Source organism: Mesorhizobium sp. KR9-304 (genome assembly GCF_040049215.1).
Classification (GTDB): domain Bacteria; phylum Pseudomonadota; class Alphaproteobacteria; order Rhizobiales; family Rhizobiaceae; genus Mesorhizobium_K.
Map to the genome: position 1 here is coordinate 278296 of NZ_JBDZDN010000001.1, position 111444 is coordinate 389739.

Genomic DNA, 111444 nt, shown 5'->3' on the forward strand with positions numbered 1-111444 from the left:
GTCTCGGTGAGGAACGCGACTTCCTTTTCGAAGTCCTCCTTTGCCCAATTGGTCTGCACATAGACCGCCTTCTCGACGCCGGAGCCCTTCTGGTCTGCAAGAAACTCCTCGATCGGATAGTCGCGGCGGATCGCCTCGTAGGACCCGAAGATGCGCGGCACCATCGGCCCGACCAGCCAGGGCTGGTCCTTTTGCCGCCAGATGTGGAAATGCGAATCGATGGCTTTCTGCATCAGAGGCTTCTCCTCCAAACGGTTGCAGCCGAGGGCGCCGGCCGGGCGAGCGTCAGTATGAAGTCGGCGAGACCGGGCAGCGACGAGCCGTCGACCAGATCGTCGAGGCAGGGCAGGATCGTCTTCAGCGCTGCGGTCCGCGGCGAAAAGCGGGGATCGCCGGCAAGAGGCGTACAAAGCGAGAGGCGGAAGGCGCGCGCGCCAAGCCGGCGCAGCGCCGTCTCCATCTCGGTGTGGTCGCCGCGCTCCAGCCCGTCCGACAAGAGCACAATCGCCGCGCCTCGCGCGAAGGCGGCAAAGCGCGGCACGGAGAGGAAAGCAAGCAGCGTCGGGCCGATGCGCGTGCCGCCGTCCCAATCATCGACCAGAGCCGCCGTACGCTCCAGTGCGGCATCGAGGTCGCGGATCTTGAGTGCGCGCGTGACCCGCGTCAGCCGCGTGCCGAGCGTGAAAACCTCGCAGCGGTCGGCCGCCTGCACTGCCGTGTGCGCGAGCTTGAGATAGTCGCCGGTATGCACCTTCATGGAGCCGGATATGTCGATCAGGATCAGCAGCCTACGCGAAACCGTCGGGCGACGGCGGAGCGGCGGCGTGGGCACGTCGCCGTCGGCGCGCACTATAGAGCGCAGCGCGCGGCGGAGGTCGAGCTTGCCGCGCGAATTGGTTCGCACGGAACGGAAGGACCGGCGCTGCGGCAGGGCCGAGGGCAGCGCCCGGCGGAAGCCGGCAAGCGCCTCGCGGTCGGTCTGAAAGGAGCGGTGGCCGAGGCGCTCAATGGCGGATGCGGACTCGCCGCTTTCCTCCTGCCGGAACTCGGGCTCCTCGCCTTCCTGCTCGACGCCACCGTCGTCCTTGACCTCGGTGTCCTCGTCGCCCTCGGCATCCACCGTGACGGTCGCCTCGCCGTAGAAAAAGCCGCGAAAGAGCGCGTCGAACTCGGCGATACGGTCATGCGGGGGGCTAAGCGTCGCAAGGGCGGCTTGGCGAATATCCTCCATTGAGCGGGGGCCGAGCAGCATCACACCCTGCATGAAGGCAATGGCCTGCTCGCCGGCGACCGGGAAGCCGAAACGCCTGATATGCCTTGCAAATCCGGCGAAGGGACGCACCGCGCGCGGCAGTTCGCTCGCCGGTGTCACGCCAGCGCCTTTTCGAGGATGCGGTCGAGTTCGGGATTGAGGAAGCTCATGTCCTCCTCGTCCTTGATCAGCACCCCGAGCGCGCGGCGGAAGGCTTCCGGCCAAGGGCTGCCGCCCTTTTCCAGAATGGTCGCGGCGTTTGCCCATTCGACCGCCTCGGCGATGCCGGGGGGCTTCGCCAGCGGTTTTGCACGGATTTCGCCGACCGCTTTCGCCACCGCGCGGGCGGTGACTTCGGCGACGTCGCCGGCGCGCAGCATGATGATCGCGGCTTCGCGCTGTGCATCCGGATAGGCGATCCAGTGGTAGACGCAGCGGCGGCGCAGCGCCTCGGCAAGCTCGCGCGTGCGGTTGGAGGTCAGCACGACAAGCGGCTGGCTTGGCGACACGATCGTTCCGCGCTCGGGAATCGTGATCTGGAAATCGGAAAGGAACTCAAGCAGCAGCGCCTCGAACTCGTGATCCGAGCGGTCGATTTCGTCGACAAGCAGCATTCTGCGCCCGGGATCCTGCAGAACCTGCAGCAAAGGGCGCGCGATCAGGAAACGATCGTCGTAAATGTCGACCTCACGCTCGCCGGCCCGGCGGATGGCGAGGAGCTGGCGCTGGTAGTTCCATTCGTAGAGCGCGTGCGCGGCGTCGATGCCCTCGTAGCACTGCAATCGGACGAGCTCGCGCGAGAGGAGTTTTGCGATAGCCTTCGCCGCCTCCGTCTTGCCGACGCCCGGCGCGCCCTCGAGCAGCAGCGGCTTGCCCAGACGGATGGCGAGGAAGATCGCGGTCGCGAGGCCATCGTCGGCCAGATAGTTCATGGCGGCGAGGCCGGAGGCGAGCGCTTCGGGGGATTCCGTCGGCGAGGCCCTGTTCGTCATCGCAGCTTCAATGCGCGCCGGCGGCGCGCTGTTCCTTCAGCGCCCTGAGAATCCGTTCCGGCGTGATGGGCATCGTGTCGATGCGCACGCCGACCGCGTCGAAGACGGCATTGGCCAACGCGGGGATCTGCGGGTTGGCGCACATCTCGCCGGGACCCTTGGCGCCGTAGGGGCCGTCCTCGGCAGGACGCTCCAGCACCACGATCTCGGTCGGCGCGATGTCGCCCGGTCCCGGCATCAGATATTCGTTGAAGTCGGTGCCGGCGTGGTCGCGGCTCGGATAGTAGGGCTCGGTCGTCTCGTAGAGCGCATGCGAAATGCCCATCCAGGAACCGCCGACGAGTTGCTGCTCGACCATCCTGGGGTTCAGCGCGCGGCCGATCTCGAAGACGTTCTTGACGGAGACGACGGTGACCTCGCCGGTCTCGTCGTCGACGTCGACTTCGGCGACCGTGCATGCATGCGCGTAGCAGGTCGACGGTTTCATCGCGCCGGTCTCGACTTCAGGGTAGGAGCGCGGGACGAGGAACATACCGCGACCCGAGATCGAGCGGCCAAGCTTGAAATGCGCCATCAGCGCGGTGTCGAAGATCGAGATCGACTTCTGCGGCGCGCCCTTGACGTGGATGTTGCCCTCGCCATCGGTGTCGAGGTCGCCGGCATCGACTTCCAGCGCCTCGGCGGCAACCTCCAGCATGACCTGGCGCGCTTCCTTCGCCGCCTGGATGACGGCGTTGCCGATGCGGTGCGTCCCGCGCGAGGCGAAGGTGCCCATGCAGTGCGGGCCGGTGTCGGTGTCTGCCGTGTCGATGATGACCTGCTCGGTCTTGACGCCGATCGTCTCGGCGCAGATCTGCGCCATCACCTGCTTCAGCCCCTGGCCGAGGTCGACCGAGGACAGCGTGACCATGAAATTACCGGTCGGCGTCGAATGCACCAGCGCCTGGCTGGGGTCGCCGCCGAGGTTCATGCCGGTCGGGTAGTTGATCGCCGCAACGCCGCGGCCGCGCCGGATCGCCATCGCTCAACCCTCCTTGTAGGACGACATATTCAGGTACTTCTCCGCCACAGGCCAGTTGGCGACGCGAGAGGCTTCCTGCATGCATTCGATGAGTGCGGCGCCCGTGGTCGGCTGGCGATGCGCCTTCATGTCGCCGTCGCGGTAGGCATTGATGAAACGGAACTCCAGCGGGTCCATGCCGATCAGCCGGGCGAGCTTGTCCATCTGCACTTCGAGTGCAAAGTCGGCGATGGTGACGCCGAAGCCGCGCATGGCTGAGGACGGAGTGCGGTTGGTGTAGACGCACCATGTATCGACCCACACGTTCGGCACAGTGTAGGGGCCGGGATAGTGGGCCGCGCCCTTCTGCGCGCCGTAGGGCGAGTGGCGCGAATAGGCGCCGGCGTCGGTGTAGCCGGTGACCTGGCGGGCGATCAACCGGCCGTCGTTCATGACGCCGTCCTTGAGCACGATCTTCTCGGCCGCGCGGGGTGAAGAGATCTGCATTTCCTCATAGCGCGAGTAGATAAAGCTGACCGGACGGCCCGTCAGCTTGGCAGCGAGGATGGCGATCGGCTCGACTGTAACGTCGACCTTGCCGCCGAAGCCGCCGCCGACGGTGCCGCCCACCATGTGCAGCTTGTGGCCGGCCATCTGCAGGATGATCGAGGTGTTGTCGAGAGTGAAGAACATCGCCTGCGTGTTGGTGTGGCAGGTGAAGCGGTCGTTGCCCTCGGGTGTGACGATGCAGCCGGTCGTCTCCAGCGGCGCCTGCTCGATCGGCGAGGACCAATAGGTCTGTTCGAGGATGTGGTCGGCCTCGGCAAAACCCTTTTCGACATCGCCGAAGCGCACCTTCCGCGACGGGCCGCTGTCGTACATGTAGTGGTTCTGACCGTGATGCTCGTTGACGATGGGCGCGCCGGGCGCCAGCGCGGCCTCGATGTCGAGCACGGCGGGCAGAATCTCGTAGTCGATCTTGACCTTGGCGGCCGCCTCGCTGGCGGCACGCTCGCTGTCGGCGAGCACCGCGACCACGGCCTCGCCCTTCCAGCGCACCTTGTCTTCGGCCAGCACATGCTCGTCCTCCGGCCCGACCTGAATCAGGATGAGGATGGTGTAGAGGTTGTGCGGTATGTCCTTGTGCGTGAGCACGCGGTAGACGCCGGGGTGCTTCTCCGCCTCGGACGTGTCGACGCTCCTGATGCGGGCGTGGTGGTGGGGGCTGCGCACCATCTTGAGATAGAGCATGTTCGGAAAAGTGCGGTCGGCGAAATAGGTCGTCTTGCCGGTCACATGGCCGGAAACATCCGAGCGCTGAAGACCCTGGCCGAGTTGCTTCAGATCGTCCTTGCGCTCATCGGCGAAATAGCTCTTGGCGAGTTCCATCTGCGTTTCCTCAGGCCGCGTTCTGCGAATTGGAGCGCGCGGCGGTCAACACGGCGCGGATGATCGGCTCGTAGCCGGTGCAGCGGCAGATGTTTCCCGACAGCGCCTCGACGACCTCTTCGCGCGACGGGTTAGGCGTGCGGTCGAGCAGCGCCTTGGCGGCCATGATCATGCCTGATGTGCAGAAGCCGCACTGCGCGGCAAACTCGTCCATGAAAGCGCGCTGCAGCGGGTGCAGCACGCCATCCCTGGAGAGCCCGCCATTGGTGAGGATGTCGGCGCCCTCGCATGTCTCGGCGAGCGTGAGGCAGGAAAGCTTCAGCTCGCCATCGATCATGACCGAGCATGCGCCGCAGGTGCCCTGGTGGCAGCCACCCTTGGGCGAGGTGTCGCCGAGCTTGTCGCGCAGCACCTTGATCAGGGTCGCGCCGCTATCGACGAACTCGGCCTTCTCCTCGCCGTTGAGATTGAACTGGACAGGAACCTTCGCCATGTTTCCTCCCTGGCGTTGTCCGAACTTTGCTGCCGGCTACTCCAAAAGCAGCCGGCGGAAATGCACGGGTAGAACCTCCGCGCGATACCAGGCGCTGGCAATGGCGTCGGTGATCGGGCTTGTCCCCTCCCCGACCGCCGCCACTGCCTTTGCAACGACCCCTTCCGAAAGCGTTGCGCCGACTAGCGCCTTCTCCGCCGCCTTGGCGCGGATAGGGCGGTCGGCCATGCATCCCAGCGCGACCCGCGCGCTCTTCACTGTGCCGCCGTCCATATCGATGACGGCTGCGATGCTCAGCACTGACACGCCTTTCGGCTTCACACGCGTCACCTTGAGGAAGCGGAATTTTTCAGCCGACGGCACGGCGAAGCTCACCGAGGCCACAACCTTGCCGTCACGGCCGGCGAGGAATTCCTCGATGCCGAGATCACCTGCCGTCGTGTGGACCGCCGCGTCGAGCGCCAGAAGCGCCACTGCAAAATCGCCGTAAGGCGACTGCGCGAAAAGATTGCCGCCCACGCTCGCCATGTTGCGGATCGCCGGGCCGCCGACCGCCTTCGCCGCCTTTGAGATGGCAGACAGGCCGGGGTGGCCGGAAATCGCCGACATGGTGACGGACGCGCCTATCATCGCCTTGCCGCCTTCAACCGTGATCGTCGAGAGTGTCGGATCGGTCGAGCGCACGAAGGTCGAGAGCGAGATATCTCCCTCGTTGGCAGCGCGAACCACCAGCGTGCCACCGCCAAGATAGCGCGCGCCGGCGTCCTTCAGCGCCAAGCCGGCTTCTGCGAGTGTCGGATAGGTTTTCAGGGCAAGCGGCATCGCGCCCTCCACATCATTTGCCCGAGAAGAAGCTCTTCAGCGCGTTGAAACCGCCCTGGAAGACGTTCTCGCCCATGCCCTTGGCCATTTCGTCCGCCTTCTCGGCCGGCGCGTCGAACTGCGACGTCCAGACCGCATAGGTCCTGTCGCCATCGGTGATGCGCTCGAGTTTCAGCGTCGCCGTGTGGTTGGTAATCGGAGCCGGGTGCTCGATGATCGCGTAGGTGGTGAGGAAATCATCGTCGGAAAAGGCGTCGAGCCGCTCGCGGACAATAGGACCGGACGCCAGCTTGAACTTGCGCACCGCGCCGATGTCGGTCGCCTTCCTGCCGCCCTCGATCTCGCTCTCGACCATGCGGGGATGCCAGCTCGGCAGTCCGTTGAAATCGCGAATACGCGCCCAGACCTTCTCGATCGGCGCGTCGATGACGCTCGAAATCCTTACCTTTGCCACGCAATCCTCCCTCGATGCTCACCGGGGAGTCTAGCGCACGCCTGAAGCGCGCGCTTATCAATGCGTCTCGATCGCTTATCGATCCGTCTGAAAATTCAGACCGCGCTTTGCATCGCCTCGCGGTAGAGCGTCGGCGGCACGCCGGCATGATCGCGGAAGAAGCGCGTGAAATTGCCCTGCGTGGTGAAGCCGAGGTTCCAGGCGACCGAGGTGAGCGGCTCGCGCGACCATTGCAGCTGCCTCAGCGCCTCCTGCATGCGCAGCGTGTTCCAGTAGACGTTGGGCGTGAGGCTGGTCTGCTCCTTGAACAGCGCAAAGAAATGCGGCCGCGACAGGCCGACAGCCTTCGCCACCTCGTCGAAGCAGATGCGCTCGCGCACATTGGCCTTCATCAGCTCGATAGCCTTGAGCACGCGGTAGTCGATGCCATCGTTCCCGGCTGAGCGCGCGCGGCGCGGACGAATGGAATCGGCGGCGTCCGCCAGGCTGTCGATCAGCCGCTCGACTTCGTACATTCCCAGGTCGTCGATGTCGCCGCCGTTGAGCTCCTCGTAGAGCATCACCGCGGCGCGATGCAGCCACGGGTCGATGGGCACCGTCGCGGAGGCGAAGATTGGCTGGCCCGAGGGCACGCCGCGACGCCGGTAGAACCATTCCGGATCGAAATAGAAGGCGAGGAATTTTCCGGCGCGTCCGTCGGCGGAAAGCGCGTGGCTGTGCGGCTGGAACGAGTTTATGCCGGCCGCGACATTCGGGCCGAGCAGAACTTTTTCCTCGCCGACGGTCATCTCGCCGGCGGCGCCGTCGAGCCAGAGGATGATGTGGGCCTCGGCATGGGCGTGAGTGACGAAATCGCTGGCGACATTGAGCACCGAAACGTGCCCGAATGCTCCGCGAAAGAGCCGGATCGAGGTGGCCATCTGCTTCCTCCCCGGGGCTCCGTAGGGTGTTCCAGTCCGGTCGCAATTCCCGACGGAAAACCGGTTTCCACTTTTCCTGGAATTGCTTCCATGCGTGGCCCCGCTTCGCGAAAATACTGCGGTGCGCGCGGCGGATCGTCAATACGCAGCCGTGCCTGCCACCTCCCGCATCAATGGTGCAGTGCAACACATTTTCCCTCTTGCGTGTTTAGTAAATTCTGTTTCAACTAAACAAATTACTCAACATCGCAGTCTGCGGTTTGAGACCCCTGAGGAGAGGGGTTCGAGTTCTGAAACCGTCATCCGGACGCGTTTCGCTAATGGGAGGAAGGCATGAAATCGACGCTGAAAATGTTGCTTGGCCTGGCTGCGGGGCTACTCGCCTCGTCCGCCATGACGGGCGCTTCGCAGGCTGAAGACCTGACGCTCTGCTGGGCCGCTTGGGACCCGGCGAACGCGCTGGTCGAACTATCGAAGGACTTTACCGCGCAGACCGGCATCGGCATGAAATTCGAGTTCGTTCCGTGGACCAACTACGCCGACCGGTTCCTCAACGAGCTCAACTCCAAGGGCAAGCTCTGCGACCTGATCATCGGCGACAGCCAGTGGATCGGCGGCTCGGCCGAGAACGGCCACTACGTCAAGCTCAACGATTTCTTCGACAAGGAAGGAATCAAGATGAGCGACTTCGTCGACGCCACCGTCGTCGGCTATTCGCAATGGCCGAAGGGCACCGAGAACTACTGGTCGCTGCCGGCCTTTGGCGACGTGGTCGGCTGGACCTATCGCAAGGATTGGTTCGCCAAGCCGGAAATTCAGGCGGCGTTCAAGGAAAAATATGGCCGTGATCTGGCCGTGCCCGCGACCTTTGCCGAGTTGAAGGACATTGCAGAATTCTTCCAGAATCGCGACGTCGACGGCAAGAAAGTCTACGGCGCATCGATCTACACCGAGCGCGGCTCCGAAGGCGTCACCATGGGCGTCATGGACGTGCTCTATTCCTACGGCTTCAAATACGACAACCCGGACAAGCCCTATGACATGGAAGGCTTCGTCAACTCCGAGAAGTCGGTGAAAGGCCTCGAATTCTACAAGTCTCTCTATGATTGCTGCACGCCGCCCGGCGCATCGAACAGCTACATGGGCGAAGGCATCGACGCCTTCAAATCCGGCCAGGTGGCGATGCACATGAACTTCGCCTTCACATGGCCCGGCCTGCAGAAGGACGAGTCGGTCGGCGGCGACAAGGTCGGCTTCTTCGCCAACCCGGCCGGACCGGACGGCGAGAAGTTCGCACAGCTCGGCGGCCAGGGCATCTCGGTCGTTTCCTATTCCGACCAGCAGGACGCCGCGCTGCAGTACATCAAGTGGTTCGCCACGACCGACGTGCAGAAGAAGTGGTGGTCGCTCGGTGGCTTCTCCTGCCTGAAGTCGGTCGTCGAAGACCCGACCTTCGAGGCCAGCCAGCCCTACGCGAAGACCTTCCTCGACTCCATGGCGATCGTGAAGGACTTCTGGGCCGAGCCGAGCTACGCCTCGCTGCTGCAGGCTTCGCAGAAACGCTTCCACGACTATGTGGTGGCCGGACAGGGCACCGCGAAGGAAGCGCTCGACGGCCTCGTGGCCGACTGGACGGAAGTCTTCCAGGACGACGGAAAGATGTAAGCTTCGTCCTCCCAAGCCCGCCCCGCGCCATGTAGAGTGGCGCGGGGCGGAGACATCAGAGACATGCAAGACTTGCCCAGCGGAAAACCTGTCGTGACCGACACCACCACGTCGATACTGGATCGGGCGGCGGAAGCTGCGGCACGGGCGACGCCCGACAGCCTGGCCAAGCGCGTCAAGGGTCTTTCGGACCGGATGGTCGCGTGGATCTTCATCGCGCCAACGATCATCCTGCTCTTGGCGATCAACATCTTTCCGCTGATCTGGGCGATCCAGCTTTCCTTCACCAACTATCGGGCGAACCGCCCGAACGAGCCGATCAAGAACATCGGGCTCTCGAATTATTCGCGCATCCTGAACGACACCGACACCTGGATCGCCATGCAGGCGACCGCGCATTTCGTGTTCTGGACGATCGCGCTGCAGACGCTGATCGGCTTCAGCCTCGCCTATCTGATCGACCGCAAGTTCCGCGGCCACGCCTTCTGGACGACCATCATCCTAGTGCCGATGATGCTGTCGCCGGCGGTGGTCGGCAATTTCTGGCGCTTCCTCTACGAGCCGCAGATCGGACTGTTCACCTATGTCGTCTCGTTCTTCACCGGCATCCCCACCACCGACATATTGATGCTGTCCAACGTGACGCTGGCGCCGTGGGCGATCATCATTGTCGATACCTGGATGTGGACGCCCTACGTGATGCTGATCTGCCTCGCCGGCCTGCGCTCGATCCCCGACTATATTTACGAAGCCGCCGAGGTCGACCGCGCCTCCAACTGGCGGCAGTTCTGGTCGATCACGCTGCCGATGGCGCTGCCCTTCATCATGCTCGCGGTGCTCTTCCGCGGCATCGAGAACTTCAAGATGTTCGACATGGTGAACCTCCTGACCGGCGGCGGGCCCGGCTCGACGACGGAGGTTGCGTCCATCACGCTGAAGCGCGAAGCCTTCGAGAAATGGCGCACCGGCTTCTCGTCGGCCTTCGCCATCATTCTGTTCGTCGCGGTCTTCGGGCTCGCCAACATATACGTCAAGGTGCTGAACAGGGTGAAAAGCCGATGAGCGCCGCCGCCCATTCGGTCGTCGAGCCGAGCGTCACCTCGAAGCGGGTCGCAGGCACGCTGGTGGTCGTCTATGCGCTGATCTCGATGATCCCGCTGTTCTGGATCTTCGCGACCAGCTTCAAGACGCCGCCGGATTCGATCGCCTATCCGCCGAAGGTGCTGTTTACGCCGTCGATCGAGGGCTACTGCAACCTGTTCACGACCCGCACGCGGCAGACGGCGGAATACATCAACTCGCTGCCGCCGGCGACGAGCTTTTGCGACGAGACCACGCGCAAGCGCAACATGGTGATCGCGGGGCCGTCGAACTTCCTGCCGCGTTTCGTCAATTCGCTGATCATCGCCTTCGGCTCGACCTTCTGCGCGGTGTTCCTGGGCACGCTCGCGGCCTATGGCTTCTCGCGCTTCAAGGTGCCGCTGGCCGACGACCTGCTGTTCTTCATCCTGTCGACGCGCTTCATGCCGCCGATCGCAGTGGCGATCCCGATCTATCTCATGTACCGCGAGCTCGGCCTTTCGGACACGGCTCTCGGCATGATCCTGCTCTACACGGCGGTGAACGTGTCGCTGGCGGTGTGGCTGCTCAAGGGCTTCATCGACGAGATCCCCAGGGAATACGAGGAAGCCGCCATGATCGACGGCTACACGCGGCTGCAGGCGTTTCGCAAGGTGGTGCTGCCGCAGGCGACGACCGGCATCGCCGCGACGGCGATCTTCTGCCTGATCTTCGCCTGGAACGAATACGCCTTCGCGTCGCTGCTCACGTCCGGCACGGCGCAGACCGCCCCGCCCTTCATCCCGACCATCATCGGCGAAGGCGGGCAGGACTGGCCGGCGGTGGCGGCGGGAACGACGGTGTTCCTGGTGCCGATCCTGGTGTTCACGATCCTGCTCAGAAAACAGCTGCTGCGCGGCATCACATTCGGGGCGGTGCGCAAATGAGCACGGCCACGACAAGGAAACGCCGTTCGAACTGGCCCCGCATGCTCCGCAGGGGACTGCTCGAAAACATCGCCACGGCGATCATCGGGATCGGCTTCCTGATGCTGTTCCAGCCCTTCGCGCTGTCGCTCTACACATGGTCGTTCATCACCATGCTGTTCGGCACCGCAATGTTCATCATCGTCTCGAAGTTTCCGGAGTAGGCGATGGCGGAAATTCGCGTCCAGAACCTCAGGAAAGAGTTCGGAGCGTTCGTCGCGGTCCAGGACTCGAACTTCGTCGTCAACGACGGCGAGTTCTTCGTCATGCTCGGGCCGTCGGGCTGCGGCAAGACGACGACGCTGAGGATGATCGCCGGGCTGGAACTGCCGACCGGCGGGCAAATCCTGCTTGGCGGCGACGACGTCACCATGCTGCGCGCCCGCGAGCGCGACATCGCCTTCGTGTTCCAGCTCTTCGCGCTCTACCCGCATATGAACGTGCGCAAGAACATGGGTTTCCCGCTGCTCGCGCAAGGCATGCCGAAGGCCGAGATACGACAGCGCGTCGAGGAGACGGCGAAGCTGCTCAGGATCGACCACCTGCTGGACAAGCCCGTATCCGGGCTGGCCGGCGGCGACCGCCAGCGCGTGGCGCTCGGCCGCGCCATCGTCAGGCGCCCGAAATGTTTCCTGATGGACGAGCCGCTCGGCACGCTGGATGCGGAGTTCCGCGATCTGATGGTGCATGAGTTGCGCGAGTTGCACAACCGCATCCACGCGACCACGGTCTATGTCACGCATGACCAGCTGGAAGCGATGTCCATGGCCGACAAGATCGCGGTCATGAACCACGGCGTGATCGAGCAGTTCGGCTCGCCGAAGGAGATCTACGACCACCCGGCGACGATGTTCGTCGCCGATTTCATCGGCTCGCCGCCGATGAACTTCCTGAAATTCGGCGGTGGATTGCAGAAGGGCGCCAAGGAGATCGTTGTCCAAGGCGCCAGCGTTGCCGTTCCTGAAATCCGCGAGGATTTCGCGCCGGCCGATTTCGCGCTCGGGGTGAGGCCGGAGCATATCCGCTTCGACGATGCCTCGAAGCTTCGCGGCTCGATCTACGGCACCGAATATCTTGGCACGACGCAGATCGTCGCCGTCGAGACGGCGGACGGAATGGTCAAGGCGCGCGTTCCGGCCGACATCCCGCTGCGCATGGGCGAACCGGTCGGGCTTACGTTCAACGCCCCGCGTCTGTCGCTGTTCGAGCGGGCGTCCGGCCGGGCAATCCGCACGGGGGTCAGAGAAGGCGCGCAAGGAGGACCGGCGCATGGCTGACGTTTCGCTGCGCGGCGTGTCCAAGGCCTTCGGCGACACCCAGGCCGTCGACGACCTGACGCTGAGCATCAAGGACGGCGAGTTCGTCGTGCTGCTGGGACCGACCGGGGCCGGCAAGACGACGACGTTGCGGCTCATCGCCGGGCTGGAGCGGCCGGACAGCGGCTCGATCGTGATCGGCGGGCGCGACGTGACACAGCTTGCGCCTGCGGTGCGCGACGTCGCCTTCGTGTTCCAGCAATACTCGCTCTACCCGCACCTCACCGTGTACGAGAACCTCGCTTTCCCGCTGCGTTCGCCTGCCCGCAAATGGTCGGAGACCCAGATCAACAGCCGTGTCCTGGAAGTCGCCAAGCTGGTGCGCATCGATCACAAGCTTGAGAACAAGTCGACCCGGCTTTCGGGCGGCGAGATGCAGCGCGTCGCCATCGGCCGCGCGCTGGTGAGGAAGCCCGCGATCTACCTGATGGACGAGCCGCTGTCCTCGCTGGACGCCAAGCTGCGCGGCGACCTCAGGCTGGAACTGAAACGCATCCAGGCCGAGCTTTTCTCCACCATGCTCTACGTCACCCACGACCAGATCGAGGCGATGACGATGGCCGACCGCATCGGCATCCTCGCCGATGGCCGGCTGGTGCAGCTCGGCACGCCCAGAGAGATCTACATGGAGCCGGCGAACCTGCATGTCGCGGCCCGCCTCGGGCAGCCGGCGATCAACCTTTTGCCCGCCGACCTGTTGCCGGAAGCGGCGGCACCGGCCGGAACGAAAACGATCGGTGCGCGCACGGAACATCTGACGATCCGCAAGGCGGCAAACGGCCATGCCGACGGCACAGTTGACTGGGTCGAGCATCTGGGCGACCAGAACCACCTGCATCTGACGGTCGGGAATCGCAAACTGGTGACGTTGACCGACCCGGATACGCTGTTCGAGAAGGGCGACCGGGTTACGATCCGGCTGAAAGCGCCGCTCTATTTCGACGGCGCGGGCAACAGGATTACGGGATGACGATGGAAGCCGCGGCCATGACGAAGTTCGATCTTACGGCCCTGATCACCGATGTCGCCGACATGATCGCGGCGCATGCCGACGAGCTGACAACGCTCGACCAGGCGATCGGAGACGGCGACCACGGGCTGAACATGAAGCGCGGCTTCGAGGCGGTACGCGCCGAAACGGCGGCGCTTGCAGAAAAACCCCTGCCCGAGGCATTGAAGGCCATCGGCACCAAGCTGGTGATGACTGTCGGCGGCGCTTCCGGCCCGCTGTTCGGTACGCTGTTCATGAGCCTCGGCAAGGAGCTGCCCGCCGATCCAGGCCGCGCCGACCTGGCGGCGGCGCTGGCGAAGTCGATCGACGCGGTCGCCGCACGAGGAAAATCGCAGGCCGGCCAGAAGACGATGCTGGACGTGCTTTATCCGGTGCAGGCGGCAGTCTCGGCGGGCAAGAGCGCGCGCGAGGTTGCGGATGCCGCGGATCAGGCAGCCGAGGCGACCAAACCCATGAAGGCCATACGCGGCCGGGCGTCATTCCTCGGCGACCGTTCGATCGGCCACATCGACCCCGGTGCGCGATCGACGGCGCTGATCGTGCGCGCGGTGGCGGAAACGCTGGAGTCCGGCGCATGAAGAATGTCGGCATCGTCATCGTCTCGCACTCGCCCAAGGTCGCCGAAGGCACGGCCGACATGGTGCGCCAGATGGTCGGCGAGGAGGTGCCGCTCGCCTGGTGCGGCGGCAATCCCGACGGCGGACTCGGTACGCAGGTCGGCGCGATCATGGAGGCCATCGACAGGGCCTGGTCGGAAGCCGGCGTCGCGATCCTCGTCGATCTCGGCGGCGCGGAAACCAACAGCGAGATGGCGGTCGAGATGATCGGCGAGCCGCGGTCGAGCCGCATCGTGATATGCAATGCGCCGATCGTCGAGGGCGCGGTGATGGCCGCAACGGAAGCGTCCGGCGGGGCATCGCTGAAGGAAGTCGTGGCGACCGCGCACGAGCTTGCGCCAGCATGAACGGACAGGAAGAAACGATGTCGGCTAAAGCGGCGGCACAGGTCGAGATCACCCATGCGGTCGGGCTCCACGCCCGGCCTTCGGTGAAGTTCACCAAGCTGGCCAAGACGTTTGCGGCCGATGTCGAGATGGCGCTCGCCGCCGACGGGCCATGGTTCGATGCAAAGAGCATCGTCAAGGTGATGGCCGCCAAAGCGCCAAAGGGTACCGTGCTTCATCTCAGGGCCAAGGGCGAAGGCGCCGAGAGCGCCGTCAGGGCCCTGGTCGAGCTGGTCGAGCGGGATTTCGACGAGGCGGCCGAGGGCGAAGCCCATGTCCGGACCGCTTAGGCTGACGGGATCCCCCGCTTCGGGAGGCTATGCGGAAGGCCCGATCTTCCGCCTGGACCGCGATACCGCCAGCTATGTCCTGAAAGGTTCGGCGACAGCGGAGGCGCAGGCGCTGAAGGCCGCGATCCAAGCGGCCTCGGATCAGCTCGCAGCACTTGCCTCAGCCTCGACCGGCGATGCGGCCGACATGCTCGAATTCCAGCTTGCCATGCTTGCCGACGATTCGCTTTCCGGCCCGGCTTTCGATGCGATCAACGCAGGCACGCCGGCGGACAAGGCCTGGTCGGATGCTCTCGCCGAGCAGATCGCCGGCTACGAGGCGGCGGACGACGAGTATTTCCGGGCGCGAGCCGCCGATCTGAAGGACATCCGCCAACAGGTGCTCGACGCGCTGACCTCGGCCGGCGATCGGACTGCCCCGCCGGGCGCCATCCTGTTCGGCGAGGACATCGCGCCGACGCGGTTCCTGGCGACGGACTGGTCGGCCGGCGGCGGCATCGCGCTCTCGAACGGCAGCTCGGCTAGCCATGTGGCGATGCTGGCGCGCTCGCGCGGCGTGCCGATGGTGGTCGGGCTTGGCAGCGCCGGGATGGACATCGCCGGTCTTGCCCTGCTCGACGCGGAGCATGGCGGCATCGTCCTTCGTCCGACTGAAGGCGACATAGACGGTTTCCGTAAATCGTCGAAGGCCTATGGCGAGCGCCGCCGGCGCGCCGAGGATGGCGTGATGAAGCCGGCGGCAACGGAGAACGGCGTGCCGGTACGCGTGCTGGTCAACGTCGCCGACCCGGCCGACGTCGACCGCATCGACATCGCAAGCTGCGACGGCGTCGGACTGATGCGCACGGAATTCCTGTTCGGCAAGCAACTGCCCGACGAGGAGACGCAGTACCGCGCATACCGCAAGGTGCTCGAATGGGCGGATGGCAAGCCGGTGACGATCAGGACCATCGACGCCGGCGGCGACAAGCCGGTGCCGGGCTTCACCGTCGAGGAAGGCAACCCGTTCCTCGGCTTGAGGGGAATCCGCCTGTCGCTGGCGCGGCCGGAGGTTTTCCGCGTCCAGATCCGAGCGCTGCTGAGGGCGGCGGTCGACGGCAATCTGAAGGTGATGTTCCCGATGATATCGGTGCCGGAGGAATATACGCGCGCGGCAGCGCTGTTTGCCGAGGAAGCGAAAAACCTCGGCGAGGCAGGCCAGCCGCACGCGATGCCGCCTCTCGGCATCATGGTCGAAGTGCCGTCGGTAGCGATCGCGCCAGAACTCTTCTCCAACGTCGCCTTCTTCTCGATCGGTTCAAACGACCTGACGCAGTATGTTATGGCGGCCGCGCGCGACAACACGGCGGTGGCTGCGCTGAACTCGGTCACCAACACGGCGGTGCTGCGGCTCATCGCGGCCGTCACGGCATTCGGCCTTCTGCACGACATCCCGGTCAGCCTGTGCGGGGACGCGGGCGGCGACCCGACGGCCATCCCGCATCTGCTCAAGGCTGGCCTGCGCGACCTCTCCGTCGTGCCGGCGCAACTGGCACTCGCCAAGGCGGCCATCGCCGGCGTGTCAATCTAAGCCAATGGCAAAAAAGCCCCCGCCCCCACCCGTCGACGCCGAGGACGTGATCCGCGCCTACAAAAATGTGCTGTCGACCGTCATCGAGCAGCGGCCTTCGGGCACGCGCCAGCGCCTCGCCGACGCGCTTGGCAAGCACCGCAGCTTCGTGACGCAGATCACCAGCCCGACCTATTCAACGCCGATACCGTCAAAGCACCTGCCGGCGATCTTCTCGGTCTGCCATTTCAGCAAGCAGGAGCGCGACGCATTCCTTGCGGCGTATCGTGTGGCGCATCCGGGAAAGGCATCGGAGGACGGCGAGATGCGACGCACGCGGCATATCTCGCTGACGGTGCCCGATCTCGGCGACACCAAGCAGAACGCCGCGCTCGACCGCGCCATAAACGAATTCATCCACAAGATCACCAGCATCGCCGGCAGGGGCGGCTGATCACGGATATCCGGACCAAGGGCCGAGGAGCCGGCGGAACGGAGCAATGGGAGGAACCATGAAGAAGTTCATCAACGCCGTCGACACCGTGCTGACCGAAAGCCTGGACGGCTTCGCGGCGGCGCATTCCGACATCGTGACGCTCGGCGGCGGCCGTAAATTCATCCGCCGCAAGGTGCTGAAGCCCAACAAGGTTGCGCTGATCTCGGGCGGCGGTTCCGGCCACGAGCCGCTGCATGGCGGGCTGGTCGGCCACGGCATGCTCGACGCCGCCTGCCCCGGCCAGGTGTTCACCTCGCCGACGCCAGACCAGATGATGGAAGCTGCGGCAGACGTGAACACCGGCGCGGGGTGCCTGTTCATCGTCAAGAACTACGAAGGCGACGTGATGAATTTCGAGATGGCCGCCGAGATGTCGGAAGGCGTCATGCAGGTCGTCACCAATGACGACGTGGCGGTGGAGGATTCGCTCTATACGACCGGCCGCCGCGGCGTCGCCGGCACGCTGGTGGTCGAGAAGATTCTGGGGGCGGCGGCCGAGGAAGGGCTGGCGCTGAAGGAACTCAAACAGCTCGGGGACAAGGTCAACCGCGCGACCCGTTCGATGGGCGTGGCGCTGACCTCATGCACCGTTCCCGCCGCCGGCAAGCCGAATTTCGAGATCGGCGACGATGAAATGGAGTTCGGCGTCGGAATCCATGGCGAGCCCGGCCGGCGCCGCGCCAAGCTCTTGCCCGCCGACGCCATCGCGGAAGAAATCTGCGCGGCGATCGTCGGCGACCTCGGCGCGGCAGCGAAGGGCGACGCGCTGCTCTTCGTCAACGGCTTTGGCGGCACGCCGTCAATGGAACTCTACCTGATGTACAACAGCGCGCGGAAGATGCTGGAGAAGCACGGCGTGAGGATCGCACGCTCGCTGGTCGGCTCCTACGTGACCTCGCTCGACATGGCCGGCTGCTCGATCACGCTGACCATGCTCGACGACAGGACGGCGAAGCTGTGGGATGCGCCGGTCTACACGGCGGCGCTGCGCTGGGGAATGTAGCGACAGCGAGGCGGTCGGGGGGACAACCGCCTCGCACTGCCGCCGGCGGCACAAAGGTTCAGAACGAGACGCCGACCCTCCGGCGGCAGGCCGGCGTGTCGAAGGCGCCCGGGCGCCGTCCATATGTCCTGGACCCAAACACATGCTTGACTCGCCAAGCTTATCACCCCACGATCGAAATCGGTCAGACCAAATGACCAGTTGCGATCGTTGATCTTGCCTGGGAGGGGTAGGAGCAATGCCGATACAGGCCATTGAACCGCCGAGGCTCTATCGCCAGGTCGCCGATCAGCTGAGGCGGCTGATCGACAGCGGCGAATACGCCACGGGCGCCCGCCTGCCGACGGAACGCGAGCTTGCCCAGCAGTTCGGCCTTTCACGCCCCACGGTGCGCGAGGCGTTGATTGCGCTGGAAGTGGAGGGGCGGGTCCGCATCCGCGTCGGGTCGGGCATCTATGTCCGCGCATTGGCCGAACAATCGCCGTCTCCGACCCGCGACAATGACGAGGGACCGTTCGAGCTGTTGCGGGCGCGCGAGTTCGTCGAAGGCGCGGTGGCGGCCGAAGCGGCGCTGCACGCAAGCGACGAAGACATCCGCAAGCTCGAAGAGCTGCTCGACCGCATGAGGACAAGAACGCACCCTTCGGCCGAGACGATAGGGCTCGACCGCGACTTTCACACCGGCGTGGCAGGCATCCTGCGCAACGCGGTCGTGGTACGGTTCATCGGCGAGATGTTCGACCTGCGATTGAACCCCTATTTCGAACGGCTATCGAGCTACTTCGAAAATGGTCAATCGTGGCGTGCGGCGACTGAGGAACACAAGGCTGTGCTCGCGGCGATCGCCGCCCATGATCCCGATGCCGCCAAGGCGGCGATGCAAAATCATTTGCGGTTGTCGCAAATCAGATTCTCGCGCAATTTCGGCGAGAGGTTCGAGCCATGAGCTCGGCAATGAAGGCCGGGAGGAGTTCGGCCGGACGTCAACCCTGAGGAGGAAGTCAATGATCAGGAAGTATTCGGTTCTCGCCTCGGCGCTCGGCGCCCTGGTGCTCGCCTGCGCCCCGGCGTCGGCGCAGACGGCGCTCAAATGGGCGCATGTCTACGAGACCTCGGAACCCTTCCACACGGAATCCGTGTGGGCGGCCGAGGAGATCAAGAAGCGGACCGACGGGCGCTACACCATCGACGTCTTCCCGGCCTCGCAGCTCGGCAAGGAAAGCGACATCAACCAGGGCCTCACGCTCGGCACGGTCGACATCATCATCTCGGGCTCGAGCTTCGCGGCGCGGTCCTATGCGCCGATCGGCGTCACCTATTTCCCCTTCATCTTCCGCGACGGCGACCACCTGCTCAAATATGCCAAGAGCGACACCTACAAGAAGCTGACGGCAGGCTATGAAGAGGCGACCGGCCACCACATCACCGCGACGACCTACTACGGCACGCGGCATACGACCTCTAACCGGCCGATCGCAAAATGCGCCGACATGGCCGGCCTGAAGATCCGCGTGCCGGACGTGCCGGCCTACCTCGCCATGCCGCGCGCCTGCGGAGCGAACACCACGCCGATCGCCTTCGCCGAAGTGTACCTGGCGCTGCAGAACGGCACGGTGGAGGCACAGGAGAACCCGCTCACCACCATCGAGGCGAAGAAGTTCTACGAGGTTCAGAAGCACATCGTGCTCACCGGCCACATCGTCGACCATCTGAACACGATCATCTCGAAGACGCGCTGGGCCTCGCTCTCCGACGAGGACAAGCAGATCTTCACCGAAGTCCTGCAGGAAGCTGCCGCCCGGGCCACCGAGAAGATCGTCGCGCGCGAGAAACAACTCGTGCAGGAGTTCAAGGACAAGGGGCTGTCGGTGACCGAGGTCGACCGCGCCGACTTCGAGAATACGGTGATGGAGAAAGTCACCTTCGAGGAGTTCGGATACGACAAGGCCGACTGGGAAGCCATCCGCGCGATCCAGTAGCCGCCTGACGCGTCCGGCGCCGTCGGCGCCGGACGCCCTTTCACCCGATCCGACCGTCCGTCCCGGAGGCCGCGCCGATGGCCGAGATGCCACGCAAGCCCGTCACAGTCGAGGAGATCGCGCACGCCTTCGAAGAAGAGGCGGCGCCGGTCGACCTTTCCATGCACGCCGTCGAGGACTGGGTGACGATGGTCGCCTTCTGGGGCATGTCGGTCAGCGTCATTTTGCAGTTCTTCACGCGCTACGTGCTCAACAACAGCCTCGCCTGGACGGAGGAGATCGCAACCAACTGCCTGATCGTGACGGTATTCCTGGGCTCGGCCATGTGCGTGCGCCTGTCGCGCCACATAAGGGTCGACTTCATCTACCGGGTCGTGCCGCCGGCCATCGGACGCTGGCTTGCGCTGGCGGTCGATCTCGTCACCATCGGTTTCTATGGCTACGCGACATGGCTGTTCTGGCGCTATGTCGCCATCGTCGGTAGTGAGCGCATGGTCACCGTCAACCTGCCGCGCGGCATCGTCTTCTACTCCGTGCTCGCGGCCTTCGCGCTCATGTTCGTGCGCGCGATCCAGGTCTTCGTCGGCGATATCCGCCGCGGCGGTCCGCGCCTCGACGGCGACGACATTCCGGTCAAGGAAGCCTGACACATGCTGCTGCTGATCGGCTCATTTCTGATCCTAATGCTCGTCGGCGCGCCCGTCGCCGTATCGCTTGCGACATCGTCGCTGCTCTATCTCATCATCTACGGCGTGGCGCCGGACATCATCGCCGCCCAGCGCATGATCGCAGGCGTCGAGAGCTTCCCGTTGCTGGCCGTGCCCTTTTTCGTGCTCGCCGGCAATCTGATGAACATCGCCGGCGTCACCGGCCGCATCTACGCCTTCGCGCTGGCGCTCGTCGGCTGGATGCGCGGCGGCCTGGCGCAGGTCAACATCATCGGCTCGGTCGTCTTTTCCGGCATGTCGGGAACGGCGCTGGCGGACGCCGCCGGCATCGGCACGATCGAGATCAAGGCGATGCGGGACCACGGCTATCCGATCGAAGCGGCAGTCGGCGTCACCGCGGCCTCGGCGACGCTCGGGCCAATCTTCCCGCCGTCGCTGCCCTTCGTCATCTACGGCATGATGGCGAACGTCTCGATCGGCGCACTGTTCATGGCCGGCATCCTGCCGGGCATCGTGATGACGGCGCTGATGATGGTGACGGTCGCGATCTTCGCCTACAGAAAGGGGTGGGGATCCGACACGCCGTTCGAGCTCAGGCGCCTCGGCTCCGCCGCGCTCGAGATCGTCATCGTCTTCGCCTTTCCGGTGGGCGTCTACCTGCTGCACGCGGCAGGCCTGTCGGTGAACGTCGCGGTGGTGCTCTGCCTCGTCGTGCTGATCGCCGTCGACTGGTACTACGACTTCTCCGCAGTCATGGCGCTGATGACGCCCATCATCCTGATCGGCGGCATGACCATGGGCTGGTTCACGCCGACGGAAGCCGCGGTCGCGGCCGTCATCTGGTCGCTGTTCCTGGGCCTCGTGCGTTACCGAACCATGACGCTCAGGACGCTCGCCAAGGCGAGCTTCGAGACCATCGAGACCACCGCCTCGGTGCTGTTCATCGTGACCGCCGCCTCGATCTTCGCCTGGCTGCTGACAGTGAGCCAGGCGGCGGCGCTGTTCGCCAACTTCATGTTCGGGTTGACCGACGACTGGTGGACCTTCCTGATCATCGTGAACATCCTGCTGCTGATCGTCGGATGCTTCCTCGACACGATCGCGGCAATCACCATCCTGGTGCCGATCCTGATGCCGATCGCGGCTCGCTACGGCGTCGATCCGGTTCATCTCGGACTGATTATCACGCTCAACCTTATGATCGGACTCTTGACGCCGCCCGTCGGCATGATCCTTTTCGTGCTGTCGCGCATATCCAAGCTCTCTATCGAACGGACCACCATCGCGATCGCGCCCTGGCTCGTGCCGCTGTTCATCGCACTTGCGATCATCACCTTCATTCCCCAGGTCACCCTCTGGCTGCCCACCCAACTCGGTCTGATACGATGAATACCTATGCCGCTACGCTGTTCGCACCGGAAGACCTGCGTATCGTCGAGAGCGACTTAGGGCCGCTGGCGCCGGGCATGGTGCGCCTGCGCTTCGGCGCAGGCGGCATCTGCGGCTCGGACCTTCACTATTTCCGCCACGCCCGCACGGGAGACTTCGTCGTGAGCTCGCCCCTGGTGCTCGGACATGAAGTGGCGGGCGACATCGTCGAGATCAACGGCAGCGCGCCAGGTCTTGCCGTCGGAGATCGCGTGGCCGTCAACCCATCGCGCTGGTGCGGACACTGCAGCTATTGCAGAGAGGGACGCCCGAACCTCTGCGAGAACATCTTCTTCATGGGTTCCGCATCGAAGACACCGCATATGCAGGGGGGGTTTGCGAGCATCTTCGACGCCACGCCCGCGCAATGCGTCAAGGTGCCAGGCACGACGCCCTACGCGGCGGCGGCGCTTGCCGAACCGCTCGCGGTCTGCCTGCACGCGGTTATGCGCGCCGGTGACCTTCGCGATCGCAGCGTCATTGTGTTCGGGGCAGGCCCGATCGGTCTTTTGACCATGCTCGCGGCCAAGCTGAAAGGATGCAGCAGCGCCACGATGGTCGACATAGCAGCCGCGCCCCTGGCGTTGGCGACGCAACTTGGCGCGGACCGGATCATCAATGTCGGCGAAGGCAGCGAAGAACTTGCGGAGGCTGTCCGCGGACGCCGGTTCGATGTCGCCTTCGAGGTGACCGGTTCGCCGGCTGGGCTCGCATCCGCGATCGCCAGCGTACGGCGCGGCGGCGTCCTCGTGCAGGTGGGCAATCTGCCAGGCGGCCAGATACAAGTTCCCGCCAACGCAATCATGGCAAAGGAGCTGGATTTCAAGGGCACGTTCCGCTTCGGCCGGGAGTTCGACGAAGCCGTCGGGTTGATCACCGGCGGGGCTGTCGACGTGCTCCAACTGGTCACCGCCGAGTTTCCGCTTTCGTCGGCAGAAGCGGCCTTCCGACTGGCATCGGACCGTTCGAGAAGCGTCAAGGTGGTGTTGAACCGGGACTTATGCTGATCGCGCTTCTTGCGCGGACCGTGGGCTCCGCTGCCCACCAAAAGCTGAAACTCCGCGCCATTGCTTTCTTGCTTGCGGCAAGTCGATGACGCTCCGGAATGATCGCTGGTTTGGAGGAGTTCTCGGGCGGCGATATCCGTATCGGCAGCAGAGTCGTCAACGACCTGCCTCCGCGCGCGCAACATCTCGATGGTCCGGCGATGCGCTTCGTCGCCAGCTTCTTTAGCTCGCCGCAAATGAATCTCGTCGAGGCGCGGACGGCGCGAAAACCCAAGGTGTGTCGCGGCGACGCGTGGACTCGCGCCGGCGAGGGTGGCAGAGACACGACACACTTGAAACGACAGGACAATCCATGACCGACCTCACCGGAAAGACCGTTCTCGTAACCGCCGCCGCTCAAGGCATCGGCAGGGCGACCGCATTGGCCTTCGCCAGAAGCGGCGCGAAGGTTCACGCCACCGATGTCAATCTCGAAAAGCTGCACGAGATCGGCTCCGAGCCCAACATCACCACGGGCAAGCTCGACGTGCTTTCCGACGAGGCTGTGCGGACCTTTGTTGGCGGGACAGGCACGCTGGACGTGCTCGCCAACTGCGCGGGCTTCGTCCACGCAGGCACCATCCTCGATATGAAGGACGAGGAGTTCGACTTCGCGATGAACCTCAACGTCCGCTCGATGATCCGCACCATCCGCGCCGTCCTGCCCGGCATGCTGGAGCGCGGCGACGGCGCCATCGTCAATGTCGCCTCGGTCGCCGGCAGCATCAAGGGCGTGCCGAACCGGTTCGCCTATGGCGTGTCCAAGGCAGCCGTCATCGGCCTGACCAAAGCGGTCGCCGCCGACTATGTCGCCAGGGGCATACGCTGCAACTGCATCTGCCCGGGGACCGTCGAAAGCCCCTCGCTCGACGATCGCCTGCGTGCGCAGGGCGATTACGAAGCCGCCCGCAAGGCATTCATCGCGCGCCAGCCCATCGGCCGCATCGGCACGCCCGAAGAGATCGCCGACCTCGCCGTCTATCTAGCCGGCGCCACCTACACGACCGGGCAGGCCTACAACATCGACGGCGGCTGGACGATCTAGCGATCGGGGAGCCTCCACTCCGTAACCAACATCAGGCATCCGCCATGACCCGCATCACCAATCTGCGCGTTTTCGACCTGCGCTTCCCGACCTCGCAGCATCTCGACGGCTCGGACGCTATGAATCCCGATCCGGACTATTCGGCCGCCTACGTCATCCTCGACAGCGACGACGGTCTCGCCGGCCATGGACTGACCTTCACCATCGGTCGCGGCAACGAAATCTGCTGCGCGGCGATCGAGGCGATGCGCCATCTCGTGGTCGGCCAGGACCTCGACCGCATGAAGGAGAACCCGGGCCGCTTCTGGCGGCACCTCACCGGCGACAGCCAGTTGCGCTGGATCGGCCCCGACAAAGGCGCGATGCACCTTGCGATCGGCGCTGTCGTCAACGCCTTCTGGGACCTCTGGGCCAAAGAGGCCGGCAAGCCGGTCTGGCGGCTGGTCGCCGACATGTCGCCCGAGGAGATCGTCGCCATCGTCGACTTCCGCTACCTCACCGACGCGATCACGCCGGAAGAGGCGCTTGCCATCCTCAGGAAGGCCGAGCCAGGCAAGGCGGAGCGCATCGCCACGCTCGAGAAGGAAGGCTACGCCTGCTACACGACCTCGGCCGGCTGGCTGGGCTACGACGACGACAAGCTGCGACGCCTGTGCAGGGAAGCCATCGACGCCGGCTTCAACCACGTCAAGATGAAAGTCGGCCGCGACCTCGCCGACGACATCCGACGCCTCACCATCGCGCGCGAGGCGATCGGCCCGGACCGCCACCTGATGATCGACGCAAACCAGGTCTGGGAAGTCGGCCAAGCGATCGAGTGGCTGAAGGAACTGGCCTTCTCCAATCCCCTCTTCATCGAGGAGCCGACCAGCCCCGACGACGTCGCCGGCCACCGGAAGATCCGCGACGCAGTCGCGCCGATGAAGGTCGCCACAGGCGAGATGTGCCAGAACCGCATCATGTTCAAGCAGTTCATCGCCGGCGGCGCGATCGACATCGTGCAGATCGATTCCTGCCGCATGGGCGGACTGAACGAAGTGGTCGCCGTGTTGCTTCTGGCCGCCAAATACGGGCTGCCCGTCTGGCCGCATGCCGGCGGCGTGGGCCTATGCGAATACGTCCAGCACCTGTCGATGATAGACTACGTCGCGGTGTCGGGCAGCAAGGATGGCAGGGTGATCGAATATGTCGACCATCTGCACGAACATTTCCTGGAGCCCTGCGTCATCGAGAACGCCGCCTACATGCCGCCGAAGGCGCCGGGTTTCTCTATCGAGATGAAGCCGGCTTCGATCGCGGAAAACGTATTTCGCCGATAGCTGCCCGATGCTTGCCGACGGTCGAACCGCCTTCCCAACAATTTGCCGGTTCGACAACACTCACCTGATGCAAATGTCAGAATCGAACCGCTAGAACCGGAACACTCCAAAACCCGGAGGCTCAGGCGGCGCGTCTAGTGACACCGTAAGAGCCATTCCAAGTGCATTGCGCGTATCACTCGGGTCCGGCAGCCCGTCAGCCCAGAATGTCCACGTGGAGCAGCAGGCGGAGAGCACGGCATGCGTGTCAATTTCTCAGGTGACCTTGAACATGCCGCCATCGACCACCAACAACTGACCTGTCATGAAATGGGCGTCATCGCTGGTCAGAAACAGGATCGGTCCGACAATATCCGAAGGCTCGGCCACCCGCTTAATCGACTGCATAGCGACGACTTGCCTGAACTCTTCGGGGTCTCTGTCTCGCGTTCCCGCCGTCTTCGTGAGCGCCGGCGCGACGGCGTTTACGGTAATGTTGGAATCGCCGAGATCGTTGGCGAGACCTCGCGTAAACCCGATGGCTCCCATCTTGCTCGCCATGTAGTGGGTGATGCCGGCCACGTTGGTCGCAATCGAATTCGAGGCGATGTTGACGATGCGGCCCCAGCCGTTGCGTCTCATCAGCGGCACAAAAGCCTTCGCGCCAAGGAACTGGCTGTCGAGGTTGATCCGCAGGACCTTGCTCCAAAGGGTATAGTCGAGGTCGTCGAACGCCTGGAAGGGATAGATCCCGGCATTGTTGACGAGAATATCGGCCCTTCCGTATTTCGCCTCGACCGCTTGGGCGGCGCGCGCCCAGTCTTCGGGGCTGCTCACATCGGCCTGCAGCGGGAGCGCCTCACCCCCAGCTTCTGAAATCCGGGCGGCTGTTTCCGCGACGTCGCCCAGATCGAGCAGCGCGACTTGCGCACCGCGTCGCGCCAGTTGAATGGCGGCTTCCTGCCCGATGCCATTTCCGGCACCCGTGACAACGGCAACTCTTCCTGTATGCGTAGACATGACTCAATCTCCTTGTCCGGAAAGCACTTGCGGGGCGCCGCAGCATCCATTGGGCCCGAGTCATGTAGGCCCACAGGACATCACGCATTAGGCAGCATGATGTGGAAACATTTTTCAACAGGATGGCAAATGGCGTGCGGGGACCGGGCGTTGGCTTTCGTCTCAGACGACCGGCAGGGGTCAGTCTGAAGCCGGTTGTGCGAGGCCCGTACAAAGCGTGCGCAGATGGAGCTCGCCAGCATGGTTCTCGCGCGGTTTCTCCCCCCGCGCGGGCGACGATCGGGCGCACCACCTACGCAACGTCGGCAGCTAGAACGTCCGCGAGCGCTGTTGCCGCGAAATCGACGAAGACGCGCAACTTGGCGGCAACAAACCGCTGGGCCGGGTACACCAGATTGACTGGGTCGGTTTCGCCGGTCCATTCCGGAAGGATGCGCACGAGCGTCCCATCCCTGAATTCACTCCGGCAAAGGTAGGTCGGGAGGAGCGCAATGCCTTCGCCGCGAATGGCGAAGGATCTAACCGCTGCCGGGTGATTGGTGATGATCTGCTTCGATAGCGGAACGGTCGCTACGGCGGTGCCACGCCGGAGGAGCCATTGCGCCTTCCCCTTTTGCTCGAACTGAATCAGGCTGTGCCTGCTCAGCTCTTCGGGATGCGCGGGACGGCCTTGCGCGCGAAGATACTCCGGGCTTGCAACAGGAACCCAGGTCCCTGTCCCGACTTTCCGCGCGACAAGCCGGGAATCCTTCAACGAACCGGCACGGATGGCAACATCGATGTTGCTCGTAAACAGATCGACGACATCCTGTGAAAAATGCACCTCTTGCGCCACCTTCGGATATCGCATCCGAAAGTCTGACAACAGCTTCACGACCGCTTCGTCCATGTCTATGGGGGCTGAGATCCGAAGCGTTCCCCGGGGTTCCTGTTGCGCGGCAGAGACCTGCGCGCCCGCATCCAGAATCGCTTCCACACCGATCGAAGCCGTCTCGAAATAGGCTTGCCCGGCCTCGGTCAGCCGCAGCTTGCGCGTCGTTCTCTGCAGGAGGGTCACGCCGAGCTGCCGTTCGAGGCGGGACAGCTGGGCGCTTACCGTCGAATTCGGCATGGACAGTTGGCGCGCGGCTTCGCTGAAGCTGCCTGTCTGAGCAATTTTCACGAACACGGCTACCGGGTTCAGGTCCACGATTATTAATCCGTTTGCTGAAAAGTGGCTCGGATTATCCACTACATTGCGGTCGGTGCAAGCGCCCAAGATGGGGCAGCCCGTGGTTGTTGGGGAAGGCGCGGGCCGAGGCCGATACCCACAGCTCGCACGGCCACTATCCGCCGATGCAGCTGTCATAAAGTACTGTTTATCCAACACTTACGCTGTATTGCGGTGTGTCAGCTCTTGTCGGGGAGGACATGAAAGCGGACGTTGAGCTCGCGTCGCCTCCATTGTCTACAAGGCTGGTGTGTGTGGCCTGCCCCTGTTGGGATAGACAGCCCCCGCCTATCCTTTGAGCATAGGAGGCAGCTTGTGAGTACGCAGAGGTTTACCCCGGAATTCAAGGAAGAAGCGGTCAAACAGGTCGTCGATCGCGGCTATGGCGTCCCGGATGTCGCGGCGCGTTTGGGCGTCTCCGCCCACAGTCTCTATAAGTAGGTCAAGGCGGTGTCGCCCGACAAATCCGAGCAGCAGTCGAAAGACCTGCTCGAAGCCAAAAGTGAGATCCTGCGCCTGCGGTCGCAGCTGCGGCGGGTTGAGGAGGAGCGTGATCTCTTAAAAAAGCCGCGCGGTACTTTGCCAGGGAACCCGAGTGAAGTACCGCTTCATGAACGAGCACCGTCACGAACACGCGGTCACCTTGATGTGCCGGGTCTTGCGCGTTGCCCGTGCGGGTTTCTACACATGGCTGCACGGACCTGTAAGCGATCACGCCAAGGAAGATGCCCGGCTGCTCGATCTCATTCGCGCTTCCTACAGGGCAAGCCACGGAGTTTACGGTGCACGTCGCATATTCGGCGATCTTCGGGAGGCTGGCGAGAGCTGCGGCCTCCATCGTGTCGAACGCCTCATGCGGGAGAACGGGATCAAGCCTGTGCGCGGCTACAGGAAGCCGCGCGCCATTGCTGGCCGCCCCTCCATCATCGCTCCGAACCGGCTACAGCGCGAGTTTACCGTCGATGCGGCCAACAAGGTCTGGGTGACCGACATCACCTATATCCGGACCTGGCAGGGCTGGCTTTACCTGGCGGTCGTCGTCGACCTCTTTGCACGCAAAGGTCGTCGGCTGGTCGATGAAACCCAGTCTCTCGAAAGAATTGGCCCTGGATGCGCTGCTCATGGCTGTGTGGCGCAGAAAGCCCGCCGGCCGCGTCCGTTGTGCATTCAGATCAAGGCAGCCAATACGGCAGCGACGACTTCAAGCGGTTTTGCCAGGCCCACAATCTGGAGCCGGGCATGAGCAGGCGCGCCAACTGCTGGGACAATGTCGTCGCGGAATCATTCTTCAGCAGCCTGAAGAAGGAGCGCATCCGAAAACGCATCTACAAAACGCGCGATCTCGCCCGAGCTGACATCTTCGATTATATCGAGGCGTTCTACAATCGAACCCGCCGCCACAGCCATCTCGGCGGCGTCAGTCCCGAGGCGTTCGAAAGCGCCGCGGCGTGAGGCTGGGAATTGTCTGCCAATCCGGGTGCAGTCCAGCCGGATGAGCACTTCGAGCGAGCTATCGTCGCATAGAAACCCGCCTATTCGTACGCCACAGTACGCTGTGGCTCGTCCTCATGCAGAGCTCACTTTACATCGAACGCCGAACGCGCTTCAGATTGCTCAGTCTAAATAGAAGTTGGCATGAGACCGGGCAAAAGTAGTCGAGCCCGCCGAAACTACGCTATTGCCGCCGTTTGCCCTCTACTCCCACTCGATCGTGCCGGGGGGTTTCGAGGTGACGTCGTAGACGACGCGGTTGATGCCGCGGACTTCGTTGATGAGGCGGGTGGCGGTGCGGCCGAGGAAGTTCATATCGTAGGGATAAAAATCCGCCGTCATGCCGTCGACCGAAGTTACGGCGCGCAGCGCGCAGACGAAGTCATATGTGCGATAGTCGCCCATGACGCCAACGGTCTGCACCGGCAGCAGCACCGCGAAGGCCTGCCAGATCTTGTCGTAGAGGCCAGCCTTGCGGATCTCGTCGAGATAGACCGCGTCGGCCTTGCGCAGAATGTCGAGCTTTTCGCGCGTGACGCCGCCGGGGCAGCGGATGGCGAGGCCGGGGCCTGGGAACGGGTGGCGGCCGATGAAGCGTTCCGGCAGTCCGAGTTCGCGGCCGAGCGCGCGTACTTCGTCCTTGAACAGCTCGCGCAACGGCTCGACAAGCTTCATGTTCATGCGCTCGGGCAGGCCGCCGACATTGTGGTGGGACTTGATGGTGACCGAGGGGCCGCCCGAGAAGGAGACACTTTCGATCACGTCGGGGTAAAGCGTGCCCTGGGCAAGGAAGGCCGGCGAACCCTTGCCGTCCTCGGCGATCCTGTTGGCCTCGGTCTCGAAGACCTCGATGAACAGCCTACCGATCGTCTTGCGCTTGATCTCCGGGTCCGAGACCCCGGCGAGCTGGGTCAGGAAAAGATCGGAGGCGTCCACATGGACCAGCGGGATGTTGTAGTGGTCGCGGAACATCTTCACCACCTCGTCGGCCTCGTTGAGGCGCATCAGGCCGTGGTCGACGAAGATGCAGATGAGCTGGTCGCCGATCGCCTCGTGGATCAAGACGGCAGCGACGGAAGAATCGACGCCGCCCGAAAGGCCGCAGATGACCCGCTCGCTTCCGACCTGCTCGCGAATCTTGCGGATCATTTCGGCGCGATAGGCCGACATCGTCCAGTCAGACTTCAGCCCGACGATCCTGTGCACGAAGTTGGAAAGCAGTTTTGCGCCGTCCGGCGTGTGTACGACCTCGGGGTGGAACATGGTCGTGTAGTAGCGACGGCCCTGGTCGGCGGCGATTGCGAAGGGCGCGTTCTCCGACGTCGCGATGACGTGGAAGCCCTCGGGCAATTCCGTTACCCGGTCGCCGTGGCTCATCCAGACGGGATAGCGCTTGCCGACTTCCCAGACGCCTTCGAAGAGCGGGCTTGCGGCCTTGATCTCGACGTCGGCGCGGCCGAACTCCGCGGCATGGCCGCCTTCGACCGTGCCGCCGAGTTGCGCGGCCATCGTCTGCTGGCCGTAGCAGATGCCGAGGATCGGCACGCCGCTGTCGAACACGGCCTGCGGCGCGCGGGGGCTGCCGTCAGCCGTCACCGAAGCGGGTCCGCCGGAGAAGATGACGCCCTTGGGCTTCAGCTTCTCGAAGGCTTCGGAAGCGTTGTGGAAGGGATGGATCTCGCAGTAGACGCCGGCTTCGCGGATGCGGCGCGCGATCAGCTGCGTGACCTGGCTGCCGAAATCGATGATGAGGATGCTGTCGGGATGCGCGGCGTGCTTCATGTCGGGCGTTTAAAGAAAAGTGTGAGTCGGCGCAATGGGTTGCGCGAAGGGTCTTTCACGATGATTCATGCGGCCTAGAGGTCGATTCAACTGCCTCATGCGGCGGACGAGCAAACCTCCTCAAATACTGATCGTGCCGCCGGCAATCGCCGCTTCGAGCTTCTTCACAGCGTCGGCCAGCTTCTCGTCGACCACATGCAGATACTCCAGCCAGTCGCCGATATGGTCGACGTCGGTGTCGCCGTCGGAAATGCCGCGCAGGCCGATCAGCGGCACGTCGAATATTTGGCAGACGCGCAGGCAGGCGAAGGTTTCCATGTCGACCATGTCCGCGCCGATGGCGTCGAAAGCGGGGCCGGAGACGATATTGGCGCCGGTCGAGATCGTCGCCTCCTTGACGCCGGGTATCTTGAAGGGAAGCGGCACCGTCGCCGGCAGGTCGAGGAACGGCGTCACGCCCTTCTCGAAGCCGAAAGCCGAAGCATCCATGTCGCGGTAGCTGACGGAGACGGCCTGGTAGACTTCGGTGCGCTTGAGACGGCGGCTGCCGGCCGAGCCGAGCGAAACGACGAGGTCCGGCGGGGAGCCGGCCACCTTCGCTTCGCCGAGCGCCCTGGTGAGCGAGATGCTAGCCTCGACCGGTCCCACGCCGGTCATCAGCGGCTCGAACAGCGCCTTCAGGTTGGGGCCGTATTCCGGGTCAGCCGCCATGGCGAAGAGTATGCGCTTGCCGGCGAGCGTTGCTAAAGGCGGCACCGGCTAACCCTCCATGCCCTCGCGGCCGACGATCGTCATCATCGTGCCGGTCATGGTCGCGATGAGCTTCGCCTCCTCGTCCGCGCCGATCGCATAGGCCTGTCCGTCGGCGACGACGATGGTGCGGCCGGGCTTGGTGACCGAGCCGCGGAACAGGAAGCGCACCCCTTTGCCCGGCGCCAGCAGATTGACCTTGAACTCGATGGTCAGCACGGCGGCGTTTTCCGGCATCAGCGAGAAGGCGGCGTAGCCGCAGGCCGAATCCAGCGCCGCCGAGATGACGCCCGCGTGCAGGAAACCGTGCTGCTGGGTCAGGGCCGGCGAGAAGGGCATCTCGATCTCGACGATGCCGGGCGTCACGAGCGTGAGCTCCGCGCCGATCGTCGTCATGGCGTTCTGGCGCGCGAAGGAGGCGCGCACGCGCTCCTCGTAGTTCGGGTTAGGGATGATCTTCGCTGCCGTCACGGAACCGGCCTCTCCAAACGCCGCTTATCGCAAAGCGGCCACGCGGACGCAACGGAATTGTGCAGTGCAGCAATCAGTTGAGCTGCCAGAGCGCGGCATTGAGCGTCGAAGCGAACGCGACCCATGCGGCATACGGAACGAACAGCCATGCGGCAATACGATCGCGATTCCAGGCGACGGCGATGAAAGCCAGGATCGCGGCCAGAAGCAGAAGAACCACCAACAGGGCGAGGCCAATCTGCTGGAAAGCGAAGAACACCGGCGACCACAGGAAGTTCAGCGCCAGTTGCAGCCACCAGAGCTTCATAGCCGTCCCCGAGCGCTCCCGTTGCCAGATGCGCCAGCCGGCAATGGCGATGAGTACGTAGAGTATGGTCCAGGCGGGGCCGAACAGCCAATTCGGCGGGTTGAAGGAAGGCTTCGCCAGCGCCTCGTACCACGGGCCGGGCGCGGTCAGGAAGCCGATCAGCAGGCCGCCGCCGACGACCAGGAGAACGAATGGAGCTAGCGCCGCTCTGCCTGACATGACGTTTGCCCCCTTGATGCTTCGCCCTTCTATCTGATGCGAGCCGGCCGGAAATCAAGGATCAGCCCTGCCTCACAAGCGCGGCGAAATAGAAGCCGTCGGTGCCGCTCCTGGCGGGAGTCAACGAAATGCCGCGCTCCTTATCGATCATCGCCAGGTCGGCGCGGCCCGGAAAACGGTCGCCCCAAAGGCGTTGGTGATCGACCGGCAAGAAACCCGGCTCGCGGGCGAGGAAGGCGTCGATCTGGCGGGCATTCTCGGCCGGGAAGACCGAGCAGGTTATGTAGACGAGGCGACCGCCCGGCTTCACGTAAAGCTTGGCGGCGTCGAGGATCGCCTTCTGCTCGCCGGTGCGGACGTCGAGCTGTTTTTGCGTCAGCCGCCATTTCGCGTCGGGCCGCCGGCGCCATGTGCCCGAGCCCGTGCAGGGAGCGTCGACCAGGACGAGGTCCATCTGGCCTTCAAGGGGCACGAGTTCTTGAGCCCTCGACAGGACCTGGACGTTGCGGTTGTCGGAGCGCCGCAGCCGGTCGAAGATCGGGGCGAGCCTCTGCTTCTCGGAATCGTAGGCGAAGATCTGACCCTTGTTCTCCATCGCCGCCGACAGCGCCAAGGTCTTGCCGCCGGCGCCGGCGCAATAGTCCAGCACCTGCATGCCTGGCGCGGCGCCGGCGAGCGTCGCCGCGACCTGCGAACCTTCGTCCTGCACCTCGAACCAGCCTTTCTGGAAGGCCGGTTCGGCCTGCACGTTGCGGTGGCGACCCGAGCCGTCGACCGGCGGGATGCGGATACCGTGGGGTGCAAGGCGCGTCGGCGCGGCGCCCAGACCGGACAACTCGGTCAGGATGCGATCACGGTTGGCCTTCAACGTATTGACGCGAAGGTCGAGCGGCGGGCGCGCCGACAGACCAGCCGCTTCGACGACCCAGCCCTCGCCGAAAGCTTCCCTCAGCAAGGGCGCGCACCAATCGGGCAGATCGGCGCGGATTTCCGCCGGGGCGTCCTCCAGCCGGCGCGTCGCTGCCGTATGCAACTCTTCTTCGGTCAGCGGCGGCGGCGCGAAGCGGTCGCCGTCCAGCGCGGCGTTGAGGCTCTCCGGCGTCAGGTTCCATTCGAGCAGCAACGCGCCGAAAGCCAGCGCACGCGGCGTGTCGGCGTCGAACAGCCAGCCGGCCGAGCGCTTGCGGCGCAATGCATCGTAAACGATGTTGCCTATCGCGGCGCGGTCGCCGGAACCGGCGAAGCGGTGCGACAGGCCCCAGTCCTTGAGTGCATCGGCCGTCGGCCTTCGCCTGGCCGCAATGTCGTCGAGGACCTCGATCGCCGCCGCCAGTCTTCCGCCGAGGCGCATGTCTCTCTCCAATGCCGGTTGCCCGAATGCCGGTCTGACTAGCGGCGGGAGGCTGCCGTGGCAAGCGCAAGCGGGGACTGACGCATTCCATCGTTGCCACGCCCGTGCTTCTTCTCGCTCACGGCCGAACGCTCGCTTTCGCTCGCCCGGCCTCCGCTGGGGCGGCGGATAGCCGGCGGCCCGCGGTCGCGGGCTCGGCCTTCGGCCGGAGGGCGTGCTTCACCGTTGCCACGCCCGGCAACCGCCGTCTGGCCTTTGTCAAAGAACGCTCCCTGCCTTGGCAAGGAGAAGTCGGGAAGCGGGGCGCAGGGCCGAGCCTCTCAATAGTTAGTACGTGGCACGGTCTCCCGCGCCCCGCCGGCGTTCTTGCCCCGGCGGAGGACACGGCCGGTGCCGCTGGTCTCCGTCAGGGCCCGGACCTGGGGGTTCATCACCCAGCCGCGCCACCGTTAGCGCGACCGATCCGGCGCCGCCGCCCTCCCTGATACCCTGTGCGCACCAGGTTCCCGCGAGAGCGGTGGCCGCAGTATCGACGAAGATGAATCGGTGTGAATGAAACGGGCCGATTATTTTTCGAAATCGAAGGAAATCAATGGTTTGGCCCGGATGCCTTTCCACGCGAAAACAGGCGCCGCTCGCGCTGCGCCTGTTTCAGAGCCCGTCGGTCGAGATGAACCGCCGTCAGACGAGGTCGAAGCGGTCGGCGTTCATCACCTTGGTCCAAGCAGCGACGAAGTCGTCGACGAACTTCTGCTTCGCGTCCGAGGCGGCATAGACCTCGGCCAGGGCACGCAGCACCGAGTTCGAACCGAAGACGAGGTCGACGCGCGTGCCGGTCCACTTGACCTCGCCGGTCTTGCGGTCCCGCCCTTCGAACACATCCCTGGCCCCGGAGATCGCCTTCCACTCCGTGCCCATGTCCAAGAGGTTCACGAAGAAGTCGTTGGTCAGCGCACCGGGCCTGTCCGTGAACACGCCATGCGTGGAGCCATCAGTGTTGATGTTGATGGCGCGCAGGCCGCCTATCAGCGCCGTCAGTTCGGGGGCGGTCAGCGTGAGAAGCTGCGCCTTGTCGATCAGCAGATGCTCGGCCGGCACCGCGTAGCGGGCCTTCTGGTAGTTGCGGAAGCCGTCCGCGACCGGCTCGAGGAACGCGAAGGACTCCGCGTCCGTCTGCGCCTGGCTGGCGTCGGTGCGGCCGGGCGCGAACGGCACGACGACGTCGTGGCCGGCGGCCTTCGCCGCCTGCTCGACGCCGGCGTTGCCGGCAAGCACGATCAGGTCGGCGAGAGAGACCTTCCTGCCGTCGTTCCGGCCCTGGTTGAACTCGAACTGGATGCGCTCCAGGACCTTGAGCACCCTGGCGAGATGCTCCGGCTGGTTTACCGCCCAGTCCTTCTGGGGCGTCAGGCGGATGCGCGCGCCATTGGCGCCGCCACGCTTGTCGCCGCCCCGGAAGGTGGAGGCAGAAGCCCAGGCAGTGCCGACCAGCTCGGAGACGGTCAGGCCCGAGGCGAGCACCTTGGCCTTGAGCGCCGCCGCGTCTGCTTCGTCGACCAGCGGATGGTCGACCGCCGGCACCGGGTCCTGCCAGATCAGTTCTTCACGGGGCACTTCCGGCCCGAGATAACGCGATCGCGGCCCCATGTCGCGGTGGGTGAGCTTGAACCAGGCGCGGGCGAAGGCTTCGGCAAAGGCCTGCGGATTCTGCAGGAAACGCCGCGAGATCTTCTCGTAGACGGGGTCGACGCGCAGCGCCAGGTCGGTGGTCAGCATGGTCGGCCGGCGCTTCTTCGACGGATCGTGCGCATCGGGAATGACCTCGCCAGCGTCCTTCGCCACCCACTGGTTTGCGCCGGCCGGGGACTTCTCCAGCACCCACTCGAACTTGAACAGGTTTTCGAAGAAGAAGTTGCTCCACTGAGCGGGCGTCTGCGTCCAGGTGACTTCGAGGCCGCTGGTGATGGTGTCACCGCCCTTGCCGGAGCCGAAGCGGTTGTGCCAGCCCAGGCCCTGGGCGTCGAGGTCGGCTGCTTCGGGCTCGGGGCCGACATTGTCGGCCGGGCCGGCGCCGTGGGTCTTGCCGAAGGTGTGTCCGCCGGCGATCAGCGCGACCGTCTCCTCGTCGTTCATGGCCATGCGGCCGAAGGTGTCACGGATGTCCTTGGCGGCGAGCAGCGGATCGGGGTTGCCGTCGGGACCTTCCGGGTTGACGTAGATGAGGCCCATCTGCACCGCGGCGAGCGGGTTTTCGAGATTGCGCGAATGCACCTTGCCGTCGGCATTGTCGTCGGCCGCAAGCACGCCTTCGTCGGCCGGCTTTTCGACGCCTTCCGAGCCCTGCGCATAGCGCAGGTCACCGCCCAGCCAGGTGGTCTCACGGCCCCAGTAGACGTCCTGGTCAGGCTCCCAGGTGTCCTCGCGTCCGCCGGCGAAACCGAAGGTGCGGAAGCCCATCGTTTCCAGCGCGACATTGCCGGTGAGGATCAGAAGGTCGGCCCAGGAAATCCGCTGTCCGTATTTCTGCTTGATCGGCCACAGCAGGCGGCGCGCCTTGTCGAGGCTGACATTGTCCGGCCAGCTGTTCAGCGGCGCGAAACGCTGCTGGCCGCGACCGCCACCGCCGCGACCATCGCCGACGCGGTAGGTGCCGGCGCTGTGCCAGGCCATGCGGATGAAGAGCGGCCCATAGTGGCCGAAGTCGGCCGGCCACCAGTCCTGCGAGTCGGTCATCAGCTGGCGCAGGTCATTCTTCAGCGCGTCGTAGTCGAGCTTCTTGAACTCCTCGCGGTAGTCGAAGCCCTTGCCCAGCGGGTCGGACCTTGACGAATGCTGGCTGAGGAGATCGACCCGCAGCTGGTCCGGCCACCAATCCCTGATGCTCGTGCCGCCGGCCTCATGAATGACGGGGCATTTGCCGGAACCCGTGCCACCGGGGCCCTTGTCGTCGGTCTTTGCGTCCATGTCTCTCTCCAACGTGTCTCGAATCCAATGCGAAGCCGGCCCCACGACTCAGAGGCCGGGCGCCACCACCGATGTCTTCATAGCGGGAGGATGTGTCATCGCTGTTGCCTCCCCCCGGTGGTGTGATTTCACGGCAAGCCCAGGCGAGCCTTGCAAATCGCAGGAGCTCCAGTCTGGAACAATTCCAGAGTAGCGAAGGCGCGCGATAAATACAAATTGCATTTCCTATTCGCGACGATAACTTGTCCTTATGATACGACTCACCGTAAGGCAGATGGAATATTTCGACGCGCTGGCCCAGACGCTGCATTTCGGCCGCGCGGCGGTGCTTGCCGGCGTCAGCCAGCCGGCGCTGTCCAGCCAGATCGCGGAAATGGAAGAGAAGCTCGGCTGCTCACTGTTCGAGCGCGGCGGCAAGGCTATCCGCATGACCGACGAGGCGGCCGCGCTGCAGCCGCGCATCGAACGCGTGCTTTCGGAACTGCGCGAGATCGAGCATTTCGGCAGGCAGGGACGGACGGCCATGGAAGGCCGCTTCCGGCTCGGCATCATCCCGACGATCGCGCCCTATCTGCTGCCGCGGATGTTGCCCGAGATCAGGGCGCGCTTCCCGAACCTCCAGCTCGAACTGCGCGAGGCGGTGACCTCGACGCTGATCGAGGAGACAGCGGCGCGCCGGCTCGACGCCTTCATCGCCGCCACACCGCTCGACGCGCCGGCGCTGATGACGGAGGCGCTGTTCGCGGACCGCTTCTTCCTCGCCGTGCCGGCGCAGGACCCCGCCTTCGCGTCACCGCCAGTGCCGCCGGAAAGCCCGGCGCTGGAGCGGCTGATGCTGCTGGAGGAAGGGCACTGCATGCGCGAGCAGGCGCTGGCCGTGTGCGGCAGCGTCAAGCCGGTGGCGATGGCGAGCTATGGCGCGACCAGCCTGACCACGCTGCTGCAGATGGTGGCGCACGGCATGGGGGTGACGCTGGTGCCGGAGATGGCTGCAGACGCCGCAGGAGCGATGCGCGACCTGAAGATCGTGCCCTTCGCCGAGCCTATGCCCGAGCGGACGATCTGCATGGCCTGGCGGCGCAACCGGGCGCGTCCGGAAGAATGCCAGGCGCTGGCCGCCATCATCCGCGAACTGCGGGCGCGCCAACCGAACGGGCGAGCGCCGAACTGATTTCGGCTGTCAGCGCCGTGTCTGCGGCGGAGCGCTCTTTCAGCGAGCGCACCAGGCAGGCCTCGGACCGCAGGATGACGCCGTCGGCAAGAACCTTGAGGTGGTTGGCGCGCAGGGTCGAGCCCGTGGTGGTGATGTCGACGATGACGTCGGCCGAACCGGCAGCCGGCGCGCCCTCGGTGGCACCGAGGCTTTCGACGATGCGGTAGACCTGGATACCGTGTTTTTGCGAGAAGAACTGCTGGGTGAGACGCCAGTATTTGGTGGCGATGCGCAGCCGCCGGCCGTGGCGCTGGCGGAACTCGGCGGCGACATCGTCGAGGTCAGCCATGGTCTCGACGTCGAGCCAGGATTCGGGCACCGCGACCACGACATCGGCCGGGCCGAAGCCGAGGCGGGCCTCGATCGCCGCCTTGCTCTCCCAGTCGGCGACGTTTTCGCGCAACAGGTCCTCGCCGGTGATGCCGAGATCGACGCTGCCCTGGCCGATCTCGCCGGATATCTCGGTGGCCGACAGGAAAGCGATCTCGACACCGTCGCGCCCCTCGATGCGGGCGCGGTATTTCCTGTCGTCGCCGGGCAGGCTGACGGCGAGCCCGGCCTTCGCCAGGATTTCTAGCGACTGGTCCTTGAGACGGCCCTTGGAGGGGATGGCGAGGGTTATGGTCATGCCGCCCCTCCCCCAAGCTGCTCGATGCGGTCGAGCCAGACGGAGAAGCCGACGCCGGGGATAGGCGACTTCGCGCCGAGCAGCGTGAGCAGCCGGTCGTAGCGGCCGCCGCCGACGAGCGGGCGTGTTGCCGATTCCGAGCCGGGGCCGGCGGACATCTCGAAGACGAGGCCGGTGTAATAGTCGAGCGGGCGGCCGAAGGCGGCGTCGTAGCGGATCGCGGCGGGCGGCAGGCCTTGGGCGGAGATCGCCTCGACGCGGGCGGAAAAGTTGGCAAGGGCCGAGCTGAGCGACAGGCCGGCGGATTTGGCGAAGGCTTCGAGCGCGGCCGCGGCCCCATCGAGCGGTACGTCGATGGCGAGGAATTTTTCGAGCGCTGCGAAGGCCTCCGCCGAGAGCCTGACGCTGCGCAGCTCGGCCTTCTCGACGAGACGCCGCGCGATCTCCTGCGGCGTGCGGCCGGCGGAGGGCGACAGGCCGGCCTGGGCCATGTCGGTCGCGATGTGCCCGGCGAGCCTTTCCAGATCGCCGTCGGCGACGAGGGCTGCGACCGGTTCCGGCAGCGCTCCGTTCTTCGGCGGATTGGCGAGATCGGCGAGTGCGGCAGCCAGCATGTCGGCCGAGCCGAAGGCGCGGGCGAGCCGCATGCGCCAGCCGCGCGGCAGGCCAAGTGCCGCCAGCACCGCCTCGAAGATGGTCTGGTCGCCCAGCGTGACGGTCAGCGGAATGCCGGGCAGCGTCAGCGTCAGCAGCGCGTGCGCATCGGCCACCAATCGGGCGTCGGCGCGCGCCGTGTCGGTGTCGCCGAGGTCCTCGATGCCGGCCTGGAAGAACTCGTTGCCGCCCTCGCGGCGCTGGCGGAACACCTCGCCGAGATAGGCATAGCGGCGCGGCGTGCCGGCCTGGCTGGCGATGTGGTCGAGGCAGACGGGAATGGTGAATTCCGGACGCAGGCAGAGGGCCGCGCCCGTCTCGCTCTCGGTGAGGAAGATGCGCCGGCGCAGATCCTCGCCGGCCATGTCGAGGAACGGGTCGGCGGGCTGCAGCACCGGCACGTCGACCGACGCCGCGCCACGGGAGGCGAACAGCGCGAGGATGGATGGAGCGATGGCAGGGTAGCGGGAGGTCACCCCTTCCTCCGCTCCGCCGCCTGCGCGTCGAGGATTTTCTGCACCTCGGCGACGAGATCGGCCTCCGATACCGTCACCTGCCCGGGACGCGCTTCCTTGTATTCGGCATGGCCGGCGATCGCGCTGGCCTGGCGCGCGCCTTCGATGAGATCCTTGATCTGCACGACGCCCTCGGCGCGCTCGTTGCCGCCCTGGATGACGACGGCCGGGCTGCCGCGCCGGTCGGCATATTTGATCTGCGCCTTCATGCCGGCGCCGCCGAGATACATCTCGGCGCGGATGCCGGCCTTGCGGAGCTCGGACACCATCTTCTGGTAGCGGCCGAGGCTTTCGGTGTCCTTGTCCATGACCAGCACGACAACAGGCGCGATGACGTCGGACGTATCGAGCTTGCCCAGCGCCTTCAGCGCCGCCGTCAGGCGCGAGACGCCGATGGAAAAACCGGTCGCCGGCACCGGCTCGCCGCGGAAGCGCGAGACCAGCCCGTCATAACGCCCACCGCCGCCCACCGAGCCGAAGCGCACGATCTTGCCTTCCTCGTTGGGGATTTCGGCGAGCAGTTCGGCCTCGTAGACCGGGCCGGTGTAGTATTCGAGGCCACGGACGACGGAGGGGCTTATACGAATGCGTTTCGTCCCATATCCAGCGGCTCCGACCAACTCTGCGATCGACCGAAGCTCCACAAGACCCTGCCGTCCCGTTTCGCTCACGCTCAAGACCTTTTCCCACTCATCGAGTATCAGAGCATTCAGAATCCTGAAATTGTCGAAGTTTGGCGATACCGCGTCGTCTTCAAGAACCGTCCAATTCTTAGTATCGATGTGCGCTGAGTGGACATGTTCGGGACCTATCACTCCCAGCAGGTTTGCGATCTGCCCTTCATCCAGACCGGCCCCCTTGGTGAAATCCCCCTCGCCTTCCTTGCCGCCATCCCATCGGCCTGCTCCGAGAAGCAGGCTCACACCTTCCGGTCCAAACTTATCCAGCTTGTCGATCGCCCGGAGTACCGTCAGTCGCCGCCCGGCGTTGTCATCGCCGCCAAGGCCGATGGCCTCGAGCACGCCGTCCAGCACCTTGCGGTTGTTGACGCGGATGACGTAGTCGCCGCGCGCAATCCCCAGCGCCTCCATGACGTCGGCCATCATCATCGCCATCTCGGCGTCGGCGGCGACGCCCGGCGTGCCGATCGTGTCGGCGTCGAACTGCATGAACTGGCGGAAGCGGCCGGGGCCGGGTTTCTCGTTGCGGAACACCCAGCCGGAGCGGTAGCTGCGATAGGGTTTCGGCAGGCGTTCAAAGTTCTCTGCGACGAAACGGGCGGTCGGCGCGGTCAGGTCGTAGCGCAGCGACAGCCACTGGTCGTCATCGTCCTGGAAAGAGAAGACGCCTTCGTTGGGCCTGTCCTGGTCGGGCAGGAATTTACCCAGCGCGTCGGTATATTCGATAAGCGGCTGCTCGGCCGGCTCGAAGCCGTAGAGCTCGTAGACCTCCCTGATCTTCGCCATCATCTTCTCGACGGCGCGGATATCGTCGGGAAAACGGTCGACAAAGCCGCGCGGCAGCCGCGCCCTGGTCTTCTCGGATTTGTCGGCCATGGAAATCGTCGCTTCGCAAGAGGTTGTATGGCGCGCGTCCTAAACGATGGAGCCTTTGGCAGCAAGGTGCTCTTGGAACCCGTGGCGCTGCCCCTCACCTGCCTGCCGGCATCCTCTCCCCGTGAAGGACGGGGAGAGGAGCGCGCTCTGGCGCTGTCGCTCTTCCATGCAAGTGCGGAGGGAGGAGGATGGCCGCGACGCTGGCGACCCCTCTCCCCGTCCTTCACGGGGAGAGGGTAAGGGTGAGGGGCAGCACGCCGCGCCCGCCCCCGACAACCGCCCCCGTTGCATTTATGGCACGGGCTGTTTCTTTTGCTGTGGATGGTCAGCCTGGCGCTGGCTTCGTGCGTTAACCTTGACTAGATGGTCGCGCTTCCGGTTTCGAATTTCGATTCAAGATTGAACCAGTTCGGACCGGCCGGCGACATGGTGATGATACAGGGCTTGGGTATCTCTTGGCGGCATCGAAACCGCCTTGCGACGTGCATCTGGATCGAAACGCATTCGTAACTTCATTCGTGCCAGATGTGACAGGGCAACAGACCGAGATGACTCCCGTGAAAGCCGCGCTTCTTTCGTTCGCCATGCTTGCCGCCATCGGGCTTTGGGGCGTGGGCATCTATGCAGCCGATGCAAAAAGCGGACATACCGTCGTCGACGGCTACGGCGTCACCACGGCCCTCAACCGCTAAGCTCCAAGACCAGCATCGCAATTCCGGACGGAAAACCGGTTTGCGCTTTTCCTGGAATTGCTAGGCTTCCACCGTCAGCAGACGTTTTTCGGCGCCGTCGATGACGAGCGCGGTCAGCCGTCCGCTTGCGAAGGCGCCGGTGTCGACATTGACGCGGTTGGCGCAGATTTCCGGCTCGGACACCGGCGTGTGCCCATGCACCACGACCTTCGGGTGAAGCTCCTCGTGGCGATGGAAGTCGCCCCTGATCCAGATCAGGTCCAGCGGATCCTGCGCGTCGAGCGCGACGCCTGGGCGAATGCCCGCGTGGCAGAAGAAGAAATCGCCGAGCGAGACCGAGAATTTCAGCGCGCGAAGGAAATCCTTGTGGCTTGCCGGCACCGCGGCGGCGAGCGCCCGGCTGCTCACCGCGAAGCCGCGCAGGGCGCCCGGATCAAGCATTATGCCGTAGGACCAGGCCGTCTGCACGCCGCCGTAGCGGGCAAACAGCCCATCGGGGTCGGGCCGGGCAAGGAAATCCAGGAAGCCGATGTCGTGGTTGCCGGCGAGCGAGAGGATGCGTGCGTCGGCGGCGGTCTGGCGGACGAGGAACTCCAGCACGCCCTTGGATTCAGGGCCCCGATCGACATAGTCGCCGAGATGGACGATGCGCCAGTCGGACGGGCGGACGCGCATTATGTCCGCTACGATCTGCGCGTGCATCTCGGCAAGCAGGTCGAGCCGGCCATGCACATCGCCGATGGCGTAGACGACCGTGCCTTCGGGCCCACGCGCGTCGAGGTAGTGGATGCCGGGCATGCGCCCTCCCCCTACCGGTGCAGCATGTCCTTGCCGGCGTCCGTAATCAGCCGCTTGCCGCAGAGCGCCAGCGTCATGTCCAACTCCTTGCGGATGATCTCCAGCGCCTTGGTGACGCCGGGCTTGCCGAGCGCGCCGAGACCGTAGAGGAACGGCCGGCCGATATAAGTGCCCCTGGCGCCGAGGCAAAGCGCCTTCAGCACGTCCTGGCCGGAGCGGATGCCGCCGTCCATGTGGACCTCGATCCTGTCGCCGACCGCATCGGCGATAGGCTCGACCATCGAGATCGAGGACGGCGCGCCGTCGAGCTGGCGGCCGCCATGGTTGGAGACGATGATGGCGTCGGCGCCGGTGCTGAGCGCCATCTTCGCGTCATCCACGTCGTTGATGCCCTTCAGGATCAGCTTGCCGCCCCAGCGCTCCTTGATCCACTCGACATCCTTCCACGACAGATGCGGGTCGAACTGCTCGGTGGTCCAGGACGACAGCGAGGCAAGATCGCCGACGCCCTTGGCGTGGCCGACGATGTTGCGGAAGGTGCGCCGCGGGGTGCCGAGCATGCCCACCGCCCAGCGCGGCCGCGTCGCCACCTGCCAGACGTGCTTGGGCGTGAATTTCGGCGGCGCCGACAGGCCATTGCGCAGGTCCTTGTGGCGCTGGCCGAGAAGCTGCAGGTCCAGCGTCAGCACCAGCGCCGAGCATTTCGCGGCCTTGGCCCGGTCGATCAGGTTGAAGACGAAATCCTTGTCCCTGAGCACGTAGAGCTGGAACCAGAACGGCTTCGTCGTCCGCTCGGCGACATCCTCGATCGAGCAGATGCTCATGGTGGACAGCGTGAAAGGCACGCCGAATTCCTCCGCGGCCTGGGCGGCCAGAATCTCGCCGTCGGGATGCTGCATACCGGTCATGCCGGTCGGCGCCAGCGCCACCGGCATCGACACTTTCTCGCCGATCATGGTGGTCTCCAGCGAGCGGTTGCTCATGTCGACCAGCACGCGCTGGCGGAGCTTGATCTTGTGGAAATCCTCCTCGTTGGCGCGGTAGGTGCCCTCGGTCCAGGCGCCTGAATCGGCATAGTCGAAGAACATCTTCGGCACGCGCCGCCTGGCCATCTTCTTGAGATCGTCGATCTCGAGGATCGACATCGGCGTGCCCCTGAGCGGCTTAGCGTTCGGTCCAGTCGCCATCATTGCCTCCAATCGATATTCGTCATGAAAATTCCGTTCCGGCGATCTCTCGCGCTGTTCCTTGTTCGAGCATCGGTTTCGGTCCTGACCCTAGCTGCGCTGGCGCAGGCGGAGCCGCGCGACGCGCTGCCAGTCGCCGGTGCGTTCGGCCTCCGCCATCGCCTGCTCGAGATAGGTGATGTGATCCATCGCCGCATGGCGGGCGGCGGCGGGATCGCCCGACCGGACCGCCTTGTGGATCGCCAGGTGCTGCTCGAGCAGCGCGGCGCTGGCGTTGGGCAGGTTGAACACCAGGATGCGGTTCTGCAGCACGCCTTCCGACAGCAGCCGGTAGCAGGAACGCAGCGTGTGCATCAGCATGATGTTGTGCGCGCATTCGCCGATCGCCTGGTGGAACTCGACGTCGATCGCGGCCTCCGCCTCCATGTCGCCGGAGGGATGCACCTCCTGCATGCGCTCGACGATGCGGTCGAGCAGCGCGAGGTCGTCGGGGGTGGCGCGGCGGGCGGCGAAGTCGGCGGCGATGCCTTCGATCTCGCGGCGGTATTCGAGGTAGTCGCTCGCCGCCTTGCGGTGAGTAGCGAAGAGATCGGTGACCGGGCGGGCGAAGACCTGGCCGATCACGTCGGCGACATAGGTGCCGCCGCCGGGCGTGGTGGTCAGCAGGCCGCGCGCTTCGAGATCCTTCAGCGCGTCACGCAGGATCGGCCGCGACACGTCGAACTGGCGCGCCAGATCGCGCTCGCCGGGCAGCCGGTCGCCGACGCGCAATATGCCTTCGAGGATGAGCGCCTCGATCTGCTGCACGGCCTCGTCGGCCGTGCGCGAGTGCTCTATCCTGGAAAAAATCTCACCCAAGGCCATACCCGACCGGCCGATCCGAATGGTTGAGAATAGAGCCATTCCGGCAAACTGGTCAATTAATTTATCCAGTTGCGGCGCTGCCGTCCAATTCACGACATCGCGCGCCGCGACAACGTCGCGCATGGGTCCGCGGGTGTCCTACGATCATAACGACCCTCTTGTTCCATGGAGCGGGCCAATGTCCGTTGAGCCGTCCAAACTTGAATTTTCGTCCGGGCTGACCGGCAGCGTGCTCGGCTTTCCCGCGCATGGCGGCCGTTCCGACGCCATCGGCGAAGTGCATTCGCGTCCGCATCCGCTGGTTCAGCAGCCGCGCACGCTCATCCAGCTCGCCTTCATGACCGAGGGAGGCTCCGCCGTCGATCACGCGGTGCTGTCGGAGTTGTCGCGCCGCCTCGGCATTGCCGCGCCCGACAAACAGGCCCGCCACCACGCGATGAGCTGGGGACAGGGCACGCTGCGCTGGGAACGGCATACGGAATTCTCGACCTATCTGTGGGAAGGGCCACTGTCCGACAACGGGCGGGGGAAGGATTCGCCTTTCGGCAACGGCTTTTCTCCTCCGGGAACGGTCATCTCCGGCATCCGGCTGGAGATCCGCGAATGGACACCGGAGAACGAGAAGCTGATCGGCGCTTTCGACCCGACAAGCCTCTGCTATTCCGTCGTCGAGACCGGCAAGGCCGCCATCGTCACCGATTTCAGGCAGGACGGCGACGGGCTGACCCGTATCCTGATCCTTGACCGCGGCCTGACGGCGCAGCGCACCGGCGCGCTCTGCCAAAGGCTCATGGACATCGAGACTTACCGGACGCTGGCGTTGCTCGGCCTGCCGCTGGCGCAGTCGCTGTCCGGCCGCGTACGCCGCATCGAGGACCGCCTCGCCACGCTCACCACGGAAATGAAGGCGGCGGACAGCCGCAACAGCCAGACGCTGCTTGCCGAACTGACCGAACTCGCGGCGGAGCTTGAAGCGGATGCAGCCGCGAGCCTTTACCGGTTCGGCGCTAGCCGCGCTTACGACGGCATCGTTCTGGAGCGCCTCGACGCCCTGGATGAGGAGGTCGTGCCGGGTCACGATACCTGGGGCGGCTTTCTCCAGCGCCGCCTGGCGCCGGCCATGCGGACCTGCCGGTCGGTCGAGGAGCGCCAGGCCAACCTGTCGCGCAAGCTGACCCGCGCCACGCAGCTCCTGCGCACCTGGGTGGACGTCGAGGTCGAGAAGCAGAACCGCGGCCTGCTCGCCTCCATGAACAATCGCGCGAAGTTGCAACTCAGGCTGCAACAGACTGTCGAAGGCCTGTCGGTGGCGGCGGTCTCCTATTATGTCGTCGGCCTGATCGGCTATCTCGCCAAGGGGACCAGCGTCTTCGGCAAGGCCATCGCACCGGAACTCGTTACGGCAGGATCCGTACCGTTCGCGATCGTTACCGTGTGGTGGCTGGTCAGGAAGGCGCGGCGCGGGCAGGACTGACCTGCCGCTCCGCTGGCCTCGCCCACGCCTTGCGCCGCATCTTACGCAGCGTCATCTTGACGCAGAAGCCTTCGCGGCCAAATCGATCGAAGCTGGTTGGTAGGGTGGGTTTGCGCTAAAAAAGGATAACTGGTAAAACCTTTTTACCAATTTTCCCCGGAGGCGCGATGTCCGGCCTGTCGATGCCCAAGCCCGATTCCGAGACGATGCGGCGGCGCGACGAGATCGTGGCCGACTTGGCGGTCATCGTTCCCGGCGAAGGCGTGGTGGACGCCGTCAACGAGATGCGCGCCTTCGAGAGCGACGGGCTGACCGCCTATCGCCAGCTGCCGCTGGTGGTCGTGCTGCCGGAGACGGTCGAGCAAGTCGCGAAAATCCTGAAATACTGCAACGAGCGCAACATCCGCGTGGTGCCGCGCGGCTCGGGCACCTCGCTGTCGGGCGGCGCGCTGCCGCTGGAGGACGCGGTGCTGCTCGTCATGAGCCGCTTCAACCGCATCCTCGAGATCGATTTTCCGAACCGCGCTGTCGTCGCGCAGCCGGGCGTCACCAATCTCGGCATCAGCGTCGCCGTCGAGCAGGAGGGCTTTTATTACGCCCCCGATCCATCCTCCCAGATCGCCTGCTCGATCGGCGGCAACGTGGCGGAGAATTCCGGCGGCGTGCACTGCCTGAAATACGGGCTGACCGCCAACAACGTGCTCGGCATCGAGATGGTGCTGATATCAGGCGAGGTCGTGCGGCTCGGCGGCCGGCATCTCGACAGCGGCGGCTACGACCTGCTCGGCGTGATGACCGGCTCGGAAGGGCTGCTCGGCGTGGTGACAGAGGTGACCGTGCGCATCCTGAAGAAGCCGGAGACGGCGCGCGCGCTGCTGATCGGCTTCCCGACCAGCGAACAGGGCGGCCAGTGCGTCGCCGACATCATCGGCGCCGGCATCATCCCGGGCGGCATGGAGATGATGGACCGGCCGGCGATCCAGGCGGCCGAGGATTTCCTGCATGCCGGCTATCCGCTCGACGTGGAGGCGCTGCTGATCGTGGAACTGGACGGGCCGGGCGTCGAGGTCGATCACCTGATCGGGCTGGTCGAGGCGATCGCGCACAGGAACGGCTCGACCACCTGCCGCATCTCGACCTCGGAAGAGGAGCGGCTTGCCTTCTGGGCCGGGCGCAAGGCGGCGTTCCCGGCGGTCGGCCGCATCTCGCCCGACTATTACTGCATGGACGGCACCATCCCGCGCAAGGAGCTGCCCAAGGTGCTCGCCGGCATGCGCCGGCTGTCGGAGAAATACGGGCTCGCCGTCGCCAACGTCTTCCATGCCGGCGACGGCAACCTGCATCCGCTGATCCTCTACGACGCCAACAAGCCCGGCGAACTCGACAAGGCAGAAAGCTTCGGCGCCGACATTCTTCGCCTCTGCGTCAAGGTCGGCGGCGTTTTGACCGGCGAGCACGGCGTCGGCGTGGAGAAGCGCGACCTGATGGGCGAGATGTTCAACCAGATCGACCTCGACCAGCAGATGCGGGTGAAGTGCGCCTTCGACCCGAACCACCTGCTTAACCCCGGCAAGGTGTTCCCGCAGCTTCGCCGCTGCGCCGAGCTTGGCCGCATGCATATCTCGGGCGGCAAGCTGCCGTTCCCGAGCATCCCGAGATTCTGATTCCAGCCATGACCACCTTCCTCCCTTTCACCCCTACCGACGTCGCCACCGCCGTCCAGTGGGCGCTGTCGGAGGAAGCGCCGCTGGAGATCCTCGGCCACGGCTCGAAGCGCGGCATCGGGCGTCCGCAGCAATGCGAGCATGCGATCGACCTCTCGGCGCTGTCGGGCGTCACGCTTTACGAGCCGGAGGAGCTGGTGCTGTCGGCCAAGGCCGGCACGCCGATCGCCGACATCGAGCACCTTCTCGCGCAGAACGGCCAGCAGCTCGCCTTCGAGCCGATGGACTGCTCGCGGCTGCTCAACCACGACACGCGCGGCGGCAAGGGCGGCACGATCGGCGGCGTGCTGTCGGGCAATCTGTCGGGACCGCGCCGCATCAAAGCGGGCGCCGCACGCGATCATGTGCTCGGCATTGCAGCCGTGTCCGGGCGCGGCGAGGTCTTCAAGTCGGGCGGCCGCGTGGTGAAGAACGTCACCGGCTACGATCTCTCCAAGCTGATGACCGGCGCCTGGGGCACGCTCGGCGTGCTGACCGACGTGACCGTCAAGGTGCTGCCGGCGGCCGAGACGGAGACGACGCTGGCGATCCGCGGCCTCACCGACGAGGACGCGACCGCCGCCATGGCGGTGGCGATGGGCTCGAGCGCCGAGGTTTCGGGCGCCGCCCACCTACCCTACGGCGTGACCGAGCGCGTGGCGAGCGACCTGCGCGGAGCCGACCCGACGACGCTGCTGCGGGTCGAAGGGTTCGGCCCCTCTGTCGCCTACCGCGTCGCAGCGCTGAAAAGCCTGCTGAGGAACGCCGGCCAGATCGACGAGGTGCCGGACCGCAACTCGCAGACGCTGTGGCGCGACATCCGCGACTGCGCGCCCTTCGCAGACGGCACGGCGCGGCCGGTCTGGCGCGTGTCGATGGCGCCGTCGGAGGCGCACAAAATGGTGCTGGCGCTGCGCATGGAGACCGGGGCCGACGCCTTCTACGACTGGCAGGGCGGGCTGGTCTGGCTGCGCATGGAGGCCGAACCCGAGGCTGATATTCTGCGCAGACTGATCCGCCGGTTCGGTGGCGGCCACGCGACGCTGATGCGCGCGACACCGGCCTGGCGCGCCGCCGTGCCCGTCTTCGAGCCGGAAGGACCGGCGCTGGCCGCGCTTTCGGCAAGGGTGAAGGCCGAGTTCGACCCCAAGGGCATCCTCAATCCGGGGCGCATGGCAGCCGCCGCCAACTCTGCTACGCTGGCCGAAGCAACGGAGGAGAACGCATCATGACCGAGACGCCGCCGCCCGCCGCGCCCCGCCAGACCGACCGCTGGCTTGAACCCGGCCAAACCAACGCGCAAGTCATCTACATCCTCTATCTCGCCGGCCTGGTGATCGGCATCAGCGGCCTCGTAGGCATCGTGCTTGCCTACATCAATCGGGGCAAGGCAGGCGGCTTCGTCGAGACGCACTACACATGGCTGATCCGCACCTTCTGGATCGGCCTGCTCTACGCGCTGATCTCGGCAGTGCTGATGCTCCTGGCGGTGGGCTTCGTGCTGATGTTCGCGGTCGCGGTCTGGTTCATCGTGCGCTGCATCATCGGCCTACAGGCGCTGCAGCGCGGCGAGCCGATCAAGAACCCCGAAAGCTGGCTGATCTAGGCGAGGGAACAGAGTCCGCGGCACTGTCAGGTAGGCTGATGGCGAGGTTGCCGAAGGGCCTGCTCAATCCGGGGCGGATGGGATAATATGAAGGTACAAAATTGGAGATGAGGACATGGAACAGCAACTCGTAACCGAAGAGGATCTGTTCGAATCGAAGCCGGACGTCGTCAGCGGCGCTCTCGTGTTCAAGGGAACACGCATTCCAGTCGAGGCCTTCTTTGAGAACCTTGCGGCGGGTCTGTCGCTTGACGACGTGCTGAGAAACTATCCGGGTATCGGCCGCGACCGCGCCGAAGCCGCTATACTGCTCGCCGCCAGAAACTTCTCTAGAGCCGCCGCGTGATAAGAGCGCTTGTCGACGAAGTTGTCCCTAAAGACCTTATCTCGGTATTATCTGATGAGCGAATTGTTGTAGACACATTTCCAGAAAGCTGGCGTAGCCTACCCGATGGTGCAGTCATCGCCCAAGCGATCCGACAAGGTTATGCTTGGCTTATTACGTGCGACAAGCGCATGGCATTCCAGCAGAATCTGTCCGGTAGCGCGATATCGGTACTCGTGCTGCCTACGCCACGAGCGCCGGAAGTGGAACGAATGCAGCGTAATGTTCGAGCGGCGCTTCGAAAGCCTGTGCCGGGGCATTTCGTTATCCTGGATATCGATGGTTTGCCCGTTGGAAGGCCGATGCCGCATCTGACTGGACCTGCGAATCGGACACCTTAGATGCAAACCACATTCACCGCCGAGCAGCTTGCCGATCCTGATGTCGCGGAGTCCGAAAAGATCCTGCGCAAATGCGTGCATTGCGGCTTCTGCACGGCGACCTGCCCGACCTATGTGACGCTCGGCAACGAGCTGGATTCACCGCGCGGCCGCATCTACCTGATCAAGGACATGCTGGAGAACGGCCGGCCGGCGGACAAGCAGATCGTCACCCATATCGATCGCTGCCTGTCCTGCCTCGCCTGCATGACGACGTGCCCGTCCGGCGTGAACTACATGCACCTCGTCGACCATGCGCGGGCGCATATCGAGAAGACCTACAGGCGGCCGTTTGCCGATCGCATGGTCCGCGCGCTGCTCGCCTTCGTGCTGCCCCACCCCGCGCGCTTTCGCGCGGCGCTGATACTCTCCCGGCTCGGGCGGCCCTTCGCCGGACTGTTCGAGCGCACGCCAGCGCTGAAGCCGCTGTCGGCCATGCTGAGACTGGCGCCGGCCTCGGTGGCTGCGCGGTCGCGGAATTCGTCGCCCGGCGTGCACGCGGCAACCGGCGCGCGGAAGAAACGCGTCGCACTGCTGACCGGCTGCGCCCAGGCGGTGCTCGACCCCGGCATCAACGACGCCACGATCTCGCTGCTCGCCCGGCTCGGCGTCGAGATCGTGGTGCCCAGGGGCGAAGGCTGCTGTGGCGCGCTCGTCCATCACATGGGCCGCGAGGAAGCCGCGCTCGACGCGGCGCGGCGCAACGTCGACGCCTGGACGCGCGAAATCGAAAAAGGCGGGCTCGATGCGATCGTCATCACGGCGTCGGGCTGCGGCACGACGATCAAGGATTACGGCTTCATGCTCAGGCTCGATCCTGTTTATGCTGATAAGGCAGCGCGGGTTTCCGACCTCGCGAAGGACGTGACGGAGTTTCTCGCCACGCTCGACCTGCCCGAGCCGGCGCAAAAGACTGGGCTGACGGTCGCCTATCACTCGGCCTGCTCGATGCAGCATGGCCAGAAGATCGTTCGCGAACCGAAGGATCTGCTGCGCAAGGCCGGCTTCGTCGTGAAGGAACCGCGCGAGGGGCATCTCTGCTGCGGCTCGGCCGGCACCTACAACATCATGCAGCCGGAGATTTCGGCGCGGCTGCTGGAACGCAAGGTGAAAAACATCGAGGCGACCGGCGCCGCACTCGTCGCCACCGGCAACATAGGCTGCATCACGCAGATCGCCTCGGCCGCCAAGCTGCCGGTGGTGCACACGGTCGAGCTGCTCGACTGGGCCTATGGGGGGAAGAGGCCAAACATTTGACTGAAAACGCAGGCGAACGAAAACAGGACTTGAGCTCCGACGCGGAAATCCATGCCATCCTACGGCTGTTCCCGGTCAGTCCTCGTCAAACTTTCCAGGCGCGATATTCAGAAGCGGAAACACAAATAGGCCGGCATTTCGATGGAGATTCAAGTTTCCTGCTGAAGCTGATCAAGGCGGCGGTTGAAGCCGACCTTCACGATACGCCGCTCATCGAAGACACTGTCTCGTTTCTTGACCATGAAGATCTCATCCGATTGTCCTTTCTACTACTCGGTCGCGCGAAACGCGGCAGTAACGTGGAAAGTCTGATTAGCAAAGCAGCGCTGCAGGCGCCGGAGCTGTTTCCAGAATCACTCCTTAGAGAGGAATACGACTTCAGGGATTGGTGGACTCACGCCGACCCGCTGCGGCCTCCACCCTGCGAACACATAATCTTTGAAAACGGCCCGCCGCCCGGCCCGCCTTTCATTGCGCGCCAGAAGCATCCGACTTGGCATCTACCAACAACCGGGGGTGAATTGAGAATGGGCGGTGAGGGATCGGCTATGTGCCCCACATGCCGCCAAACCCTGGTTCATCTGATTACCTTAGAGAATGTGCCCGTCGGGATGGGTTCTCCGCTTCCACAACTTAGACTGGAGACCTGCCCAAACTCCCTTGGCCCAACCTTCTATTCTCACGATGCGGACGGTCGACCAACACCCATTGAGCCGGCCCATCCTCAGGGATTTGACGACATTATCGTACCGCTCAGGGAAACCATGGTCAGACTGGCGCGCACTCCCGATCGATGGCTTCGGCAGTCATGGGGAAACAGCAACTCGCGGGAGAATCTTTTCAAAGTGGGCGGCTTGCCGTCATGGATTCAGTCGCCGGAAATCCCTTGTGTTCCCGGTACTGATCGCCAGATGGATTTTCTCCTGCAAGTGGATTCGGAGCTTCAGAGCGTTCAGGGCTCCGACGTCCTATGGGGGAGCGGCGGACTGCTTTATGTTTTCTGGGATTCGCAGACGCGGATCAGCTGCCATCTGCCACAGTTTACCTAGCCTCCCGCGAGGCTCAAAAAAAGAAAGGGCGGGCGGCTTTTTTGTGCCGCTCCGCCCTTGCCGGTGGGCCAGCGCCCCCGCGCGCGGCCCGTCCCCCGACCCCTCAAATTCAGTATGTTCGGATCATCCTCTCGCGATCGCCGAGACGCTTCTACATCACCACGACCTTGGCGCCGACGCCAGTGCGCTCGTAAAGCTCAACCACATCCTCGTTGCGCATGCGGATGCAGCCGGACGAGACGGCCTGGCCGATCGTCCACGGCTGGTTGGTGCCGTGGATGCGGTAGAGCGTCGAGCCCAGATAGAGCGCCCGCGCGCCGAGGGGGTTTTCGGGACCACCCGGCATATAGGCTGGCAGGACGCGGCCCTTGTCGCGCTCGCGCGCGATCATCTCGGCGGGCGGACGCCAGTCCGGCCATTCGGCCTTTCGCGTCACCGTGTGCACCCCAGCCCATTCGAAGCCGGGCTTGCCGGTGCCGACGCCGTAGCGCCGGGCCATGCCACCCTCCTCGACCAGGAACAGGAAGTTCTGCACCGTGTCGATGATGATCGTGCCTGGCTTCTCCGTGCCGCTATAGGCGACTTCCTGCGGCAAGTAGACCGGATCCATCTCGCGGCGGACGGCGCGCTTCTCCTGCGGCGCGACGGCCGCGGTGCGCACCTGATCGGTCCGGCCCTGATTGGGGCCGCCCATCAGACGGCGCACACGCTGGCGCGACTGGACTTCGTTGGCGAAAGCCTTGCGCTTTTTGAACAGCACCTTGCCGGGCTTGTGGCCAAGCTGCATGACCCAGGGCGCCGAAAGATCGGGGCTCACCACCACCGGCGGCCGCTCGGCATAACGATCGTTGGCGGAAACCGGCAGAACCGACGCCGCCAGCAGCACCGCGCCGGCAAGGAGAAGAACTCGTTTCATGTTACGCACTCTCGACTGAACCCAGGCGAGGTTTGCCCCCTCGCTCCGGCCGCCATGTTGGCGTCGAGCGGCAACCGAATGGTGAATCGGAATGTTTCAAATACCGCTTTGTCAGTAAACCTTTTGGTGTGGTTACCGCGGGGTTCAGGAATCTGGTAAAGGCCGCGTAAAGACGAACAGAAGCAGGAATGGCTATGGCACAGGCAGGCTTGGTCGAAGGACCTGATGGCATCATCCGCTGCGCCTGGCCCGGCAATCTGCCCGACTACCTGCACTACCACGACCACGAATGGGGCCGGCCCGTCGCCGACGACCGGCGGCTGTTCGAGAAAATCTGCCTCGAGGGTTTCCAGTCGGGCCTCTCCTGGCTGACGATCCTCAGGAAGCGCGAGAATTTCCGCGCCGCCTTCGCCAATTTCGAGTTCGACAAGGTTGCGAAATTCAACGAGGCCGATGTCGAGCGGCTGCTTAATGACGCGGGCATCGTGCGCCATCGCGGCAAGATCGTCTCGACGATCAACAATGCGCGCCGCGCGCGGGAGATGGTCGCGGAGGCAGGCTCGCTTGCCGCCTGGTTCTGGCGTTTCGAGCCTGATCCCGGCGAACGGCCGAAGAAGGTCGACCTCGCGCATCTCAGCGCAAACCCTACCACCGCCGTCTCGGTGCGCATCTCGAAGGAGTTGAAGAAGCGCGGCTGGACCTTCGTCGGCCCGACCACCGTCTACGCCTTCATGCAGGCGATGGGCCTGGTCAACGACCACATCGAGGGATGCTGCTGCCGGGCGGAGATTGAGACGGCGCGGGCGAAGTTCAAGCGGCCAACATAGCCGCCGCAGCCGGCGAAGGTCAGGCGACCGGGCCGGAGAGGACCAGGCCGACCATCACCGCGACGACGGTCGCGAGCACCGGATAGACGACCAGCATCCCGGTGATCAGCGCGTCCGGCAGGCTCGTCGTCTCGTTTGCGCGCGCGGCGGAGGAGATGTCGAAGGGACCCGCCGCGAGGCGGGAGGCCGGCCTCGATGCGGCGTCGGCCGTGCGCAGACCGCCGGAAAGGCCATAGTTCGTGTTGTTCTGGTACGTCATGTTCGTGCGCCCCAAGGCTTTGCTTGGCTGCCTTATCGAGGCCGAATGTGACCGGATGATGCCGCGCCGGGCGCGCGAATGTTTCATTTCGTGCGCGTTTCGTTTCAGATCAGACGGCCGCCGTCGAAGCCGCCGCGCCCTGCGGGATCGTCGCCACCCATGCGCGGGCTAGCACCAGACCGGCAGCATCGGCCGAAGGTCCATGTGCGGCCGCTTCCCGTTCGCGCCGTTCGCCCCAGTCGGGTTGGTGTTCGGCAAGATAGTCGGCATAGGCGCCGGTCCAGTGGTCGACCAGCAGGCGATCGGCCTCGAAGTGGAACTGGATTCCGTAGGATGCGCGGCCGATGCGAAAGGCCTGGTTCTGCGCGGCCGGATTGGTGGCAAGGCGCACCGCGCCGGGCGGCAGGGTGAAGGTGTCGTCGTGCCACTGGAAGCTCCGGAACTCTTCCGGTACAGCGCCGAGCACCGGATCGGCGGCGCCCTCCGCCGTTTTCGCGATGCCCTGCCAGCCGAACTCGGGCGCTGCTCCGAGCAGGTTCTTCCCGCCATAGGCCCTCGCCAGGAGCTGGCTGCCGAGGCAGATGCCAAGGACGGAGCGATCCCGGTCGCCGAAATCGCGCATCAGCGACAGCAGCGGCGGAATATAGGGGTGATCCTCGTCGTCCAGCGCGCTCTGCGCGCCGCCGAGCACAAGCAAGGCGTCGTGGCCGGCAGCGTTCCCGGGCAGCGGATCGCCGCGATAGGGTTGGCGCAGGTCCATCCGTGCGCCGGCCTCGGTCAGCGCCGCCTCGACCTGGCCAGGCCCGGCTCCGTCGAAATTCTGTACGATGAGAACGTGCATTGACCGCCCCGATGACTTCGCTGTCTCTTGCCGGATCATCGGAGCCGCTTCACATTTTCGGTCCGATGTTCGACCGGGCACCGATATCATGACGCCGGCGCAACAAGGAAGATCACTATGCCGCTGCAGAACCGGGTCGATCCGTTCGGCGATATCCACGCGGTGGACGCGCGCGGACTGTTCACCGGCAACCGCGGCATCATCCACGGTCCGGCGACGAAGACGCTGATGAAGAGGCGCTGGTCGACGAAGGCCTGGATCATCTGCAGCTGTGAATATAGAGGCATCCGGCGCGAGCCGATGGGCCGCAACGGCCGGGATGGCAAGGCCGGCTGGACCGAACTCTTCTTCCTCGACGAGGTGACGGCGCTGGCCGCGGGTCACAGGCCCTGCTTCACCTGCCGGCGCGAGCAGGCGAAAGAGTTTGCCGCCTGCTACGGCCGCGCGTTTAGCATTGCCGAGCCGAGGGCGCCCGAGATCGACGTGCATCTGCATGCCGAACGGCTGGCGTCGGGCGGAAAGATGATCGAGCTCGACCGGCACGGACTTGAGAAGCTGCCTGACGGCGCCATGATCTTCGACGGCGAGGCCGACCATGCCATACGCGGCGGCAAGGCCTTGCGCTGGTCGTTCTCGGGCTACGACCGCCTCACGGACTTCGACGAGTTCGGCGCGGGCGAAATGTGCGTGGTGACGCCGGCAACGACCCTAGCGGTGCTCGGCCAGGGGTACCGGCCGGTATGGCATCCGAGCGCCCAAGGCTTGACCGGCTGACGGCGCTGCCGCATTCCTCCGCCATGCGCGCCAATTACAAAATGCAGCGGCTTTTCGTGCCGCAGGATATCGCCGCCGACGCCGCGTTCGACGCCAGTCCGGAACAGAGCCACTATTTGTCCAACGTGCTGCGCATGGCGGAGGGTGCCGAACTGCTCGTCTTCAACGGGCGCGACGGCGAGTGGCTGGCGCGGGTCGCGGCGAAGACGAAGAAGGCCGTGCGGCTGGAGGCCGTCGAGCGGACGCGGCCGCAGCCGGCGCCGTCCGACCTCGTCTATTGCTTCGCGCCGCTGAAGGTCGGCCGGCTCGACTATCTCGTGCAGAAGGCGGTCGAGATGGGCGCCGGCGTGCTGCAGCCTGTGGTCACGCAGCACACGCAGCTCGCCAGGATCGGCGTCGAGCGGCTGCAGGCGAACGCCATCGAGGCGGCCGAGCAGTGCGGCGTCCTCGCCGTTCCCGAAGTGCGCGAGGCGCTGAAATTCGCGTCGCTGCTTGCCGGCTGGGACAAGGATCGGCGGCTGATCTTCTGCGACGAGAGCGCCCAGACGAACAATCCCCTGCCCGCGCTGCGGGCCATCGGCGAGAAGAAACTCGCCCTGCTGGTCGGGCCGGAGGGCGGATTTTCCGAGGATGAGCGACGGCAGCTCCGCGCCCTACCCTTCGTGACGGCCATTCCGCTCGGGCCACGCATCCTGAGGGCCGACACGGCGGCGGTCGCCGCGCTCGCCGTCATCCAGGCGACCATCGGCGACTGGTAGACGCGTCAATTTCGCTTGAGCCGTGGCTCAGCAAAATTCGCTTGATAGTCTCCTGACATTTCGTCCATCAAGCGCGCGGGCGGGCAGAACGGCTCGAGGGCAAGAAAAAATGGCGCGCGATACAACGGATTCCCGGCCGATCGAGAGCATCGACGAACTGGTCGCGCATCTGGCCGAGGGCAACAAGCCCCGGGAAGAATGGCGGATCGGCACGGAACACGAAAAATTCCCGTTCTATGTCGACGGCAATGCGCCGGTCCCCTACGGCGGCACGCGCGGCATCCGGGCGCTCCTGGAAGGCATGCAGCACAAGCTCGGCTGGGATCCGATCATCGATGCCGACAGGATCATCGGGCTGGTCGAGCCGACCGGACAGGGCGCGATCTCGCTGGAGCCCGGCGGACAATTCGAGCTTTCCGGCGCGCCGCTGGAGACGCTGCACCAGACCTGCCGCGAGGGAAACGCGCATCTGGCGCAGTTGCGGGAGATCGCGGAACCCATGGGAATCCGGTTCCTGGGGCTCGGCGGCAGTCCGAAATGGACGCTCGCCGAGACGCCGAAGATGCCCAAATCGCGCTACGAGATCATGACGCGGTACATGCCCAAGGTCGGCAAACAAGGCCTCGACATGATGTACCGCACCTGCACGATCCAGGTGAACCTCGACTTCGAGAGCGAGACGGACATGCGTCGCAAGATGCAGGTTTCGCTGAAATTACAGCCACTTGCGACGGCGCTGTTTGCGAATTCCCCGTTCACCGAAGGGCATCCCAACGGGCTTGTCTCGTGGCGCGGCGACATCTGGCGCGACACCGACAACCAGCGCTCGGGGCTGCTGGAGTTCTGCTTTTCCAAGGATTTCGGCTTCTTCGACTATGTCGACTGGGCGCTCGACGTGCCGATGTATTTCGTCATCCGTAACGGCGAGTACGCCGACATGACGCGCTACACGTTCCGGCAGTTCCTGACCGGCGGGGCGCGCGGCGAGATGCCGGACGTCGTCCCGACCATCGGCGACTGGGCCAACCACCTGTCGACGCTGTTCCCCGACGTCCGGCTGAAGCGGTTCCTGGAGATGCGCGGGGCCGACGGCGGCCCGTGGCGCAGGATCTGCGCGCTGCCGGCCTTCTGGGTCGGACTGCTCTATGACGGCGAGGCGCTCGACGCGGCCGAGGCGCTGACGCGCGACTGGACATACAACGAAATCAGGGTCTTGCGCGACGCGGTGCCGGCGCAAGGGATCAATGCCGTGTTCCGCGGCAGGACATTGCGCGAGGTGGCGCGCGAGGTGCTGGCGATCTCCAGGCGGGGGCTGACGAACCGCGGCCGCAAGAACCGCGATGGCTATGACGAGACCTCCTTCCTCAACACGCTCGACGAGGTGGTGGCGCGCGGCACCACCAGCGCGGAGGAGATGCTGTCGGCCTATCACACGCGCTGGGGCGGCTCGATCGAACCGGTGTTCCTCGAATACGCCTACTAGGACCTGCCGTACCGGCCGGTACGCTGGCGCCGGAAGCGTGGACAGAATCCATCCGCTGCGTCCAGCGTGACCCGAACAAAGCATTTGCAATCAATGGCGTGAGCGGTTGTCCTGGGCTGAACGCTCCGGAATCTGTTCACAATGACGTGGCCGGTGCATTTTTGCACGGTATTGCCTCCCATTCGTGCGCCACCGGCGAACCAAGGCAGTTCCAAAACCCTACTTCAATCGCGGGAGGAAAGGTCCTACGGTCGTGCCGACAAAAGATCGGTTCGAGGAGGAGTGACGATGAACCTGTTCGACATGCTGGCCAATGCGCAGAACGGCCAGGGGATGGAGATGCTGGCGCGGCAGTTCGGATTGTCGCAGCAGCAGACGCAGGCCGCCGTCGAGGCGCTGCTGCCGGCCTTTTCGCAGGGATTGAAGCGCAACGCATCCGACCCCTACGGCGTCGGCGCTTTCATGACCGCGATGGCGAGCGGGCAGCACGCCAGATATTTCGAGGACGCGCAGAACGCCTTCACCCCGCAGGGCATGCAGGAGGGCAACGGCATCCTCGGGCATCTCTTCGGCTCGAAGGACCTGTCGCGCGCGGTGGCGGCCCAGGCGGCGCAGGCGACCGGCATCGGCACCCAGGTCCTGCAGCAGATGCTGCCGGTCATCGCCTCGATGATCATGGGCGGGCTGTTCAAGCAGTCGACCAATCAACTCAACCCGGCGAGCCAGGCGGCCGGTTTCGGCGGGTCGGGCAACCCGCTGCAGGAGATCATCGAGCAGATGATGCGGCAAGGCACTGCGATGGGGGGCGGTGCGATGGGGGGCGGCGGCATGGGCATGCCCGGCGGCCAGCAGAGACAGGCGCCGCAGCAGCAGACGCCGGCACAAACGGTCGACCCGTTCGACAACCCGTTCGGCAAGGTGCTGAAGGACATGTTCGGCGGCGCCATCCCCGGAATGCCGGGGGGCATGCCTGGCGGGCAGCAGGAAGCGCCGCAGCGGCGGCACGCCGATCCGGAACCGCAGGCCCCGTCCCAGAATCCGTGGGGCGACAACCCGCTCGGCAAAATCTTCGAGGAGATGCTGAAGGGCGCGCAAGGCGGACAGGCCGGCCAGCGGGATCCCGAGCCGCAAACGCAACGGCCGCGCAGCGGCCAGGGGGCTGGCCAGAGGTCCGGCGAGGAAGGGGGGCGCAAGAACCCCTATGACGATTTGTTCGGCGAGATGTTCGAGACCGGGCGCAAGCAGCGCGACGAATACCAGAAGGGAGTCGAGAACATCTTCGACCAGTTCAGCAAGGGGATGGATAGGTACCGGTAGGGAACGAAGGCGGAGTCCTTCGGCGGCGGTTTAATTCACGAGAAGCCTCAGCTTTGCGTTTCAACCTTGTCCTTTGCACCTTGCGGGATGGGCCGCAAACGACAGGCGACCTGGAAGCGATCGCTCGATTCGTAGAAGAAATCGATCCGCGCATAAATGCCGCGGTGCTGGGCGAAGGATTTGGACACCGCCTGCTGCGCGCTCATTTATGGCGGCGACCCACTCTTTCTGTCGTACTGAAGAGGAGAGGATCTCTAACGCTCCTTCCGGGCAGGATCCTGACCTCGAAACCGCTGATGAAATCCGGCGAATACAGACGCCTTGCCGGCGCCGGTGTGCCGGTGCCGCGGTGGGCAGTCATCGCTCCGGATACTGCCCTCGATCCGGACGACTGGGGTCCTTACGTGGTCGAGAAGCCCAACTATGGCGCTCTTGGAGCCCATGTGCGGATCAAGCGGACGGGCCGGGTAAAATACAAGCCCCCCGAGCAGCTCGACAACGCCCATTACGGACGACGGGGAGGCATGCTTGTCCAGGAGTTTATCTACACTGGCGAATGGCCGCAGAGCTTCCGGGTAACGACGCTGCTCGGAACGGTCATCCTCTGCTATCACCAGACGACGGTCGGCCGCGGCAATCCGCTGTCCGGGCGCTGGAATCACGGCAAGGACGCGGGGCCGTCAATCGTATCCAACACCAAGGAGATGAAGGTCACCCTGACGCAGGATCGCGACATCATCTCGCTTTGCGAAGATGCCCACCGGTCCGCGTTTCCAGATATTCCCCTGCTGGGCTTCGACGTCATCAGGGATGCCGATAGCGGCAAGCTCTACATCCTCGAGTGCCACGCACACGGCCCAACCTGGCCTTTTTCGTCCGATACCGCGCGGAGCATCCAGGAAAAGAACGGCATCGACTTCGTGTCTCAGTTCAACGCCCTCAAGACGTGCGCCAATATTCTTGCCGAAGCTACTCCGCGACTGGCGACAAGGCGCATGCCTTTTCAATCAGTCGAGGCGAACTGGACTTGAGCTGGCTCGAGTTACCCTCCACAACGCGATTCTTATCCACTTGCCGCATCCGGCAGATCGGCGCGCTTTGTTGCGCGGATACCACAATAAGCGGAAATTCCACGGTATTTTCGGCAGCCGAGGTTGACTTGGCTCGTTCCCTTGGCGTTTTTGTGACGCATTATCTCAGGAGAGGACCATTATGAAGAAGTCTTATGAGAAGCCGATGCTCGTCCGGCGCGAAAAACTTACCAAGGTGACGGCCAAACCGATCGACTCGCTGATCCTCGAGTAGTAGTTGCATCGCAACCTGTCGGGGATGCGCTGCCTATCTCCGATGGTTCTCAAATATGGCGAGGCCTAAGTACAGCTTGGCGTCTGCTGGCGTTCGCGCGTCAAAGCCGCCTCGCTATCAATATTGGTTCAGCTCCGAAATACCGCTGAGCACACATGACGGGACGGCTGTCTTCTACAGCAGGCGCGAGATCCACCCCCGTCGCACAAAGCCGATCAAATCTCACGACATAAAAGAAATTCTTCTCTTGGGTTTTTACCTGTGCGTAGCGGCCGTCGTGCCCGCGAGGCATTGGAATCCCATATGCCGGTTCGTATCGCGCCTTCGCGTTCGCAAGCATCGCCGCAAGCTGTTCGCCACACTTAAACGCGACTTGGCGGCGGTCGCGCCTGCCGCCGATCCCGAAGCGTTTTTCAGCGAATACCGGACGTCACTGCACCGGGGACGCATGTACTACATGGCGCAAATCGCCGGATGGCATTGGAAACCCAGAATTATCGTCGAAGGCGCCGAGGAAATCCGGCGCGCGACCTCTGGCGGAGGCGGCGCACTGGTGTGGTGCGAAAACCTTGCGGCACAGACTCTGATGGGAAAACGGGCGCTCCACGAGTCGGGGATAGAGGCCTACCAAGTCGCGGCAACACAGCATGGCCACTCAACCACGGCTTTCGGACAGACGGTAATCAATCCGATCCTGCTTGGAATCGAAAACAGGTTTCTCAAGGGCCGCTTTGCGTTCGATGCTTCCGATACGATTCATGTCACGAGACGCATCCTCGACGCCTTGCGGACCAATGCGGTCGTTCTGGTCGCCGCCAACACCTACTACGGGCGGCGATTCGTGCAGATGCCGGTGGGCAACAGAGGATATGCCCACTTCGCCACGGCACCGGCCAATTTCGCGGCGAAGGGAAAGACAACCCTGCTGAGGATGTCGACCGTGGAGACTGTTCCTTTCAGCGAATTCCGAGCCATCATCAGGCCGATTGCGCCGCCTGAACGAACTGGCCTCAAGCCCGGCGTGAGAGACGCGGCCATAACAGAGGTTGTTTCCGCATTTTGCGAAGCCTCCGAAACCGCGGTCGTAAATTTCCCTGCGCAGTGCCTGGGAATCGGCAGGAGCCTGGTCGGCCACTCGCTCGACGAGCGCCCAGGTTTCCGCCGCTAGTCGGTTCCCCGTACCGCTCGGACGCTATCGCGAAACGTTTAAAGCGCGTCGCGATCTTTCAGATCCGCTTTCCGCGCTCTGAGTCTTTGTCTTACGCATGTCTTTATCCCGAAACCGGCTCCCATTTTCGGGAGACACTCTCCAATCGAAGGACTGGACAACCAGACCTATGAGATAGCTCAGCGCAGTTAACCCTTGGCGACACCTTTCGCCGGCGAGGCCCATCGGGTAAGGGCGCGGGGAATTCCCTTCCCTCATCCGCCAGGTCCCGCGCAAGACATGATCCGCCTCGAAAACATCAGCAAGCAGAACGGCCAGCAGCTCGTCTTCGTCGAGGCGTCCGCAGCACTCCTCAAAGGCGAGAAGGTCGGCCTCGTCGGTCCCAACGGCGCCGGCAAGACGACGCTGTTTCGCCTGATCACCGGGGAGGAGCAGCCCGACGAAGGCCAGGTGTCGATCGAGCGCGGCGTGACCATCGGCTATTTCAGCCAGGATGTCGGCGACATGGCGGGGCTGAGCGCCGTCGCCGCGGTGATGGACGGCGCCGGGCCGGTGAGCGCGCTTGCCGCCGAGCTTGCGGAGCTGGAGGCCGCGATGAGCGACCCCGAGCGCGCCGGCGAGATGGACGACATCATCACGCGCTACGGCGAGGTGCAGGGACGCTTCGAGGAGCTCGACGGCTATGCGCTGGACGGCCGCGCGCGCGAGGTGCTCGACGGGCTCGGCTTCAGCCAGGAGATGATGGACGGCGACGTCGCAAAACTGTCGGGCGGCTGGAAGATGCGCGTGGCGCTGGCGCGGATTCTCTTGATGCGGCCGGACGCCATGCTGCTCGACGAGCCGAGCAACCATCTCGACCTCGAAAGCCTGATCTGGCTGGAGGAATTCCTGAAGGGTTATGACGGCGCGCTGCTGATGACCTCGCACGACCGCGAGTTCATGAACCGCATCGTCAACAAGATCGTCGAGATCGACGGCGGCGCGCTGACGGCGCATTCGGGCAACTATGAATTCTACCAGCAGCAGCGCGCGCTGAACGAAAAGCAGATGCAGGCGCAGTTCGAGCGCCAGCAGGCGATGCTGGCCAAGGAGATCGCCTTCATCGAGCGTTTCAAGGCGCGCGCAAGCCACGCCGCGCAAGTGCAGAGCCGGGTGAAGAAGCTGGAGAAGATCGACCGGGTGGAGCCGCCGAAGCGCCGGCAGACCGTGTCGTTCGAGTTTCAGCCGGCGCCGCGCTCGGGCGAGGACGTGGTCACGCTGAAGGCGGTCCACAAAAGCTATGGCAGCCGGTCCATCTATGAGGGGCTGGATTTCCAGGTGCGGCGGCGCGAGCGCTGGTGCGTGATGGGCATCAACGGCGCCGGCAAGTCGACGCTGTTGAAGCTGGTCGCAGGCGCGGCAAAGCCCGACAACGGGACGGTGGCGCGGGGGCCGAGCGTCAAGATGGGCTATTTCGCACAGCACGCAATGGAATTGCTGGAAGGCGAGCGCACCGTGTTCCAGTCGCTGGAGGACCAGTTCCCGCAGGCTGGGCAGGCACCGCTGCGCGCGCTGGCAGGGTGCTTCGGCTTTTCCGGCGACGAGATCGAGAAGAAGTGCCGAGTGCTGTCAGGCGGCGAAAAGGCGCGGCTGGTTATGGCCAAGATGCTGTTCGATCCACCGAACTTCCTGGTGCTGGACGAACCGACCAACCATCTGGACATCGCGACCAAGGAAATGCTGGTGAGCGCGCTGTCGCAGTATGAGGGCGCGATGCTGTTCGTGTCGCACGACCGCCATTTCCTGGCGGCGCTGTCGAACCGCGTGCTGGAGCTGACGCCGGAGGGCATCCACACCTATGGCGGCGGCTATACGGAATATGTCGCGCGCACGGGACACGAGGCGCCGGGCCTGAGAAGCTGACATGAAAAAGCCCGGCCTTCGCGAAGAAGGCCGGGCACTCTTGCAGGCGGCCGGCGGGGGAAACCGGCAGGGAAGCCTGCATTCGATTCGAGCGCGCCTGGCGCTCTCCCGCCGCTCAAGAAACGCGGCGGGCCATCTCCTCGATGCTGTTCAGCCTCGCATGGGCAAGCGGGCCGAGATGCGCGGTCGGGTCGCTGCCGAAAGGAAGATCGACGACGACGGTGAGATCGGATCGCGTGAGCCCGATGTCAGCGAGTTCGGTGTCAGACATCTCGCCGAGGCGGTAGAACTCGCGGCGGTTTTTCCAGGCGCGCAGGAACCGCGAGACGGCGTTGACGATGCCCGTAACAGCGTTGGCCGGGCGCGCATAGGCGCGCGCCGCGTCGTGCATGGTGTGGGGGGCGTGGATCGTGGCCATGTCGGTCTCCTTCAAACGAGCGCGAAGATCCGATCCGGCAAACCGCAGTGAATGCGGCCGGGGAAAACGGGCTCCTGCTTCGGCTTACGTTGGGAGATTGCCACCAGGAGATTGATTTATCCAACGAATGTTTCTAATCTTTACCATCAACGAAGATGATAGGTGACAGCATGGCCTCGCCGCTCGATCTCGACCAGTTGCAGACCTTCATCACCATCTCCGACACCGGCAGCTTCACCCGCGCTGCCGACGAGGTGCACCGCACCCAGTCGGCCGTCTCGATGCAGATGCGCAGGCTCGAGGAGCGCATCGGCAAGCCGCTGTTCGAGAAGGACGGGCGCACCAACAGGCTGACCGAGGAGGGCGAGAGGCTGCTCTCCTATGCGCGGCGGATGATGCACCTGAACCGCGAGACTCTGGCCGCCTTCGACGACCGGGCGCTGGAAGGAACGATCCGCATCGGCACGCCCGACGACTATGCCGACCGCTTCCTGCCCGAGATCATGGCGCGTTTCGCCCGCTCCAACCCACGGGTGGAACTGACCGTCATCTGCGAGCCGACGCCGGGGCTGGTCGAGCACATCAAGCGCGGCAATCTCGATCTCGCCATCGTGACGCACCATGATGCGCGGGGCCAATCCGAAGTGGTGCGGCGCGAGCCGCTGCTCTGGGTGACGTCGGCCAACCACGCGACGCATGAACAGGAGGTGCTGCCGATGGCGTTCGGCCGGCCGACCTGCATCTGGCGGCGCGCGGCTTGCGAGGTGCTGGACAAGAACAACCGCGAGTACCGGGTGCTGTTCTCCAGCTTCTCGGCGACGGTGATCACGGCCGCCGTGCTTTCGGGGCTGGCCATTTCCGTCTTGCCGGAATGCGCGCTCAGGCCCGGCATGCGGGTGCTGGGCGACGCCGACGGCTTCGGCGCCCTGCCCGACTGCAAGATCGGCATCATGCGCGGCCATACAGCGCGGCCGGAAATCGTCGACGCCATCGCCAGGCATATTTCCGACAGCCTGGACAACATCTCCGTGCCGATGGCCGAGGAGGCCGGCGGCTATGATTTCGCGGCGCTGACATCGGCGGTGCGCGGACGCCGGCTGAAGCCGAGCCACGTCCTGCCGGGGTGGTGAAACAGCCCGGTGCGGGATCTCAACGGGTTCCAGGACACGGCCCATGGACGCCTCAGGGCCGGCGGCGGAGTGCCATCCTGTCCCGGTTGAAAGCAATTCTTAACCCCGTGCGGCCAGTCTACTCCGGCCTTTGATCCTTATTTGTCGCAAATCCGCACGGAAACCGCCTCAACGTTTCCCGGAGTTGCTCTGGTGACCGACGGAGAAACCGCATGAACCGCATCCTGGCCGTAACGCTCGTTTCCGTGATGCTCGCCGGTTGCGGGTCGACGAAGGCAACGCGAACCGCGTCGGGCGCGGTGATCGGAGCCGGCACGGGCGCGGTCGCCGGTGCCGCGATCGCCGGAACGCCGGGCGCTGTCGTCGGCGGCCTGGGCGGCGCGGCGGCCGGGGCCGTGATCGGCGCGAGCCAGTAAGCGCCAGCCGACGGGATCGTCGAAACGGCCGCCGGGCTCCGACAGCCTGGACACCATCTCGGACCCGGTGGCCGGAAAGATGCGGCCTTCTGCTTCGCCGCCCTGACTTCAGCCAAGGGCACGCCTGTCTCTTGCCCGATTTGAGACGTGTTCAATCCTCTCGATATCTGTCCGCTCTCTCGGCGGCATCGCGCGGGATTTCGCAGCAAACGTCACTCAAAGCGAATGACCGGAAACTGGCCATCGTTCGCGGCCAGCACGATCTCGGTGAGATAGCTGCGCGTAAGTTCGATGGCTTCGGCTCCGACCGCTTCACCCCATTCAGCCTCGATTTCCGCATAGATCCGCTCCACGGTCGCCAGAAGCCGTTTTCCGCGTGGGGCAAGCTCTACGATCTTCATCCTTGCGTCTTGGGGATCGGCCGACCTACGGATGAGACCTGCCGCATCCATCGGTTCGAGAACTTTCGACACGGCCTGTTTTGTCACGCCGAGCTTCGATGCCAGTTCAGTCGAACTTGCCGGACGATCGCGCGCGGCGAGCAGCACGAATCCGTAAGCCGGCCGGATGTCGTGCCACCCCTCATCGCGCAGGCGCCGGTGCAGGCTATCAATCAACAGCCGATAGGACATGGCGAGAAGCCTGGCCAGCGGAACAGGCTTCCCGCTTTTGCTTACAGCGCCCATGGCGGCGTGAACGTCATATCGCCTACCCGAGCCTGACCGCCGACCGGCAGGCAGCACATGAGCCTTAGCATCTCGTCGCCATTGTTGGCGAGTTCGAACTCGGTATCGCGCGGAACCACGATAGCGTCGCCTTTTACGGCCACGCCTGCCTCGTCGCCAATGCGGACAGATGCGGTGCCGTAGAGAACGACGAAGACCTCTTCATGCGACAGCGAGTGCGGCGTTGCCGGCGTACCTGGTTCGATTTCAACCTGCCAGACTGCCGTTTCGGTGCTGCCCCGGCTCGGCGTCGCCAGCGACGTAAATCTGACTCCGCCGAGATCATGCGTGTGCCCCGATGGCGCTTGAATGATCGACATGCTTCTCCCTTTCGTCAACCAGGTTGACTTCCTAACTTGTCAAAGACATCTCGTCAACCCGGTTGACTAAAATCTCCTCCGCTAAGACGCCTGGCGGCGAAAGTGAGCGTGTCGGCGAAGCTGAGGCATATCCTGGAAGCGGACTCTATGGCTGGCACGTCTCTGCCAACCTGACTTGTGCCTCTCCGCAATGCCCGCCGGCAAAGATCAGGCGCGGGAGGCAGACTGCAGAGCCTCGCGCCGATGCGGGGCGCCGAGAGCGCGTATCTCGCTGGCCTCCAGCGGCGGCGAGAGCAAGAAGCCCTGCAGTTCGTGGCAGCCCATCCTGATCAGGAGATCGCGCTGCTCCGGGGTCTCGACGCCCTCGGCGGTGACCTTCATCCGCATCGCCGTGGCGAGCGCGACGATCGCCCTGACGATCGCCGACGACCCGTCCGATCCGCCGAGCGTCTTGACGAAGGAACGGTCGATCTTCAGCTTGTCGATGACGTGGCGCTGCAAATAGTTGATCGACGAATAGCCGGTGCCGAAATCGTCGAGCGCAACGCTGACGCCGCCGGCTCGGAGTTCCGCGAGCACGGCCCCGGTGGCCCGGCTGTTCTCGAGCAGCGCGCTTTCGACGATCTCTATCTGGATGCGGGATGGCGGCACGCCTGCCTCTCGAAGCACCGAGAGCACATGATCGGGAAAATCGGCATTGCGCAGCTGGTGCGGCGACATGTTGACCGCGATCCACGGCAGATCGCTGGTCGCGGCGAAGCGGACGGCTTCGCGCAGCACCCAGTCGCCGAGCAGGCCGGTCATGCCGCGCTCCTCGGCGATCGAAACGAAATGGGCCGGCGAGAGCACGCCATGCACCGGATGGTCCCAGCGGATCAGCGCTTCGGCGCCGACGACCGTGATGCAGTCGGGAGCATAGATCGGCTGGTAGAGAAGCTTGACCTCGTCGCCGCCGGTCAGCGCGGCGCGAAGGTCGCTTTCGATCATGCGCTTGCGCCGCAGGAGGTCGTCCATGTCGCTGGCGAAAATCTGGTGGCGGCCGCCGCCGGCCTTCTTGGCTTCGTATAGCGCGATGTCGGCCTTGCGCAGCAGGTCATCAGGGTCGGTGTCGGGGCCTGACGAGATGGCGACGCCGATCGAGGCGCCGACGAAGACCTGGTTGCCGAGCAGGCTGAAGGGCTTGCCGATCTCGCCGAGCAGCCGCTGGCAAAGTTCCTCCGCGGTGCCCAGATCCTTGATGTCGAAGACGATGACGGCGAACTCGTCGCCGCCGAGCCGGGCGACGGTGTCGACCTTGCGCACCGCCTTCTCCAACCGGGCAGCGGCCTGCCTGACGAGCTCGTCCCCGCAAGGGTGGCCGAACGTGTCGTTGACGGTCTTGAAGCGGTCGAGGTCGATGTAGAGAAGACCGATCCGGCGGTTGTCGCGCGCCACGGCCAGAAGCGCGCGCTTCAGGCGATCCTCGAAGAGGGCGCGGTTGGGCAGGCCGGTCAGCGTGTCGTGGAAGGCGAGGTATTGAGCCTGGTCCTGTGTGCGCTGCAACTCGCCCGCGGCGCCGCGCAGGCGCCCCAGCAGGAACCAGAGCACGCCCGCGGCGAGCAGGGCGAAACCGATGAGCGCAGGGCTCGCCTCCCGGATCAGCGTCAGACCCGGCCGGTCCTGGTTCCAGGCGATATAGCCGAGGATGACCCCGTTCGAACCCATCAGCGGGATGCTGGCGCCGGGCAGCGACGAGGTCAGCTGTTGCGGCAGCATATGCGCGCCGCGGAGCTGATACTGGCTGGCGATGCGGTCGACGACCTCGCCGTTCACGAACTGGACGGAAACGTGGACATATTCAGTGCCGGGATCCTGCGCGACACGGTCCGAACTTGGCACGATCGGCTGAACGGCGATGATGGCGGGCGCGCCGCCGAAGGACACAATGTCGCTCGCAACCAAGGGCGGCGGATCGTCGGCGGCGGCCGCACCCTTCATCAGCGCGCGCAGCTTTTCGACGAAAGGCTCGATCCTTGGGCGGTCGTCCTCATAGGCTGAAGGCGCCAGCGTGCCGCCGTCCCGCATTGCGTGGACCGGACGGCCGGCGGCGTCGAGCACGTAGACGCGGTCCAGGCCGTAATAGGCGTGCATCCACTCGCCGAGATTTTCGGCCATCCAGGCCTGGTCGCCCCTGCGCGCGGCGAGAATGGAATCGTCCCACTCGGTGACGCTCTTCTGCTGGCGCACGACCTCGGCCATCTCGTCGGCGATGCCGGCGGCGACGAAGGCCTTCTGCTTCTCAAGCGAAACCCGGTCGGCCTCAAGGGTGGCGAAGAAGCCGAATCCGACGACGATCGCCAGCGAAAAGGCCGCGAGCGCGAGAACGATCAGCGTGACCTGAAAGGTCAGCGGGTTGTATTGGGCCTTCGCCATATCCCCTAGCCCGGTTCGAGCGAGGGGATCGTGACACACCCAGCTTAACGTCCCGTTAGAGCGACCGCTCGAACGCAACGCATGTCGCAAGGTGCGGGATTCCAGGCAAGCGCCGGCTAACGTCGCGACGCGGCCGTGGCCGTAGCGAAATCAGTAGACCCTCGTCATCTCCAAGCCAAGCATGTCGTAGCGCACTGCCAAGAAACCGTTCGGCATGATGCTGACTGCCTCGGGGAGGACCGCAAGCACATCCTGAGCCATGACGCCGCGATAGACCTCGTCGCCGCCGATGTATTTGAAGTTGTAGATCGGCAGCCCGTTTGCAGCGGCGCCAACCCGTTCGATGTCGGTTTTGAGGCGACGATCGCTCGGCTTCATCAGGACAAAGCTGTCCCCGCCCGCCGTCACGGCCGAAAGCACTCCGCGCTTGCTGATTGCGGGCTTCACGTATGTTTTTCTCACGGCCCTCTCCTTCGTGACTGAGATCCAGTGCGCCGGATTGTACCCCAGCGGAAGCGGGCAGTCATCCCGCCGCAAGGGCCTATGAACGCCGACCGGGCTTGACCCGTCGCGCCCGCCGCCGCACCAATCTGGCATGAGCGACAGGTTTTTCGAATCGCGCACACCCGGGACAGGGGCCGAACCGCGCAGCAACGCCGCCGAATATACGGTGAGCGAGATCTCCAACGCGCTGAAGCGGACCGTGGAGGACGCTTTCGGCAATGTGCGCGTGCGCGGCGAGATCTCCGGCTATCGCGGGCCGCATTCGTCGGGACACGCCTATTTCAGCCTGAAGGACGACCGCGCCCGCATCGAGGCCGTGGTGTGGAAGACCACCATGGCGCGGCTGAAGTTCCACCCCGAGGAAGGCATGGAGGTGATCGCGACCGGGCGGCTCACCACCTACCCCGGTTCCTCGAAATACCAGATCGTGATCGACAGTCTGGAGCCCGCGGGCGCCGGCGCGCTGATGGCGCTCCTGGAGGAACGCAAGCGGCGGCTGGCGGTCGAGGGGCTGTTCGACAAAACGCGAAAACGCCCCCTGCCCTATATGCCTGATGTGATCGGCGTGGTGACCTCGCCGACGGGCGCGGTGATCCGCGACATCATCCACCGCATCAAGGACCGCTTCCCGCTTCATGTGATCGTCTGGCCGGTGCGCGTGCAGGGCGAAACATCAGGCGCGGAGGTCGCGGCGGCGGTGGCGGGCTTCAACATGCTTGTCCCCGGCGGGCCGGTGCCCAGGCCCGACGTGATCATCGTGGCGCGTGGCGGCGGCAGCCTGGAGGACCTCTGGGGTTTCAACGACGAAGCCTTGGCAAGAATCGTGGCGGCGTCGGGCATTCCTGTCATCTCGGCTGTGGGACATGAGACCGACTGGACGCTGATCGACTTCGCGGCGGACGTGCGGGCGCCGACGCCGACGGGTGCTGCCGAGATGGCGGTGCCGGTGAAGGCCGAGCTCGAGGCGACGCTCGCCAATCTTTCGGCGCGGCTGAAGGCCTGCACATCGCGCAATTTCGAGCGCAAGCACACCGCACTCAGGGCCGCCGCAAGGGCGCTGCCTTCGCCCGACCAGTTGCTGGCGCTGCCGAGGCGGCGCTTCGACGAGGCGACAAGCCGGCTCGGACGCGCGCTGACGGTGTCGACCGAGCGCAAGCGGGCGCGGCTTTCCGGGATCAGGCTGACGCCGGCGATGCTGTCGCGGCGGATCGGCGAGGCGCGCAAGGCCACCGCGCGCGACCTGCAGCGCGCGCAGGCGGCGCTGCGGGCGCTGGTACGCGAGCGGCGCGGCAAGTTCGACCGGGCCAAGGCGCGGCTTTCCGTCGAGCCGCTGGCGCGGCGGCAAAAGACGGCGCGCGAGCGGCTGGCCGACTTCGCACGCCGCAGCGACCAGGCGGCGTCGCTGATGCTCGAACGCAACCGCACCCGGCTCGACCATTCGGAACGGCTGCTCGCCACGCTGAAACTGTCCGACCAGTCGATCCTCGACCGCGGCTACGCGCTGGTGATCGGACCGGACGGCAAGCTGGTCAAACGCGCCGCCGAAGTGGCGCTCGGCGCGGAGCTGACGCTGAAATTCGCCGACGGGACCGCAAAGGCGACCGGCGGCGGGATGCGGCTGAAATCGACGCGGACGGCGGCCAAGCCTAGGGATCCGGGCAGCCAGGGATCGCTGTTCTAACCGCGTCCCGGACGCGCCCCACCACCATCCGTGCTACTTGAGCGCGGCAACCAGCAGGAGAACCGCGATGGCGGACACGAAAGACAGCAACGGAACGAAACTCGCCGACGGCGATTCCGTCACCCTGATCAAGGACCTCAAGGTCAAGGGAACCTCGGAGACGCTGAAGCGCGGCACGCTGGTGAAGAACATCCGCCTGACCGACGATCCCGGCCAGATCGAATGCAACACCAAACAGGTGAAGGGCCTGGTGCTGAAGACGGAATTCCTGAAGAAGGCCTGAGGTCGCGCTTCCCGGGAGGATACGATGAGCAACCCCCATCTGGCCACGCCGTCGGGCAAACCGCGCGCGCGCAGCTTCGGCATCCCGTTCGACGGAAAGCCGGGACCGAACAATGCCATCACCGACGTGCCCGGCGTGACCGTCGGCTACACGACGCTGATCTCCGGCGACGGGCCGCTCGTGGTCGGCAAGGGTCCGGTCCGGACCGGCGTGACCGCGATCCTGCCAAGACCGCGCGCCGATATCGCGAAACCGGTCTTCGCCGGCATGTTCAGCGCCAACGGCAATGGCGAGCTGACCGGCTCGCATCTGATCGAGGAGATCGGCGCGTTCAACCTGCCGGTCACCATCACCAACACGCATAGCTGCGGCGTGGCGCGGGACGGTACGCTGCGCTGGGTGCAACGCATCCTGCCCGGTGCGATGGACGATGCCTGGGGGCTGCCCGTGGCGGGCGAAACCTATGACGGGTTCCTGAACGACATCAACGGCCACCATGTGACATCAGAGCATGTGGCGGCGGCGATGGACGGCGCGACGAGCGGGCCGATCGAGGAAGGCAGCGTCGGCGGCGGCACCGGCATGATCACCTGCGGCTTCAAGGCGGGATCTGGCACCGCCTCGCGCGTCGTCGAATGGCAAAGCGAGCGCTACACGCTCGGCGTCTTCGTGCAGTCGAATTTCGGCAAACGCTGGAATTTCATGGTGCGCGGCGTGCGCGCCGGACTTGAGCTCACGGAGCCGGCGATCCGCGAAGGCACGCCCCGGGCGGAGAAGAGCTCGATCATCGCGATCGTCGCCACCGACGCGCCGCTGATGCCGCACCAGCTGAAGCGGCTGGCCAGACGCGTGCCGCTCGGCGTGGCGATGACCGGCGGCTACGGCTACCACAGCTCCGGCGACATCTTCCTCGCCTTCTCGACGGCGAATGCCGAGGCGGCGGCGGGCGCGTCCGGAAGGCTGGCGCGGGCGCAATACGTGCCCGATATCGACATCGACCGTTTCTTCGACGCCACGGTGCAGGCGACCGAAGAGGCGATCCTCAACGCGCTGACGGCGAACGAGGACATGACCGGCTGCAACGGCAATTTCGTGCCGGCGCTGCCCAAGGAGTGGCTGAGGCGGACCTTCTCCGCCTGAGCCGCACGACGAGAAGGCGGCCTACGCCACCTCCACCCACTTGCCTTTCTGGAACGACGTTGCCATCGCCGCGATGGTGCGCTCGATCAATATGCCTTCCTCGAAGCCGACAGAGACGCTCGGCTGGCCGAGCATGCGGGCGATGAGCTGGCGGCATTCGATGATCTTCAGATCGTTGAAGCCGAGATTGTGGCCTGCGGCCGGGATGAAGCGATCGTAGGGCGGATGGTGTGGCGCGGTGAGCACGGTGCGGAAACCCTGCTCGGTGGCGCGGTCGGAGGTGACGTAGAGCTGCAGCTCGTTCATGCGTTCCTGGTCGTAGAGGATCGAGCCCTTGCCGCCGAAAATCTGGATTGCGATGCGGCCCTTCCTGCCCCAGGCGGTGCGGCTGACCGCGACGTAGCCCGACGCTCCGTTTTCGAGGCGAAGCATGATGGTGGCGATGTCGAACACCTCGACCTCGCGCTCGCCCTCGGGCGTCTTGCGCGTCGGATAGGGTTTGGCCATGTCGCACATGACGCGAGTGACGCGGCCGAACAGCGTGTGGAGCAGCGACAGGGGATGCACGCCGAAATCGTCGAGCGCGCCCCAGCCGTTGATCGCCTCGTGACGCTGCTGGAACGGCGCTTCCGGATCGGCCAGAAAGTCCTCGTCCATCTCGATGCGGACATGGTTGACCGGGCCGATGACGCCTTCGTCGAGCAGCTTCCTGATATGCCGGATGGCCGGGTTCTGGATGTAATTGTAGCCGAGCACAGTTGTCTTGCCCGAGGCTCGCGCGGCGGCCAGCATCTCCTCGGCCTCGGCGAGTTTCGGTGCCATCGGCTTTTCGCACCAGACATGCTTGCCGGCGGCAAGCGCGGCTTTCGCCATCTCCAGATGGAACTTGTTGGGCGTGGTGATGGAGACGACATCGACCTCCGGATCGGCGATCACACGCTTCCAGTCGCCCGATGCTTTTTCGAAGCCGAACTCCTGGGCTTTGCGGTGCGCCAATTCATCGTTGGCCTCGCCGAGATGGACCAGCCGTATCGGAGGAATGTCGCCGAAGACCGGCCGCACCGAGTTCCAGGCAAGCGCATGGGCCTTGCCCATGAAGCCGGTTCCGATAAGACCGACGCCGATCTCGTTCATGCATAAACTCCAAGCTGACCCTGCGCTGCCGCCCGAAATCGTCTAGCGCTTCGCATTATGGAATAAAAGGTGCATTCACAAATGCAGGTGGAATTTTTGTTCTATTTCTGCTTGATTGGCGCGACTTAAAACAGGCTCAGGCGAACGCTTCATGACGGGCACCGATCGTGCACCCAAGGATTTCCAGGCGCTGCGCACGGCGATCGCGCAGCGCGCCGAGCAACTGCCCAAGCGGCTGATGCAGATAGCCGGCTATGCGCTGGAGAACCCCGACGAGATCGCCTTCGGCACGGTGGCGAGCATCGCCGCCAGCGCCGACGTGCAGCCGTCGGCGCTGGTACGGTTTTCGCGGGCGCTCGGCTACCAGGGCTTCACCGACCTTCAGGACGTGTTCCGCTCGCGCCTGCGCGACCGCGTGCTGAACTATGACGAGCGGCTGGCGCAGATGCGCGACCACGGCATCGCCACCAGCAAGTCGGGCCTGGTGCTCGACGGTTTTCTCGAAGCCAGCGAGCGGTCCATCGCGAAGTTCCGCGAGAAGGTCGACCACGAGGCGATCGACCGCGCGGTGGGCATCCTCGCCGCCGCCGACACGATCTACCTGATCGGGCTGAGGCGCTCCTTCCCGATCACCTCCTATATGAGCTACGCGATGGGCAAGCTCGGCGTGCGCAACATGCTGGTGGACGCCGTCGCCGGCATGGGCGCGGAGCAGGCGAGCTTCGTTTCGGCCGGGGATGCCGTACTCGCGATCAGCTTCGCGCCCTATGCCAGCGAGACGGTGGCGCTGACGGGCAGCGTCAAGGCTCGCGGCGCCAGGATCGTGACGATCACCGACTCGGTGTTTTCGCCGATCGCCTCGCCGGCCGATGTACTGATCGAGGTCAGCGAGGCGAATTTCGAAGGCTTTCGCTCGATGGCGACGACGATGGCGATCGCCATGACGCTGTCGGTTGCGGTCGCGGCGCGAAGGGCCGAGGGGTAGCTTCTCGGACCTCAGGTCCAGACCTCTTCGAGCAGCGCGGTATAGTCCGCCGCCGTGGCCGGCCGCGGATTGGTCGGGTGCGAGTGGTCGGCAAGCGCGCGCTCCACCACCCAGTCGAAGCTCTCGCGGCTGACGCCGAGCGTGCGCAGGCCGGCGACAATGCCGAGGCGGCGGTTGAGCGCCGCGAAGGCGTCGGCGAGGTCGACGCCGGCGGCGAGGCCAAGCGCTGCGCGCAGCCGCCCGTATTTTTCCGGCGCGCTTGGCGCGTTGAAACGCAGCACGGGCGGCAGGAGGATGGCGTTGAGCATGCCGTGATGCAGGGCGGGCTCCTTCAGCCCGCCGAGCGCATGCGACAGGGCGTGAATCGCGCCCAGTCCCTTCTGGAAGGTCAACCCGCCTTCCAGCGCGCCCATCATCATCTGCCAGCGCGCGTCGCGGTCTGCGCCGTTCTCGCGGGCGCGCTCGATGTTGTTCCAAAGGCGCGCCGCGCCGTCGAGCGCGATTGCCTCCGCCGGCGGATTGACGCGCGGCGACAGCAGCGTCTCGACGCAATGCGACAGCGCGTCGAGACCGGTGGCGGCGGTGAGACCGGGCGGCAGGCCCAGCGTCAGCTCGGGATCGCAGATGGCGCGCTTCGGAATCAGATGCGGGCTGATGAAGCCGAGCTTGCGGCCGTCGCGCAGCGTGACGAGCGCGGCGCGGCCGACCTCCGAACCGGTGCCGGCCGTGGTGGGCACGGCGATGAGCGGCGCGACGGCGGGTGTGATCCTGGCGACGCCGCCATAGATCGCGGCATATTGCTCAAGCGGGCCGGGATGGGTCGCGAGCAGGGCCACGCCCTTGGCGAGGTCGATCGGCGAGCCGCCGCCGAGCGCCACGACGCCGTCGCAGCGATTGTCGCGATAGGCGGCGACGGCGAGCGCCACGGCCTCCTCGGTCGGATTGCTCGGCACATCGAGGAAGGCGACGCTCTCTGGCAGCAACGCCTGCACCCGCGCGACGAGGCCCGTCGCGGCAAGCGCCCGGTCGCTGACCAGCAAAGGCCGCGAGATGCCGAGCGCGCCTGCCTCAGCGGCGAGGGTCGACACGGCGCCGAAATCGAATTTTATGGTGGTGAGATAGAGGATGTCGGCCATCTGCTTCCCGCTCGTGATTCGCTGGCGCCGATTTGTGCGTGCGCGGAACGGAGTGTGGCACGGACGGGCAGAACGTGCAGCCTTCATGGCTACCCAGACGACAGGACACGCCGCCAGGCGCTTCCGCGGCGTTACATTGATGTCACAGTCGGCTACTTAATGAGCGCGATGAGTAACCGGTGAAGACAGCATGCTTGACCGCGGGAATCGCATCGGTGATCAAGACGGTTTCAGGAAGGGGATTTCCATAGTGAAGAAGACCTATGAGAAGCCGACGCTCGTTCGGCGCGAGACGCTGAGCAAGGTGACTGCCGGGGACGGATCGGTACAACCCGCAGATTGACAAGGTCGCTTTGACTAGGCGGTAGACCAGCGCCACACATCTTTTGCGCAACGGAGCACTGTGATGAAGAAAATTTATGAGAAGCCGACGCTCGTCCGGCGCGAGACGCTGAGCAAGGTGACTGCCGGGGACGGGTCGCTCCAGATCACAACAGCCTAACAATGGAGCGGATGATGAAAAAGACCTATGAGAAGCCGACGCTCATTCGACGCGAGACGCTGAGCAAGGTCGCGGCCGGCAGCAACTCGCCGCTCATCATCGACCCCAACGGCGCCATCGATCAGAACGGCACAGGCAGCTGACGTAATTTCGCCTGCATCGTTGCCGCACCAGGTCGGCGGCCTCTTGGCGGATCAGGCTCTCTTCGCCGCCATGTGCGCGTCCAGCTTTTTGCGCGACGGCCCGTAGCGCTTTATGATCGTCTTGGCTTCGTCGGGCGACACGCCGAACTTTCGAGCGAAGTCGGCGACTTCATATGTCTCGCCACTCGCCACCAGTTTGCGGTCTTCCTTCGTCTTGCTCTTGTCGTCGGGCATCGTCGTGACTCCGCTTTGCTCCAGAGCATTTACAATAGCAAAGATGCGGCCTCGGTTCCCCTGGCGCAAGTGCCGGCCGCGGCCCGAAATGATGGCGGGGACACTAGCGGCCCGCATAACGTCGCCGGAAGGCGTTTGCGGCGGCCCATCATTGCGGACTTTCCACTGAATGCCGGATCGTTGCGGACCGAATCGATAGCTCTCTGAAATCGTTCGGACTACGATGGTACCGTTGGCTGGGATCGAACCAGCGACCTCCGGATCCACAATCCGGCGCTCTAACCAGCTGAGCTACAACGGCACGCGCCCGTAGGGCTACCCGCGAGCGAACGTCAATCCGCTCGCCTGTCGGCGAGGGGTCCATAAGGGCTATCGCAATTTAATTCAACCCCGTCGCGCGGCAAAGGCCAAACTGAAAAGTCGCGGCCCGGCGATCGGAGGAAGACAAAGAAAAGGCCGGCGGGAGGAGGTGCCGGCCTTTTCCTGTTACGAGCCGGCGGGAGGAGGTGCCGGCTGGTTACCCGGAAGGAAGCGGGAGGAGGTGCCGCCTTCCGGTATTACTGGTCGCTGAAAGTGTCAGGCGACCTTAAGTTCCTTGACCGCCTTCTCGAAGACGGTCTTCATCGGCGCCGAAACCTTCTCGGCTGCCTTGCTGGCGGCGGCCTGGAAATCCTTGGCCTGCTCGACGCTCGCCTCGACGCGCTTGCGCAGGAACGAGGTCTGCAGCTCGATGACGTCCGACAGCGTCTTGGCGCCGAACAGGGCTTCGAGGTGATCGAAGCCGGCCTCGGCGTTGGCGCGGAAAGCCGAAATGGTCTTCTGCGACAGATCGCCGGAAACGCTCTTGGCTGTCTCGAAAGTCGACTCGAGGGCCTTCTGGGTCTCCTCGGCGCCGGTCTTCAGCTTCGCATAAGCTTCCTTGGACTGCTCGACGCTCTTTTCGGCGAAAGCGCGAATCTGGTCGGTCGCCTTGGAGGCGTCGAAGCTCGGAAACTCGATGTTCTCGATGAATTCTGCGGTCTTTTCAGCGGCCTTGGCCATTTTCCTGTCCTTTGATAGAGAAGCGGCTCGAAGCTGTCTGCCTGGGCCGTCTTGTTGCTGATGAAATTTATATAGAGCAATTCATTGTGCATTGCAACATAAATGTTGCGGTGCACCATAACGCCTTGTGGCAATTAACCAATTCGCCAAATTGCCTCATTGCCGCCACCAGCGTTGTGGACTGAAATCGGGCCGGGTTTTATTAACAAAGGGTTAAAAAAGCAGACCAGCCCAATTCGACCGGGCCCCAGGGAACCGCATGGCGCAAGCCTCCTATTCCTTTCTCGACGTCGCCGCGCTCGACGAAGTGCGCGAACGCTTCGCCGCGGGCGACGCGCTGGCGATCTTGTCGGCCGACCTCGAGGAGGTGATCTGGGCAAACGGACCGGGTGCGGCGCTGCTGGGCCATGCCGACGTCGAGACGGCGCTGGGCGCGCAGGCGCCGCTCGGTGCTGCGGCCAAGCGGCAGATCGCGGCGACGAGCGGTTTTCCCGAGATCGGCCGCGACCGGGCGCTGCTGGTGCGGATCGCGACGGGCGTGTCGAGCCGCGCGGAGCGGCTCCTGGCGAGCGCCGTCACGCTGCCCGACGGCGAAAAGGCGATCCTGCTCGCGCGACCGGCGGAAAGCGGGGGCGAGGACGTCCAAGCGGCGATCGGCGGATTCGCCGAAGCCGGGCATTTCGTGGCCTTGCTCGACATGGCCGGCGCGGTTCAGGCGGCGACTGCCGGCTTCGCCCGCCTCGGCCTCACCCAGGATGCGCTGGCGGAGATGGCGCACGAGGCGAGCGACGAACGGCGGATCGTCAAGCGCATGCTCGACGGCCGGCGCGCCGTGCTGCCGGCAGGTCTCGCGCGGCTGACCGACACGCGCAGCCTGCTCGTCGTGATCGACGAGAACTGGGCGGAAGAGGCAGCGGCGCAGGAAGAAGCCGAGCCAATCGAGGCAACCGCGGAGGCAGCTTTGGCGACGGCCAAACAGCCGGCCGGCGAACCCTCGGTTGAAGAGCAGCCTGCCGCGGCTCGTGAAATCTGGTATCTCGGCAGCGAGCACGATCCGCAGATCGGCCCGGCGGAAACGCCGTTGCCCGCAAGCGAGGAGCCGGAGCAGTCCGGCGAAGCGCAACTCGCGGCGACGGAGCCTACCGAAGAGCCCGCCGGCGAACCGCAACCGCCGGCGCAGGAAGAGCCTGCCGCTATCCCCGCTTCCATCCCGGAGACCTCCGGGTCCGGCATTTCCGAGCCACCGGCTTCGGGAGCCCCGACCGCCGGGCCTCCGGCTTCCGAGCCTCTCGCTGCTGCGCAGGAGCTGGAAGTGCAGGAGCCGGCGCCTCAAGAACCGGCATCGCCGGAATCGACGCCGATCCAGCGCACGGCCGGTCCGATGCGTTTCGTCTGGCGGACGGACGCCGAGGGGAAATTCAGCCAGATCTCGCCCGATTTCGCGCGCGCCGTGGGCGACGAGGCGGCCGACATCGTGGGGCGCAGGTTCGAAGACGTGGCCAACGCCTTCGGGCTCGACCCGACCGGCGACATTGCCGGGCTGCTGGCGCGCCGCGACACCTGGTCCGGCCGTTCGGTGTACTGGCCGGTCGCCGGCACCGATCTCAGGATACCCGTCGATCTCGCGGCGCTGCCCGTCTACGACCGCAACCGGACGTTCGAAGGTTTCCGCGGCTTCGGCGTAGCGCGCATCGGAGACGCGGTCGTCGACCCCGACGGCATGGGGCTGGTGCTGGTCAGGCTGCCGGAAGCGGCCGAGCCGGTGGCGACAACGCCGGACGATGAGCCTCCGAAGGCGGAGGATGGCCCGGCCGCCGAGAAGCCCGCCCAAATCATCGATGAGATTTCCCTGGCCGGCGAGGCGGCGGCGGACCCGTTCCGCGGCGAGAAGCCGGCTCTCTCGGTGACGACGGCGCCGGACCGCCGCCTGTCCGACAAAGTCATCAGGCTGGCCGAGCATCGGCCGGCGGCAAATGACAGGACGCCGAGCGGCGGGGGCAATGCGGGCGGCGGCGAGCGGAGCCTTTCCACCGGCGAACGCATCGCATTCCAGCAGATCGGCGAGCGCCTGAAGAAGGACAGCGGCGTCGCCGCGGACGAGGCCCGCGAGAGGCGGCTGCCCGTTCGGGAGGCGACAGGTGAAACCGGCCGGCCAGCCGATGGCGGCGACCACGCCGCTGTTGCGGCGGCGAGCGGCGGGGCGGCCGAGGACATTGCGGTGGACACGGCGGACGAAGAACTCGCCGACCTGATCGCGCTCGATGGCGAACCGCCCCCCGCGGCCGAAGCTCCAGACAAGGATGACGGCGAGACCTCGCAGCCGGTCGCGGAGTCGGCCGTGCCGGAACCGCCAACGCGCAAGCCAGGGCGACCCGGCCTGTCGCTGCTCGACTTCGCCCAGTGGGACCAGCCCGAGAAGACGGCGGAACCGGCCGAAGGGGACGAGACCTCGCGGGCGGAAGAAGCGGCGGACGACCGTCCGGCCGCGCTGGTGGAAATGGACGAGGCGGCAGCGCTCGACAAACGCGTAGGCCCGGCAGACGAAATGCCCGCCGCCGGCGATGCGCCGGAGGCGCCGATGTCTTCAGGGGTAACTGAAGCCGCAGGCGGCGCCGACGCCGGGCCGGCGGCGCATGACACCGCAGAAAGCCCGACCGCCGGAGCCGCGCCCGCCGATCTGGGGGAACCGCAGCCCGCCGACATCGGCGCGCACGGCGCCAGCGACAAGGCGGCCGGCGGCCTGTCGATCCTCGAAAAGCTGCCAGTGCCGGTGCTCGTCCATTCCGGGGACAGGCTGCATTACGCCAATGGCGAGTTCTTCACGCTGACCGGATATGGCTCGATCCGCGAACTGGCGGAAGCGGGCGGCATCGGCGTGCTGTTTGCCGATCCCTACGAGGACGAAGCCGAATATGAGGCCGAGCATGGGCCGCGGGCGAGGACCGACCGGCAGATGCGCCTGAAGACGCGAGACGGCGCGGAATTTCCGGTCGAGGCCTTCCTGCAGTCGGTGCCGTGGAACGGCGGCAAGGCGCTGCTGCTCGTGCTGTCGCGCGTCAAGGAAGGTGCGCCCGGTTCCGCCGGCCAGTCGCCGCTGATCGCCGAACTGGAGGCGCGCGTTGCCGAGATGCGCACCATCATCGACACGGCGACCGACGGCGTGGTGCTGATTTCGCGCGACGGCAACATCCGCTCGATCAGCCGGCCGGCCGAGGCGCTGTTCGGCATGGACAGCGACGATGTGGCGGGCAAGCCTTTCGCGTCGCTGTTTGCCATCGAAAGCCAGCGCGCCGCGCGCGACTATCTCAACGGGCTCTCGGACCACGGCGTGGCGAGCGTGCTCAACGACGGGCGCGAGGTGATCGGCCGCGAGGCCGAGGGGCGCTTCATCCCGCTGTTCATGACGATCGGCAAGCTGCCCGGCGATAGCGGCTATTGCGCGGTGGTGCGCGACATCACGCAGTGGAAGCGCGCCGAGGAAGAACTGACGCAGGCGCGCGCCGTGGCCGAGCGCGCCTCGTCGCACAAGAGCGACTTCCTTGCCCGCGTCAGCCACGAGATCCGCACGCCGCTCAACGCGATCATCGGCTTCTCCGAACTGATGCTGGACGAAAGGTTCGGGCCGGTCGCCAACGACCGCTACCGCGACTATCTGCGCGACATCAACCGCTCTGGCAACCATGTGCTCGACCTGGTCAACGACCTCCTGGACATCTCCAAGATCGAGGCCGGGCAGCAGGAAATGGCCTATGAGGCGGTGTCGGTCAACGAGACGCTGGCCGAGACGGTGGCGATGATGCAGCCGCAGGCCAATCGCGAGCGGGTAATCATCCGCTCGAGCTTCGCCTCGAAGCTGCCCGACGTTGTCGCGGATCTCAGGAGTGTGCGCCAGATCGCGCTCAACATCCTGTCCAACGCGGTGCGCTACACGCAGGCCGGCGGGCAGGTGATCGTGTCGACGGCCTACGAGGCGGGCGGCGAGGTGGTGATGCGGGTGCGCGACACCGGCATCGGCATGACGCCGGCCGAGATCGAGCAGGCGCTGAAACCCTTCAAGCAGATCAATTCGCTGAAGCACACGCGCGGCGACGGCACGGGCCTGGGCCTTCCGCTGACCAAGGCGATGGTGGAGGCCAACCGCGCGAAATTCTCGATCCACTCCACCCCCGGCGAAGGCACGCTGGTGGAGGTGGCGTTCCCGTCGACCAGGGTGCTGGCGGATTGATAGCTGTGGATCGAGCGGGCGAAGCCGTTGCGAACCGCCGCGTAGGCGCGAACGACGCCGGTCCGACGATCGCTGGAAACACATTAGCGTGATCGCCGGCTCGCGGCGCGTTGACGCACCGGTAGCCCGCCGGAACCCATCCGATTGAAAGTGGTCATGAATCATCCAGTTTAGAATTGTTCTAAGTTGTTGATTTCACAAGCTCTAATCCTTGACGAAAACAGTCAGATTTAGGATAGAGAGCACGTTCCGACAGGAACCAGGGATGAAGCACTGCGCCACACCCTCGATGGCCAGGAGAGACACATGAACATGAGAACGAATTCCGCCGCCGCGGCTTTTGCGCTGGCATCGCTGTTTTCCGGCGCGGCGCTGGCCGACGGCACGGTCAACATCTACACCTACCGCCAGCCCGAACTGATCCAGCCGGTGCTCGACGCATTCACGGCCGAGACCGGCATCAAGACCGAGGTGCTGTTCCTCGACAAGGGCCTGGCCGAGCGCGTCGCCGCCGAAGGGCAGAATTCGCCAGTCGACGTGATCATGACGGTCGACATCTCGCGGCTGACCGCCGCCAAGGAAGCCGGCATCACCCAGGCGCTGAACGACGAGACAATCAATGGGCTGCTGCCTGCCGAATACCGCGATCCCGAAGGCCATTGGTTCGGCCTGACCAAGCGCGCCCGCGTCGTCTATGCCTCGAAGGACCGCGTGACGGACACCGCCATCACCTATGCCGACCTCGCCGACCCGAAGTGGAAGGGCAAGATCTGCATGCGCTCGGGCCAGCACGACTACAACCTCGCGCTGATCTCGGCGGCGATCGCCCATTGGAGTCCTGAAAAGACGGAAGCGTGGCTGACCGGCCTCAAGGCCAATCTCGGCCGCAAGCCGGACGGCGGCGACAGGCCGCAGGCCGGCGCCATCGTGGCCGGCGAATGCGACATCGCGCTCGGCAACACCTACTATGTCGGGCTGATGCGCACCAACGAGAAGGACCCGAAGGAGAAGGAGTGGGGCAACGCGATCAACGTGATCTTCCCGACCTTCGAGAACGGCCTGACCCACGTCAACATCTCGGGTGCCGCGCTGGCGAAGAACGCGCCGAACCGCGAGAACGGGGTGAAGCTGATCCAGTTCCTGGCCGGCCACAAGGCGCAGCAGATCTACGCCGAGGCGAACTACGAATATCCGGTCGAGCCGGGCCTGGAGCCGTCGGAGATGGTGAAGTCATTCGGCGAACTCAAGGCCGACACGCTGCCGCTTGCCGAGATCGCCAGCCACCGCAAGGCGGCGTCCGAGATGGTCGACCGCGTCGGGCTCGACGACGGCCCGTCGTCGTAAGGATCTTCGTTCGAGCGATCGATCGCAGGAACAAGGACGCCAACGAGCCGGGCTGCCCCACGCGGCCCGGCATTTGCATACAGGGACAGGCTCAACTTGGCCGGTTTTGAAGATACGAGCGGAACATTGCCGGGGGCCGGCCTGCCTGCCGGCAGGTTCGCGCTCGCCGCCAAGCGTCCGCGCCATCCCTGGCTGAAACTCGTCGCGCTGGCCGTCAGCGCGATCGTGCTGGTGCCCGTCCTGTCGCTCGCCTATGTGGCGTTGTCGGGCAGCGGCGAGGACTGGCCGCATCTGATGCGCAACGTGCTGCCCGGCGCAAGCGTCACGACGCTCTGGCTGATGGCGATGGTGGCGGTCGCCACCTCGGCCGCCGGCGTGGCATCGGCCTGGATGGTCGTCGCCTACGAGTTCCCGCTGCGCCGCACGCTCGCCTGGGCGCTGGTGCTGCCGCTCGCGGTGCCGTCCTATCTCGCTGCCTACGCCTTCGGCGAGTTCTTCGACTATTCGGGGCCCGTGCAGGGCATGGTCAGGGCGCTGTTCGGCTTCGAGAGCATGCGCGACTACTGGTTTCCCGACATACGCTCGACATCAGGCTGCGCCCTGGTGCTGTCGTCGGTGCTCTACCCTTACGTCTATCTCACCACGCGCATCGTCTTCCTGATGCAGGGTAGGAACATCGCCGACGTGGCGCGTACGCTGGGTGCCCGCCCGGCCAAGGTTTTCTGGCGGGTGCTTCTGCCGGTCGCGCGGCCGGCGATCGTGGCGGGCGTGGCCCTGGTGCTGATGGAGACGATCAACGACATCGGCGCGGCGGAATATCTCGGCGTGCGCACGCTCACCGTCGCCGTCTATGCGACATGGCTGGCGCGCGGGAGCCTGGAGGGCGGCGCGCAGATCGCGGTCCTGATGCTGGTGCTGGTGTTCGCCATTCTCGGGGCGGAACAATGGGCGCGGCGGCAGCGGCGCTTCCACACCGGGCGCGCCACGCATATGAACGCGCATCCGCCGCGCGTCAGGATCACGGGGGTCAAGGCTCCGCTGGCGACGATCGTGACGGCGCTGCCGGTGTTCCTGGGCTTCGGCATCCCGATCCTCGTGTTCGGCCAGTACGCGCTGCGCCGGCTCGACCAGTTCGCTTCGCCTGATCTGGCCGACGCGTTCCTGAACACGCTGGCGACGGCAGGCGCAACGGCCGTGCTGACCGTGGTGCTGGCGCTGTTCCTGCTCAACGCCGTGCGGCTGGCGCGCTCGCCGGATGTGACCGCGACGGTGCGGCTCGCCTCGATCGGCTATGCGCTGCCGGGCGGCATTCTCGGCCTCGGGCTGCTGTTCGCGCTGGCGCGCTTCGACAACACGATCGACGCGTTCTCCCGCGCCTGGCTCGGTCATTCGACAGGGCTGCTGCTGACCGGTTCGGCGGCCGGCATCGTGCTTGCCTGCACGATCCGCTTCGTGGCGCTCGCCGAGAGCGCCATCCGCTCGGGACTGGAGAAACTGCCCGGCCATCTCGACGAGGCGGCGCGCAGCCTCGGGCGTACGCCGGGCCAGAGCGCGGCGGCCGTGCTGCTGCCGCTTTTGAAGCCTGCCATCCTGACGGCCGCCGTGCTGGTCTTCGTCGACACGACCAAGGAGCTGTCGGCGACGATCCTGCTGCGCCCGTTCGGCTTCTCGACGCTCGCCACCCATGTCTACGAGAACGCCTCGCGCGGCGCGCCGCAGGAGGGCGCGGCGGCGGCGATCGTGATCATCCTGACCGCGTTGGTGCCGGTGCTGGTGCTGTCAGGTGCGTTGGCGAGGGATCGCGAAGCGACGCTGTAAGCCAACGCAGCGATTTACAAATCCCTTCAACAAGCGAAAGATGGCACGACCGTCCATTTGAAGTGCTTGCCATGAAACTCAATGGGAGGATTTGCAATGAAAACCAGACATCTCGCTCGCGTTGTCGTCCTTGCCCTGGCAGGATTTGGGGTGGCGCCTGCAAGCTCTTTCGCCGAGGAGCCAAGCAAGGCTGAGCTCGACACTATCCGCGACGCGCTTGCCAAGTATAAGGACCCCTATGTTGCCGTGCGCGACCTCTATCTCTCGACAGTCGGATGCGTCCACTACGACGGCATGAAGGTGGCCGGCCACATGGAGTACCCGAAGGGAGGCATGGGCATCCACTTCGTCAACCTGACTGTCCAGGGTCCGCTCGACCCGATGCGGCCAAACGTGCTCGTCTACGAGCCGGTGGGCGGGAAGCTGGAACTGGTGGCGGCTGAATGGCTGGTGCCGGTGACCGTCGCGAAGGAGCGGCCGGCTCTGTTCGGTCAGCCCTTCCAGGGACCGATGGAAGGGCACGAGCCGCTCATTCCGCAGGGGTTTGTCCATTATGATCTGCACGCATGGCTGTTCAAGGACAACCCGCTCGGCATGTTCAGCCCGACCAACCCGGACGTGACCTGCGAAGGCTACGACTTCGGCTTGCTGGAGCACCCGACAAAGATCGTCGGGCAGTAGCCGAAGGCCAACAGGGCGATCAGCGTCCTCGCCGTGAGTGTAGGCGGCAGCCAAAGAAAAAAGGCGCCTGGAGGGGCGCCTTGAATTGAGATTGCTGTGACAACGGGGCTTGAGCGAATGTCGCCTCCTCGGGGGATCAAGAGGAGCGGGATTTCTCCCTTCAAGTTGACACGACTATCGGCGCGCGGGAGTTAACAACTCCTTACCGGAGGCCGAAAATCTTTACGAATGTGTACCACTCATGAAATCTAGGTAAATTTAGCAGTAGCACTTCGTTAACCATCAGAATCCCGGATTTCCGGGATTCTCGTCAATTCCGCAGCACCTCCAGGTCGCGAAACAGCTCCAGCGCCTGCGGGTTGGCGAGCGCTTCCTTGTTCTTCACCTCGCGGCCGTGAACGGTGTCGCGCACCGCAAGCTCGGTGATCTTGCCGGACTTGGTGCGCGGTATGTCGGCGACCGCGACGATTTTGGCCGGCACGTGGCGCGGGCTGCAGCCAGCGCGGATTTTCGTGCGGATGCGTTTTTCCAGATCGTCATCCAGAGAGACGCCCGGCGCGAGACGGACGAACAGCACGACGCGCACGTCGCCGTCGAAATCCTGGCCGATGCACAGCGCCTCTGATATTTCCGGCATCTGCTCGACCTGGTTGTAGATCTCGGCCGTGCCGATGCGCACCCCGCCTGGGTTGAGCGTCGCATCCGAGCGGCCGTGGATGATCATGCCGCCGTGCGCGGTCCATTCGGCGAAATCGCCGTGGCACCAGACATTGTCGAAACGCTCGAAATAGGCGGCGCGGTACTTCTTGCCGCCGGGGTCGTTCCAGAAGGCCACGGGCATCGAGGGAAAAGCCCTGGTGCAGACCAGCTCGCCCTTCTGCTGCCGCACGGGACGCGCCTCGTCGTCCCAGACATCGACGGCCATGCCGAGGCCCGCCGCTTGGATCTCGCCCGACCAGACCGGCTCGATCGGCACGCCGAGAACGAAGCAGGAGACGATGTCGGTGCCGCCGGAGATCGAGGCGAGATGCACATCGCGCTTGATGCCGTCATAGACGAACGAAAACCCCTCCGACGACAGCGGCGAACCGGTGGAGGAAATTGTGCGCACGGTGGAAAGGTCGTGGCTGTCTATCGGCCTCAGCCCCGACTTGCGCAGCGTGTCGATGAATTTCGCCGAGGTGCCGAAATACGTCATCTCCTCTGAAACGGCATAGTCGAACAGGATGTTGCCGTCGGGGTGAAAGGGCGAGCCGTCGTAGAGCAGCAGCGTCGCCCCGGTGGCGAGCCCGGAGACAAGCCAGTTCCACATCATCCAGCCGCAGGTGGTGAAGTAGAAGAGACGGTCGCCCTCGATCAGGCCGCCATGGAGCCGGTGTTCCTTCAGGTGCTGAAGAAGCGTTCCGCCAGCGCCGTGGACGATGCATTTCGGAATGCCGGTCGTGCCCGACGAGAAGAGGATGCAGAGCGGATGCGCGAAGGGCATTCGCTCGAACGTCACTTCCTTCGCTGCGAAGGGCGCCAGCGCGTCATCGAGCGCCACGGCGCGCGGCATCGCGGTGACCGCCTGCCTGGCCGTGCCGAGATAATCAACCAGAATCGCCTGGCGGACGGAGGGCAGCTTCGCCAGCACCGCCTGGACCTTGGCGCTGACGTCGTTCTGCTTGCCATTGTACCAGTAGCCGTCCGGCGCCAGGAAAAGCACCGGCTCGATCTGGCCGAAGCGGTCGAGCACGCCCTGTTCGCCGAAATCGGGCGAACAGGACGACCAGACGGCGCCGAGCGAGGCGGCGGCGAGCATGCCGGCGGCGGCCTCGGGCATGTTGGGCATCATGGCGGCGACGCGGTCGCCTTTCTTCACGCCGAGCGAGACGAAGAGCTGCTGCATCCGCGAGACGAGCGCGTGGAGATCGTCCCAGGAAAGGCGACGGTTCACCTTGTCCTCGCCCTTGAAGACTATGGCGTCGGAGGAGCCGCGCTTGCGCAGCAGGTTTTCGGCGAAGTTCAGCCGGGCGTCAGGGAAAAAGGCAGCGCCCGGCATCCTGTCGCCGTCAACGAGCAGGCGTTCGCCCTTGTCGCCGACGACGCCGCAGAAATCCCAAAGCAGGCTCCAGAAATCGTCACGCCGGTCGATCGACCAGCGGTGCAACTCGGCATAGGAGGAGAAGGCCGTCCCGGCTTTCGCGGAGGCCTCGACCATGAAGGCCGTGATCGGCGCCCTGGCGATGCGGTCGGGCGTCGGCACCCAAAGCGGCACGTTGTCTTCCATCTATCTTCCTCCCGCGGGCGATTCCGGCGGTCCTTTTTGCATATGGGGTTCGGCCGGAGCAAGATGCGCAAGCCCGCGGCTTTTTCGCCGAAGCATGCCATCGCAGGGCCACAAAGGCTTGGAATGGCTTCGGCCGGGTTTGACGGGCGGCGCACAATGATGGAAACGGGTGACAGGCCGGAATCAGGCAGCGTTAGGCCCGGCCGGAGCTGACGAATCGGATGCCGTCACCCCTGCTCAGGCGCGGTCTTTGGGCGCTCGCTCTCGCGGCGGGCCTGATCGTGCTGATCGTGCTCGCCCTGCCCTACGCAGCCTCGACCCGTCTCGTGCGCGACCACATCGCGCACGAAATGAGCGAATGGAGCGGGCTCGACGTGTCGATCGGCGCGGCGCCCGAGATCAGCGTCTGGCCGGATTTGCAGGCGAACCTGACCGACGTGACGCTCTCCCTGCCCGGCGGCGCGACACCTGCCATCACCGCCGAGCGGGTCGAGATCGAGTTGTCGGCGCTCGCCGCGCTCGGCGGAGCCGCCGATTTCACGCGGACGCGTTTCACCAGGCCAATCGTCAGGATCGAGGGCGGCGGGGCCGTTCCTGTCCTGCCGCGCGGCGGCAAGATCGCCCGGGCCATCGATACGGCGCGCGAGATCGTGGCAGAGGATCGTGCCGCGCCCGACACCGGACGGCTGCCCGGCGACGCGTTCGGAGTGGTGGAATTCACCGACGGGAAGATCGTGTCGGTCTCGGGCGGAGCCGAAACGGAGATCGTCACCGGCCTCTCGGGAGAGATCGGGTGGGAAAACCTGGACGGGCAGGCCAACGCCACCGCGACGGGCGTGTGGCGGGGCGAGCAGTTCACCCTCGACCTCGGCTCGGCCAATCCGTTGCTTTTTCTCGGCGGCGCGGCGACGCCGGTGACGGCCAGCGTAAAGTCCGGACCGGTCAATCTCGCCTTCGACGGCATAGCCGGCCTCGGCGAGAACCCTTATGTGGACGGGCGGGTCAGCTTCTCCGCGCCTTCGGCGAGGAAGATGCTGGAATGGTCGCAAGCCGGCATCCTGCACGGCTCGGCGCTCGGCGCCGTCGCCATGGAAAGCCGCGTCATGGGCGATGCCGAGCGGATGCGCTTCGAGGAAGCCGACATCACGCTGGACGGCGAGCCGGCGCGGGGCTCGCTCGACCTGCTGCTCGCCGGCAAATTGCCGATGCTGGCCGGCACGCTTGCCTTCGACAGGCTCGACCTCCGGTCCTTCCTGTCAGCCTTCACGCCGCTCGACGCTTCCGCCGGCGAGGGTCCCGGTATCATCGACGCCGATTTCGCCGGCCGCCTCAATCTCGACCTAAGGCTGTCGGCGGCGCAGGCCACCATCGGCCCGATCGCGCTCGCCGACTTCGCGGCAACCGTGCGCGTCGACGAGGGCCTGGCGGCTTTCGACATCTCCGACGCCTCGGCATTCGGCGGCAACGTTCAGGCCGGGCTACGCTTCGATCGCAAGGCGGAAGAATCGCTGGTCGAGATGCGCCTGCTTGCATCGGACGTCGATGGCGGCGCTTTCGCGACGGCCGCGGGCATGATACGGCTGGCGCCGATCGGGCGCGGCACGGTCTCCGTCATCCTGAAGGGCGACGGCAGCAGCTGGAATTCGCTGCTCTCGCACGCCAACGGCTCGTTTTCGGCGAGCTTCGGCCAGGGCGCGCTATCGGGCATCGACCTCGAAGCCCTCGTTGCCCGCTCGAAGACCGGCACGCCATTCACGCTCGACGCGGTGGCGGGCGACGCCTCGCCTATCGACGCGCTTGACCTGACCGCGCATTTCGCGGACGGCGTGGCGTCGATCGAGAAGGCCGAACTGCGTACACCGCTCAACCGTATCACGCTTGCCGGCTCGGCGCCGCTCGCCGGCGGGAGCCTCGACCTGTCCGCAAGAGTGCAGCCGCCGCAGCAGGCGACGGCCGGGCCGGCCGATCCCGGAGCCGCCACGACGTTCCTGATCGGCGGGCCCCGGAGCGCGCCTGTGATCACGCCGACGACGGGACTGAGCGCGGAGTAGCAATCCCTCCACGCCACTCGCCTCCGCGCAGCGTGGCGCGCACGCGCATCCAGATGTCCGCCATTATGACGCCGCCGAAGAAAAAGCTCTCCACGAGGTCGCGGCTGAGTTCGGTGGTCTTCACGCCAATCGGCCTGATGCCGTCGAATGCAAGCAGCCGCCCATCCGCGGCATCCGAAACCGAGCTCAGACCAACGATTACATCGGGCCATAGCTCCGGCACGAACGCCGCTTCGTAAATCCGGTCGATGAGGTCGTCATGCATGACGTCCAGTCCGTCCCGCCGCTACCCGCGCTGGGCGGCCTGCTCGTCGCGCTGGCGCTGGACCTCGCGGCGCTTGTTGGCGATCGAGGCGGCGATGACGCCGGCCGCGACGATGGCGATCATCAGCGTGCAGGCGGCGTTGATCTCGGGCGTCACGCCGAGGCGGACCTGGCTGTAGATCTTCATCGGCAGCGTGGTGGCGCCCGGACCGGAGGCGAAGCTCGCGATCACCAGGTCGTCGAGCGAGAGCGTGAAGGCGAGCATCCAGCCCGAAACGATCGCCGGCGCGATGACCGGCAGGGTGACCTGGAAGAAGGTCTTGACCGGCGGAGCGCCGAGGTCCATCGCCGCCTCTTCCAGCGAGCGGTCGAAGCTCATCAGCCGCGACTGCACGACGACGGCGACGAAGCACATGGAGAAGGTGATGTGCGCCAGCGTGACGGTCAGGAAGCCGCGGTCGAGCCCGATGGCGACGAAGAGCAGAAGCAGCGACAGGCCGGTGATCACTTCGGGCATGACCAGCGGCGCGAACACCATGCCGGAGAAGAGGATGCGGCCGCGAAAGCGCGTGTAGCGGGTGAGCGTCAGCGCCGCCATCGTGCCGAGAACGGTGGCCACCGTCGCCGAAATGACGCCGACGCGCAGCGTGACCCAGGCGGCGTCCATCAGTCCCTCGTTGCGGAACAGTTCCCCGTACCATTTGGTCGAGAAACCGCCCCACACGGTGACCAGCCGCGACTCGTTGAAGGAGAAGATCACCAGCAGGACAATGGGCAGGTAGAGGAAGGCGAAGCCAAGCACGACCGATGCTATGTTGAAGCGGCTCCAGGAGGCATTCATCGCGACTGCTCCTGGGCGCGCGCCTGCGCCGACTGGAAGATCATGATCGGAACGATCAGCAGAAGCAGTAGGATGACGGCGACCGCCGAGGACACCGGCCAGTCGCGGTTGGCGAAGAACTCGTTCCACAGCGTCTTGCCGATCATCAGCGTCTGCGAGCCGCCGAGCAGATCGGGAATGACGAACTCGCCGACGGCCGGGATGAAGACCAGCATGCAGCCGGCGATGACGCCGGGCAGCGACAGCGGAAAGGTGATCTTCCAGAAGGCGGTGGCCGGCGGACAGCCGAGGTCCTGCGCGGCCTCGATCAGCGAATAATCCATCTTCTCCAGCGACGAATAGAGCGGCAGGATCATGAACGGCAGATAGGAATAGACGATGCCGATGAAGATCGCCGTATGGGTATTCATGATGAGCAGCGGCGTGTCGATGACGTTCATGCCGAGCAAAAGCTGGTTGAGCAGCCCCTCGGGCTTGAGGATGCCGATCCAGGCATAGACGCGGATCAGGAACGAGGTCCAGAAAGGCAGGATGACCAGCATCAGCAGCGTCGGCCGCAGCGAGGCCGGCGCGCGCGCCATGCCGTAGGCGATCGGGTAGCCGACGATGAGCGCGAGCAGCGTCGACACTCCGGCGATCCAGAGGCTCGACACATAGGCGTTGAAGTAGAGCGGGTCGTCGGTGAGCCAGAGATAGTTCTCGAAGTTGAGCTCGCGGATCTGCGACCATAGCCCGCTCAAGCCCCCGCCTAAGTCGAAAGCGGGCGTATAGGGCGGCATGGCGATCGCCGTCATCGACAGCGAGATCTTGAAGACGATGACGAAGGGCGCAAGGAAGAAGACGAGCAGCCACAGATAGGGCACGATGATGACAAGGCGGCTCACCAATGCCCGCAGGCCGCGCGACACGGCGGACGGCACGGCGGCGGCGCTGGCGCCGGCAGGGAGGGAAACGGCTGCGTCGGCCATCTTTGTCCCTATCGCGTCAGGACGACGCCGGCGTCGGGCTGGAAGGATATCCAGGCGCGGTCGTTCCAGGTGAGCGGGTCGTCGGTCAGGCGGGAGGAGTTGAGCGCGCTCGCCTTCACGACCTGACCGTCGGAAAGTTTTACGTGGTAGACGGTCATGTCGCCGAGATAGGCGAGGTCGAACACCTCCCCTTCCATCGCGTTCGCGGCGCCCTCGGGCCGGCGCGACGAGACCTTGATCTTCTCCGGACGCACGGCGAAGGCGACGGCATTGCCCGCGGCGGCATCGCCGGCGTTCTCGACGACGATCTCCGCACCGCTGGCGCCGGTGATGCGGGCTGTGTTGGCGTCGCGCGCCGCCACCTTGCCTTCGAACATGTTCACGTTGCCGACGAAACCGGCGACGAAACGCGAGGCAGGCGCCTCGTAGATCTCGGCCGGCGTCGCCACCTGCATCACCTGGCCCTTGTCGAGGATCGCGATGCGGTCGGCCATCGTCATGGCCTCTTCCTGGTCGTGGGTGACGACGACGAAGGTCAGGCCGAGCGACTGCTGCAGGTCCATCAACTCGAACTGCGTCTCCTCGCGCAGCTTCTTGTCGAGCGCGCCGAGCGGCTCGTCGAGCAGCAGCACCTTCGGGCGCTTGGCGACGGACCGGGCGAGCGCCACGCGCTGGCGCTGGCCGCCGGAGAGCTGATGCGGCTTGCGCTTGGCGAACTGCTCCAGCTTGACCAGGCGCAGCATCTCCTTGACCCGCGCCTCGATGTCGGGCTTGGCCATGCCTTCCTGCTTCAGGCCGAAGGCGATGTTGGCCTCGACCGTCATGTGCGGGAACAGCGCGTAGGACTGGAACATCATGTTGACCGGACGCCGGTAGGGCGGAATGCCGCGCATGTCCTGCCCGTCGAGCATGATGCGGCCCGACGTCGGCTCGTCGAAGCCGGCGAGCATCCTCAGCAGCGTCGACTTGCCGCATCCGGATGCGCCCAGAAGGGCGAAGAATTCCTTCTCGTAGATCGACAGGGAAAGGTCGTTGACGGCGGTGAAGTCGCCGAAGCGTTTGGTGACGTTCTCGAAGGAAATATACGGCTTCGCGGAAGGATCATTCCACGGGGCGAACTCTCTCCTGATGCTGCCGAGCGACTTCATAGGCTCTCCTGCCTGTCGGTTGTCCACGCCAGAAGCAGGAAAGCCCCGGCTTGCCGGGGCTTTCCTTGAAACGTCATTGACCGGTGACGATCTTGGTCCAGGTGCGCGTCACCGTGCGCTGGACCTTGGGATCGTAGGGCGACACCGTGAAAAGCCCGGCCAGGGTCGCCTCGTCGGGATAGATCGCCGGATCGTCCATGATCTCTTTCTCGATGAACTGCTGAGACGCCTTGTTGCCGTTCGGGAAGTAGACGTAGTTGGTGGCCTTGGCGGCGACTTCCGGCTTCATCATGTAGTTGAGGAATTCGTGCGCCTCCTCGACATGCTGGGCGTCGGCGGGAATCGCCATCTGATCGAACCACATCTCGGCGCCTTCCTTGGGAATGACGTAGTCGACGATGACGCCCTGGTCGGCCTCGGCTGCGCGGTCGCGCGCCTGGAAGACGTCGCCCGACCAGCCGATCGCCAGGCAGATGTCGCCGTTGGCGAGGGCGTTGATGTATTCGGACGAGTGGAACTTGCGGATGTAGGGCCGGATCTTCAGCAAGGTCTCCTCGGCCTTGGCGAAGTCCTCGGCCGAAGTGCTCTCGGGGTTCAGGCCGAGATATTTGAGCGTCGTCGGAATGATGTCGGTCGGCGAATCCAGCACGTAGACGCCGCAGTCGGCGAGCTTGGCCAGCTTTTCGGGATTGAAGAAAACATCCCAGCTGTCGATCTTGTCGATGCCCAGCGCTTCCTGCACCTTCTTCTGATTGTAGCCGATGCCGACGGTGCCCCACATATAGTTGATGGAATATTCGTTGCCCGGATCGTATTTGGCGACCCGCTCGGTGACGACGTCCCACATGTTGGAGATATTGGGGAGCTTGGACTTGTCGAGCTTCTGATAGACGCCGACCGCGATCTGGCGGACGAGGAAGTTGCTGGTCGGGACCACGATGTCGTAGCCGCTGCCGCCGGCGAGAAGCTTGGTCTCCAGAATTTCGTTGGAATCGAAGACGTCGTAGATGACCTTGATGCCGGTCTCCTTGGTGAAATCCTCGATGATCGACTGATCGATATAGTCGGACCAGTTGTAGACGTTGACGACGCGCTCCTGAGCCCAGGCGGCGGAGGCCATCGTCACGGCGACGGCGGTGGCCGCCGACAGCCGGAAGAGTTTTTCGATCATGGCAAATTCCCCTTACTTTTTTCGTTTTTTGCGCCTGCCGGCCGCCTCTCCTCCGCAACGCCCCGGCGAGCTATCGGATCGAAGCCTAGTAACCTTTTGGAGCCGCGACAAGTTTGATTTCGGCGCGACGGGCGGACGCGGCGTCAATTGGGCGAGGGCAACCCGGTCACGCCGGCGCGCTGCGGCCGCGACATGCGCTGGAATTCGAGCCCGATGTGGACGAGCAGCGCGGTGAAGATGACGGCTCCGCCGACTATCGTGCGGGCCGACGGTATCTCGCCGTGAACCAGCCAGACCCAGACTGGCGCAAGCAGCGTTTCGAACGTGCCCAGAAGTGCTGCGAACGCGGCCGGTATCAACCGGGCACCCATGGCGAAGCAGGCAAGGCCGAGGCCGAGGTTCAACGCGCCGAAAGCAAACAGCCAGGCCATGTCGTGACCGCTGACCGCGAGGCTTCCAGCCTGCGTGGCGGCGAAGGTCCCGGCAATGACGGTGCCCAGGCAAGTGGCGGGTGTCATGCGCACATGCGAGAAGCGCCGTGTGATGACGGTGGCCGTCGAGAAGGCGAACGCGATCAGCAGCGCCAGGCCGTCGCCGATCGGCGAAACGCTGCCGTCGAAGGATTCGGAGACCATGATGGCCACGCCGCAGATGACGGCGGCGATCGCTGCCCAGGTGGCGGGCGAGACTTTTTCCCGAAAGAGCAGGAAGGCCATCAGCGCGGCGATCAGCGGCACGCCGGCCTGCATCAGAACCACGTTGGCGACCGTGGTGTGCGCTATGGCGATGACGAAGCATGACGACGCGATGGCGAAGCACAGGGCGACCGCCATGCCTGGCAGGCCCATGTCGCGGAAAAGACTGGCGGTCCCGCGCGCTCCATCCCTCACCAGCATGAAACCGAGCACGAACAGCGAGGCCCACAACGAGCGCCAGAACACGATCGTCCAGTCGTCCGGCGTTTCTATGAAGCGCGCGATGGCGCCGCCGAAGCTCCAGAACAGGGCAGACAGAAAGACGAGCAGGAAGCCTAAACGCTCATCGCGCCGCGACACCTGCGGCGGACTGTCGGTCGAGGCGGCGTCGGCGTCGATCATGGCTCTGTTGTCGGCGATTTTCCGGCGGGGCGATACTCGCCCAGCGACGCAGCAGTTCGGAAATCGCGTAGAGCATTGTGGGGATTCCTGCGTGATCCAGCCGAAAGCGACGGTTGTGGCACGCTGTTGAACCCAGGGGCGGGATAACGCCGGAACCGGTTTGCCAGCGACTGGCCGGGCAGACTATGATCGCTTGGGGTTCCAGCCAGCCGGACGGATCGCGGCCAGCCGAGGGAGGTCGGATGAGATGTCTCGTCGTTGCTGACCTTCACTATGCGCTGCCGCAATATGACTGGGTCATCCAGGTAGCCGAGCATTTCGATGCCGTCATCATCGCGGGCGATCTCCTCGACCTCAGCTCTCTGGTCGACTGGCGGGCGCAAACCGTCGTTGTTCGGAAGTATCTCGAGCTGTTGCGCGGCAAGGTGAAGCTGATCGCCTGTTCAGGAAACCACGACCTCGATTCTCGAGATCAGTCCGGCGAGAAAGTGGCAGGCTGGATCACCAATCTGCGGCACATGGACGTGCTCTCCGACGGGCAGTCACTTGCCTGCGGCGATACGCTTTTCACGGTCTGCCCGTGGTGGGACGGCCCACTGGTGCAGGCTCGCGTCGCCGAGCAACTCGCCGCCGACGCGGCAAAACGGCCGGCGCATTGGTTCTGGATACATCATGCGCCGCCTGACAAATCGCCGACAAGCTGGGACGGCCATCGCTATACGGGCGATGCACCGCTGGCAGAGTGGATCGCCAAATTCAAGCCAGACATCGTCTTCTCCGGACATGTGCATCAATCGCCCTTCGCCAAGGGCGGCTCATGGGTCGACAAGATCGGCGAGACCTGGGTGTTCAATGCCGGACACCAGTTCGGCGCGCCACCGACGCACATCGTCATCGATACCGACGAGCAGGAGGCGGTCTGGCTTTCGGCGGCAGGCGTCCAGTCCATCCGGCTTGACCGCCCCCTGGAGCGGCCGATCGCGCCACTTTCGGCGCTTCCCGCCTGGCTTACACTGCCGGAGTCGGGTGCCTATCGGACCCCGGCTTGAAATCGCTGTCGGGCTGATAGAGCAGGCTGGCGAGCACTTCGCTCACCATGCCGAGATGGTTGCCCTGTCCGGCATACTGGCGCCTGAGATCTACAAGATAGGTGGTGGCCGCGTTCAGCCGCTGCGCCAGCAATCGGGCGACGATCAGGGCGATTTCGGGGTCGGATCTCAAAAACTCTTCCGCATCGTCGAAAGCGTAGACGCTCGCGGGCGACAGCGCGCGTACGGTCGCCGTATGCGGCACGTCGAGCAGGACGGACATTTCGCCGAAGAAGGAACCGGGCTCGCGGATGATGGCCACACGTGTGTCGCCGCGGACAACCTCGATCACCCCTTCGGACAAGACATAGAGGCGCCCCGACCGTTCCCCTTCGGACACGAGAACGGCGCCAGCCGGAAGGTCGACCTTCCGGTTCTCATCGTAGCGCGCGAGGACGGACTGCATGCTTTTCCTGCCAGGGGAATGCTGTCGCGAAGCCGTCATCTTCGCACATGCAGCAAATACCGCAATCCGTCATCGTGCCGCCGGCTTACTGAAAATCGAAGGCGCTCAAGCCCGTCACCATCTCGTCGAGGCCGAGCGGGCGAGTGACCGGCGGCTCGGCGCGGGCGAGGCAGCCGGCGCGTTCGCAGAGCCGGCATGCAGGGCCGACGGGAGTTGGCGGCGCCGACGGCAGCGCCGCGCCGTAGACGGTCTGGTCGCGCAGGGACATGTCGCAGGCGAGAAGCAGCGCCGTGCGGCGCGGACGCTCGCCGAAGCCCCCCTCAGGCCCGTCGACCGTGCGAACGATGCAGAGGAAGGCCGCGCCATCAGGCATCTCCACTGCTTCGGCGAGCACACGCCCGGGTTCTGCGAAAGCATCGTGAACGGCAAGCTTAGGGCAACCGCCGCCAAAAGCCGCGTGCGGAAAACCCTGCGCGCCGAGACGGCGCAGACGGTTGCCCGCGCTGTCGATCTCCATCAGGAAGAAGGGCACGCCAACCGCGCCGGCGCGCTGCAGCGCGACCAGCCGGGTTGCGGCCTGCTCGAAGGAGACGCCGAAGCGGGCGGCGAGCACGGCGATGTCATAGCGAGCGCGGCTTGCCACCTGGTGGAAGGGTGCATAGGGCAGCATCAGCGCAAGCGAGGCGTAGCGGGCGAGTTCGAAGCGGGCGAGCCGGCGCGCCTCGTCCGAGGAAAGCTTCAGCCCCGCGACCTCCTCGGCGAGCACCTCGCGCATGCGGATCAGGCAGGCCTCCATCGCGACCTCGCGCAGTTGGTCGACGCGAGAGAGGCGCTCGGAGAGGAAAAGGCGCTGGGAGTGACGGTCGTAGCGGCGACGCCAGTTGGGCATCGTCACCGCCGGCAGCGGCCGGACCGATATGCCGTGCTCCCTTCTGAGCCAGGCCTTCAGCGCGGCGAAGAGATCGTCGCCGGAATCGAGCGCCGCCGCGAAAGCTTCGGCCGCTTCCTCGATGCCGGCGAAATGCCAGGGACGGCGCTCGAAAACCTCGCGCACCTCGTCGACCGGCAGGCGCGCGGCGGACAATGTCGTCGCCCTGCCCTCGCCGGCCAGCAGCGCGTTGAGATCGGACAGGCGTTCGGCCTGCTCGCGATAGGCGCGGAAGAGCTTGAGCATCGCCGTCGAGGCGTTGGGCGCGGTCTCGGCGAGGTCGATCAGCTCCTGGTCGCCGGGCAACTCGCCCACCAGCAGCGGATCGGAAAACACCTCCTTCAGGGCCGCTACAGAGCTGCGGGTCTCGCCCTGCAGCTCGCCCGGATCGATGCGGTAGGTGGCGGCAAGCTTGAGGATGAGCTGGACGGTGATCGGACGCTGGTTGCGCTCTATGAGGTTCAGGTAGGAGGGCGAGATGCCGAGCCCCTCCGCCATGGCGGTCTGGGTGAGGCCCCGCTCCATGCGCAGGCGGCGGATGCGCGGCCCCGCGAAGATTTTTTGCTCAGCCATGACCGCAGGTTCCGATGGGCGGCATCGCGTTCCCAAATGTCTCTTTACAAAATTTACATTTTGACAGCCTTAACTTGTCAAACCAGATACCAGTTTTCGCTTATTTTTCGGCAATTCGCAAGTCATCGCTCGCCTTTACGAGTCATTTTTGTAAATGAAGTCACATCGTTTGAGGAGCGATCCGACTCCCCAGAGCAGTGTCACGCGATAGCAGGAGCCAGTTATGACTGATTTTTACAACCTTGTCCCCTCCGCGCCGCAGGGCCGTTTCGAGGGCATCGAGCGGCCTTATTCCCAGGAGGACGTGAAGCGCCTGCGCGGCTCGGTGCAAATCCGCCATACGCTGGCCGAAAACGGCGCGAACCGGCTGTGGAAGCTCATCCACAGCGAGGATTTCGTGAATGCGCTCGGGGCCGTCACCGGCAACCAGGCGATGCAGCAGGTGCGCGCCGGGCTGAAGGCCATCTACCTGTCGGGCTGGCAGGTCGCTGCCGACGCCAACACGGCAGGCGCCATGTATCCCGACCAGTCGCTCTATCCGGCCAACGCAGCACCCGAGCTTGTCCGTCGCATCAACAGGACGCTGCAGCGCGCCGACCAGATCGAGGTCTCGGAAGGCAACGGCCTTTCGGTCGAGACCTGGTTCGCGCCGATCGTCGCCGACGCCGAGGCCGGCTTCGGCGGTCCGCTCAACGCCTTCGAGATCATGAAGGCCTTCATCGAGGCGGGCGCGGCAGGTGTCCACTTCGAAGACCAGCTCGCTTCGGAGAAAAAGTGCGGCCACCTTGGCGGCAAGGTGTTGATCCCGACGGCGGCCCACATCCGCAACCTCAACGCAGCTAGACTCGCCGCCGACGTGATGGGCACGCCGACGCTGATCGTGGCGCGCACGGATGCGGAGGCCGCCAAGCTGCTGACGTCGGACATCGACGAGAACGACAAGCCGTTCGTCGACTATGACGCCGGCCGCACCGCGGAAGGCTTCTACCAGGTGCGCAACGGCATCGAGCCGTGCATCGCGCGCGCCATCGCCTATGCGCCGCATTGCGACCTGATCTGGATGGAGACCGGCAAGCCGGACCTCGCCCAGGCCAGGAAGTTCGCGGAAGCCGTGCACAAGGCGCATCCGGGCAAGAAGCTCGCCTACAATTGCTCGCCGTCGTTCAACTGGAAGAAGAACCTCGACGACGCGACGATCGCCAAGTTCCAGCGCGAACTCGGCGCGATGGGCTACAAGTTCCAGTTCATCACGCTCGCCGGCTTCCATCAGTTGAACTTCGGCATGTTCGAACTGGCGCGCGGCTACAAGGACCGTCAGATGGCAGCCTATTCCGAGCTGCAGCAGGCGGAGTTCGCAGCCGAAGCCAACGGCTACACGGCGACGAAACATCAGCGCGAAGTCGGCACCGGCTATTTCGACGCGGTGTCGATGGCCATCACCGGCGGGCAGTCGTCGACCACCGCCATGCATGAATCGACCGAACACGAACAGTTCCGCCCCGCGGCGGAGTAACTTCAGGGAGAAGAACCATGAACGTCAAACCGCAAGTCAAGCAGCGCGCCGAGGACCAGGCCTCGGCGATGAACACGGACCAGCAGGCGGCGATCCGCATCCTCGCCAACGATTTGCACCGGCTGAACCAGGCTGTGATGCAGGCGGTGGAAGCCGGCGTGTCGGTCGAGCTCGTCCGCTCGGCCAGGCACCACGGCGGCAACGGCAATTGGGGCGATCTGCTGATCCCGGTGGTGGTTACGCAGCAGGGATGAGCGCTCCGGCGGCAAGTCCGTGACCTTGCGGGGGAACACAATGCTCCTTCTGGCGTTCCCTCGATGGCCGATCTAGAGTTTCGGCGCCCGCGGGCAATGCGCGCGGGCATCTTTAACTCAGGACATCCGCGACGTCATGACGGCAGCAAGGGTCGAGCCCGGTTTCGATCAGGACAGGAATTTTGCCGACCGGGATGCGGCACACGGGCTGGCGCCGGACCTTTCCCGCGTGCTTGTCGTGGGCAGTTCGCAGATCAACCGGATCGTGGTGGCCAGGATCGTCGAGCGGTCCGGCCTGAAGCCGATCAGCGAAACGCCGGTCGGCGCAGTGCGCATATTGCCGCTCATGTTCCCCGGGCTCGTCATCCTCGACGGCGGGCCGGACAACAAGGATTGCGACAGCGTCGCCCCCGGCCTGATGGCGCTGCGCCGCGTGTCGGACAGAAAGCTGCCGGCCGTTATCCTGCTGTCCAACCGAACCGGCGACGATGCAAGCATCGCGCTCGGCGGCTCCGTCGATGCGGTGGTGACGAAACCGTTCACCACCGAACAGCTTCAGCCCGTGGTGGACAGGCTGGTGGGCAAGGCGCGGAAGTAGCGGTTTCCGTCGGTCCGCTCCGTCGCGCGCGGTCAGGCGAAACCGAAGACGCTCGCTCCCTGATCCGCGCGGCCCGCCAATTCGCGAAAGCCGGCGAACAAATCGCGTCCGAAGCCGTGTTCGTTGCCCGACAGGTCGGGAGAACTCACCGGCCGCCCGGCAAGCTCCTCGTCGGACACAAGTACCTCCAGCGTGCCGGCCTCGGCGTCGAGCCTGATGAGGTCGCCGTCATGCAGCCGGCCGATCGGCCCGCCCTCCAGCGCCTCCGGCGTCACGTGGATGGCCGCCGGCACCTTGCCGGAGGCGCCCGACATGCGCCCGTCGGTGACCAGCGCGACCTTGTGCCCGCGGTCCTGTAGCACGCCGAGCACGGTGGTCAGGCGGTGCAGTTCCGGCATGCCGTTGGCCTTGGGTCCCTGGAAGCGGATGACCGCCACGAAGTCGCGGTCGAGTTCGCCGGCCTTGAAGGCCGCGTTCAGCGCCTCCTGGCTGTCGAGCACGATGGCGGGCGCCTCGATGACGCGACGCTCCGGCTTGACTGCGGACGTCTTGATGATCGCATGGCCGAGGTTGCCGGACAGAACCTTCAGGCCACCGGTCGGCTGGAACGCCCTAAGGAACGGCGCCAGCACCTTCTCGTCGCCGCTCTTTTGGGGCGCCGGCTCGCGCACGACGCTTCCGTCCGCGCCGAGCTTGGCCTCGATGGCGTAGGGGCGCAGCCCCTCGCCCCACACCGTCTGCACGTCCTCGTGCAGCAGGCCTGCGTCGAGCAGCTCGCGGATCAGGAAGCCGAGCCCACCTGCGGCATGGAAATGGTTCACGTCGGCGAGCCCGTTCGGGTAGACGCGCGCCAGCAGCGGCACGGCTTCGGACAAATCGGAAATATCCTGCCAGGTGATCGCGATCCCCGCCGCATGCGCCATGGCGATCAGGTGGATCGTATGATTGGTCGAGCCGCCGGTGGCGTGCAGCCCGACGATGCCGTTCACCACCGAGCGCTCGTCGATCATCTTGCCGGCCGGCGTATAGGCGTTGCCGAGTTGGGTGATCGCCAGCGCGCGCTTGGCCGCCTCCCTCGTCAGCGCGTCGCGCAGCGGCGTGCCGGGGTTGATGAAGGAGGCGCCGGGCGTGTGCAGGCCCATGATCTCCATCAACATCTGGTTGGAATTCGCGGTGCCGTAGAAGGTGCAGGTGCCCGGCCCGTGATAGGATCGCGACTCGGCCTCCAGCAGCTCGGCGCGCCCGACCTTGCCTTCGGCATAGAGCTGCCGGATTTTCGCCTTCTCGTCGTTCGGAATGCCTGTGGTCATCGGCCCGGCCGGGATGAACACCGCCGGCAAATGGCCGAAGGTGAGCGCGGCGATCACCAGCCCCGGCACGATCTTGTCGCAGACGCCAAGATAGACGGCGGCGTCGAACATGTTGTGCGACAGACCGATCGCAGTCGCCATGGCGATGACGTCGCGCGAGAAGAGCGACAGCTCCATGCCGGGCTGGCCCTGCGTGACGCCGTCGCACATGGCGGGCACGGCGCCGGCGACCTGGGCGATACCGCCCGCCTCGCGGGCGGCTTGCTTGATGAGGTTCGGAAATGTCTCGAACGGCTGATGCGCCGACAGCATGTCGTTGTAGGAGGTGATGATGCCGAGGTTCGGCACCCGGTCGCCGCCGAGCGCGATCTTCTCCGACGGGCTGCAAACGGCAAAGCCGTGCGCGAGGTTGCCGCACGAAAGCGTTGCCCGGTTGGCGGTGCGCCCGGCCGCTTTTTCGACGCGGTCGAGGTAGAGTTCGCGTCCCGGCCTCGATCGCTCGCGGATTCTGTCTGTGATCGCCTCTATGTCTTTTCTTGCCGTCATCGGTCGTCCTTCCGGCACGGGCTGGAAAGTGGGAGGGCCTTCCCGCCGCATGCGCAAACCGGGCCTGTGAGCAGCCCTTCAAACGGGCCTATTCGGCCCAGAAAATTTCCACCGGCCGCGACGCCGCCTCCATCGCGGCGCGGATCGGCAGCTTCTCGCCGGCCAGCGCCCGATCAAGCACCTGGCGTTTGTCCGGCCCCTCGATGTGGAGCGCCGTGAAGCCAGCCTCGGCGATCTTGCCGAGCGTCAGCGTCAGCCGGTGCTCGCCGGCGCTCGCCGCTTCGACCGGAAGAACCAGATCGCCTGCATCAGCGGCAAGCAGTTCCGCCAGGTTCGGCGCGTCGGGGAAGAACGACGCGGTGTGCCCGTCACCGCCCATGCCGAGCACGGCGACGTCGAGCGGCCAGGGCAGCTTGCCGAGCGCCGTCCTTGCGAGCGCCGCGGCTTCCTCACCATCCTCCGTGCCATGGTAGAGCGGCACGAAGGTCGCCGCGGATGCCGGCCCCTGCAGCAGCCTGTCGGCGACCAGCTTGGCGTTCGAGCGCGGTGAGGTCGCCGGCACCAGCCGCTCGTCGATCAGCGTGACGATCACTTTCTTCCAATCGATCGCGGCACTGGAAAGTTCCGCGAAGAGCAGCGCCGGGGTCGAACCGCCCGAGACGGCGATGAAACCGGCGCCCCGCGTGGCATTAGCGGCGGAGAGTTTTCCCGCGATCGTCTTCGCCAAGGCCTGGGCCAGTTCGGGACGGCTGGCGAAGACATGCCATTGGTGAGCGATGGGCATGCCGGTCAGTTGCTCTCGTGCCAGGTGCGGCCGTCCCGCTCGATGAGCGCGATCGAGGCCGACGGTCCCCAAGTGCCGGCCGTATAGCCCTGCACTTCCTGGCGGCTTTCGGCCCAGGCGTTGAGGATAGGATCGACCCAGGTCCATGCCGCCTCGACCTCGTCGCGGCGCATGAACAGCGTCTGGTTGCCGCGGATGACGTCCATGATCAGCCGCTCATAGGCGTCCGGCGAGCGGCCGTCGAAGCTCTGGGCGAAACTCATGTCGAGCGGGATCTGCCTCAGCCGCATGCCGCCCGGACCCGGATCCTTGATCATAATGTACTGTTTCACGCCCTCGTCCGGCTGCAGGCGGATGACGAGCTGGTTGGGCGACACGTTGCCGGCGCTTTCGCCGAAGATGTTGTAGGGCACCGGCTTGAATTCGATGACGATCTCGGAGACGCGTGTCGCCAGACGCTTGCCGGTCCTGATGTAGAAGGGCACGCCCGCCCAGCGCCAGTTGCCGATCTCGGCCTTCACCGCGACGAAGGTCTCGGTCGTGCTGTCCTTCTTGCCGAGCTCGTCGAGGTAGCCTTTGACCGCGCCGCCGGCGGACGCGCCGGCACGGTACTGGCCGCGCACCGTCGACTTGGGCGCTTCCTGGCCGTTGATGCGCTTCAGCGAGCGCAGCACCTTCAACTTTTCGTCGCGTACGGCATTGGCGTCCATCGAGGACGGCGGCTCCATGGCGACGAGGCAGAGCAGCTGCAGGATGTGGTTCTGCACCATGTCGCGCAGCGCGCCGGCGGTATCGTAATAGGTGACGCGGTCCTCCAGCCCGACCGTCTCGGCAACCGTGATCTGAACATGGTCGATATGCGCCGAGTTCCACAGCGGCTCGTAGAGCGCATTGGCGAAGCGCAGCGCCATCAGGTTCTGCACCGTCTCCTTGCCAAGATAGTGGTCGATGCGGAATATCTGGTGCTCGCCGAAGACGCCGCCGATCTGGTCGTTCAGCGCCTTGGCCGAAGCAAGGCTGCGGCCGATCGGCTTCTCGACCACTATGCGGGAATCCGGGGTGATCATCTCATGCTTCTTCAACTGCGCGGCGATGTCGCCGAACAGCGCCGGCGTGACGGCGAGATAGAAAGCGCGGATCGTCTTGCTGTTGCCGATCGCCTTCTTCAGCGCATCGAAGCCCGAGCCAGTGGTCGCGTCGGCGGGAACGTAGCTCAGCCGGCCGATGAACTTCTCGAACTCGGCCTTATCGATATATTCCTTCTGAACGTGCTCCTTGATCGCCTTGCGGGCGAACTCCTTGAATTCCTCGTCGGTCAGCTTGGAGCGCGAGGTGCCGATGATGCGCGTCGGCTCGCAGAACTGGTGGTCGCGCTGGCGGTGGTACAGCGCGGGCAGCAGCTTGCGCTCGGCGAGGTCGCCCGTGCCCCCGAAAATGATGAAGTCGAATGGTTCGACCGGAATGATCTGGCTGGTCATCTTCTGTCCACTTCATGCCGCAGTGCAGCACTTTAATCTAATCGATTTAGAATCACCAGTAGCGTAACCGGCGCCAAGGTGTCACAGGCCACTGGTCCGTATCGGTTTGCGGTGGCACCATAGAGCCTGCCTGTGACAGAATTCAAAGGGAGAATCGGGCATGGGTGCACATCTTTCGAGCAAAATCGCCGAAGGCCGCGCTTTTATGCAGGTCGTGGACGGCAACCCCGTCGACTCGCTGTCGGGCGAACGCATCGATGTCGTGTGCCCATCCGATGGAAAGGTTTTTGCGTCGATTCCGGCTTCCGGCGAAGCGGATGTCGACCGCGCCGCAAGGGCCGCCCGCCGTGCCTTCGACGAGGGTCCATGGTCGAGGATGCCGGCCTTCGAGCGCGGACGGCTGCTGACGAAGCTGTGCCATCTGGTCGAAGCCAACGCCGACGAACTCGCCGCGCTCGAATCGCGCGATACCGGCAAGCCGCTCAGGCAAGGCCGAGCCGATGTGGCGGCGGCGATGCGCTATTACGAGTTCTACGGCGGCGCCGGCGACAAGATCCACGGCGACACCATCCCCTTCCTCGAAGGCTATACCGCGCTGACGCTGCGCGAGCCGCATGGCGTCGTCGCTGGCATTCTGCCGTGGAACTATCCGCTGCAGATTCTGGCGCGCGTCGCCGGCGCCGCGCTCGCCATGGGCAACACGCTGGTGGTGAAGCCCGCCGAGGATGCTTCGCTGACCGCCATCCGCATCGCCGAGCTTGCGCTGGAGGCCGGCTTTCCTCCCGGCGTATTCAACGTGATCACCGGCTACGGGCGCGAAGCCGGGGCGGCGCTATCGGCGCACCCGCAAGTCGACTACGTCACCTTCACCGGCTCGCCGCCGACCGGCACGGCGATCCAGCAGGCCGCCGCCATCAACAATCGCGGCGTCACCATGGAACTCGGCGGCAAGTCGCCGCAGATCGTCTTTGCCGACGCCTACATCGAGGCCGCACTGCCGGTTCTCGTCAATGCCGTGATCCAGAACGGCGGCCAGACCTGCTCGGCCGGCAGCCGCATCCTGATCGAGGCAGCCGTCTACGACCGGGTCGCGCAGGGGATCGCGGAGCGCTTCTCGAAACTCGTCGCCGGACCGCATGACGCCAATCTCGATCTCGGCGCGCTCATCAACCCGAAGCAGAAGGCGCGGGTGTCAGGCATGGTCGAGGCGGCTGAGAAGGCCGGCATCCCGGTGCTGGCGCGCGGCTCGATCCATCCCGACGCGCCTTCCGGCGGCTGGTATTTCGCGCCGGCGCTTTTCGGTCATGTGCCGTCCGGCGCACAGATCGCGCAGGAAGAGGTTTTCGGTCCGGTCCTGTCGCTGTTTTCCTTCAATACCGAGGAGGATGCCATCCGGCTCGCCAACTCGACCGACTACGGGCTCGTCGCCGGTGTCTGGACCAAGGACGGCGCGCGCCAGCACCGCGTCGCCAAGCGTGTGCGAGCAGGCCAGGTCTTCGTCAACGGCTACGGAGCGGGCGGCGGCGTCGAGCTTCCCTTCGGCGGATTCAAGCGCTCCGGCCACGGCCGCGAGAAGGGATTCGAGGCGCTCTATGACATGAGCGCGACAAAGACTATTGTGTTCAATCACGGGTGAAGTTTGCAGATGCCCTTGCCCCTTCACGCGCCCCTCTGTCCTGTTCTCCTCCGAAGAGCCGATATATGAGCCGTCTGAAAGGCAAGGTCGCCATCGTCACCGGCGCGGCGTCGGGGTTCGGCGAAGGCATGGCGAAACGCTTCGCCGAAGAAGGCGCGAAGGTGGTAGTCGCCGACCTCAATCCCAAGGGCGCGGAGCGCGTGGCGAAGGAGATCGGCGAGGCCGCGATATCGGTCACCACCGACGTCTCGAGCCGCGCGCAGGTCGACGAGATGGTCTATGCCGCGAAAAGCGCCTTCGGCCGCATCGACATCATGGTCAACAATGCGGGATACACGCACCGGAACGGCGACATGCTTGATGTCGACGAAGCGACTTTCGACCTCATCACCGCCGTCAACATGAAGGCGATCTACCATGCCGCGCTCGCGGTGGTGCCTATCATGGAGCGCCAGGGCGGCGGCTCGATCCTGACCACGGCATCGACGGCGGGCTTGCGGCCGCGTCCGGGGCTGACCTGGTACAACGCCTCGAAGGGCTGGGCGATCACCGCCACCAAGTCGATGGCGGTCGAGTTGGCGCCGAAGAACATCCGCGTCAACTGTCTGTGCCCGGTCGCCGGCGAGACCGGAATGCTGGCAAAATTCATGGGCGAAGACACGCCGGAGATGCGCGACAAATTCCGCGCCTCGATCCCGCTCGGGCGTCTGTCGCAACCGCTCGACATCGCCAATGCGGCGCTCTGGCTGGTCTCCGACGAGGCGGATTTCATCACGGGCGTGGCGCTGGAGGTGGATGGGGGCAGGTGTATTTGACGCCGGGTGGCTGGCCGTCGGTGTGAATTTATCATACCATGGGAGAAAGTCGGGATACTGAGTCATGGGCGCAATCCAAAAACGTACATTTAGCCTGCCTGGCGAACAGGCGGACTATATCGACAAGCTGGTTTCATCCGGGACCTACGCGACCAGCAGTGAGGTCATTCGTGCCGGACTGCGCGCGCTGCAGGAGCGTGACGTAGCCGTGGAGCGCTGGTTGCGCGAGGAAGTCGTTCCGGTTGCGATTGCCATGCGCACCGACCCTGAACGCGGCGTTCCGGCGAAACAGGTTTTCGACAAGATAAGATCACTCCACCAGCAGCGGCTGAAGGCAGGCCGGCGTGGCGCATGAGATCGCCTTCTCGCCGGAGGCACAGGATGACCTTGTACAGCTTTATCTTTACATCTCCGACCATTCCGGCGAGGCGACAGCGCTAAGCTATGTCGAGCGCATTGAGGCCTATTGCCTCTCCTTTGCCGACTTCCCGGACCGAGGCCTGAACCGCGACGACCTGTTGCCCGGCTTGCGTGTCGTAGGATTCGAACGGCGTGTCTCGATCGCGTTTCACGTCGATCGCGACCGGGTCACATTCGACCGTATCCTCTACGGCGGCCGCGACCTCGACGCTGCGCTCGGCAAGGATTGACGGCGCTCGCGAGCCACCGCCACAATGCGGCTGAAATCGCATTTCATGGAGTGGGCGAGCAAGGGACGGCTGAGGCCGTCGGGGCGGAATGTCAGGGCGGTTTTTCACTCGTCTCAAAGGTTGTGTTTGCGCTGCGGCTGTCGCCGCCGCGGTCGTCTATTTCGGCACAGCCGCCAACGCAGCCGAGCCGCAGCAGGTGCTGGCCGCAACGTCCGACCCGCCGGCGCCTGCCAGTCCCATGGAGACCGCCTTCGAGGCGGCGCAGTGGGCGCAGCTTTCCTCCGCCGGCAACGCCCTGCAGCAACTGGGCCTGCGTGCAGCCGCCGGCTCTCCCGAGCTTGGCGCGCTCGTGCGCCAACGGCAGGACCTGATCGCCCTCGTGGAGACCAATGAGCAGGCGCTGTCTGGGGTGACGGAAACCGAGGGCGGCGAGAACCGCATGGTGCGGCTGCGCGGGGAGATCGCTTCGCTGCGCTCCGAGATCGGCGAACTCGATGCCCGGCTGCTCGCCGCCTTCCCGCGCTACAGCGACCTCGCCAGTCCCGCCCCCCTCAGCATCGCCGAAGTGCAGGCGCTGCTCGAGGACGACGAGAGCCTGCTCCTTGCACTCGCGGGCCGCGACCACATCTTCGTCTGGGCGATCAGCAAGACGGACAGCGTCTGGAACCGGACCGTCTACGGCGCCGGGCTCCTCGCCGACGACATCGCCAAGCTGCGCAGCCAGCTCGACCCCAACGCGTCCACGCGGGGCGCGGTCTCGCTTGTCCAGAGTGCCGACGGCCCGCGCGTGCCGGCCTTCGACCGCACGCTGGCGCGCGTGCTCTATTTCGAGCTGATCCAGCCCGTCGAGCGCGTGCTTAGGTCCACAAAACATGTCTTCTTCGTCGGCGACGGCCCGCTGGCCGGGCTGCCGCTTTCCGTGCTCGTCGCCTCCGACACGGGCGGCGAGGACACCGACCCGGACGCACTGCGCAAGACCGACTGGCTGATGAAGCGCCATGCCTTCACCACGCTTCCTTCGGTGAACAGTTTGAACGTGATCCGCAAATATCCGCCGGTGCGCGGCAGTGCGGAGCGTGTGCCCTTCGCCGGCTTCGGCGCTCCCGTGCTCGGCGGTCAGAAGGTGATGGTCGCCTCCGCCGGCGGTCAAAGCTTCTTCCGCGGCAGTCTTGCCGATGTCGAGGCCGTGCGCGACCTTGCCCCGCTGCCGCAGACGGGGCCGGAGTTGCGCAAGCTGGCATCCGTGCTCGGCATGGGCGAGGACGCTCTTTATCTCGGCCCGCGCGCCAGCGAGGCGACGGTCAAACAGGCCGACCTCTCCTCGGTCGATGTGCTGGCCTTCGCGACCCACGGCCTGCTTTCCGGCGACCTCCAGGGCCTGGCAGAGCCGGCCCTCGTCCTGACGCCGCCCGAGACCGCATCGGTCGACGACGACGGTCTCCTGACCGCCTCCGAAGTCGCCGACCTGAAACTCTCCGCCGACTGGGTGATCCTGTCGGCGTGCAACACGGCCGGCGGCGATGGCCGCCCGGACGCCGAAGGCCTGTCCGGCCTCGCCCGCGCCTTCCTCTATGCCGGCGCCCGCGCCATCCTCGTTTCCCACTGGCCGGTGCGCGACGACGCCGCCGCGCGGCTCACCACCGACACGCTCGCGGCGCTCGGCAAGGACAGGGTACGCCGCTCCGAGGCGCTGAGGCAGGCGATGCTCGGCGTCATGAACGACGAGCGCGATCCGACGCTGGCGCATCCCTCGGCCTGGGCGCCCTTCGTCATCGTCGGGGAGGGCGGCTATTGAGACGACGCATCCTCGCCGCCGTCCTGCTGACGACGCACGCCATGGCCTCGACCGCGCTCGCCGACCATATCGACCCTTACGACCTCGCGGTGCAGGCCTCCGAGACCTATGCGAAGAACGACAGCTACGCGGAAGTGCGCGCGCTGTTCAGCAAGGCCCTTCGCGACGCGCGCCACGACGGCCGCCTGTCGCCGCGGTTCGCCATCGTCTATGCGATGTATTCCGATACCGCACGTTTTGACGGCGACCCCTCCTTTGCCCTGCAGCTCGCGGACGAGGGCCTCGCGCTGCTGACCGACGCCAACGAGCCCGACGACGACGTCAAGAACTCGCTGCTCGTTTCGCGCGCCTATGCGCTGGCCGACCTTGGCCAATACAGCCAGGCCGTCGAGTCCGTGGCCATCACCGCGCTCTGGTTGGGCGAACGTTTTGGCGACAAGGCGCGGCGCGATCTCGAAGCCGTCGCGAAAGGCTGGGCCGAACAGGCCGGTACGCAACCCGGCGTCGACACGAAGTTGCCTGCCGCCGTCGAACTCGCAACCGACTTGCTCGACAAGGCGCAGGATGCGCTCAACGCGCAAGACACCCGCACCGCGATCACGCTCGCCTCTCGCGCACTGCTTCCGGCAGACACTGGCATGCGTCAGATCGACGTCGACTACCTGAACGCCCGCACCCATCTCGTGCTCGGCGTCGCCTATTTCCAGGAAGGTCGCCACGATCTGTCGCTCGTCGCCCTGCGCCGCGC

Annotated in this window: 107 protein-coding genes, 1 tRNA gene and 2 pseudogenes (2 of these 110 cut by a window edge); 61 read left to right on the forward strand and 49 right to left on the reverse strand. The window is 65.1% G+C overall.

What is annotated here, in order from left to right:
* The 9 genes from ABLE71_RS01375 to ABLE71_RS01415 all read right to left on the reverse strand — a co-directional run.
* Nucleotides 1-233: the start of an amidohydrolase gene (locus ABLE71_RS01375; protein WP_348781584.1), read on the reverse strand. 655 nt of this gene lie to the left of the window's left edge; only the first 233 of its 888 coding nucleotides appear in the window; it begins with the start codon at nucleotides 231-233; its stop codon lies beyond the left edge, outside the window.
* Nucleotides 233-1372, reverse strand: a complete 1140-nt coding sequence (locus ABLE71_RS01380; RefSeq protein WP_348781585.1) for a VWA domain-containing protein — start codon at nucleotides 1370-1372, stop codon at nucleotides 233-235. The genes ABLE71_RS01375 and ABLE71_RS01380 overlap by 1 nt, the downstream gene beginning before the upstream one ends.
* Entirely contained in the window at nucleotides 1369-2244 is an 876-nt protein-coding gene (locus tag ABLE71_RS01385) for a MoxR family ATPase (RefSeq protein WP_348781586.1), read from the reverse strand. The genes ABLE71_RS01380 and ABLE71_RS01385 overlap by 4 nt, the downstream gene beginning before the upstream one ends.
* 7 nt (nucleotides 2245-2251) lie before the next feature.
* Complete coding sequence (locus tag ABLE71_RS01390) at nucleotides 2252-3265, reverse strand: molybdopterin cofactor-binding domain-containing protein (RefSeq protein ID WP_348781587.1); 1014 nt, start codon at nucleotides 3263-3265, stop codon at nucleotides 2252-2254.
* Nucleotides 3266-3268: 3 nt separating this feature from the next.
* Nucleotides 3269-4633 carry a xanthine dehydrogenase family protein molybdopterin-binding subunit gene (locus ABLE71_RS01395; RefSeq protein WP_348781588.1) on the reverse strand — a complete coding sequence of 455 codons (1365 nt, stop codon included), beginning with the start codon at nucleotides 4631-4633 and terminating at the stop codon, nucleotides 3269-3271.
* Nucleotides 4634-4643: 10 nt separating this feature from the next.
* Entirely contained in the window at nucleotides 4644-5126 is a 483-nt protein-coding gene (locus ABLE71_RS01400) for a (2Fe-2S)-binding protein (protein ID WP_348781589.1), read from the reverse strand.
* A gap of 36 nt (nucleotides 5127-5162) precedes the next feature.
* Entirely contained in the window at nucleotides 5163-5948 is a 786-nt protein-coding gene (locus tag ABLE71_RS01405) for an FAD binding domain-containing protein (protein ID WP_348781590.1), read from the reverse strand.
* Between the two features lie 13 nt (nucleotides 5949-5961).
* Nucleotides 5962-6402 (reverse strand): SRPBCC family protein, encoded by a 441-nt coding sequence (locus tag ABLE71_RS01410; protein WP_348781591.1) that lies wholly within the window; start codon nucleotides 6400-6402, stop codon nucleotides 5962-5964.
* Nucleotides 6403-6497: 95 nt separating this feature from the next.
* Complete coding sequence (locus tag ABLE71_RS01415; protein WP_348781592.1) at nucleotides 6498-7322, reverse strand: AraC family transcriptional regulator; 825 nt, start codon at nucleotides 7320-7322, stop codon at nucleotides 6498-6500.
* 333 nt (nucleotides 7323-7655) lie between these two features.
* On the opposite strand from ABLE71_RS01415, the gene ABLE71_RS01420 reads away from it, so the two are divergent.
* The 20 genes and pseudogenes from ABLE71_RS01420 to ABLE71_RS01515 all read left to right on the forward strand — a co-directional run bounded on the left by ABLE71_RS01420 (nucleotide 7656) and on the right by ABLE71_RS01515 (nucleotide 25186).
* Nucleotides 7656-8987, forward strand: coding sequence for an extracellular solute-binding protein (locus ABLE71_RS01420; protein ID WP_348781593.1), 1332 nt, complete (start codon nucleotides 7656-7658; stop codon nucleotides 8985-8987).
* A 93-nt stretch (nucleotides 8988-9080) separates the two neighbouring features.
* A complete protein-coding gene (locus ABLE71_RS01425) occupies nucleotides 9081-10049 on the forward strand; it encodes a sugar ABC transporter permease (protein ID WP_348781594.1) in 969 nt (322 codons plus the stop codon).
* Nucleotides 10046-10993 (forward strand): carbohydrate ABC transporter permease, encoded by a 948-nt coding sequence (locus ABLE71_RS01430; protein ID WP_348781595.1) that lies wholly within the window; start codon nucleotides 10046-10048, stop codon nucleotides 10991-10993. The genes ABLE71_RS01425 and ABLE71_RS01430 overlap by 4 nt, the downstream gene beginning before the upstream one ends.
* A complete protein-coding gene (locus tag ABLE71_RS01435; protein ID WP_348781596.1) occupies nucleotides 10990-11196 on the forward strand; it encodes a hypothetical protein in 207 nt (68 codons plus the stop codon). Before ABLE71_RS01430 ends, ABLE71_RS01435 begins: the two co-directional genes overlap by 4 nt.
* Nucleotides 11197-11199: 3 nt before the next feature.
* A complete protein-coding gene (locus ABLE71_RS01440; protein ID WP_348781597.1) occupies nucleotides 11200-12309 on the forward strand; it encodes an ABC transporter ATP-binding protein in 1110 nt (369 codons plus the stop codon).
* Nucleotides 12302-13318 (forward strand): ABC transporter ATP-binding protein, encoded by a 1017-nt coding sequence (locus tag ABLE71_RS01445; protein WP_348781598.1) that lies wholly within the window; start codon nucleotides 12302-12304, stop codon nucleotides 13316-13318. The genes ABLE71_RS01440 and ABLE71_RS01445 overlap by 8 nt, the downstream gene beginning before the upstream one ends.
* Nucleotides 13315-13938 carry a dihydroxyacetone kinase subunit DhaL gene (dhaL, locus tag ABLE71_RS01450; protein WP_348781599.1) on the forward strand — a complete coding sequence of 208 codons (624 nt, stop codon included), beginning with the start codon at nucleotides 13315-13317 and terminating at the stop codon, nucleotides 13936-13938. The genes ABLE71_RS01445 and dhaL overlap by 4 nt, the downstream gene beginning before the upstream one ends.
* On the forward strand, nucleotides 13935-14324 hold the full coding sequence (gene dhaM, locus ABLE71_RS01455; protein WP_348781600.1) for a dihydroxyacetone kinase phosphoryl donor subunit DhaM: 390 nt from the start codon (nucleotides 13935-13937) through the stop codon (nucleotides 14322-14324). Before dhaL ends, dhaM begins: the two co-directional genes overlap by 4 nt.
* A gap of 17 nt (nucleotides 14325-14341) precedes the next feature.
* Entirely contained in the window at nucleotides 14342-14653 is a 312-nt protein-coding gene (locus tag ABLE71_RS01460; RefSeq protein WP_348781601.1) for an HPr family phosphocarrier protein, read from the forward strand.
* The gene (ptsP, locus tag ABLE71_RS01465; RefSeq protein ID WP_348781602.1) at nucleotides 14637-16223 is read left to right on the forward strand and encodes a phosphoenolpyruvate--protein phosphotransferase; all 1587 of its coding nucleotides are present in this window, start codon (nucleotides 14637-14639) and stop codon (nucleotides 16221-16223) included. The genes ABLE71_RS01460 and ptsP overlap by 17 nt, the downstream gene beginning before the upstream one ends.
* Before the next feature lie 4 nt (nucleotides 16224-16227).
* Nucleotides 16228-16656, forward strand: coding sequence for a hypothetical protein (locus tag ABLE71_RS01470; RefSeq protein ID WP_348781603.1), 429 nt, complete (start codon nucleotides 16228-16230; stop codon nucleotides 16654-16656).
* Nucleotides 16657-16714: 58 nt separating this feature from the next.
* On the forward strand, nucleotides 16715-17701 hold the full coding sequence (gene dhaK / locus ABLE71_RS01475) for a dihydroxyacetone kinase subunit DhaK (RefSeq protein WP_348781604.1): 987 nt from the start codon (nucleotides 16715-16717) through the stop codon (nucleotides 17699-17701).
* A 238-nt stretch (nucleotides 17702-17939) separates the two neighbouring features.
* Nucleotides 17940-18647 (forward strand): FadR/GntR family transcriptional regulator, encoded by a 708-nt coding sequence (locus ABLE71_RS01480; RefSeq protein WP_348781605.1) that lies wholly within the window; start codon nucleotides 17940-17942, stop codon nucleotides 18645-18647.
* A 58-nt stretch (nucleotides 18648-18705) separates the two neighbouring features.
* Complete coding sequence (locus ABLE71_RS01485; protein WP_348781606.1) at nucleotides 18706-19680, forward strand: sialic acid TRAP transporter substrate-binding protein SiaP; 975 nt, start codon at nucleotides 18706-18708, stop codon at nucleotides 19678-19680.
* Nucleotides 19681-19757: 77 nt separating this feature from the next.
* Nucleotides 19758-20327: a TRAP transporter small permease gene (locus ABLE71_RS01490; protein ID WP_348781607.1), complete on the forward strand. Its 570-nt coding sequence runs from the start codon at nucleotides 19758-19760 to the stop codon at nucleotides 20325-20327.
* A gap of 3 nt (nucleotides 20328-20330) precedes the next feature.
* Nucleotides 20331-21737 carry a TRAP transporter large permease gene (locus ABLE71_RS01495; protein ID WP_348781608.1) on the forward strand — a complete coding sequence of 469 codons (1407 nt, stop codon included), beginning with the start codon at nucleotides 20331-20333 and terminating at the stop codon, nucleotides 21735-21737.
* Complete coding sequence (locus ABLE71_RS01500) at nucleotides 21734-22783, forward strand: L-idonate 5-dehydrogenase (protein WP_348781609.1); 1050 nt, start codon at nucleotides 21734-21736, stop codon at nucleotides 22781-22783. The genes ABLE71_RS01495 and ABLE71_RS01500 overlap by 4 nt, the downstream gene beginning before the upstream one ends.
* Before the next feature lie 73 nt (nucleotides 22784-22856).
* A pseudogene (locus tag ABLE71_RS01505) lies at nucleotides 22857-22971 on the forward strand (sugar ABC transporter ATP-binding protein); the annotation flags it as partial.
* Between the two features lie 164 nt (nucleotides 22972-23135).
* Complete coding sequence (locus tag ABLE71_RS01510; RefSeq protein ID WP_348781610.1) at nucleotides 23136-23867, forward strand: SDR family oxidoreductase; 732 nt, start codon at nucleotides 23136-23138, stop codon at nucleotides 23865-23867.
* Between the two features lie 44 nt (nucleotides 23868-23911).
* Nucleotides 23912-25186 carry an L-fuconate dehydratase gene (locus tag ABLE71_RS01515; protein ID WP_348781611.1) on the forward strand — a complete coding sequence of 425 codons (1275 nt, stop codon included), beginning with the start codon at nucleotides 23912-23914 and terminating at the stop codon, nucleotides 25184-25186.
* Nucleotides 25187-25441: 255 nt separating this feature from the next.
* Here ABLE71_RS01515 and ABLE71_RS01520 read toward each other — a convergent pair whose 3' ends face one another.
* Together ABLE71_RS01520 and ABLE71_RS01525 are read right to left on the reverse strand one after the other, a co-directional pair.
* On the reverse strand, nucleotides 25442-26185 hold the full coding sequence (locus tag ABLE71_RS01520; protein ID WP_348781612.1) for an SDR family NAD(P)-dependent oxidoreductase: 744 nt from the start codon (nucleotides 26183-26185) through the stop codon (nucleotides 25442-25444).
* A 292-nt stretch (nucleotides 26186-26477) separates the two neighbouring features.
* A complete protein-coding gene (locus ABLE71_RS01525; RefSeq protein WP_348781613.1) occupies nucleotides 26478-27374 on the reverse strand; it encodes a LysR family transcriptional regulator in 897 nt (298 codons plus the stop codon).
* A 336-nt stretch (nucleotides 27375-27710) separates the two neighbouring features.
* Here ABLE71_RS01525 and ABLE71_RS01530 point away from each other — a divergent pair.
* Nucleotides 27711-28847, forward strand: a pseudogene (locus ABLE71_RS01530) (IS3 family transposase).
* A 243-nt stretch (nucleotides 28848-29090) separates the two neighbouring features.
* Here the strand turns inward: ABLE71_RS01530 and guaA are convergent.
* From guaA to katG, 6 genes are all read right to left on the reverse strand, one after another.
* On the reverse strand, nucleotides 29091-30668 hold the full coding sequence (gene guaA, locus ABLE71_RS01535; RefSeq protein ID WP_348781614.1) for a glutamine-hydrolyzing GMP synthase: 1578 nt from the start codon (nucleotides 30666-30668) through the stop codon (nucleotides 29091-29093).
* A gap of 120 nt (nucleotides 30669-30788) precedes the next feature.
* Nucleotides 30789-31424, reverse strand: a complete 636-nt coding sequence (locus ABLE71_RS01540; RefSeq protein WP_348781615.1) for a 5'-methylthioadenosine/S-adenosylhomocysteine nucleosidase — start codon at nucleotides 31422-31424, stop codon at nucleotides 30789-30791.
* 3 nt (nucleotides 31425-31427) lie between these two features.
* Nucleotides 31428-31814 (reverse strand): PaaI family thioesterase, encoded by a 387-nt coding sequence (locus tag ABLE71_RS01545; RefSeq protein ID WP_348783627.1) that lies wholly within the window; start codon nucleotides 31812-31814, stop codon nucleotides 31428-31430.
* Nucleotides 31815-31962: 148 nt separating this feature from the next.
* Nucleotides 31963-32415, reverse strand: a complete 453-nt coding sequence (locus tag ABLE71_RS01550; RefSeq protein ID WP_348781616.1) for a TspO/MBR family protein — start codon at nucleotides 32413-32415, stop codon at nucleotides 31963-31965.
* Nucleotides 32416-32476: 61 nt separating this feature from the next.
* Nucleotides 32477-33766 (reverse strand): RsmB/NOP family class I SAM-dependent RNA methyltransferase, encoded by a 1290-nt coding sequence (locus ABLE71_RS01555; protein WP_348781617.1) that lies wholly within the window; start codon nucleotides 33764-33766, stop codon nucleotides 32477-32479.
* Nucleotides 33767-34447: 681 nt separating this feature from the next.
* A complete protein-coding gene (gene katG, locus ABLE71_RS01560; RefSeq protein WP_348781618.1) occupies nucleotides 34448-36730 on the reverse strand; it encodes a catalase/peroxidase HPI in 2283 nt (760 codons plus the stop codon).
* Between the two features lie 250 nt (nucleotides 36731-36980).
* On the opposite strand from katG, the gene ABLE71_RS01565 reads away from it, so the two are divergent.
* Nucleotides 36981-37901, forward strand: a complete 921-nt coding sequence (locus ABLE71_RS01565) for a hydrogen peroxide-inducible genes activator (protein ID WP_348781619.1) — start codon at nucleotides 36981-36983, stop codon at nucleotides 37899-37901.
* Here the strand turns inward: ABLE71_RS01565 and hisG are convergent.
* From hisG to hisS, 3 genes are read right to left on the reverse strand one after another with little or no spacing between them, the layout of a single operon-like run.
* Complete coding sequence (gene hisG, locus ABLE71_RS01570) at nucleotides 37852-38571, reverse strand: ATP phosphoribosyltransferase (RefSeq protein ID WP_348781620.1); 720 nt, start codon at nucleotides 38569-38571, stop codon at nucleotides 37852-37854. The two genes, ABLE71_RS01565 and hisG, sit on opposite strands and share 50 nt — an antisense overlap.
* Nucleotides 38568-39701 (reverse strand): ATP phosphoribosyltransferase regulatory subunit, encoded by a 1134-nt coding sequence (locus tag ABLE71_RS01575; protein WP_348781621.1) that lies wholly within the window; start codon nucleotides 39699-39701, stop codon nucleotides 38568-38570. The genes hisG and ABLE71_RS01575 overlap by 4 nt, the downstream gene beginning before the upstream one ends.
* On the reverse strand, nucleotides 39698-41296 hold the full coding sequence (gene hisS, locus ABLE71_RS01580; protein ID WP_348781622.1) for a histidine--tRNA ligase: 1599 nt from the start codon (nucleotides 41294-41296) through the stop codon (nucleotides 39698-39700). Before hisS ends, ABLE71_RS01575 begins: the two co-directional genes overlap by 4 nt.
* 548 nt (nucleotides 41297-41844) lie before the next feature.
* Here hisS and ABLE71_RS01585 point away from each other — a divergent pair.
* Nucleotides 41845-41988, forward strand: a complete 144-nt coding sequence (locus tag ABLE71_RS01585; protein WP_348781623.1) for a hypothetical protein — start codon at nucleotides 41845-41847, stop codon at nucleotides 41986-41988.
* Between the two features lie 60 nt (nucleotides 41989-42048).
* Here the strand turns inward: ABLE71_RS01585 and ABLE71_RS01590 are convergent, their stop codons facing one another.
* The 3 genes from ABLE71_RS01590 to ABLE71_RS01600 all read right to left on the reverse strand — a co-directional run bounded on the left by ABLE71_RS01590 (nucleotide 42049) and on the right by ABLE71_RS01600 (nucleotide 44831).
* On the reverse strand, nucleotides 42049-42786 hold the full coding sequence (locus ABLE71_RS01590) for a metallophosphoesterase (protein ID WP_348781624.1): 738 nt from the start codon (nucleotides 42784-42786) through the stop codon (nucleotides 42049-42051).
* An 11-nt stretch (nucleotides 42787-42797) separates the two neighbouring features.
* Nucleotides 42798-43931, reverse strand: a complete 1134-nt coding sequence (locus ABLE71_RS01595; RefSeq protein ID WP_348783628.1) for an alpha-hydroxy acid oxidase — start codon at nucleotides 43929-43931, stop codon at nucleotides 42798-42800.
* A 132-nt stretch (nucleotides 43932-44063) separates the two neighbouring features.
* Complete coding sequence (locus tag ABLE71_RS01600; RefSeq protein WP_348781625.1) at nucleotides 44064-44831, reverse strand: FCD domain-containing protein; 768 nt, start codon at nucleotides 44829-44831, stop codon at nucleotides 44064-44066.
* 184 nt (nucleotides 44832-45015) lie between these two features.
* On the opposite strand from ABLE71_RS01600, the gene ABLE71_RS01605 reads away from it, so the two are divergent.
* From ABLE71_RS01605 to ABLE71_RS01635, 7 genes are all read left to right on the forward strand, one after another.
* A complete protein-coding gene (locus ABLE71_RS01605; protein WP_348781626.1) occupies nucleotides 45016-46311 on the forward strand; it encodes a DUF3422 family protein in 1296 nt (431 codons plus the stop codon).
* A gap of 167 nt (nucleotides 46312-46478) precedes the next feature.
* Nucleotides 46479-47975, forward strand: coding sequence for an FAD-linked oxidase C-terminal domain-containing protein (locus ABLE71_RS01610; protein WP_348781627.1), 1497 nt, complete (start codon nucleotides 46479-46481; stop codon nucleotides 47973-47975).
* Between the two features lie 8 nt (nucleotides 47976-47983).
* On the forward strand, nucleotides 47984-49246 hold the full coding sequence (locus ABLE71_RS01615; RefSeq protein WP_348781628.1) for an FAD-binding protein: 1263 nt from the start codon (nucleotides 47984-47986) through the stop codon (nucleotides 49244-49246).
* Entirely contained in the window at nucleotides 49243-49620 is a 378-nt protein-coding gene (locus ABLE71_RS01620; RefSeq protein ID WP_348781629.1) for a DUF4870 domain-containing protein, read from the forward strand. The genes ABLE71_RS01615 and ABLE71_RS01620 overlap by 4 nt, the downstream gene beginning before the upstream one ends.
* A 115-nt stretch (nucleotides 49621-49735) precedes the next feature.
* Complete coding sequence (locus tag ABLE71_RS01625) at nucleotides 49736-49966, forward strand: DUF433 domain-containing protein (RefSeq protein WP_348781630.1); 231 nt, start codon at nucleotides 49736-49738, stop codon at nucleotides 49964-49966.
* 380 nt (nucleotides 49967-50346) lie between these two features.
* Complete coding sequence (gene glcF, locus ABLE71_RS01630; protein ID WP_348781631.1) at nucleotides 50347-51642, forward strand: glycolate oxidase subunit GlcF; 1296 nt, start codon at nucleotides 50347-50349, stop codon at nucleotides 51640-51642.
* Complete coding sequence (locus ABLE71_RS01635) at nucleotides 51639-52691, forward strand: hypothetical protein (protein WP_348781632.1); 1053 nt, start codon at nucleotides 51639-51641, stop codon at nucleotides 52689-52691. Before glcF ends, ABLE71_RS01635 begins: the two co-directional genes overlap by 4 nt.
* Nucleotides 52692-52842: 151 nt before the next feature.
* Here ABLE71_RS01635 and ABLE71_RS01640 read toward each other — a convergent pair whose 3' ends face one another.
* A complete protein-coding gene (locus tag ABLE71_RS01640; protein WP_348781633.1) occupies nucleotides 52843-53607 on the reverse strand; it encodes a L,D-transpeptidase in 765 nt (254 codons plus the stop codon).
* Nucleotides 53608-53801: 194 nt separating this feature from the next.
* On the opposite strand from ABLE71_RS01640, the gene ABLE71_RS01645 reads away from it, so the two are divergent.
* On the forward strand, nucleotides 53802-54434 hold the full coding sequence (locus ABLE71_RS01645; RefSeq protein ID WP_348781634.1) for a DNA-3-methyladenine glycosylase I: 633 nt from the start codon (nucleotides 53802-53804) through the stop codon (nucleotides 54432-54434).
* Between the two features lie 19 nt (nucleotides 54435-54453).
* On the opposite strand, the gene ABLE71_RS01650 is transcribed toward ABLE71_RS01645, so the two are convergent.
* Together ABLE71_RS01650 and ABLE71_RS01655 are read right to left on the reverse strand one after the other, a co-directional pair.
* The gene (locus ABLE71_RS01650) at nucleotides 54454-54693 is read right to left on the reverse strand and encodes a hypothetical protein (protein ID WP_348781635.1); all 240 of its coding nucleotides are present in this window, start codon (nucleotides 54691-54693) and stop codon (nucleotides 54454-54456) included.
* 109 nt (nucleotides 54694-54802) lie between these two features.
* Nucleotides 54803-55534, reverse strand: a complete 732-nt coding sequence (locus ABLE71_RS01655; RefSeq protein ID WP_348781636.1) for a type 1 glutamine amidotransferase — start codon at nucleotides 55532-55534, stop codon at nucleotides 54803-54805.
* A gap of 117 nt (nucleotides 55535-55651) precedes the next feature.
* Between ABLE71_RS01655 and ABLE71_RS01660 the strand changes: the two genes are divergently transcribed.
* The 4 genes from ABLE71_RS01660 to ABLE71_RS01675 all read left to right on the forward strand — a co-directional run bounded on the left by ABLE71_RS01660 (nucleotide 55652) and on the right by ABLE71_RS01675 (nucleotide 59866).
* Nucleotides 55652-56308 (forward strand): hypothetical protein, encoded by a 657-nt coding sequence (locus tag ABLE71_RS01660; RefSeq protein WP_348781637.1) that lies wholly within the window; start codon nucleotides 55652-55654, stop codon nucleotides 56306-56308.
* A 23-nt stretch (nucleotides 56309-56331) separates the two neighbouring features.
* The gene (locus ABLE71_RS01665) at nucleotides 56332-57066 is read left to right on the forward strand and encodes a 16S rRNA (uracil(1498)-N(3))-methyltransferase (protein ID WP_348783629.1); all 735 of its coding nucleotides are present in this window, start codon (nucleotides 56332-56334) and stop codon (nucleotides 57064-57066) included.
* Between the two features lie 109 nt (nucleotides 57067-57175).
* Nucleotides 57176-58549 carry a glutamate--cysteine ligase gene (locus ABLE71_RS01670; RefSeq protein WP_348781638.1) on the forward strand — a complete coding sequence of 458 codons (1374 nt, stop codon included), beginning with the start codon at nucleotides 57176-57178 and terminating at the stop codon, nucleotides 58547-58549.
* A gap of 288 nt (nucleotides 58550-58837) precedes the next feature.
* The gene (locus ABLE71_RS01675) at nucleotides 58838-59866 is read left to right on the forward strand and encodes a DUF937 domain-containing protein (protein ID WP_348781639.1); all 1029 of its coding nucleotides are present in this window, start codon (nucleotides 58838-58840) and stop codon (nucleotides 59864-59866) included.
* A gap of 47 nt (nucleotides 59867-59913) precedes the next feature.
* Here ABLE71_RS01675 and ABLE71_RS01680 read toward each other — a convergent pair whose 3' ends face one another.
* The gene (locus ABLE71_RS01680) at nucleotides 59914-60072 is read right to left on the reverse strand and encodes a hypothetical protein (RefSeq protein WP_348781640.1); all 159 of its coding nucleotides are present in this window, start codon (nucleotides 60070-60072) and stop codon (nucleotides 59914-59916) included.
* 90 nt (nucleotides 60073-60162) lie between these two features.
* Between ABLE71_RS01680 and ABLE71_RS01685 the strand changes: the two genes are divergently transcribed.
* The 3 genes from ABLE71_RS01685 (at nucleotide 60163) to ABLE71_RS01695 (ending at nucleotide 64241) form a co-directional block, all read left to right on the forward strand.
* Nucleotides 60163-60897 (forward strand): hypothetical protein, encoded by a 735-nt coding sequence (locus tag ABLE71_RS01685; RefSeq protein ID WP_348781641.1) that lies wholly within the window; start codon nucleotides 60163-60165, stop codon nucleotides 60895-60897.
* 521 nt (nucleotides 60898-61418) lie between these two features.
* Nucleotides 61419-62339: a hypothetical protein gene (locus ABLE71_RS01690; RefSeq protein WP_348781642.1), complete on the forward strand. Its 921-nt coding sequence runs from the start codon at nucleotides 61419-61421 to the stop codon at nucleotides 62337-62339.
* Between the two features lie 279 nt (nucleotides 62340-62618).
* Nucleotides 62619-64241: an ABC-F family ATP-binding cassette domain-containing protein gene (locus tag ABLE71_RS01695; RefSeq protein WP_348781643.1), complete on the forward strand. Its 1623-nt coding sequence runs from the start codon at nucleotides 62619-62621 to the stop codon at nucleotides 64239-64241.
* 115 nt (nucleotides 64242-64356) lie between these two features.
* Here ABLE71_RS01695 and ABLE71_RS01700 read toward each other — a convergent pair whose 3' ends face one another.
* A complete protein-coding gene (locus ABLE71_RS01700) occupies nucleotides 64357-64659 on the reverse strand; it encodes a DUF1127 domain-containing protein (protein ID WP_348781644.1) in 303 nt (100 codons plus the stop codon).
* A 170-nt stretch (nucleotides 64660-64829) separates the two neighbouring features.
* Here ABLE71_RS01700 and ABLE71_RS01705 point away from each other — a divergent pair, with 170 nt between their 5' ends.
* Entirely contained in the window at nucleotides 64830-65789 is a 960-nt protein-coding gene (locus ABLE71_RS01705; RefSeq protein ID WP_348781645.1) for a LysR substrate-binding domain-containing protein, read from the forward strand.
* A 212-nt stretch (nucleotides 65790-66001) separates the two neighbouring features.
* A complete protein-coding gene (locus tag ABLE71_RS01710) occupies nucleotides 66002-66205 on the forward strand; it encodes a glycine zipper 2TM domain-containing protein (RefSeq protein ID WP_348781646.1) in 204 nt (67 codons plus the stop codon).
* 212 nt (nucleotides 66206-66417) lie between these two features.
* Here ABLE71_RS01710 and ABLE71_RS01715 read toward each other — a convergent pair whose 3' ends face one another.
* The 4 genes from ABLE71_RS01715 to ABLE71_RS01730 all read right to left on the reverse strand — a co-directional run bounded on the left by ABLE71_RS01715 (nucleotide 66418) and on the right by ABLE71_RS01730 (nucleotide 70124).
* The gene (locus ABLE71_RS01715) at nucleotides 66418-66837 is read right to left on the reverse strand and encodes a MarR family transcriptional regulator (protein ID WP_348781647.1); all 420 of its coding nucleotides are present in this window, start codon (nucleotides 66835-66837) and stop codon (nucleotides 66418-66420) included.
* Nucleotides 66838-66878: 41 nt separating this feature from the next.
* Nucleotides 66879-67250 carry a cupin domain-containing protein gene (locus tag ABLE71_RS01720; RefSeq protein ID WP_348781648.1) on the reverse strand — a complete coding sequence of 124 codons (372 nt, stop codon included), beginning with the start codon at nucleotides 67248-67250 and terminating at the stop codon, nucleotides 66879-66881.
* 207 nt (nucleotides 67251-67457) lie between these two features.
* A complete protein-coding gene (locus tag ABLE71_RS01725) occupies nucleotides 67458-69662 on the reverse strand; it encodes an EAL domain-containing protein (RefSeq protein ID WP_348781649.1) in 2205 nt (734 codons plus the stop codon).
* A gap of 150 nt (nucleotides 69663-69812) precedes the next feature.
* Nucleotides 69813-70124 carry a tail fiber domain-containing protein gene (locus ABLE71_RS01730; RefSeq protein WP_348781650.1) on the reverse strand — a complete coding sequence of 104 codons (312 nt, stop codon included), beginning with the start codon at nucleotides 70122-70124 and terminating at the stop codon, nucleotides 69813-69815.
* 133 nt (nucleotides 70125-70257) lie between these two features.
* Between ABLE71_RS01730 and xseA the strand changes: the two genes are divergently transcribed.
* The 3 genes from xseA to ABLE71_RS01745 all read left to right on the forward strand — a co-directional run bounded on the left by xseA (nucleotide 70258) and on the right by ABLE71_RS01745 (nucleotide 73270).
* A complete protein-coding gene (xseA, locus tag ABLE71_RS01735) occupies nucleotides 70258-71847 on the forward strand; it encodes an exodeoxyribonuclease VII large subunit (RefSeq protein WP_348781651.1) in 1590 nt (529 codons plus the stop codon).
* Nucleotides 71848-71914: 67 nt separating this feature from the next.
* Nucleotides 71915-72130 carry an alkylphosphonate utilization protein gene (locus ABLE71_RS01740; protein ID WP_348781652.1) on the forward strand — a complete coding sequence of 72 codons (216 nt, stop codon included), beginning with the start codon at nucleotides 71915-71917 and terminating at the stop codon, nucleotides 72128-72130.
* 24 nt (nucleotides 72131-72154) lie between these two features.
* Complete coding sequence (locus tag ABLE71_RS01745) at nucleotides 72155-73270, forward strand: P1 family peptidase (protein WP_348781653.1); 1116 nt, start codon at nucleotides 72155-72157, stop codon at nucleotides 73268-73270.
* A 21-nt stretch (nucleotides 73271-73291) separates the two neighbouring features.
* Here the strand turns inward: ABLE71_RS01745 and ABLE71_RS01750 are convergent, their stop codons facing one another.
* Nucleotides 73292-74404 carry a Gfo/Idh/MocA family oxidoreductase gene (locus ABLE71_RS01750; RefSeq protein ID WP_348781654.1) on the reverse strand — a complete coding sequence of 371 codons (1113 nt, stop codon included), beginning with the start codon at nucleotides 74402-74404 and terminating at the stop codon, nucleotides 73292-73294.
* A 151-nt stretch (nucleotides 74405-74555) separates the two neighbouring features.
* On the opposite strand from ABLE71_RS01750, the gene ABLE71_RS01755 reads away from it, so the two are divergent.
* Nucleotides 74556-75389, forward strand: coding sequence for a MurR/RpiR family transcriptional regulator (locus tag ABLE71_RS01755; protein ID WP_348781655.1), 834 nt, complete (start codon nucleotides 74556-74558; stop codon nucleotides 75387-75389).
* Nucleotides 75390-75400: 11 nt separating this feature from the next.
* Here ABLE71_RS01755 and ABLE71_RS01760 read toward each other — a convergent pair whose 3' ends face one another.
* Nucleotides 75401-76525, reverse strand: a complete 1125-nt coding sequence (locus ABLE71_RS01760) for an iron-containing alcohol dehydrogenase (RefSeq protein ID WP_348781656.1) — start codon at nucleotides 76523-76525, stop codon at nucleotides 75401-75403.
* Between the two features lie 406 nt (nucleotides 76526-76931).
* Between ABLE71_RS01760 and ABLE71_RS01765 the strand changes: the two genes are divergently transcribed.
* Complete coding sequence (locus ABLE71_RS01765; RefSeq protein WP_348781657.1) at nucleotides 76932-77027, forward strand: putative RiPP precursor; 96 nt, start codon at nucleotides 76932-76934, stop codon at nucleotides 77025-77027.
* 14 nt (nucleotides 77028-77041) lie between these two features.
* On the forward strand, nucleotides 77042-77170 hold the full coding sequence (locus tag ABLE71_RS01770; RefSeq protein WP_348781658.1) for a putative RiPP precursor: 129 nt from the start codon (nucleotides 77042-77044) through the stop codon (nucleotides 77168-77170).
* 51 nt (nucleotides 77171-77221) lie between these two features.
* On the opposite strand, the gene ABLE71_RS01775 is transcribed toward ABLE71_RS01770, so the two are convergent.
* From ABLE71_RS01775 to ABLE71_RS01785, 3 genes are all read right to left on the reverse strand, one after another.
* A complete protein-coding gene (locus tag ABLE71_RS01775; protein ID WP_348781659.1) occupies nucleotides 77222-77404 on the reverse strand; it encodes a DUF3606 domain-containing protein in 183 nt (60 codons plus the stop codon).
* Between the two features lie 224 nt (nucleotides 77405-77628).
* Nucleotides 77629-77705, reverse strand: a tRNA-His gene (locus tag ABLE71_RS01780).
* Between the two features lie 275 nt (nucleotides 77706-77980).
* Nucleotides 77981-78445 carry a phasin gene (locus ABLE71_RS01785; RefSeq protein WP_348781660.1) on the reverse strand — a complete coding sequence of 155 codons (465 nt, stop codon included), beginning with the start codon at nucleotides 78443-78445 and terminating at the stop codon, nucleotides 77981-77983.
* Nucleotides 78446-78704: 259 nt separating this feature from the next.
* Between ABLE71_RS01785 and ABLE71_RS01790 the strand changes: the two genes are divergently transcribed.
* From ABLE71_RS01790 to ABLE71_RS01805, 4 genes are all read left to right on the forward strand, one after another.
* Nucleotides 78705-82670 carry a PAS domain S-box protein gene (locus ABLE71_RS01790; RefSeq protein WP_348781661.1) on the forward strand — a complete coding sequence of 1322 codons (3966 nt, stop codon included), beginning with the start codon at nucleotides 78705-78707 and terminating at the stop codon, nucleotides 82668-82670.
* Between the two features lie 312 nt (nucleotides 82671-82982).
* Nucleotides 82983-84014, forward strand: coding sequence for a Fe(3+) ABC transporter substrate-binding protein (locus ABLE71_RS01795; RefSeq protein ID WP_348783630.1), 1032 nt, complete (start codon nucleotides 82983-82985; stop codon nucleotides 84012-84014).
* Between the two features lie 96 nt (nucleotides 84015-84110).
* Nucleotides 84111-85832 (forward strand): iron ABC transporter permease, encoded by a 1722-nt coding sequence (locus tag ABLE71_RS01800; protein WP_348781662.1) that lies wholly within the window; start codon nucleotides 84111-84113, stop codon nucleotides 85830-85832.
* Between the two features lie 96 nt (nucleotides 85833-85928).
* Nucleotides 85929-86513 (forward strand): hypothetical protein, encoded by a 585-nt coding sequence (locus ABLE71_RS01805; protein WP_348781663.1) that lies wholly within the window; start codon nucleotides 85929-85931, stop codon nucleotides 86511-86513.
* A gap of 310 nt (nucleotides 86514-86823) precedes the next feature.
* Here the strand turns inward: ABLE71_RS01805 and ABLE71_RS01810 are convergent, their stop codons facing one another.
* A complete protein-coding gene (locus ABLE71_RS01810) occupies nucleotides 86824-88782 on the reverse strand; it encodes an acetoacetate--CoA ligase (protein WP_348781664.1) in 1959 nt (652 codons plus the stop codon).
* Nucleotides 88783-89003: 221 nt separating this feature from the next.
* Here ABLE71_RS01810 and ABLE71_RS01815 point away from each other — a divergent pair, with 221 nt between their 5' ends.
* Nucleotides 89004-90833: an AsmA-like C-terminal region-containing protein gene (locus ABLE71_RS01815; protein ID WP_348781665.1), complete on the forward strand. Its 1830-nt coding sequence runs from the start codon at nucleotides 89004-89006 to the stop codon at nucleotides 90831-90833.
* Here the strand turns inward: ABLE71_RS01815 and ABLE71_RS01820 are convergent.
* The 6 genes from ABLE71_RS01820 to ABLE71_RS01845 form a co-directional block, all read right to left on the reverse strand.
* Entirely contained in the window at nucleotides 90802-91098 is a 297-nt protein-coding gene (locus tag ABLE71_RS01820; protein ID WP_348781666.1) for a hypothetical protein, read from the reverse strand. The genes ABLE71_RS01815 and ABLE71_RS01820 overlap by 32 nt on opposite strands.
* A 21-nt stretch (nucleotides 91099-91119) precedes the next feature.
* Nucleotides 91120-91938 carry an ABC transporter permease subunit gene (locus ABLE71_RS01825; RefSeq protein ID WP_348781667.1) on the reverse strand — a complete coding sequence of 273 codons (819 nt, stop codon included), beginning with the start codon at nucleotides 91936-91938 and terminating at the stop codon, nucleotides 91120-91122.
* The gene (locus tag ABLE71_RS01830) at nucleotides 91935-92906 is read right to left on the reverse strand and encodes an ABC transporter permease subunit (RefSeq protein ID WP_348781668.1); all 972 of its coding nucleotides are present in this window, start codon (nucleotides 92904-92906) and stop codon (nucleotides 91935-91937) included. The genes ABLE71_RS01825 and ABLE71_RS01830 overlap by 4 nt, the downstream gene beginning before the upstream one ends.
* Nucleotides 92907-92914: 8 nt before the next feature.
* Nucleotides 92915-94054 carry an ABC transporter ATP-binding protein gene (locus tag ABLE71_RS01835; protein ID WP_348781669.1) on the reverse strand — a complete coding sequence of 380 codons (1140 nt, stop codon included), beginning with the start codon at nucleotides 94052-94054 and terminating at the stop codon, nucleotides 92915-92917.
* A 73-nt stretch (nucleotides 94055-94127) separates the two neighbouring features.
* Nucleotides 94128-95174 carry a polyamine ABC transporter substrate-binding protein gene (locus ABLE71_RS01840; protein WP_348783631.1) on the reverse strand — a complete coding sequence of 349 codons (1047 nt, stop codon included), beginning with the start codon at nucleotides 95172-95174 and terminating at the stop codon, nucleotides 94128-94130.
* 194 nt (nucleotides 95175-95368) lie between these two features.
* Entirely contained in the window at nucleotides 95369-96322 is a 954-nt protein-coding gene (locus tag ABLE71_RS01845; RefSeq protein ID WP_348781670.1) for a DMT family transporter, read from the reverse strand.
* Nucleotides 96323-96564: 242 nt separating this feature from the next.
* On the opposite strand from ABLE71_RS01845, the gene ABLE71_RS01850 reads away from it, so the two are divergent.
* Entirely contained in the window at nucleotides 96565-97371 is an 807-nt protein-coding gene (locus ABLE71_RS01850) for a metallophosphoesterase (RefSeq protein WP_348781671.1), read from the forward strand.
* Here the strand turns inward: ABLE71_RS01850 and ABLE71_RS01855 are convergent.
* Complete coding sequence (locus tag ABLE71_RS01855; protein ID WP_348781672.1) at nucleotides 97331-97816, reverse strand: Crp/Fnr family transcriptional regulator; 486 nt, start codon at nucleotides 97814-97816, stop codon at nucleotides 97331-97333. The genes ABLE71_RS01850 and ABLE71_RS01855 overlap by 41 nt on opposite strands.
* 85 nt (nucleotides 97817-97901) lie before the next feature.
* Nucleotides 97902-99317, reverse strand: coding sequence for a short-chain fatty acyl-CoA regulator family protein (locus tag ABLE71_RS01860; protein WP_348781673.1), 1416 nt, complete (start codon nucleotides 99315-99317; stop codon nucleotides 97902-97904).
* Between the two features lie 223 nt (nucleotides 99318-99540).
* Between ABLE71_RS01860 and aceA the strand changes: the two genes are divergently transcribed.
* From aceA to ABLE71_RS01875, 3 genes are all read left to right on the forward strand, one after another.
* The gene (aceA, locus tag ABLE71_RS01865; RefSeq protein WP_348781674.1) at nucleotides 99541-100830 is read left to right on the forward strand and encodes an isocitrate lyase; all 1290 of its coding nucleotides are present in this window, start codon (nucleotides 99541-99543) and stop codon (nucleotides 100828-100830) included.
* Nucleotides 100831-100847: 17 nt separating this feature from the next.
* Nucleotides 100848-101084, forward strand: coding sequence for a hypothetical protein (locus tag ABLE71_RS01870; protein ID WP_348781675.1), 237 nt, complete (start codon nucleotides 100848-100850; stop codon nucleotides 101082-101084).
* A 136-nt stretch (nucleotides 101085-101220) separates the two neighbouring features.
* Nucleotides 101221-101682, forward strand: coding sequence for a response regulator (locus tag ABLE71_RS01875; protein ID WP_348781676.1), 462 nt, complete (start codon nucleotides 101221-101223; stop codon nucleotides 101680-101682).
* 32 nt (nucleotides 101683-101714) lie between these two features.
* Here ABLE71_RS01875 and edd read toward each other — a convergent pair whose 3' ends face one another.
* The 3 genes from edd to zwf form a co-directional block, all read right to left on the reverse strand.
* Nucleotides 101715-103538 (reverse strand): phosphogluconate dehydratase, encoded by a 1824-nt coding sequence (gene edd, locus ABLE71_RS01880; protein WP_348781677.1) that lies wholly within the window; start codon nucleotides 103536-103538, stop codon nucleotides 101715-101717.
* Nucleotides 103539-103626: 88 nt separating this feature from the next.
* On the reverse strand, nucleotides 103627-104322 hold the full coding sequence (gene pgl / locus ABLE71_RS01885; RefSeq protein ID WP_348781678.1) for a 6-phosphogluconolactonase: 696 nt from the start codon (nucleotides 104320-104322) through the stop codon (nucleotides 103627-103629).
* Between the two features lie 5 nt (nucleotides 104323-104327).
* Nucleotides 104328-105800: a glucose-6-phosphate dehydrogenase gene (gene zwf / locus ABLE71_RS01890; RefSeq protein WP_348781679.1), complete on the reverse strand. Its 1473-nt coding sequence runs from the start codon at nucleotides 105798-105800 to the stop codon at nucleotides 104328-104330.
* A gap of 160 nt (nucleotides 105801-105960) precedes the next feature.
* Here zwf and ABLE71_RS01895 point away from each other — a divergent pair, with 160 nt between their 5' ends.
* The 6 genes from ABLE71_RS01895 to ABLE71_RS01920 form a co-directional block, all read left to right on the forward strand.
* Entirely contained in the window at nucleotides 105961-107436 is a 1476-nt protein-coding gene (locus tag ABLE71_RS01895) for an aldehyde dehydrogenase family protein (protein WP_348781680.1), read from the forward strand.
* A 65-nt stretch (nucleotides 107437-107501) separates the two neighbouring features.
* On the forward strand, nucleotides 107502-108251 hold the full coding sequence (locus ABLE71_RS01900) for an SDR family oxidoreductase (protein ID WP_348781681.1): 750 nt from the start codon (nucleotides 107502-107504) through the stop codon (nucleotides 108249-108251).
* A gap of 64 nt (nucleotides 108252-108315) precedes the next feature.
* On the forward strand, nucleotides 108316-108606 hold the full coding sequence (locus tag ABLE71_RS01905) for a type II toxin-antitoxin system ParD family antitoxin (RefSeq protein WP_348781682.1): 291 nt from the start codon (nucleotides 108316-108318) through the stop codon (nucleotides 108604-108606).
* Entirely contained in the window at nucleotides 108596-108901 is a 306-nt protein-coding gene (locus tag ABLE71_RS01910; protein ID WP_348781683.1) for a type II toxin-antitoxin system RelE/ParE family toxin, read from the forward strand. Before ABLE71_RS01905 ends, ABLE71_RS01910 begins: the two co-directional genes overlap by 11 nt.
* Before the next feature lie 88 nt (nucleotides 108902-108989).
* Nucleotides 108990-110696: a CHAT domain-containing protein gene (locus tag ABLE71_RS01915; protein ID WP_348781684.1), complete on the forward strand. Its 1707-nt coding sequence runs from the start codon at nucleotides 108990-108992 to the stop codon at nucleotides 110694-110696.
* Nucleotides 110693-111444 carry the 5' portion of a hypothetical protein gene (locus ABLE71_RS01920; RefSeq protein WP_348781685.1) on the forward strand. Its footprint extends 685 nt past the window's final position, so 752 of the gene's 1437 nt are visible here — the first part of the coding sequence; its start codon is at nucleotides 110693-110695; the stop codon falls past the right edge of the window. The genes ABLE71_RS01915 and ABLE71_RS01920 overlap by 4 nt, the downstream gene beginning before the upstream one ends.

Excerpts from the sequence above, each read along its gene's own strand:
- ABLE71_RS01605 (WP_348781626.1), top strand. The coding sequence starts at position 45,016 with ATGTCCGTTGAGCCGTCCAAACTTGAATTTTCGTCCGGGCTGACCGGC.
- ABLE71_RS01625 (WP_348781630.1), top strand. The coding sequence starts at position 49,736 with ATGGAACAGCAACTCGTAACCGAAGAGGATCTGTTCGAATCGAAGCCG.
- ABLE71_RS01445 (WP_348781598.1), top strand. The coding sequence starts at position 12,302 with ATGGCTGACGTTTCGCTGCGCGGCGTGTCCAAGGCCTTCGGCGACACC.
- ABLE71_RS01420 (WP_348781593.1), top strand. The coding sequence starts at position 7,656 with ATGAAATCGACGCTGAAAATGTTGCTTGGCCTGGCTGCGGGGCTACTC.
- ABLE71_RS01900 (WP_348781681.1), top strand. The coding sequence starts at position 107,502 with ATGAGCCGTCTGAAAGGCAAGGTCGCCATCGTCACCGGCGCGGCGTCG.
- dhaM (WP_348781600.1), top strand. The coding sequence starts at position 13,935 with ATGAAGAATGTCGGCATCGTCATCGTCTCGCACTCGCCCAAGGTCGCC.
- ABLE71_RS01435 (WP_348781596.1), top strand. The coding sequence starts at position 10,990 with ATGAGCACGGCCACGACAAGGAAACGCCGTTCGAACTGGCCCCGCATG.
- ABLE71_RS01850 (WP_348781671.1), top strand. The coding sequence starts at position 96,565 with ATGAGATGTCTCGTCGTTGCTGACCTTCACTATGCGCTGCCGCAATAT.
- ABLE71_RS01385 (WP_348781586.1), bottom strand. The coding sequence starts at position 2,244 with ATGACGAACAGGGCCTCGCCGACGGAATCCCCCGAAGCGCTCGCCTCC.
- ABLE71_RS01680 (WP_348781640.1), bottom strand. The coding sequence starts at position 60,072 with ATGAGCGCGCAGCAGGCGGTGTCCAAATCCTTCGCCCAGCACCGCGGC.
- ABLE71_RS01695 (WP_348781643.1), top strand. The coding sequence starts at position 62,619 with ATGATCCGCCTCGAAAACATCAGCAAGCAGAACGGCCAGCAGCTCGTC.
- ABLE71_RS01770 (WP_348781658.1), top strand. The coding sequence starts at position 77,042 with ATGAAAAAGACCTATGAGAAGCCGACGCTCATTCGACGCGAGACGCTG.
- ABLE71_RS01755 (WP_348781655.1), top strand. The coding sequence starts at position 74,556 with ATGACGGGCACCGATCGTGCACCCAAGGATTTCCAGGCGCTGCGCACG.
- pgl (WP_348781678.1), bottom strand. The coding sequence starts at position 104,322 with ATGCCCATCGCTCACCAATGGCATGTCTTCGCCAGCCGTCCCGAACTG.
- ABLE71_RS01595 (WP_348783628.1), bottom strand. The coding sequence starts at position 43,931 with ATGTCGATCCTCGAGATCGACGATCTCAAGAAGATGGCCAGGCGGCGC.
- ABLE71_RS01820 (WP_348781666.1), bottom strand. The coding sequence starts at position 91,098 with ATGCATGACGACCTCATCGACCGGATTTACGAAGCGGCGTTCGTGCCG.
- ABLE71_RS01810 (WP_348781664.1), bottom strand. The coding sequence starts at position 88,782 with ATGGAAGACAACGTGCCGCTTTGGGTGCCGACGCCCGACCGCATCGCC.
- ptsP (WP_348781602.1), top strand. The coding sequence starts at position 14,637 with ATGTCCGGACCGCTTAGGCTGACGGGATCCCCCGCTTCGGGAGGCTAT.
- ABLE71_RS01855 (WP_348781672.1), bottom strand. The coding sequence starts at position 97,816 with ATGCAGTCCGTCCTCGCGCGCTACGATGAGAACCGGAAGGTCGACCTT.
- ABLE71_RS01415 (WP_348781592.1), bottom strand. The coding sequence starts at position 7,322 with ATGGCCACCTCGATCCGGCTCTTTCGCGGAGCATTCGGGCACGTTTCG.
- ABLE71_RS01790 (WP_348781661.1), top strand. The coding sequence starts at position 78,705 with ATGGCGCAAGCCTCCTATTCCTTTCTCGACGTCGCCGCGCTCGACGAA.
- ABLE71_RS01640 (WP_348781633.1), bottom strand. The coding sequence starts at position 53,607 with ATGAAACGAGTTCTTCTCCTTGCCGGCGCGGTGCTGCTGGCGGCGTCG.
- ABLE71_RS01685 (WP_348781641.1), top strand. The coding sequence starts at position 60,163 with ATGAAATCCGGCGAATACAGACGCCTTGCCGGCGCCGGTGTGCCGGTG.
- zwf (WP_348781679.1), bottom strand. The coding sequence starts at position 105,800 with ATGACCAGCCAGATCATTCCGGTCGAACCATTCGACTTCATCATTTTC.
- ABLE71_RS01725 (WP_348781649.1), bottom strand. The coding sequence starts at position 69,662 with ATGGCGAAGGCCCAATACAACCCGCTGACCTTTCAGGTCACGCTGATC.
- ABLE71_RS01795 (WP_348783630.1), top strand. The coding sequence starts at position 82,983 with ATGAGAACGAATTCCGCCGCCGCGGCTTTTGCGCTGGCATCGCTGTTT.
- ABLE71_RS01815 (WP_348781665.1), top strand. The coding sequence starts at position 89,004 with ATGCCGTCACCCCTGCTCAGGCGCGGTCTTTGGGCGCTCGCTCTCGCG.
- ABLE71_RS01390 (WP_348781587.1), bottom strand. The coding sequence starts at position 3,265 with ATGGCGATCCGGCGCGGCCGCGGCGTTGCGGCGATCAACTACCCGACC.
- ABLE71_RS01835 (WP_348781669.1), bottom strand. The coding sequence starts at position 94,054 with ATGAAGTCGCTCGGCAGCATCAGGAGAGAGTTCGCCCCGTGGAATGAT.
- ABLE71_RS01720 (WP_348781648.1), bottom strand. The coding sequence starts at position 67,250 with ATGTCGATCATTCAAGCGCCATCGGGGCACACGCATGATCTCGGCGGA.
- ABLE71_RS01490 (WP_348781607.1), top strand. The coding sequence starts at position 19,758 with ATGGCCGAGATGCCACGCAAGCCCGTCACAGTCGAGGAGATCGCGCAC.
- ABLE71_RS01740 (WP_348781652.1), top strand. The coding sequence starts at position 71,915 with ATGGCGGACACGAAAGACAGCAACGGAACGAAACTCGCCGACGGCGAT.
- guaA (WP_348781614.1), bottom strand. The coding sequence starts at position 30,668 with ATGAAGCACGCCGCGCATCCCGACAGCATCCTCATCATCGATTTCGGC.
- ABLE71_RS01700 (WP_348781644.1), bottom strand. The coding sequence starts at position 64,659 with ATGGCCACGATCCACGCCCCCCACACCATGCACGACGCGGCGCGCGCC.
- hisS (WP_348781622.1), bottom strand. The coding sequence starts at position 41,296 with ATGGCCGACAAATCCGAGAAGACCAGGGCGCGGCTGCCGCGCGGCTTT.
- ABLE71_RS01905 (WP_348781682.1), top strand. The coding sequence starts at position 108,316 with ATGGGCGCAATCCAAAAACGTACATTTAGCCTGCCTGGCGAACAGGCG.
- ABLE71_RS01775 (WP_348781659.1), bottom strand. The coding sequence starts at position 77,404 with ATGCCCGACGACAAGAGCAAGACGAAGGAAGACCGCAAACTGGTGGCG.
- ABLE71_RS01705 (WP_348781645.1), top strand. The coding sequence starts at position 64,830 with ATGGCCTCGCCGCTCGATCTCGACCAGTTGCAGACCTTCATCACCATC.
- ABLE71_RS01895 (WP_348781680.1), top strand. The coding sequence starts at position 105,961 with ATGGGTGCACATCTTTCGAGCAAAATCGCCGAAGGCCGCGCTTTTATG.
- ABLE71_RS01500 (WP_348781609.1), top strand. The coding sequence starts at position 21,734 with ATGAATACCTATGCCGCTACGCTGTTCGCACCGGAAGACCTGCGTATC.
- ABLE71_RS01645 (WP_348781634.1), top strand. The coding sequence starts at position 53,802 with ATGGCACAGGCAGGCTTGGTCGAAGGACCTGATGGCATCATCCGCTGC.
- ABLE71_RS01830 (WP_348781668.1), bottom strand. The coding sequence starts at position 92,906 with ATGGCCGACGCAGCCGTTTCCCTCCCTGCCGGCGCCAGCGCCGCCGCC.
- ABLE71_RS01785 (WP_348781660.1), bottom strand. The coding sequence starts at position 78,445 with ATGGCCAAGGCCGCTGAAAAGACCGCAGAATTCATCGAGAACATCGAG.
- ABLE71_RS01470 (WP_348781603.1), top strand. The coding sequence starts at position 16,228 with ATGGCAAAAAAGCCCCCGCCCCCACCCGTCGACGCCGAGGACGTGATC.
- xseA (WP_348781651.1), top strand. The coding sequence starts at position 70,258 with ATGAGCGACAGGTTTTTCGAATCGCGCACACCCGGGACAGGGGCCGAA.
- ABLE71_RS01655 (WP_348781636.1), bottom strand. The coding sequence starts at position 55,534 with ATGCACGTTCTCATCGTACAGAATTTCGACGGAGCCGGGCCTGGCCAG.
- ABLE71_RS01620 (WP_348781629.1), top strand. The coding sequence starts at position 49,243 with ATGACCGAGACGCCGCCGCCCGCCGCGCCCCGCCAGACCGACCGCTGG.
- dhaL (WP_348781599.1), top strand. The coding sequence starts at position 13,315 with ATGACGATGGAAGCCGCGGCCATGACGAAGTTCGATCTTACGGCCCTG.
- ABLE71_RS01545 (WP_348783627.1), bottom strand. The coding sequence starts at position 31,814 with ATGACGACGATCGGCGCGGAGCTCACGCTCGTGACGCCCGGCATCGTC.
- ABLE71_RS01485 (WP_348781606.1), top strand. The coding sequence starts at position 18,706 with ATGATCAGGAAGTATTCGGTTCTCGCCTCGGCGCTCGGCGCCCTGGTG.
- ABLE71_RS01405 (WP_348781590.1), bottom strand. The coding sequence starts at position 5,948 with ATGCCGCTTGCCCTGAAAACCTATCCGACACTCGCAGAAGCCGGCTTG.
- ABLE71_RS01550 (WP_348781616.1), bottom strand. The coding sequence starts at position 32,415 with ATGTCAGGCAGAGCGGCGCTAGCTCCATTCGTTCTCCTGGTCGTCGGC.
- ABLE71_RS01665 (WP_348783629.1), top strand. The coding sequence starts at position 56,332 with ATGCGCGCCAATTACAAAATGCAGCGGCTTTTCGTGCCGCAGGATATC.
- aceA (WP_348781674.1), top strand. The coding sequence starts at position 99,541 with ATGACTGATTTTTACAACCTTGTCCCCTCCGCGCCGCAGGGCCGTTTC.
- glcF (WP_348781631.1), top strand. The coding sequence starts at position 50,347 with ATGCAAACCACATTCACCGCCGAGCAGCTTGCCGATCCTGATGTCGCG.
- ABLE71_RS01660 (WP_348781637.1), top strand. The coding sequence starts at position 55,652 with ATGCCGCTGCAGAACCGGGTCGATCCGTTCGGCGATATCCACGCGGTG.
- ABLE71_RS01650 (WP_348781635.1), bottom strand. The coding sequence starts at position 54,693 with ATGACGTACCAGAACAACACGAACTATGGCCTTTCCGGCGGTCTGCGC.
- ABLE71_RS01870 (WP_348781675.1), top strand. The coding sequence starts at position 100,848 with ATGAACGTCAAACCGCAAGTCAAGCAGCGCGCCGAGGACCAGGCCTCG.
- ABLE71_RS01520 (WP_348781612.1), bottom strand. The coding sequence starts at position 26,185 with ATGTCTACGCATACAGGAAGAGTTGCCGTTGTCACGGGTGCCGGAAAT.
- ABLE71_RS01715 (WP_348781647.1), bottom strand. The coding sequence starts at position 66,837 with ATGTCCTATCGGCTGTTGATTGATAGCCTGCACCGGCGCCTGCGCGAT.
- ABLE71_RS01565 (WP_348781619.1), top strand. The coding sequence starts at position 36,981 with ATGATACGACTCACCGTAAGGCAGATGGAATATTTCGACGCGCTGGCC.
- ABLE71_RS01590 (WP_348781624.1), bottom strand. The coding sequence starts at position 42,786 with ATGCCCGGCATCCACTACCTCGACGCGCGTGGGCCCGAAGGCACGGTC.
- ABLE71_RS01615 (WP_348781628.1), top strand. The coding sequence starts at position 47,984 with ATGACCACCTTCCTCCCTTTCACCCCTACCGACGTCGCCACCGCCGTC.
- ABLE71_RS01860 (WP_348781673.1), bottom strand. The coding sequence starts at position 99,317 with ATGGCTGAGCAAAAAATCTTCGCGGGGCCGCGCATCCGCCGCCTGCGC.
- ABLE71_RS01760 (WP_348781656.1), bottom strand. The coding sequence starts at position 76,525 with ATGGCCGACATCCTCTATCTCACCACCATAAAATTCGATTTCGGCGCC.
- ABLE71_RS01670 (WP_348781638.1), top strand. The coding sequence starts at position 57,176 with ATGGCGCGCGATACAACGGATTCCCGGCCGATCGAGAGCATCGACGAA.
- ABLE71_RS01840 (WP_348783631.1), bottom strand. The coding sequence starts at position 95,174 with ATGGCCTCCGCCGCCTGGGCTCAGGAGCGCGTCGTCAACGTCTACAAC.
- ABLE71_RS01675 (WP_348781639.1), top strand. The coding sequence starts at position 58,838 with ATGAACCTGTTCGACATGCTGGCCAATGCGCAGAACGGCCAGGGGATG.
- ABLE71_RS01460 (WP_348781601.1), top strand. The coding sequence starts at position 14,342 with ATGTCGGCTAAAGCGGCGGCACAGGTCGAGATCACCCATGCGGTCGGG.
- hisG (WP_348781620.1), bottom strand. The coding sequence starts at position 38,571 with ATGACCATAACCCTCGCCATCCCCTCCAAGGGCCGTCTCAAGGACCAG.
- ABLE71_RS01515 (WP_348781611.1), top strand. The coding sequence starts at position 23,912 with ATGACCCGCATCACCAATCTGCGCGTTTTCGACCTGCGCTTCCCGACC.
- ABLE71_RS01765 (WP_348781657.1), top strand. The coding sequence starts at position 76,932 with ATGAAGAAAATTTATGAGAAGCCGACGCTCGTCCGGCGCGAGACGCTG.
- ABLE71_RS01495 (WP_348781608.1), top strand. The coding sequence starts at position 20,331 with ATGCTGCTGCTGATCGGCTCATTTCTGATCCTAATGCTCGTCGGCGCG.
- ABLE71_RS01845 (WP_348781670.1), bottom strand. The coding sequence starts at position 96,322 with ATGATCGACGCCGACGCCGCCTCGACCGACAGTCCGCCGCAGGTGTCG.
- katG (WP_348781618.1), bottom strand. The coding sequence starts at position 36,730 with ATGGACGCAAAGACCGACGACAAGGGCCCCGGTGGCACGGGTTCCGGC.
- ABLE71_RS01510 (WP_348781610.1), top strand. The coding sequence starts at position 23,136 with ATGACCGACCTCACCGGAAAGACCGTTCTCGTAACCGCCGCCGCTCAA.
- ABLE71_RS01440 (WP_348781597.1), top strand. The coding sequence starts at position 11,200 with ATGGCGGAAATTCGCGTCCAGAACCTCAGGAAAGAGTTCGGAGCGTTC.
- ABLE71_RS01480 (WP_348781605.1), top strand. The coding sequence starts at position 17,940 with ATGCCGATACAGGCCATTGAACCGCCGAGGCTCTATCGCCAGGTCGCC.
- ABLE71_RS01805 (WP_348781663.1), top strand. The coding sequence starts at position 85,929 with ATGAAAACCAGACATCTCGCTCGCGTTGTCGTCCTTGCCCTGGCAGGA.
- ABLE71_RS01585 (WP_348781623.1), top strand. The coding sequence starts at position 41,845 with ATGACTCCCGTGAAAGCCGCGCTTCTTTCGTTCGCCATGCTTGCCGCC.
- ABLE71_RS01430 (WP_348781595.1), top strand. The coding sequence starts at position 10,046 with ATGAGCGCCGCCGCCCATTCGGTCGTCGAGCCGAGCGTCACCTCGAAG.
- ABLE71_RS01745 (WP_348781653.1), top strand. The coding sequence starts at position 72,155 with ATGAGCAACCCCCATCTGGCCACGCCGTCGGGCAAACCGCGCGCGCGC.
- dhaK (WP_348781604.1), top strand. The coding sequence starts at position 16,715 with ATGAAGAAGTTCATCAACGCCGTCGACACCGTGCTGACCGAAAGCCTG.
- ABLE71_RS01555 (WP_348781617.1), bottom strand. The coding sequence starts at position 33,766 with ATGCGCCTCGGCGGAAGACTGGCGGCGGCGATCGAGGTCCTCGACGAC.
- ABLE71_RS01395 (WP_348781588.1), bottom strand. The coding sequence starts at position 4,633 with ATGGAACTCGCCAAGAGCTATTTCGCCGATGAGCGCAAGGACGATCTG.
- ABLE71_RS01915 (WP_348781684.1), top strand. The coding sequence starts at position 108,990 with ATGTCAGGGCGGTTTTTCACTCGTCTCAAAGGTTGTGTTTGCGCTGCG.
- edd (WP_348781677.1), bottom strand. The coding sequence starts at position 103,538 with ATGACGGCAAGAAAAGACATAGAGGCGATCACAGACAGAATCCGCGAG.
- ABLE71_RS01400 (WP_348781589.1), bottom strand. The coding sequence starts at position 5,126 with ATGGCGAAGGTTCCTGTCCAGTTCAATCTCAACGGCGAGGAGAAGGCC.
- ABLE71_RS01750 (WP_348781654.1), bottom strand. The coding sequence starts at position 74,404 with ATGAACGAGATCGGCGTCGGTCTTATCGGAACCGGCTTCATGGGCAAG.
- ABLE71_RS01610 (WP_348781627.1), top strand. The coding sequence starts at position 46,479 with ATGTCCGGCCTGTCGATGCCCAAGCCCGATTCCGAGACGATGCGGCGG.
- ABLE71_RS01825 (WP_348781667.1), bottom strand. The coding sequence starts at position 91,938 with ATGAATGCCTCCTGGAGCCGCTTCAACATAGCATCGGTCGTGCTTGGC.
- ABLE71_RS01875 (WP_348781676.1), top strand. The coding sequence starts at position 101,221 with ATGACGGCAGCAAGGGTCGAGCCCGGTTTCGATCAGGACAGGAATTTT.
- ABLE71_RS01710 (WP_348781646.1), top strand. The coding sequence starts at position 66,002 with ATGAACCGCATCCTGGCCGTAACGCTCGTTTCCGTGATGCTCGCCGGT.